The sequence below is a fragment of the Microterricola gilva genome, from assembly GCF_004217495.1.
GTDB lineage: Bacteria > Actinomycetota > Actinomycetes > Actinomycetales > Microbacteriaceae > Microterricola > Microterricola gilva.
Genome location: NZ_SHLC01000001.1, coordinates 1 through 114380, shown reverse-complemented (window position 1 = coordinate 114380; position 114380 = coordinate 1). Strand labels below are relative to the sequence as shown.

At 69.7% G+C, this 114380-nt stretch carries 105 protein-coding genes (1 of these 105 running past the window's edge); 42 read left to right on the top strand and 63 right to left on the bottom strand.

What is annotated here, in order from left to right:
• Both EV379_RS00515 and EV379_RS00510 read right to left on the bottom strand, forming a co-directional pair.
• Positions 1 to 373, bottom strand: the 5' portion of a protein-coding gene (locus EV379_RS00515) for an ABC transporter permease (protein ID WP_341273541.1). The gene continues 641 nt to the left of window position 1, outside the view; the window shows 373 of its 1014 coding nt (coding positions 1-373); it begins with the start codon at positions 371 to 373; its stop codon lies beyond the left edge, outside the window.
• Between the two features lie 122 nt (positions 374 to 495).
• The gene (locus tag EV379_RS00510; protein ID WP_130504433.1) at positions 496 to 2073 is read right to left on the bottom strand and encodes an ABC transporter substrate-binding protein; all 1578 of its coding nucleotides are present in this window, start codon (positions 2071 to 2073) and stop codon (positions 496 to 498) included.
• Positions 2074 to 2277: 204 nt separating this feature from the next.
• On the opposite strand from EV379_RS00510, the gene EV379_RS00505 reads away from it, so the two are divergent.
• Positions 2278 to 2877 (top strand): Lrp/AsnC family transcriptional regulator, encoded by a 600-nt coding sequence (locus EV379_RS00505; RefSeq protein ID WP_242616169.1) that lies wholly within the window; start codon positions 2278 to 2280, stop codon positions 2875 to 2877.
• Between the two features lie 3 nt (positions 2878 to 2880).
• Here the strand turns inward: EV379_RS00505 and EV379_RS00500 are convergent, their stop codons facing one another.
• The 8 genes from EV379_RS00500 to EV379_RS17455 all read right to left on the bottom strand — a co-directional run bounded on the left by EV379_RS00500 (position 2881) and on the right by EV379_RS17455 (position 11080).
• The gene (locus tag EV379_RS00500; protein WP_207226165.1) at positions 2881 to 3621 is read right to left on the bottom strand and encodes an avidin-fold protein; all 741 of its coding nucleotides are present in this window, start codon (positions 3619 to 3621) and stop codon (positions 2881 to 2883) included.
• A 138-nt stretch (positions 3622 to 3759) separates the two neighbouring features.
• Positions 3760 to 4554 (bottom strand): formylglycine-generating enzyme family protein, encoded by a 795-nt coding sequence (locus tag EV379_RS00495; RefSeq protein ID WP_165397243.1) that lies wholly within the window; start codon positions 4552 to 4554, stop codon positions 3760 to 3762.
• A gap of 119 nt (positions 4555 to 4673) precedes the next feature.
• On the bottom strand, positions 4674 to 5648 hold the full coding sequence (locus EV379_RS00490) for a ribokinase (RefSeq protein ID WP_165397242.1): 975 nt from the start codon (positions 5646 to 5648) through the stop codon (positions 4674 to 4676).
• 100 nt (positions 5649 to 5748) lie between these two features.
• Positions 5749 to 8004 carry a septum formation family protein gene (locus tag EV379_RS17460; RefSeq protein WP_130504431.1) on the bottom strand — a complete coding sequence of 752 codons (2256 nt, stop codon included), beginning with the start codon at positions 8002 to 8004 and terminating at the stop codon, positions 5749 to 5751.
• The gene (gene pyrE, locus EV379_RS00480) at positions 7997 to 8551 is read right to left on the bottom strand and encodes an orotate phosphoribosyltransferase (protein ID WP_130504430.1); all 555 of its coding nucleotides are present in this window, start codon (positions 8549 to 8551) and stop codon (positions 7997 to 7999) included. Before pyrE ends, EV379_RS17460 begins: the two co-directional genes overlap by 8 nt.
• Before the next feature lie 119 nt (positions 8552 to 8670).
• Entirely contained in the window at positions 8671 to 10026 is a 1356-nt protein-coding gene (locus EV379_RS00475; protein WP_130504429.1) for an anaerobic C4-dicarboxylate transporter family protein, read from the bottom strand.
• On the bottom strand, positions 10023 to 10766 hold the full coding sequence (locus EV379_RS00470) for a Type 1 glutamine amidotransferase-like domain-containing protein (RefSeq protein WP_130504428.1): 744 nt from the start codon (positions 10764 to 10766) through the stop codon (positions 10023 to 10025). Before EV379_RS00470 ends, EV379_RS00475 begins: the two co-directional genes overlap by 4 nt.
• Before the next feature lie 191 nt (positions 10767 to 10957).
• A complete protein-coding gene (locus EV379_RS17455) occupies positions 10958 to 11080 on the bottom strand; it encodes a hypothetical protein (RefSeq protein WP_278044011.1) in 123 nt (40 codons plus the stop codon).
• A 129-nt stretch (positions 11081 to 11209) separates the two neighbouring features.
• Between EV379_RS17455 and EV379_RS00465 the strand changes: the two genes are divergently transcribed.
• The 3 genes from EV379_RS00465 to EV379_RS00455 all read left to right on the top strand — a co-directional run bounded on the left by EV379_RS00465 (position 11210) and on the right by EV379_RS00455 (position 14891).
• A complete protein-coding gene (locus tag EV379_RS00465) occupies positions 11210 to 12121 on the top strand; it encodes a LysR family transcriptional regulator (protein ID WP_130504427.1) in 912 nt (303 codons plus the stop codon).
• Positions 12122 to 12325: 204 nt separating this feature from the next.
• A complete protein-coding gene (locus EV379_RS00460) occupies positions 12326 to 13108 on the top strand; it encodes an enoyl-CoA hydratase/isomerase family protein (RefSeq protein WP_130504426.1) in 783 nt (260 codons plus the stop codon).
• 217 nt (positions 13109 to 13325) lie between these two features.
• On the top strand, positions 13326 to 14891 hold the full coding sequence (locus EV379_RS00455) for a deoxyguanosinetriphosphate triphosphohydrolase family protein (RefSeq protein ID WP_130504425.1): 1566 nt from the start codon (positions 13326 to 13328) through the stop codon (positions 14889 to 14891).
• A 201-nt stretch (positions 14892 to 15092) separates the two neighbouring features.
• Here EV379_RS00455 and EV379_RS00450 read toward each other — a convergent pair whose 3' ends face one another.
• Positions 15093 to 15695, bottom strand: coding sequence for a GNAT family N-acetyltransferase (locus tag EV379_RS00450; protein ID WP_207226164.1), 603 nt, complete (start codon positions 15693 to 15695; stop codon positions 15093 to 15095).
• Positions 15696 to 15767: 72 nt separating this feature from the next.
• On the opposite strand from EV379_RS00450, the gene EV379_RS00445 reads away from it, so the two are divergent.
• Entirely contained in the window at positions 15768 to 16385 is a 618-nt protein-coding gene (locus EV379_RS00445; RefSeq protein WP_130504424.1) for a GNAT family N-acetyltransferase, read from the top strand.
• A 25-nt stretch (positions 16386 to 16410) separates the two neighbouring features.
• Here EV379_RS00445 and EV379_RS00440 read toward each other — a convergent pair whose 3' ends face one another.
• Together EV379_RS00440 and EV379_RS00435 are read right to left on the bottom strand one after the other, a co-directional pair.
• The gene (locus tag EV379_RS00440) at positions 16411 to 17037 is read right to left on the bottom strand and encodes a response regulator transcription factor (RefSeq protein WP_130504423.1); all 627 of its coding nucleotides are present in this window, start codon (positions 17035 to 17037) and stop codon (positions 16411 to 16413) included.
• Positions 17034 to 18290, bottom strand: coding sequence for a sensor histidine kinase (locus EV379_RS00435; protein WP_130504422.1), 1257 nt, complete (start codon positions 18288 to 18290; stop codon positions 17034 to 17036). The genes EV379_RS00440 and EV379_RS00435 overlap by 4 nt, the downstream gene beginning before the upstream one ends.
• Positions 18291 to 18502: 212 nt before the next feature.
• On the opposite strand from EV379_RS00435, the gene EV379_RS00430 reads away from it, so the two are divergent.
• The 4 genes from EV379_RS00430 (at position 18503) to EV379_RS00415 (ending at position 20812) form a co-directional block, all read left to right on the top strand.
• Positions 18503 to 18976 carry a hypothetical protein gene (locus EV379_RS00430; RefSeq protein ID WP_130504421.1) on the top strand — a complete coding sequence of 158 codons (474 nt, stop codon included), beginning with the start codon at positions 18503 to 18505 and terminating at the stop codon, positions 18974 to 18976.
• Between the two features lie 191 nt (positions 18977 to 19167).
• On the top strand, positions 19168 to 19602 hold the full coding sequence (locus EV379_RS00425; protein WP_130504420.1) for a hypothetical protein: 435 nt from the start codon (positions 19168 to 19170) through the stop codon (positions 19600 to 19602).
• Positions 19596 to 19817, top strand: coding sequence for a helix-turn-helix transcriptional regulator (locus EV379_RS00420; RefSeq protein WP_130504419.1), 222 nt, complete (start codon positions 19596 to 19598; stop codon positions 19815 to 19817). The genes EV379_RS00425 and EV379_RS00420 overlap by 7 nt, the downstream gene beginning before the upstream one ends.
• Before the next feature lie 11 nt (positions 19818 to 19828).
• Positions 19829 to 20812, top strand: coding sequence for an NAD(P)-dependent alcohol dehydrogenase (locus EV379_RS00415; RefSeq protein ID WP_130504418.1), 984 nt, complete (start codon positions 19829 to 19831; stop codon positions 20810 to 20812).
• 108 nt (positions 20813 to 20920) lie between these two features.
• On the opposite strand, the gene EV379_RS00410 is transcribed toward EV379_RS00415, so the two are convergent.
• From EV379_RS00410 to EV379_RS00365, 10 genes are all read right to left on the bottom strand, one after another.
• The gene (locus EV379_RS00410) at positions 20921 to 23272 is read right to left on the bottom strand and encodes an arylsulfatase (protein ID WP_130504417.1); all 2352 of its coding nucleotides are present in this window, start codon (positions 23270 to 23272) and stop codon (positions 20921 to 20923) included.
• Positions 23273 to 23507: 235 nt separating this feature from the next.
• Entirely contained in the window at positions 23508 to 25007 is a 1500-nt protein-coding gene (locus EV379_RS00405) for a CoA-acylating methylmalonate-semialdehyde dehydrogenase (protein ID WP_130504416.1), read from the bottom strand.
• 132 nt (positions 25008 to 25139) lie between these two features.
• A complete protein-coding gene (locus EV379_RS00400; RefSeq protein ID WP_130504415.1) occupies positions 25140 to 26474 on the bottom strand; it encodes an aspartate aminotransferase family protein in 1335 nt (444 codons plus the stop codon).
• A gap of 128 nt (positions 26475 to 26602) precedes the next feature.
• Positions 26603 to 27760, bottom strand: coding sequence for an ABC transporter substrate-binding protein (locus tag EV379_RS00395; protein ID WP_130504414.1), 1158 nt, complete (start codon positions 27758 to 27760; stop codon positions 26603 to 26605).
• Positions 27761 to 27927: 167 nt separating this feature from the next.
• On the bottom strand, positions 27928 to 28698 hold the full coding sequence (locus EV379_RS00390; protein ID WP_130504413.1) for an ABC transporter permease: 771 nt from the start codon (positions 28696 to 28698) through the stop codon (positions 27928 to 27930).
• A gap of 50 nt (positions 28699 to 28748) precedes the next feature.
• Positions 28749 to 29645, bottom strand: coding sequence for an ABC transporter ATP-binding protein (locus EV379_RS00385; protein ID WP_130504412.1), 897 nt, complete (start codon positions 29643 to 29645; stop codon positions 28749 to 28751).
• Positions 29642 to 30661 carry an ABC transporter permease gene (locus EV379_RS00380; protein ID WP_242616168.1) on the bottom strand — a complete coding sequence of 340 codons (1020 nt, stop codon included), beginning with the start codon at positions 30659 to 30661 and terminating at the stop codon, positions 29642 to 29644. Before EV379_RS00380 ends, EV379_RS00385 begins: the two co-directional genes overlap by 4 nt.
• A gap of 2 nt (positions 30662 to 30663) precedes the next feature.
• The gene (locus EV379_RS00375) at positions 30664 to 31680 is read right to left on the bottom strand and encodes a TIGR03842 family LLM class F420-dependent oxidoreductase (RefSeq protein ID WP_130504411.1); all 1017 of its coding nucleotides are present in this window, start codon (positions 31678 to 31680) and stop codon (positions 30664 to 30666) included.
• A gap of 47 nt (positions 31681 to 31727) precedes the next feature.
• Positions 31728 to 33191, bottom strand: coding sequence for a dihydropyrimidinase (hydA, locus tag EV379_RS00370; RefSeq protein ID WP_130504410.1), 1464 nt, complete (start codon positions 33189 to 33191; stop codon positions 31728 to 31730).
• Between the two features lie 28 nt (positions 33192 to 33219).
• Complete coding sequence (locus tag EV379_RS00365; RefSeq protein WP_130504409.1) at positions 33220 to 34098, bottom strand: nitrilase-related carbon-nitrogen hydrolase; 879 nt, start codon at positions 34096 to 34098, stop codon at positions 33220 to 33222.
• Positions 34099 to 34327: 229 nt separating this feature from the next.
• Here EV379_RS00365 and EV379_RS00360 point away from each other — a divergent pair, with 229 nt between their 5' ends.
• From EV379_RS00360 to cofD, 5 genes are all read left to right on the top strand, one after another.
• The gene (locus EV379_RS00360; RefSeq protein WP_242616167.1) at positions 34328 to 35782 is read left to right on the top strand and encodes an aminotransferase-like domain-containing protein; all 1455 of its coding nucleotides are present in this window, start codon (positions 34328 to 34330) and stop codon (positions 35780 to 35782) included.
• Between the two features lie 365 nt (positions 35783 to 36147).
• Positions 36148 to 37197, top strand: a complete 1050-nt coding sequence (locus tag EV379_RS00355) for a putative F420-0 ABC transporter substrate-binding protein (RefSeq protein ID WP_130504408.1) — start codon at positions 36148 to 36150, stop codon at positions 37195 to 37197.
• Positions 37190 to 38278, top strand: a complete 1089-nt coding sequence (locus EV379_RS00350) for a putative F420-0 ABC transporter permease subunit (protein ID WP_423203229.1) — start codon at positions 37190 to 37192, stop codon at positions 38276 to 38278. The genes EV379_RS00355 and EV379_RS00350 overlap by 8 nt, the downstream gene beginning before the upstream one ends.
• Positions 38275 to 39192 (top strand): ABC transporter ATP-binding protein, encoded by a 918-nt coding sequence (locus EV379_RS00345; RefSeq protein WP_130504407.1) that lies wholly within the window; start codon positions 38275 to 38277, stop codon positions 39190 to 39192. The genes EV379_RS00350 and EV379_RS00345 overlap by 4 nt, the downstream gene beginning before the upstream one ends.
• 14 nt (positions 39193 to 39206) lie before the next feature.
• On the top strand, positions 39207 to 40340 hold the full coding sequence (gene cofD / locus EV379_RS00340) for a 2-phospho-L-lactate transferase (RefSeq protein WP_130504406.1): 1134 nt from the start codon (positions 39207 to 39209) through the stop codon (positions 40338 to 40340).
• On the opposite strand, the gene EV379_RS00335 is transcribed toward cofD, so the two are convergent.
• The 7 genes from EV379_RS00335 to EV379_RS00305 all read right to left on the bottom strand — a co-directional run bounded on the left by EV379_RS00335 (position 40321) and on the right by EV379_RS00305 (position 49423).
• Positions 40321 to 42927, bottom strand: a complete 2607-nt coding sequence (locus EV379_RS00335; RefSeq protein WP_130504405.1) for a LuxR C-terminal-related transcriptional regulator — start codon at positions 42925 to 42927, stop codon at positions 40321 to 40323. The two genes, cofD and EV379_RS00335, sit on opposite strands and share 20 nt — an antisense overlap.
• A gap of 99 nt (positions 42928 to 43026) precedes the next feature.
• Entirely contained in the window at positions 43027 to 43887 is an 861-nt protein-coding gene (locus EV379_RS00330) for an ABC transporter permease (protein WP_130504404.1), read from the bottom strand.
• Between the two features lie 115 nt (positions 43888 to 44002).
• Positions 44003 to 44965: an ABC transporter ATP-binding protein gene (locus EV379_RS00325; protein WP_130504403.1), complete on the bottom strand. Its 963-nt coding sequence runs from the start codon at positions 44963 to 44965 to the stop codon at positions 44003 to 44005.
• A 12-nt stretch (positions 44966 to 44977) separates the two neighbouring features.
• The gene (locus EV379_RS00320) at positions 44978 to 46189 is read right to left on the bottom strand and encodes a LolA family protein (RefSeq protein WP_242616166.1); all 1212 of its coding nucleotides are present in this window, start codon (positions 46187 to 46189) and stop codon (positions 44978 to 44980) included.
• Between the two features lie 76 nt (positions 46190 to 46265).
• Positions 46266 to 47282, bottom strand: a complete 1017-nt coding sequence (gene fgd, locus EV379_RS00315; RefSeq protein ID WP_130504402.1) for a glucose-6-phosphate dehydrogenase (coenzyme-F420) — start codon at positions 47280 to 47282, stop codon at positions 46266 to 46268.
• A 256-nt stretch (positions 47283 to 47538) separates the two neighbouring features.
• Complete coding sequence (locus EV379_RS00310) at positions 47539 to 48417, bottom strand: coenzyme F420-0:L-glutamate ligase (RefSeq protein WP_242616165.1); 879 nt, start codon at positions 48415 to 48417, stop codon at positions 47539 to 47541.
• A gap of 4 nt (positions 48418 to 48421) precedes the next feature.
• Entirely contained in the window at positions 48422 to 49423 is a 1002-nt protein-coding gene (locus EV379_RS00305) for a TIGR03557 family F420-dependent LLM class oxidoreductase (RefSeq protein ID WP_278044010.1), read from the bottom strand.
• Between the two features lie 74 nt (positions 49424 to 49497).
• Between EV379_RS00305 and EV379_RS00300 the strand changes: the two genes are divergently transcribed.
• Positions 49498 to 50334, top strand: a complete 837-nt coding sequence (locus tag EV379_RS00300; protein ID WP_130504401.1) for an exodeoxyribonuclease III — start codon at positions 49498 to 49500, stop codon at positions 50332 to 50334.
• Between the two features lie 114 nt (positions 50335 to 50448).
• On the opposite strand, the gene EV379_RS00295 is transcribed toward EV379_RS00300, so the two are convergent.
• Positions 50449 to 51648: an MFS transporter gene (locus EV379_RS00295; protein WP_130504400.1), complete on the bottom strand. Its 1200-nt coding sequence runs from the start codon at positions 51646 to 51648 to the stop codon at positions 50449 to 50451.
• Between the two features lie 59 nt (positions 51649 to 51707).
• Between EV379_RS00295 and EV379_RS00290 the strand changes: the two genes are divergently transcribed.
• Both EV379_RS00290 and EV379_RS00285 read left to right on the top strand, forming a co-directional pair.
• Positions 51708 to 52073: a MerR family transcriptional regulator gene (locus EV379_RS00290; protein WP_130504399.1), complete on the top strand. Its 366-nt coding sequence runs from the start codon at positions 51708 to 51710 to the stop codon at positions 52071 to 52073.
• Between the two features lie 151 nt (positions 52074 to 52224).
• Positions 52225 to 52776 (top strand): GNAT family N-acetyltransferase, encoded by a 552-nt coding sequence (locus EV379_RS00285; RefSeq protein WP_130504398.1) that lies wholly within the window; start codon positions 52225 to 52227, stop codon positions 52774 to 52776.
• Positions 52777 to 52795: 19 nt separating this feature from the next.
• Here EV379_RS00285 and EV379_RS00280 read toward each other — a convergent pair whose 3' ends face one another.
• From EV379_RS00280 to EV379_RS00265, 4 genes are all read right to left on the bottom strand, one after another.
• Complete coding sequence (locus EV379_RS00280) at positions 52796 to 53050, bottom strand: hypothetical protein (protein ID WP_130504397.1); 255 nt, start codon at positions 53048 to 53050, stop codon at positions 52796 to 52798.
• Positions 53051 to 53119: 69 nt separating this feature from the next.
• Positions 53120 to 54133: a serine hydrolase domain-containing protein gene (locus EV379_RS00275; RefSeq protein ID WP_130504396.1), complete on the bottom strand. Its 1014-nt coding sequence runs from the start codon at positions 54131 to 54133 to the stop codon at positions 53120 to 53122.
• 19 nt (positions 54134 to 54152) lie between these two features.
• On the bottom strand, positions 54153 to 54989 hold the full coding sequence (locus tag EV379_RS00270) for an SDR family oxidoreductase (protein WP_130504395.1): 837 nt from the start codon (positions 54987 to 54989) through the stop codon (positions 54153 to 54155).
• A gap of 136 nt (positions 54990 to 55125) precedes the next feature.
• On the bottom strand, positions 55126 to 55404 hold the full coding sequence (locus EV379_RS00265) for a DUF4190 domain-containing protein (RefSeq protein WP_130504394.1): 279 nt from the start codon (positions 55402 to 55404) through the stop codon (positions 55126 to 55128).
• Between the two features lie 297 nt (positions 55405 to 55701).
• Here EV379_RS00265 and EV379_RS00260 point away from each other — a divergent pair, with 297 nt between their 5' ends.
• Positions 55702 to 56958 carry a methyltransferase gene (locus tag EV379_RS00260; RefSeq protein ID WP_130504393.1) on the top strand — a complete coding sequence of 419 codons (1257 nt, stop codon included), beginning with the start codon at positions 55702 to 55704 and terminating at the stop codon, positions 56956 to 56958.
• A gap of 154 nt (positions 56959 to 57112) precedes the next feature.
• Here the strand turns inward: EV379_RS00260 and EV379_RS00255 are convergent, their stop codons facing one another.
• Both EV379_RS00255 and EV379_RS00250 read right to left on the bottom strand, forming a co-directional pair.
• Positions 57113 to 57871 carry a DNA alkylation repair protein gene (locus tag EV379_RS00255; protein WP_130504392.1) on the bottom strand — a complete coding sequence of 253 codons (759 nt, stop codon included), beginning with the start codon at positions 57869 to 57871 and terminating at the stop codon, positions 57113 to 57115.
• A 189-nt stretch (positions 57872 to 58060) separates the two neighbouring features.
• The gene (locus EV379_RS00250; RefSeq protein ID WP_130504391.1) at positions 58061 to 58684 is read right to left on the bottom strand and encodes a LysE family transporter; all 624 of its coding nucleotides are present in this window, start codon (positions 58682 to 58684) and stop codon (positions 58061 to 58063) included.
• Positions 58685 to 58795: 111 nt separating this feature from the next.
• On the opposite strand from EV379_RS00250, the gene EV379_RS00245 reads away from it, so the two are divergent.
• The 4 genes from EV379_RS00245 to EV379_RS00230 all read left to right on the top strand — a co-directional run bounded on the left by EV379_RS00245 (position 58796) and on the right by EV379_RS00230 (position 66336).
• A complete protein-coding gene (locus EV379_RS00245; RefSeq protein ID WP_130504390.1) occupies positions 58796 to 62287 on the top strand; it encodes a DEAD/DEAH box helicase in 3492 nt (1163 codons plus the stop codon).
• A 174-nt stretch (positions 62288 to 62461) separates the two neighbouring features.
• On the top strand, positions 62462 to 63889 hold the full coding sequence (locus tag EV379_RS00240; RefSeq protein WP_130504389.1) for a DUF6421 family protein: 1428 nt from the start codon (positions 62462 to 62464) through the stop codon (positions 63887 to 63889).
• Positions 63890 to 64032: 143 nt separating this feature from the next.
• A complete protein-coding gene (locus EV379_RS00235) occupies positions 64033 to 64740 on the top strand; it encodes an SDR family NAD(P)-dependent oxidoreductase (RefSeq protein WP_130504388.1) in 708 nt (235 codons plus the stop codon).
• Positions 64741 to 64953: 213 nt separating this feature from the next.
• The gene (locus EV379_RS00230; RefSeq protein WP_130504387.1) at positions 64954 to 66336 is read left to right on the top strand and encodes a hypothetical protein; all 1383 of its coding nucleotides are present in this window, start codon (positions 64954 to 64956) and stop codon (positions 66334 to 66336) included.
• Positions 66337 to 66483: 147 nt separating this feature from the next.
• Here the strand turns inward: EV379_RS00230 and EV379_RS00225 are convergent, their stop codons facing one another.
• A complete protein-coding gene (locus tag EV379_RS00225; RefSeq protein WP_130504386.1) occupies positions 66484 to 67287 on the bottom strand; it encodes a hypothetical protein in 804 nt (267 codons plus the stop codon).
• A 10-nt stretch (positions 67288 to 67297) separates the two neighbouring features.
• On the opposite strand from EV379_RS00225, the gene EV379_RS17090 reads away from it, so the two are divergent.
• Positions 67298 to 67450 carry a hypothetical protein gene (locus tag EV379_RS17090; RefSeq protein WP_165397241.1) on the top strand — a complete coding sequence of 51 codons (153 nt, stop codon included), beginning with the start codon at positions 67298 to 67300 and terminating at the stop codon, positions 67448 to 67450.
• 4 nt (positions 67451 to 67454) lie between these two features.
• Here the strand turns inward: EV379_RS17090 and EV379_RS00220 are convergent, their stop codons facing one another.
• The 3 genes from EV379_RS00220 to EV379_RS00210 are packed head-to-tail and all read right to left on the bottom strand — an operon-like array spanning position 67455 to position 69099.
• Positions 67455 to 68006 (bottom strand): hypothetical protein, encoded by a 552-nt coding sequence (locus EV379_RS00220; RefSeq protein WP_130504385.1) that lies wholly within the window; start codon positions 68004 to 68006, stop codon positions 67455 to 67457.
• A complete protein-coding gene (locus tag EV379_RS00215; protein WP_130504384.1) occupies positions 68003 to 68695 on the bottom strand; it encodes a hypothetical protein in 693 nt (230 codons plus the stop codon). Before EV379_RS00215 ends, EV379_RS00220 begins: the two co-directional genes overlap by 4 nt.
• A gap of 50 nt (positions 68696 to 68745) precedes the next feature.
• Complete coding sequence (locus EV379_RS00210) at positions 68746 to 69099, bottom strand: PadR family transcriptional regulator (protein ID WP_130504383.1); 354 nt, start codon at positions 69097 to 69099, stop codon at positions 68746 to 68748.
• Positions 69100 to 69245: 146 nt separating this feature from the next.
• Between EV379_RS00210 and EV379_RS00205 the strand changes: the two genes are divergently transcribed.
• On the top strand, positions 69246 to 70763 hold the full coding sequence (locus EV379_RS00205) for a sensor histidine kinase (RefSeq protein WP_130504382.1): 1518 nt from the start codon (positions 69246 to 69248) through the stop codon (positions 70761 to 70763).
• Positions 70756 to 71508 carry a response regulator gene (locus tag EV379_RS00200; RefSeq protein WP_130504381.1) on the top strand — a complete coding sequence of 251 codons (753 nt, stop codon included), beginning with the start codon at positions 70756 to 70758 and terminating at the stop codon, positions 71506 to 71508. Before EV379_RS00205 ends, EV379_RS00200 begins: the two co-directional genes overlap by 8 nt.
• Here the strand turns inward: EV379_RS00200 and EV379_RS00195 are convergent.
• Entirely contained in the window at positions 71486 to 72817 is a 1332-nt protein-coding gene (locus tag EV379_RS00195) for an MFS transporter (RefSeq protein ID WP_130504380.1), read from the bottom strand. The two genes, EV379_RS00200 and EV379_RS00195, sit on opposite strands and share 23 nt — an antisense overlap.
• A gap of 139 nt (positions 72818 to 72956) precedes the next feature.
• Between EV379_RS00195 and EV379_RS00190 the strand changes: the two genes are divergently transcribed.
• From EV379_RS00190 to EV379_RS00170, 5 genes are all read left to right on the top strand, one after another.
• Positions 72957 to 74705: a long-chain-fatty-acid--CoA ligase gene (locus EV379_RS00190; RefSeq protein ID WP_130504379.1), complete on the top strand. Its 1749-nt coding sequence runs from the start codon at positions 72957 to 72959 to the stop codon at positions 74703 to 74705.
• A 248-nt stretch (positions 74706 to 74953) separates the two neighbouring features.
• Complete coding sequence (locus EV379_RS00185; RefSeq protein WP_130504378.1) at positions 74954 to 75850, top strand: ABC transporter ATP-binding protein; 897 nt, start codon at positions 74954 to 74956, stop codon at positions 75848 to 75850.
• Entirely contained in the window at positions 75850 to 76992 is a 1143-nt protein-coding gene (locus EV379_RS00180; protein WP_130504377.1) for an ABC transporter permease, read from the top strand. Before EV379_RS00185 ends, EV379_RS00180 begins: the two co-directional genes overlap by 1 nt.
• 321 nt (positions 76993 to 77313) lie before the next feature.
• A complete protein-coding gene (locus EV379_RS00175; RefSeq protein WP_130504376.1) occupies positions 77314 to 78387 on the top strand; it encodes a threonine aldolase family protein in 1074 nt (357 codons plus the stop codon).
• 144 nt (positions 78388 to 78531) lie between these two features.
• Positions 78532 to 79122 carry a nitroreductase family protein gene (locus tag EV379_RS00170; protein ID WP_130504375.1) on the top strand — a complete coding sequence of 197 codons (591 nt, stop codon included), beginning with the start codon at positions 78532 to 78534 and terminating at the stop codon, positions 79120 to 79122.
• 98 nt (positions 79123 to 79220) lie between these two features.
• On the opposite strand, the gene EV379_RS00165 is transcribed toward EV379_RS00170, so the two are convergent.
• A complete protein-coding gene (locus EV379_RS00165) occupies positions 79221 to 84836 on the bottom strand; it encodes a beta strand repeat-containing protein (protein WP_130504374.1) in 5616 nt (1871 codons plus the stop codon).
• A 212-nt stretch (positions 84837 to 85048) separates the two neighbouring features.
• Here EV379_RS00165 and EV379_RS00160 point away from each other — a divergent pair, with 212 nt between their 5' ends.
• The 6 genes from EV379_RS00160 to EV379_RS00135 are packed head-to-tail and all read left to right on the top strand — an operon-like array spanning position 85049 to position 87995.
• Positions 85049 to 85495, top strand: a complete 447-nt coding sequence (locus EV379_RS00160; RefSeq protein WP_130504373.1) for a DUF6916 family protein — start codon at positions 85049 to 85051, stop codon at positions 85493 to 85495.
• Positions 85492 to 85791: a DUF6916 family protein gene (locus tag EV379_RS00155; RefSeq protein WP_130504372.1), complete on the top strand. Its 300-nt coding sequence runs from the start codon at positions 85492 to 85494 to the stop codon at positions 85789 to 85791. The genes EV379_RS00160 and EV379_RS00155 overlap by 4 nt, the downstream gene beginning before the upstream one ends.
• A gap of 2 nt (positions 85792 to 85793) precedes the next feature.
• The gene (locus EV379_RS00150; RefSeq protein WP_130504371.1) at positions 85794 to 86315 is read left to right on the top strand and encodes a phage tail protein; all 522 of its coding nucleotides are present in this window, start codon (positions 85794 to 85796) and stop codon (positions 86313 to 86315) included.
• Positions 86316 to 86366: 51 nt separating this feature from the next.
• Positions 86367 to 86870, top strand: coding sequence for a phage tail protein (locus EV379_RS00145; protein ID WP_130504370.1), 504 nt, complete (start codon positions 86367 to 86369; stop codon positions 86868 to 86870).
• 36 nt (positions 86871 to 86906) lie between these two features.
• Positions 86907 to 87443 carry a phage tail protein gene (locus tag EV379_RS00140; RefSeq protein ID WP_130504369.1) on the top strand — a complete coding sequence of 179 codons (537 nt, stop codon included), beginning with the start codon at positions 86907 to 86909 and terminating at the stop codon, positions 87441 to 87443.
• 24 nt (positions 87444 to 87467) lie between these two features.
• On the top strand, positions 87468 to 87995 hold the full coding sequence (locus EV379_RS00135; protein WP_130504368.1) for a GNAT family N-acetyltransferase: 528 nt from the start codon (positions 87468 to 87470) through the stop codon (positions 87993 to 87995).
• 15 nt (positions 87996 to 88010) lie between these two features.
• Here EV379_RS00135 and EV379_RS00130 read toward each other — a convergent pair whose 3' ends face one another.
• From EV379_RS00130 to EV379_RS00085, 10 genes are all read right to left on the bottom strand, one after another.
• Entirely contained in the window at positions 88011 to 89060 is a 1050-nt protein-coding gene (locus tag EV379_RS00130) for a zinc-dependent alcohol dehydrogenase family protein (protein ID WP_130504367.1), read from the bottom strand.
• A gap of 143 nt (positions 89061 to 89203) precedes the next feature.
• A complete protein-coding gene (locus EV379_RS00125) occupies positions 89204 to 91354 on the bottom strand; it encodes an ATP-dependent Clp protease ATP-binding subunit (protein ID WP_130504366.1) in 2151 nt (716 codons plus the stop codon).
• Between the two features lie 197 nt (positions 91355 to 91551).
• Positions 91552 to 92811 (bottom strand): phosphopyruvate hydratase, encoded by a 1260-nt coding sequence (eno, locus tag EV379_RS00120; RefSeq protein WP_130504365.1) that lies wholly within the window; start codon positions 92809 to 92811, stop codon positions 91552 to 91554.
• Positions 92808 to 93824: a phosphotransferase family protein gene (locus tag EV379_RS00115; RefSeq protein ID WP_130504364.1), complete on the bottom strand. Its 1017-nt coding sequence runs from the start codon at positions 93822 to 93824 to the stop codon at positions 92808 to 92810. Before EV379_RS00115 ends, eno begins: the two co-directional genes overlap by 4 nt.
• Positions 93824 to 94873, bottom strand: coding sequence for a mannonate dehydratase (locus EV379_RS00110; protein WP_130504363.1), 1050 nt, complete (start codon positions 94871 to 94873; stop codon positions 93824 to 93826). The genes EV379_RS00115 and EV379_RS00110 overlap by 1 nt, the downstream gene beginning before the upstream one ends.
• A gap of 47 nt (positions 94874 to 94920) precedes the next feature.
• On the bottom strand, positions 94921 to 95733 hold the full coding sequence (locus EV379_RS00105; protein WP_130504362.1) for an SDR family NAD(P)-dependent oxidoreductase: 813 nt from the start codon (positions 95731 to 95733) through the stop codon (positions 94921 to 94923).
• 47 nt (positions 95734 to 95780) lie between these two features.
• Positions 95781 to 96443: an RraA family protein gene (locus EV379_RS00100; RefSeq protein ID WP_130504361.1), complete on the bottom strand. Its 663-nt coding sequence runs from the start codon at positions 96441 to 96443 to the stop codon at positions 95781 to 95783.
• Positions 96444 to 96471: 28 nt separating this feature from the next.
• Positions 96472 to 97467: an ABC transporter permease gene (locus EV379_RS00095; RefSeq protein WP_130504360.1), complete on the bottom strand. Its 996-nt coding sequence runs from the start codon at positions 97465 to 97467 to the stop codon at positions 96472 to 96474.
• Positions 97467 to 98963 (bottom strand): sugar ABC transporter ATP-binding protein, encoded by a 1497-nt coding sequence (locus EV379_RS00090; RefSeq protein ID WP_130504359.1) that lies wholly within the window; start codon positions 98961 to 98963, stop codon positions 97467 to 97469. Before EV379_RS00090 ends, EV379_RS00095 begins: the two co-directional genes overlap by 1 nt.
• A gap of 82 nt (positions 98964 to 99045) precedes the next feature.
• Positions 99046 to 100038, bottom strand: a complete 993-nt coding sequence (locus EV379_RS00085) for a substrate-binding domain-containing protein (protein ID WP_130504358.1) — start codon at positions 100036 to 100038, stop codon at positions 99046 to 99048.
• Positions 100039 to 100129: 91 nt separating this feature from the next.
• Here EV379_RS00085 and EV379_RS00080 point away from each other — a divergent pair, with 91 nt between their 5' ends.
• The 5 genes from EV379_RS00080 to EV379_RS00060 all read left to right on the top strand — a co-directional run bounded on the left by EV379_RS00080 (position 100130) and on the right by EV379_RS00060 (position 104518).
• The gene (locus EV379_RS00080; RefSeq protein ID WP_130504357.1) at positions 100130 to 100897 is read left to right on the top strand and encodes a GntR family transcriptional regulator; all 768 of its coding nucleotides are present in this window, start codon (positions 100130 to 100132) and stop codon (positions 100895 to 100897) included.
• A 77-nt stretch (positions 100898 to 100974) separates the two neighbouring features.
• Complete coding sequence (locus EV379_RS00075) at positions 100975 to 101838, top strand: SMP-30/gluconolactonase/LRE family protein (protein ID WP_130504356.1); 864 nt, start codon at positions 100975 to 100977, stop codon at positions 101836 to 101838.
• A gap of 3 nt (positions 101839 to 101841) precedes the next feature.
• Entirely contained in the window at positions 101842 to 102867 is a 1026-nt protein-coding gene (locus tag EV379_RS00070; RefSeq protein ID WP_130504355.1) for a DUF4432 family protein, read from the top strand.
• A 41-nt stretch (positions 102868 to 102908) separates the two neighbouring features.
• Positions 102909 to 103754, top strand: coding sequence for a fumarylacetoacetate hydrolase family protein (locus EV379_RS00065; RefSeq protein ID WP_130504354.1), 846 nt, complete (start codon positions 102909 to 102911; stop codon positions 103752 to 103754).
• Between the two features lie 5 nt (positions 103755 to 103759).
• Positions 103760 to 104518, top strand: coding sequence for an SDR family NAD(P)-dependent oxidoreductase (locus EV379_RS00060; RefSeq protein WP_130504353.1), 759 nt, complete (start codon positions 103760 to 103762; stop codon positions 104516 to 104518).
• Between the two features lie 43 nt (positions 104519 to 104561).
• Here EV379_RS00060 and EV379_RS00055 read toward each other — a convergent pair whose 3' ends face one another.
• Both EV379_RS00055 and clpS read right to left on the bottom strand, forming a co-directional pair.
• On the bottom strand, positions 104562 to 105125 hold the full coding sequence (locus EV379_RS00055) for a DUF2017 family protein (RefSeq protein ID WP_130504352.1): 564 nt from the start codon (positions 105123 to 105125) through the stop codon (positions 104562 to 104564).
• Between the two features lie 40 nt (positions 105126 to 105165).
• Positions 105166 to 105474: an ATP-dependent Clp protease adapter ClpS gene (gene clpS / locus EV379_RS00050; protein ID WP_130504351.1), complete on the bottom strand. Its 309-nt coding sequence runs from the start codon at positions 105472 to 105474 to the stop codon at positions 105166 to 105168.
• Positions 105475 to 105668: 194 nt separating this feature from the next.
• On the opposite strand from clpS, the gene solA reads away from it, so the two are divergent.
• Entirely contained in the window at positions 105669 to 106859 is a 1191-nt protein-coding gene (gene solA / locus EV379_RS00045) for an N-methyl-L-tryptophan oxidase (RefSeq protein WP_130504350.1), read from the top strand.
• A 29-nt stretch (positions 106860 to 106888) separates the two neighbouring features.
• Here solA and EV379_RS00040 read toward each other — a convergent pair whose 3' ends face one another.
• The 8 genes from EV379_RS00040 to EV379_RS00005 form a co-directional block, all read right to left on the bottom strand.
• A complete protein-coding gene (locus tag EV379_RS00040) occupies positions 106889 to 108604 on the bottom strand; it encodes an alpha/beta hydrolase (protein ID WP_165397240.1) in 1716 nt (571 codons plus the stop codon).
• Between the two features lie 157 nt (positions 108605 to 108761).
• Positions 108762 to 109910, bottom strand: coding sequence for a class I SAM-dependent methyltransferase (locus tag EV379_RS00035; RefSeq protein WP_130504348.1), 1149 nt, complete (start codon positions 109908 to 109910; stop codon positions 108762 to 108764).
• Between the two features lie 39 nt (positions 109911 to 109949).
• On the bottom strand, positions 109950 to 110318 hold the full coding sequence (locus tag EV379_RS00030; RefSeq protein ID WP_242616164.1) for an SHOCT domain-containing protein: 369 nt from the start codon (positions 110316 to 110318) through the stop codon (positions 109950 to 109952).
• A 46-nt stretch (positions 110319 to 110364) separates the two neighbouring features.
• Complete coding sequence (locus EV379_RS00025) at positions 110365 to 110793, bottom strand: DUF6325 family protein (protein WP_130504347.1); 429 nt, start codon at positions 110791 to 110793, stop codon at positions 110365 to 110367.
• 245 nt (positions 110794 to 111038) lie between these two features.
• On the bottom strand, positions 111039 to 111464 hold the full coding sequence (locus tag EV379_RS00020) for a heat shock protein transcriptional repressor HspR (RefSeq protein ID WP_130507189.1): 426 nt from the start codon (positions 111462 to 111464) through the stop codon (positions 111039 to 111041).
• A 23-nt stretch (positions 111465 to 111487) separates the two neighbouring features.
• Positions 111488 to 112492, bottom strand: coding sequence for a DnaJ C-terminal domain-containing protein (locus EV379_RS00015; protein WP_130504346.1), 1005 nt, complete (start codon positions 112490 to 112492; stop codon positions 111488 to 111490).
• A gap of 119 nt (positions 112493 to 112611) precedes the next feature.
• Positions 112612 to 113208: a nucleotide exchange factor GrpE gene (locus tag EV379_RS00010; protein WP_130504345.1), complete on the bottom strand. Its 597-nt coding sequence runs from the start codon at positions 113206 to 113208 to the stop codon at positions 112612 to 112614.
• Between the two features lie 2 nt (positions 113209 to 113210).
• Positions 113211 to 114380 (bottom strand): Hsp70 family protein (locus EV379_RS00005; protein ID WP_165397239.1); only part of this gene is annotated, 1170 nt, incomplete at its 5' end.

Genomic DNA, 114380 nt, shown 5'->3' with positions numbered 1-114380 from the left:
GGTAGGCGGCGAGCGCACCGAGCGCAACACCGACGGCGAGGCTGACGATGATCGCGCCGATGGCGACCTCGATGGTGGCGGGAACGGCCTTGGCCAGATCGGATGCCACCGGCTGCCCTGTGCGCAGCGAAACACCCATGTCGCCCTGGAACAGGTTGACGAGGTAGTTGAGGTACTGCACGGGCAGCGGCTGGTCGAGTCCGTGCTTCTCGATGTACGCCTCGACGGTGGCCGGGTTGCTCGCCGCGCCCTCACCGAGCGCCGCGACGATCGGGTTTCCCGGCACGAGATTGGCCAGGGTGAACGTCACAATCGTGACGCCGAAGAGCAACAGTATTGACATTCCGAGGCGACGAAGCAAGTACCCGGCCAGGGGTGATTTACGCCGTGGCGCTGTGCGCGCTGGCGGTGTGCGCTGAGCGGTCTCGCTCGGCGCGGCCGTGGCCGGGTACTCGCGGGTCGCGCGGGTGTTCTGTCCCACGCTGAGGGTTCCTTCTACTTGGACTGCAGCTCGGCGATGTCCATCGTCCACGTCGAGTTGTAGGCGACGCCGTCGATGTAGTCGGCGGTTGCGATGTTCGAGCCGGGCACGATCAGCGGAACGAACGGGCCCTGCTCCTGCAGCGCCGAGGCAAAGGCGCTGAACGCACCCTCACGCTCGTCCATGCTCGTTGCGTTCTCCGCTGCCGCGGCCAGGTCGACAACGGCGGGGTCCTGCTCGGCGGTCCAGCCGGCGCGCAGGCCGACCTTCGCTCCGGCCGCGAACGGCAGGAAGTTGGCGGAGTCCGCGTAGTCGGGGCCCCAGAACCAGATGCTGAACGCCTCGCGGCCGTTGACGTACTCGTCGATCTGCGTGGTGAACGGCGCCGGTGCGAGCTCGACGGTGATGCCGGCATCCGCCAGCTGCGACTGCACGCGCTCGGCGAGCGGGGTGAAGCTCACGCCACCGACCGGGTAGTCGTTCGGGTACTCGAGGGTGATCGTCTCACCGGCGTAGCCCGACGCAGCCAGGGCCGCCTTGGACGCGGCGAGGTCCTGCTCGACGCCGTCGGTGAGCGCACCGAGGAACGACGGCGGGATGACGCCGGTCGCCTGCTCCGAGCCGGCCCCGGCCAGCTCCAGCAGTGCCGGGTAGTCGAGGGCGTAGCGCACGGCCGAGGCAAACTCGGGGTTGGCGGTCACGCCGGCGACGTCAGCGCTCTGGTTGAGCAGCAGGAAGATGGTCTGCGCCGAGGGGGTCGAGAACACGTTGACACCGTCGCCGAGGCCGGCGACCTGGTCGCCGCTCAGGTCGACGGCCACCTGGGAGTCGCCGCCCTCGAGGTTCATCTTCTGCGTTGCGCTCTCGGAGACGCTGCGGATGACGACGCGGGTGAAGTCGATGTCTTCCTCGCCGTTGTACTTCTCGTTCTCGGTCAACACGACCTGCGACTCGAAGTCGAGCGAGTCGAGCACGTACGGGCCGGAACCGGCCGAGGTCGTGTTCAGGAACTTCTCCGCGGCGTCGGAGTTGTCGGTGGTTCCACCGTTCTCGATCACGAGCTTGGAGTTGAGGATCGCCAGCGACGGGTTGGTCATCAGGGCCGGCAGCTTCAGCGAGGGGGTCGCGGTGCTGAGCTCGACGGTCTTGTCGTCGACCTTCTTGACCTCGATGCCCTCCATCAGGAAGTTCGCCTTGCTCTCGGTCATGCCCTTCACGCGGTTGAGCGAGAAGACGACGTCGTCTGCGGTGATCGGGGTGCCGTCGGAGAAGACGCGGCCGTCGGCGAGCGTGAAGGTGAAGACGGTGGCGTCGTCGTTCTGCTCGTAGCTGGCGAGGCCGGGAATCGGGGTGGACTCGTCGGATCCGGCGAAGTCGAGGAGGGTCTCGTAGAGAGCCTTGGACACCATGTAGCCGGTCGGGACGTAGTTGCGGCCGGGGTCGCCGGTCTCGAGGGTGAAGGCGGTGTCGATGACGATGCTGCTCGGAGCGCTGCCGCTGCCGCCTTCAGGGGCGGTCGCCGCGCAACCGACGAGAACGAGCGATGCACTCAGCCCGATGGCTGATGCGACGTAGCGGATTTTTGTGCGCACGGGGGAACTCCTTGTCATGAAATACAGGACCAGAGTCGAGCGCCATCGCCGCGAGCGTGCTTGTTCAGAGTCGGCATGCGGGACGGGAACTCAACACCACCGCCCCGATTGCTCTGGACGGCTTTGCATGAGATTTGCACAAAGAGCGCTACTCTGTCCAATCAAAGGCCACATGCGCCAGAAAATGCATTACCAACGAGGGGGATGCCCGCCAGTATGTCTAGCAAACAAAGCAGCGCCAACGTCTCATCTGGACAATCGCCGCATGTACTCGACGACATCAATCTGAAAATCTTGGCTGAACTGCGAGATAACGGACGAATATCGATGTCGGCGCTGGCTGAGCGCGTCAATGTCTCCCGCGCCAATGTCTACACGCGCGTCGAGCAGCTCATGGCCGATGGCGTGATCACCGGCTTCAGCGCCCGGGTGGACCCGGCCAAGGCCGGCCTTGGAATCTGCGCGCTGGTGTTCTTGTCCGTTCACCCGCAGACCTGGAGCAGCTTCCGCACGCGGATCACCCAGATGACCGAGATCGAGTCCTGCCGCATCACGACCGGCGAGCACGACGCGATGCTGCTGATCCGCGGTGACGAGGTCGGCGCCATCCATGCCTTCGTCATCGGCGTGCTTGCTGCACTCCCGGAGGTGAAGTCGGTCGAGACCGTGCTCGTGCTCGACGAGGTCTTCCAGCGCCCGTATCTGCTGCCAACCGACCTTCCGCCGCGCGATGAGGAGGTCGCCCAGCTCGGTCTGACCCGGTTCACCCGCGTGAACCCGGGCCGGGCGAGCCTGAACGGCTAGCCGCTAGGCCAGCTGCACGCAGACGCTGTAGCCGGGCACGCCGTCGAGCACGAAGTCTTCGATGAGCTCGAAGCGGCCGTCATCCATTTGCTTCACCGTCGTCGCGCTGTCGCCGAGGAGCGTGGCATCCGTCGCCACGACGTGGTGCACGAAGTACTCCTCGAGCACGCCGCCGCGGTAGCGCCCGACGCAGCGCCCACCCGTGACGGTGTCGCCGAAGTAGTGACCCCAGATGATGCCCGAGTTCTCGCTGAACTCGAAGCGGGTGGGAGCCGTCTCACTGACGGTGCTGGCGGTCGAACTCTGCAGCACGAAGGAGGTGCCGTCGAGGCGCGGCTCGCTCGTGTGCGCCGGATCGAGCGCCGGCCAGAGCGCGAGCGGTTCGGCCTCGACGCAGGCGCTCAGGTGCTCCTCGCCGTCCTTCTCGAAGGTCTCGTCGAGGTAGAGCCTGCCGTCGTCGCCGCGACGCAGCACGCTCTGTGCGGTACCGAGGACGACCTCGCCGCCGTCGATGGGCTTGTGTGCGAAGCAGATCGTCAGCGTGTCACCGTCGCGACGGCCGACGAAACGGCCGAGCTGCACGGTGTCACCGATGTACGCGCCCCAGAGCATCTGACCACGCTGCTGGTAGCGGAAGCGCGTCGGCGAAGTCTCGGATACCGCGCTTCCTGATGAGGAGATCATGACGAACTCGATGTCGTCGATCGAAGCGGGGATGGCAGCGGTAGTCGTTTCAGCAGTCACGGTCACGAGTATGGACGATCGGTCACTCGTTTCTAAATCCGCGACTTTCAGTCCAGTTCGTCCTACCTGTGGCGCCGAGTGCGCGACTCTTGTTCGATTGAACGCGGTTCAACGAACGATTCGTCCAACCGCTCGTTCTTACGATTCGCGAAGCGGCGTCCACCCGATCGGCCGTGGTCCGCGCACATCGGCCCTGGCCAGATCGGATGCCGCCGACCATCCCTGTGCGGCTTCGGTGCCAGGCAAGGCACCGGGTTCACCCACGCGCCCACGCGCGACGCGGAAGCCGACGTCCTCCAGTACGGCGTCCGGAGCGCTGCCGCGCCGCACGGAGGCACGCAGACTCCACTCCCGATCGGCCCAGCCGCCGCCCCGGAGGCTTCGATAGTCGCCGTAGCGCGCGGTATCCGCGTAGTCCCAGCACCACTCCCACACATTGCCGAGCGTGTCGAAGAGGCCGAAAGCGTTCGCCGCTTTGCCCGCGACGGGCTGTGCGCCGACGAGGCCGTCGGCGGCCGACCAGGCGATCGCGGCGAGCGGACCGTAGCGTGGCCCGCTCGATCCGGCGCGGCAGGCCCATTCCCATTCGGCTTCGGTGGGGAGGCGGAAACCCGCGGCGCTCACATCCCAGCGCACCCTGCGGCCGTCGACGAGGTACGCACGCTCGTGGCCTGCGGCATCCGAGGCCAGATTGCACCAGCGCACCGCATCGAACCAGGTCACCGGGTGCGCGGGCAGCGATGCCTCGTCGCTTGCGGCCGAGGAGGCCTGGACGATCGCGTCATACTCGGCGCGGGTGACGGGCGTGCGCCCGATCTCGTATGACAGAAGCTCCACGCTGCGGCTCGACGCCTTGCCGTCCGCGCCGGCCCTGGCGTCCCGCAGCTCGACGACCCCGGCCGGGATCGCGATCATCGTCGGAAGGGTGGCCATGCGCCAACGTTAGCGAGCGGCCGCCCTCGACGGCGGAACGTTACCCCGCGCGCGGTCGATCTCGGTACGCGGCCGCCCCCCGCTGCGGCTGGCAGACGTGCTGCGCCCGCGACCTCCGCCTAGGCCAGTGCGTGCTCGGCCGCGAAGGCGAGCACCGCGGCACGCGGCGCGTACGACCCGACGGTCCCACGGGCCTGCACCGAGAGGGCGCCGGCCGCGGCGGCCAGCCCCGTGGCCTCGGCGAGCGAACGGCCCTCGGCGAGGAAGGCGGCGAGGGTGCCGGTGAAGCAGTCGCCGGCACCGGTGGTGTCCACCGGGGTCACCCTGGGCGCCTGTCGGTGCCAGCTGCCGGACGCATCTGCGGCGACGGCACCGGCCGAGCCGAGCGTGATGACGAGCGACCGGCAGCGTCCGGCGGCGACGGCGGATGCCGCGAGCTGCTGCCACTGCTCGGCCGAGAGCGAGTCGTCTGCTGCGGCATCCGGAACCAGGCCGACGGCGCGCGCCTCGTGTTCGTTGACGACCAGCGGGTCGCAGACCGCCAACGCGGCCGGAGCGACGGCGACGGGAGGTGCGAGATTCAGCACGTAGCGGGTGCCGGCAGCCGCAGCGGAGGCCGCCAGCGCTTCGACGGTCGCGGCGGGGATCTCGCCCTGCGTGAGCACCAGGGAAGCCGCGGCGATCGCGGCCGTCTCGGCGTCGCCGAGTTCGGGGCCGAGCAGCCCGTTGGCTCCCGCGGTGACGATGACCGTGTTCTCGCCAGAGGCGGCGACGGTGATCTGTGCGACACCCGTCGTGACGTCGGCGATCCGCTGGATGCCGTTCGTGGCCACGCCGAGCTGGGCGAGGGTGCTCAGGGCGAAGTCGCCTGAACTGTCCGTGCCGACGCGGGCGATGAGCTCGGTCTCGACACCGGCGAGGTGGGCGGCGACGGCCTGGTTGGTGCCCTTGCCACCGAGTGCGACGGCGAATCCGGTGCTCTCCACGGTCTCACCCGGAGCGGGAAAGTGCCCGACGTAGCTCGTGCTGTCGACGTTGAGCGAGCCAACGACGACGAGGCGGGGGCTAGTGGAGTGCGCGGCGGACTCAGTCATTGAGGATTCTCCTGAAACTCGTGTTCGACTCCGACGCGGCGTTGCGCACGGAGATGCTGCGGCGGGTTGCCGGCGATGTCGCTGCCGACGCCCGCGCGGATCAGACGGCCGGGCCGGGACCGGCGACGCTGCCCGTGATGGGCTCGGCCGAGACCTGGGTGACGAAACAGTAGTAGTTGCGCTGCCCGGCATCCCACTGCTCTGCCGTCACCGGGAAGCTGCCCTGCAGCTGCAGCTGACCGAACGCGGCCGCGGCCGCGAGGTCGACGATTCCCGGGGTGCCGCAGAGGGCGTTGATCTGGCCGGCGAGCGCCTCTTCACCGGGGAACGCCGTGGTGGCGTCACCGCCGAGGTTGCCGCGATAGACGAGCTGGGCTGCGTGTGGCGCCGCGCAGTCGACGACCGTGAACGTCTCGGCCCACGGCGAGCTGAACGGGTCGATGCACTCGCCGCCGAACAGGGTGTCCCACTCGTGCTCGCCAGCCGGCTGCATTGCGGTCGGCGCCGGCGGTGCCACGGGCGCCTCCGTCGTCGGCTCGGCGCTCGGCGTGGCGCTGGCCACCGGGGCGGGTGCCGCTCCGAGCAGGGCAGGAAGCTTCGTGCCGAGCACGAAGAGTCCGACGAGCACCGCGACGGCGAGCACGGCGAGAAGCGTGATGATCAGAGCGCGCGGCGGCTTGCCGCCACCCGAACCGCGGCGCTGGCCAGATCCCGAGCCACCCGAGCCCTGACCGAAGCCGGTTCCGGATGCCGGAGCGCCCACGCCGCGTGGCTGCGCCGGCTGCTGAGGCTGCTGGCCGTTCGTCGAGGCCGCGAAGACCGGCGTGAACGCCGCGCCGGCACCGTAGCTGGGGGCCTGGGACGGGCGCGGAGCGGTGACGCCGGGGATCGGAAGCGGGGCGACGTCCGGCACCGGCGGCACGATCAGCGTCGGCGGCAGTGCCTCCTGGGCGCCGATGAGATCGGTGGGCTCCGCGGTAGGCACGGCGACGGTGGGCGCGGCAGCGGCATCGATGACGGCGTCGGCTTCCACCGATTCGGCGCTGAGCGCGGCGAGCGTCTCCGTCGCAGGCTCGACGGGGGGCTCAGGCACCTCACTGGTGGCAGGCGCAGGAACGCTCGGAGCCGCGGCAGCGGCGAGGCTCGCCGCGAACCAGTCCGCCAGGTCGTCGTCCGAGGTGGATTCCTGCTCGACGTCCGCGGCGGGCTCGGGCTCGGGCTCGGGCTCGGGCTCGGGCTCGGGGGCAGTGTCAGCGGTTGGCGCTGCGGAAACGGCAGGGGCGACGATGTCGTCGTCCGCCGAGGCGTCATCGACGACAGGCTCCCCGATGGCGCGGGCGAAGAACGCCGGCACGATCGGTGCGGCGGTCTCGGCGCTGGCAGGCACCGGAGGCTCCGCGGCCTCGCTCGGAGCGGCGGCGGCCGGAGCAGCCACGATCGGTGCGGCCACAATCGGGGCGGCGGCGGTCACGGCGGCCTGCACCGCGTCAGACTCGACAGCTGCGGTCTCGGGGCCAGCAGGCTCGGCCTGCGCTGCTTCCGCTGCCGGCGGTGCGGCATCCTCCGCGGCATCGCCGTCGGGGACGAGCCCCCACTGGAACACGGGCCCGCTCGGGGTCTCGGACTCGTCCTCGTCCTCGAGATACGCTTCCGGCTCGTCACCGGGGATGATGATCGCGGCGGTGAACGACTGGTCGTAGTCGGGGCTCGCCGGGTCGAACTCGGGCGGAACCGATGCGGATACCGGGTTCGCGACCGGGCCGGGCTCGATCGGGGCCGGAGCGGCGACCGGAGCCACGGGCTCCTGGGGTGCTGCAGGCTCCGCGGACACCGGAGGCACGGGAGCCGCCGGAGTGGCCGGGGTTGCGGGCAGCGGGGCTGGCGGCGCCTTGAACATCGGCGGGGCCAGCTCAAAGAAGTCGGGCTGTGCCGAGCGCGGGGCCGAGAACTCGCCGGCAGGCTCGGATGCCGCCGGCGCAGTGGGTACAGCGGGGGCAGGTGGCGCGGGCGACACCGGTGCAGCGAGTGGCGCGGACCGCGGAGTCGTGATGGGCGTGGTTTCCGCACGCTCGACGGGAGCGGGCGGCACCACGGGGAGCACTGCGGTCTCGGCCTGACCAACGGGCTCGGCGACCGGCGCGGTGGCGGGCTCAGCGACGGTCTCGCTCGCCGGCTCAGTCGACGCCGGCTCTGCCGGCTCCGAGGCGTCAGCAGGGGGCGGCAGCAGCGGACTGCGCGGGGCAGCGGCAGGCGTGCGCCCGCCGCTCAGCTGGGCGAGCAGCCACTCGGCGCTGCCGAAGGCGGGATCCGGCGTTTCGGCATCACCCGGTGTCGCCTTGTCGCCCTGCTCAGGCACCCGCGAGACCCAGATCGTCGAGGCCGATGGCGTAGAAGTAGGGGTAGCCTGCGGCCTCGATCACTTCGCGGGCACCGGTGTTGCGGTCGACGACCACGGCGACGCCTGCAATGATCGCACCGACCTTCTTGAGCGCCTCGATGGCGGCCAGCGGCGAGCCGCCCGTCGTCGACGTGTCCTCAAGCACGATCACGCGCTTGCCCTCGAGGTCGGGCCCCTCGACCTGGCGGCCACGGCCGTGGTCCTTGGGTTCCTTGCGCACGACGAACGCGTCGTACGCCGCCCCGCGGGCCGCGCCCTGGTGCAGCACGGCTGCGGCAATGGGGTCGGCGCCCATGGTCATGCCACCGACGGCGGCGACATCCGGGATCTCGGCGATGAGGTCGAGCATGACCTGGCCGATCAGCGGCGCGACACGGTGGTCGAGGCTGACCTTGCGCAGGTCGACGTAGTACGTCGCCTTCTTGCCGCTGGTCAGGGTGAAGTCACCGTGGAAGACGGCCTCGGCCGAGATGTAGTCGATAAGTTGCGCACGCACGTCAGTCACCCCCCGATTCTACGCGGACGAGTCGGAGCGGCGTGAAAGGCTCCTGCTGGAGTCCTGAGGACTCCAGCAGGAGCACGGCACGAGCCGCCGGCTCGCGCACCTCGCGTTTCGCGCTTCGGTCAGCTGACGACGAACGACATGGCGACACCGACGGCGATCGCGACCAGCATGTAGATGAGGTTCGGGATCTGGAACGAGTGGTCGAAGACGAACTTGCCCATCTTCGTCGTTCCGGTCTGGTCGAATGCGACGGTCGCCACCTGGCTGCCGTTCGCCGGCAGGATGTACATGCCCATCGCGGATGGCCAGAGTCCGGCGATCAACGGGGCCGGCAGCCCGATGGCGAGGCCGATCGGCACGATGGCGTTCGTTGCGCTCGACTGGCTCGTCGTGAGCATCGCGACCGCGGCGAGCGCGAGTGCGAACAGCAGAGCTCCGAGGAAGGCAGACGAGCCGGAGACCACGGCGCCGAGACCGTCGACGATCAGCGTGTTGTTGTTGGCGACGAAGGTGTTGGCGAGCCACGCGATTCCGAAGAGCGCGAAGGCGCCGACCATACCGGCCGGGAAGGTCGACTGCTTGGGCACATCCGCGGCCTTGACCTTGCAGGTGAGGAAGATCAGCGCTGCGATGACACCCATGACGACCTCGATGATGATCGTGACGGAGACGCGGACGGGGTCGCCGTCGACATCCGTTCCGATGATCGGCCGCAGGCCCTCGAAGAGTCCGGTGAGCACGATGATGCCGACGCCGATCAGGAACAGGGACGCCGAGAGCACGGCGGTCTTCGGCAGCTTCACCTCGACGTCCTTCTCCTCCGGCGGCTTGATCGCGTGGGCGGCGAGGCGGCGCTGGAACTCGGGGTCGTCCTCAAGGTTCTTGCCCCAGCGCACCATCACCAGGCAGGCCACGAACAGTCCGGCGATGGACGCCGGCCACATGATGAGCAGCAGCATGCCGAGGTCGAAGCCGCTCGGCGCGAGCAGCACGACCATCGAGGCGGTGGCCGCGGACACCGGGCTGCAGAGGATACCGACCTGCGAGGCGACGGCCGCGACCGAGAGCGAGCGCTCCGGGCGGATCTTCTGCTGGTACGAGACGTCGTAGATCACGGGCAGCAGGGGGTAGAAGATGTTGCCGGTACCCGCACCGACCGTGAACAGGAATGACATCGCCGGGGCCAGGAAGACCACGCTCTTGGGGCGTTGCTTGATCACCTTCGCGGCGATCGAGACCATCCAGTCGATGCCGCCAGCCGCCTGCATGACGGATGCCGCGGTGATGACGGTGAGCACGATGAACACCGCGTCGACGGGCGCGTTGCCCGGGGCGGTCTGGAAGCCGAACAGCAGCACGGCAACGCCGACGAGGCCCCAGACGCCCAAGCCGATCCCGCTCGTGCGGGTGCCCATGTAGATGGCACCGATAACGACCAGCAGCTGGAGGACAAGGATGACGACGCTGTCGTTCATGCGGAAGGCCCAGTCGGGTACACGTCGTCGGCGGAACCGAGCACCGTCACCGGGAGCTCGGTCTCGACGATCTTGCCGTCGATCGCCTCGACCCTGAGGGCGAGCCCGCCCTCGGCCGGGCTGATCGCGGTGATGAACTCTGCGCCGGTGAAGTGCAGCGACTGGAGGTTGCCCACCGCGTAACCGGTCGCGAGTTCCCCGGAGAGCAGCGAGGCGTGGAAGAGGGGCTGGCGCTGGTCCTCTGCGTCATAGTGCGGGCAGAAGCTGCCCCGGAGGAAGCCGAGGCCCTCTGGCAGCACCTGCAGCGTCGGACCGAAGCTGTCGGTGGTTCCGCCTTCGAACCAGCAGATGCCTCCGGCGCTTCCGCCGGTGAACACGACGTTGGACTCCGAGTCTTCCCACATCTCGCGCATGATCACGTCGAGGCCCTGGCGCTTCCAGACGTCGAGCATGTTGGCGGTGTTGCCGCCGCCGACGTGGATGACGTCGAATCCGCGCACGAAGCCGGCCAGGTCGTCCATCGGCCGGTGGAACAGCGGCAGGTGGTGCGGGGCGCAGCGGTCGGAATTGTACGTCTGGTAGAAGCTCAGGATGTAGGCGGGGTCGTCGCCGGTCGCCGTTCCCACGAACAGCACCCGCGGCCGCTCCTTGCCGGTGAGCCGCAGAATGTACTCGTGCGTCGGATCGTTCCGCCGCTCCATCATGGCCTTGCCCGCACCCGTTGCCACTACATGCGCCATGGATCCCCCTTGCTCGCGCCGGGCCACAACGTGTGAACCCCTCCGGCTCACGCTAGCGGCGGCTGAGCGCCTCGGGCAAGGATTTTCCCTGCATCACGGCGCGCCATGCCGCTGCGCCGCGCGTGTCGAGGCTGGCGCACGCGTCGGGCTCAGTAGATGCGGCTCAGTAGATGCGGCTCAGTAGATGCGGCTCAGTACATACGAACATGCTTGCGCTCGGCGACGCGGCCGTAGCCGTCGCGGGAGACGAGCACGATGCTGCCGATGGCGGCCAGAACTGCGGTGGCGACGAGCGCTGCGATGAGAACGAACATGGTGAGACCTTTCGGCACGGGATTGAGGTGAACGCGCGCGCCGTTGCGTGGTTGCTGTACCTCAAGTACACCCCGAGTAATCGTGCAGAACAAGCGAGTGTTTCTGCACTGAGGCTGTAGATTTGCTTCATGGATGTGCGTCGCCTCGACCTGCTGCGCGAGCTCGCCGAGCGCGGCAGCGTCACCGCGGTCGCGGCTGCAACGCATCGCACACCGTCCGCCGTGTCACAGCAGCTCAAGAAGCTCGAACGCGAGGTCGGCGTTCCGCTCACCGAACGCTCCGGCCGCGGGCTCAGCCTGACCAGCGCCGGCATCGCGCTGGCCCGCAGCGCCGGCGATGTCGCCGTCGCCCTGGCCAGGGCCGGCGCGCTCTGGGACGAGTTCCGCAACCACCCCAGCGGTGAGGTGAGCCTCGTCACCTTTCCAACGGCCGGGCAGATGCTGTTGCCTGGCACCCTCGCCGCGCTTCCGGCCGGACTCGTGCTGCGCTGCACCGACCTCGACCCCGAGCAGGCCGACTTCCCCGCGCTCACGGCTGACCACGACATCGTGCTGGCCCACGCCATGCCCGGCCAACAGAGTTGGGGCGGGCGCGGGCTGCGCGTCATCCCGCTCATGACCGAACCGCTCGACGTCGGGCTGCCGATCGGGCACCGCCTCGCCGGCCGCAGCTTCCTCGCGCCGGCGGACGTCGTCGGCGAGGAGTGGATCGGCGTTCCGACCGGCTTCCCCTTCGAACGCATCCTGCACGAGATCGAGCAGCAGACCGGCCGCCGGGCCACGGTCACGCAGCGCTTCTCCGACATGCGCGTCGTCGAGGCGTTCATCACGGCCGGCCTCGGCATCGCCCTCGTGCCCCGCTACACCTCGAGCGGGCGCGACGGTGTCGTGCTCAAGCCGCTGCGCGGGGTGGAATCCACGCGCCAGGTGGTGGCGCTGATGCGGCCGGATGTCGCCGAGCGCCTCGCCGTGCGCACCGTGCTCGCCGCGCTGCAGGCTCAGGCCGCACAGGTGCAGGCCGCGCACGACGCCGCCCAGTAGCCACCCGCCCGGCTCCGGCCGCCCGTCTCCGGCCGGGCCGCCGGGCGGCGCACGACACCGCTGTCGGCGTGCGGACGGCGGCGAGTTGCCACAGATGGCCCCTTGAGCACGCGTGAAGGGGCCATCTGTGGCATCTCGCGCGGCCAATGGCCGTTCGGGCGAAGTCGAGCTCGTGCGGGCGGGGCGGATCCGTAGACTGCAGCCATGAGCGACAGCATCCTCTTCACGGTGAGCGACGGGCTCGCCCACGTCACCCTCAACCGCCCGGAGCGCCTCAACGCCATCGATGCGGATGCCGCGTACCGCTGGCGCGAGATCGCCACCGAGGTCGCGGAGCGCGCCGACATCCGCGCCGTGCTCTTCGATGCCCGCGGCCGCGCCTTCTGTGCCGGCGGCGACGTCCTCGCCATGGCGGCGCTCGGCTCCGCCGAGCTCAGCGCGGGCGCTGCGGTGCGGGAGCTGGCCGATGTGATCCACGACGGCCACCGACTGCTGCGGGGCAGCGCGACCCCGATCGTCGCCGCGGTGCACGGGCCCGTCGCGGGCGGCGGGCTCGGTTTCATGCTCGTCGCCGACGTGATCGTCGCCGCGGAGACGGCGAGCTTCGCCAGCAAGTACGCCGATATCGCGCTCACCCCCGACTGCGGCGTGAGCACGCTGCTGCCGGAGGCCGTCGGCAGCAGGCGCGCACTCGAGCTATTGCTGACCCCACGCACGCTCTCCGCCGCGGAGGCGCTCGACTGGGGCCTCGTCACCGAGCTTGCCGCCCCGGATGCCGTCGCCGACCGCGCCACCGCGATCGCCGCACACTGGCTGCAGGGTGCATCCGCCGCTTACGGGCAGGCGAAGCGCCTCGTCCACGCCGGGCGCACGCGCTCGTTCCAGGACTCCCTCGACGACGAGGCCGTCAGCATCGGCGCCGCCTTCGACAGCGCAGAGGCGCGCGCCCGCGTCGCCGCCTTCTCGGCGCGCACCGCCTCGCGCTGAGCGCCGCGGCATCCGCCGGCCCGCACTGCTCGCGTGGGCGCCCGCGTACGCGCGGCCGGAGATCCGGCGGCCACGCCGGGCAGCGGCGGCGGCGCGCCACCCGAAACACTGGCCGAGCGCACGCAGCACCGCGCGGACCGGCGGATGTGAACCCGGCGGAACTGCACCCGGCGGAGCCGAGCGCGGTGCGGTAGCCCGCGGGTAGGCTGAGCGCACCATGCAGAACTTTGCTCGATCTCACACCGGCGGCGGGCGCGAGCGCGCCATCCCAGAGCCCACGACGGGCGGCGCGGCGGGCGAGGACGAGTTCCGCGTCGACGTCGAGCGCATCCGCTTCTCGCCGTACTTCTCGCGGCTCTCCGCCGTCACGCAGGTGATCCCGCAGGCCGGCTCCGGCACCACGGTGCACAACCGACTCACCCACTCGCTCAAGGTCTCGGCCGTCGCCCGCTCGATCGCCGTCGGCTTCCGCGATGCCCCGGAGGCCGCCCGCCAGATCGTCGCCGACCTCGGCGGCTGCGACCCCGTCGTCGTGCAGGCCGCCGCCGCCGCACACGACCTCGGCCACCCGCCGTTCGGCCACCTCGGCGAGCAGGTGCTCGACCGCGCCGCCCGCAACAGGCTCGGCCTGCCGGACGGCTTCGAGGGCAACGCGCAGACCTTCCGCATCCTGACCGCGCTCGACAGCTGCGACGCCACGGCGCGCGGCCTCAATCTGACCAAGGCCGTGCGCGCCGCCGTGCTCAAGTACCCGTGGACCCGCAACGAGTGGCGCTCCCTGCCGCCGCAGCCAGCGGAGCGGCTGCCGCGCGGGGTCGGCTCCGACTCGGCATCCGGGGCTCTCAAGTTCTCGGCCTACTCGATCGACGCGCTCGAGATGGCTGACGTGCTCTCGGCCTTCCCCGCGATCGGCACGCACCAGCAGACGCTCGAATGCTCGGTGATGGACATCGCCGACGACATCGCGTACTCGGTGCACGACCTCGACGACTTCTACCGCGCGGGCGTGCTGCAGTTCACGGCGGTCTCGGCCGAGCTGAACGGCTGGCTGCAGGCGCAGAGCGCGCTCGCCGCGCTCGAGCCCGGCGAGCTCATGGCCGGCGTCGCGCTGCGCCGCCCCGGCTATGCGCTCGAGGCGGCCTGGCGGCACACCTACGCCAAGGATTCCTGGATCGCCAACGCCGAGGCCTTCCGCGCCTCGGTCGTGCGGGTCACGCACGACCTCGTCGAGGGGCTGCTGACGATTCCCTACGACGGCGGACTCGAGGCAGACCGCGCCGTCTCGGCCTTCACCCGCCGCTGGATCGACCGCCTCAAGGGCTCGATCCGGGTGGAGCGCACGCCCAATGTGCGCAGCGGCCACGTGCGCCTCGGCAGCGACGCCTGGCACGACGTCGTCGTGCTCAAGTTCGTGCACACCCGCTTCGTGCTCGACCGCAGCGACCTCGCCGTCTACCAGCGCGGCCAGGCCCGCGTGCTCGAGACGCTCGCCGACGGCTTCCACCTCTGGCTGAATGACGCGGATGACGCGGCCCGCGCCCCACGCAGACTCATCGACTCGATCGAGGCCGCAACCGCAGAGTACCGCGAGCTGCGCGCGAACGCCCCCGAGTACTTCGCCGCCGTCGGCGCGGGCACGAGCGACCGCGACATCGCCCGCTTCGGCCGCTCCCGCGCCGTCGTCGACTACATCGCCTCGTTCACCGATGCCCAGGCCATGTCGGTCGCCGCGCTCATCAGCGGCACCTCGGACAACCTCTGGGAGTCCGGCCGCAGCCTGTAGCTTCGGCCGATCTCGACAGGCTCAATCGACGGCACCCCGTTGGTTGAGCCTGTCGAAACCGCGCGGTTCCGGTGCGACACCCGCTGGTTGAGCTTGTCGAAACCCTCGCACGAGCGTCGGACTGCACCAGCATCGGTCGCTGTTCCCGAAGTTGCCTCATGGTGGGCTGCCGCCTTTCGCGACGCTGCGCGTCGCGCTGTCTCAGTCGAGCTCCTTGCGGAACCAGTGCTCCGCGTACGGGTCGGCATTGTGCGCGTCCACCTCGGCGAAGCCGACGGCCGCGTAGAGCCGGCGGGCCTCGACGAGGTCGGAGCGCGTGTCGAGGCGGAGCGCGGCCAGACCGAGCGAGCGTGCCTGCACCTCCAGTTCGGCCATGAGCAGCCGTGCGACCCCCAGCCCCCGAGCGGAGCCGTCGACGAACACCCGCGTCACCTCGCCGACCCGCTTCGGCACCGAGGTGGCTGCTGCGGCATCCGCGGTCGGCTCTGCCGCACCCTCGCCCCGGGCGGCGCCCTCGCACGCGGTGTCGATCGTGCCGCCAGGCTCCGTGACGAGGCGCATGCCGGCGCATCCGAGAACCGTCTCGCCACGACGCGCAAGCAGCAACAGCCCGTTCGGCTCCTGCAGCAGCTCGCTCGGGTACCCGGCATCGACGTCGGCGATCTCCTCGGCCGTGGCCGGACGCCCGTGGTACCGGCTCACAAGGTCATCGAAGTAGCGCATCGTCACCGCGCGCGCAGCGGAAGAGAACGGCGGCTCGATGCTGATCGTCACGGGGATCTCGGCAGACAGCTCTTCAGGCATGGTGTCGAGCCTAGAGCGAAGCAGAGCCCGCGACGATCCACCGCGGCGCCTACCGGGCGCTAGCATCGTTCGATGCCGACATCCGCGAGACTGCCCGCCGGAGCCGTGATCCGCCTGCTGCGTGTCGACGATGCCACCGCGCTCGCCGACGCGTACTGGCGCAACCGCGTGCACCTGGCGCCGTGGGAGCCGACGCGCGCCGACGACTACTTCACGCCGGCCGGGCAGCAGTCCGTCATCTACAGCCAGCTCAACCAGCACGCGTCTGGCAACGCCCACCCGTTCGTGGTCACGATGGACGGTGAGGTCATCGCCCGCGTCAACCTCTCCGGCATCGTGCGCGGCGCATTCCAGAGCGCGAGCATCGGCTACTGGGTGGATGCCGCACACACCGGCCGCGGAATCGCGACCGCTGCAGTGCGGCACGCGGTCGCGGTCGCCACTGACGAGCTGGGGCTGCACCGCGTCGAGGCCGGGACGCTGCTGCACAACGCCGCATCGCAGCGGGTGCTGCTGAACGCCGGCTTCGAGCAGTTCGGTCTCGCCCCGCGCTACCTCAAGATCGCCGGCGAGTGGCAGGACCACCTGCTGTTCCAGCGGCTCCTGCACGACTGGGCAAACAAGGACATAGTGCGATTGCACGGGCGCCTCGCGCGAAACGGTCCTTGCAACTGCACTTCGTCCTTGTAAGCGACCGCCGGGAATCCGGGCCGGCTCAGATCCACCCCTGCTGCCAGGCCCGCTCGGCGGCATCGTGTCGCGATGCGGCGTCGAGCTTGGTCATCGCCGAGGAGAGGTAGTTGCGCACCGTGCCGGATGCCAGGTGCAGCTGGTCGGCGATCTGCTGCACGCCAACGGCGCTGCGGCTGACGCGCAGCACGTCCAGCTCGCGGTCGGTGAGCGGGCAGCGCTCGGCCGTGAGCGCTGCGGCAGCGATCTCGTGGTCGATGTAGCGTTTGCCTGCCGCGACATCCCTGATCACGTTCGCGAGCTCCTGCGCCGGCGTCGACTTGGGCACGAAACCGGAGACACGGGTCGCGAGCGCGCGCCGCAGCACACCGGGCCTGGCGTGGCGCGTGACGATAATGACCCGCGTCGCCACCGTCGCCAAGATGCGCGTGGCCGCCTCGAGCCCATCGGCGCCGGGCATCTCGAGGTCGAGCAGGCAGATGTCCGGCCGGGTCTCGAGGGCGAGTTCGGCGGCGGTCACGCCGTTGTCGGCGCTGGCCACCACCTCGATGTCCGGTTCCAGCCCGAGCAGCGCCTCGAGGGCTCCGCGGATCAGGTGTTCGTCGTCGGCGATGAGCAACCGGATGACGCGCGGCTCCGTCTGCGCACTCATGCCGTCGCTCCCACGCGCGCCGGAACGTCCACACGGAGCTCGAAGCTGTCGCCGGAGGCCGCGGCATCCAACTGCCCGTCGAGAACGGCGACACGTTCGCGCAGGCCGGCCAGGCCTGATCCGGGCGAATCGTCGGCAGCGCCCGCATCGGACACACCGTTGTTGCTGATCGACAGCGAGCACCCGCCGGGGGTGACGCGCAGCCGGATGGCCGCACGGGTCGCAGTGCTGTGCCGGAGGATGTTGGTCGTCGCCTCCCGCACCGTCAGGGCGAGCGCGCGGTGCAGCTCGGCGTTCGCGGGGAGCACGTCGACGTCGAGTTCGCAGTCGGCTCCGGCAGCCGCGAGCACCTCGCGGGCGTTCTCCAGCTCCTCGTCGAGCGCGACCTCGCGGTATCCGGCCACGAGCAACCGGGTCTCCTCCAACGCCTGCTTCGCGATGAGCCGGGTCTCGTGGATGTTCGCCCTGGCCGCGTCGACGTCGATGTCGAGCAACCGCTCGGCCAGCTCGGACTTGAGCGCGATCACCTGCAGGTGGTGGCCCTGGATGTCGTGCAGATCCGAGGCGAAGCGCAGACGCTCGCGTGCGACGGCCAGCTCGGCTGCCGCGCGCCGGTTGTGGTCGAGCTCGACGACGATCTCCCACCACCAGAGGCCGCTCAGCAGCATCACCGGGAACAGCACGCCGTAGCAAATCAGCAGCCAGGGGCCGTCGCCGCCCGGAAACACGGCCGGCGCGCCGCCGAGAGCGACGGTCAGCGCCGGGTGCACCGCCACCGCGGCGAGACCGGCGGCGAGCACCAGCCGACGCTGCCGCTTGGGCAGCAGGCAGGCCATGAGGCAGAGCGCCATCCACAGCGGGAAGGCGGAGACGAGTCCGAGGCCGGGCGCGAAGAGGCCGAGCACCCAGACGGCGCTCGCCGAGGCGAGCAATGCCACCGTCCACGCGGTGCGCGGCAGCCCGCCGCCACGCCCCCGCCGCAGGAACCAGCAGTACCGCAACTGCACCGCGGTGGAGGCGAGAAGTGCCACGAGCACCGCGCCGGCCGCCAGCGTCGGCGATTCGTTGAACTCCGAGACGGCCATCAGCACGAGAACACTGGCGAGCGCGAGCACCACGAACACGATCGACCCGAGCGTGTACGTCCAGGTGGCGTGCACCCCGCGCCCGTGGTCGGGCTGCTCGGCAATCTCGTTCTCGATCTCGGGGCGTACCGGCTCAGCGCCGTGAGGGGCCCGACGTGCCGCAGGCATCAGGCTCGCGCCCGGCGATACGACGATGGAGTGGGGTCGAAAAGCTGCATGCCGTCCAGCGTAGAGCAGTGACATTTGTCACGATCTCGCGTGCAGAAACGCCACGAACGCGGTGACAGCGCGGCACTACCTCGGTCCCGGCGGCGCTTGGAGGATGGACACATCGCTTCACCCCACCACCACCACCACCACCGCCACGAAAGGCACCTCGAATGATTGAAACGCTGCAGGACTTCACCGCCTCCTTCCCCACGTACCTCCAGTGGGTCGGTGTGATGCTCGTCGCAGCCATCCCCTTCATCGATTCCTACTTCGGCTCGGTGGTCGGCGTTGTCGCCGGCCTCAACCCGGTGGTCGCGATCGCCGCGGCGATCGTCGGCAACGTCATTGCGATGCTGATCTTCGTGTTCACCGCACACCGCGTGCGTTCCGGAGTGGTCAACGGCAAGGCACCCACGGAGGAGTCGGCCCGCCGCCAGAAGGTGCGGTCGTGGTTCGACAAGTACGGCGTCGCCGGCGTGAGCCTGGTCGGGCCGGTCATCCTGCCGAGCCAGTTCACCTCGGCAGCCATGGTCTCCTTCGGCGCATCCAAGAACGCCGTGATCCTCTGGCAGGTCATCGCGATCACCATCTGGGGCGTCGTGTTCGGCACACTCGCCACGGTCGGCATCACCCTCAGCCGCTAGGGCCCGCCCGCGCCGCGTAAGGACACAGTGCGATTGCAAGGACGCTTCCGGCCGGAACGTCCTTGCAATCGCACTGTGTCCTTGTATCCGGATGCCGCAGGCGCCGCCATCGGCATGTAAAGAACTCTTGACACGATGTCTGGAAAGGCATACATTCGGTGTCGAGAGTTCTTTACATGGACGGAGTGGTCATGTCATCCGAAGAGAAGAGTGCGTGGGTGATGGGCGTCGTCGCAATCGGCGGCTACCTCGTCTATCTCGTCATCATCCTCGGCGCTGCCAGCACGTCGGCCGCGCCCCTGGCCGAGGTCGACTACGTTCCGGCCATGCTGTGGACGATCGGCGGCGCGATCGTCGCGTCGATCGTGTTGCGCATCATCTGGGGCATCTTCACCCCGGGCAGCGAGGGCAAGAAGGATCAGCGCGACCGCGAGATCTACCAGTTCAGCGAGCGCATCGGCCAGTCGTTCCTCGTGGTCGGCGGCGTGGCCGCGATGCTGCTGGCCATGTTCGAGCTCGGCTACTTCTGGATCGCGAACGTGCTCTACCTGTGCTTCGTGCTCTCGGCGATCCTCAGCTGCACGGCCCGTGTCATCGCCTACCGCCGGGGGTTCCAGTCATGGTGAAGCCGACGCAGGTCACCAACGACATCCGCCGCCTGCGCTTCGAGCGCGGCGAGATGACCCAGGCCGAGCTCGCCGACCGCATCGGCGTCACCCGGCAGACCGTGATCGCGATCGAGCAGGGGCGCTACTCGCCATCGCTCGAGATGGCGTTCCAGATCGCCAACGCGCTGGGGGTGCCGCTCGACGCGGTCTTCCAGTACCCGCAGCAACCGTAGGGAGCAGGATCATGCGAGCAATCATCCAGGACGAGTACGGCGACGTCGATGCGCTGCGGCTGGCTGACATCGAGACGCCGACACCGGGCGCCGGGGAGGTCCTCATCCGGGTGAAGGCGGCCGGCATCGATGCCGGCGTCTGGCACCTGATGACGGGCCTCCCCTACCTGGCCCGCGTCATGGGATTCGGCCTGCGCCGGCCCAAGACGAAGATCAAGGGCCGCGAGTTCGCAGGCGTGGTCGAGGCGATCGGCGCGCCAGGCAAGCGGGCGCACGGCTTCACGGTCGGCGACGAGGTCTACGGATACTGCGAGGGCTCCTTCGCGGAATTCGTCTGCGCCAGGGCTGACCGGATCGCGCCGAAGCCAGCCTCGCTGAGCTTCGAGCAGGCGGCGGCCCTGCCGATCTCGGCGGGAACCGCGGTCCAGGCCGTACGCGACAGCGGCGCCGTCAAGGCCGGCCAGAGCGTGCTCGTGATCGGGGCGGCCGGCGGCGTCGGGGCCTTCGCCGTGCAGATCGCGAAGGAACTCGGCGCGAGCGTGACGGGCGTGACCAGCACCGGCAAGCTCGAGCTCGTGCGGTCGCTCGGCGCCGACCACGTGATCGACTACACGCGCGAGTCGTTCACGACCGGCATCCGCCTCTTCGACGTGATCATCGACACCGCAGGGCACCGCTCCGTCGCCGAGCTGCGCAAGGCGCTCACGCCGCACGGCACCCTCGTGATCGTGGGGTCGGAGGTCGATGCCCCGGTCTTCGGCGGCATGGGGCGCCCGATCGGTGCCTCACTGAAGTCGCCGTTCGTCGGGCAGAACCTGCGGATGCTGGCGGCTGGCGAGAACGCGGGGCTGCTGCACTCGATCACGGAGCTCGTCGACGCCGGCACGCTGGCGCCCGTTGTCGAGTCCCGCTACCCGCTGGCGGAGGCTCCGGCGGCGATCCGCCACTGGCGCGACGACCACCCGGCCGGCAAGGTCGTCGTCACGGTCGCCTGACGCTACACGCCCGTGCCCAACTCGAAGAATCGGCGCGATCTCCAGCGAGAAGGCGGCCGATTCTTCGAGTTCGATGACGGATGCGGCGCACAGGCGGCGCGCGCAGCGTCAGGAGTAGGCGATGTGCACGCGTTCCAGGCTGCCGGTGAACGGGAACGGGGCGCGATCACGGTAGTCCAATGACACCGGCGAACCCAGGGCACGGCCGATGTCGAGGCCGTCGTTGGCGGTGAAGCCGATACCGGCCAGCAACGGCACGACGCCGAACCCGACGACCTCGCCGTCGACGCGGAGCTCGATGTCCAGGCCGGAGTCTGGCGCAGCACTGTGCCGCACCGTCGTCACCGTGATGCGCGCAGGGCCGGCGGCGAGCGCCACCTCGGATGCGATCTTGGTGCGGTTCATCATGAAGAGGTTGTACTCGAAGCGCAACACACCCTCGTCCATGAAGAGCGTCAGCCCGCCAGCACCGCCGCCAAGCTTGTAGAGCACTCCGGATGCGCGCTCGGGCAACGTCGCCTCGATCGTCACGACGTTGGAGCGGTTGCCCAGTGTCGGCGCCGCGCTTTCCGGCACGCGGAGTGTGCTGTCAAACATCTCCCACTCCGTGTAATGCGGCTGCGGCCGGTCTTCCGGATGCAGCACCATCACCCAGAGGCCGCCGCCAATGGGGAGCGCGTCGTTCTTCGTCGACTCCACCAAGAAGAGGTCCTGGAGTTGCTTGAGCCGCTCGGGGTGCTCGCTCGCCAGATCTCGCGACTGCGACCAGTCATTCTCGAGGTCGTAGAGCTCCCAGACGTCTTCCTCCGGTGTCCACGTCTGGATTCCCGGCGGCAGCCCCGGCACCCAGGGCAGCCGAGGACCGCGGGCACTGGCCATCCAGCCGTCGTTGTAGATCGAGCGGCTGCCCATGATCTCGAAGTACTGGGTGCGCAGTTGACCGTCGGCATCCGGATCATCGATCGCATAGGCGAAGCTCGTGCCGTCGATGGCCTTCTGGGTGACGCCGTTCACGATCTGCGGCGCGGTGATCCCGACGATCTCGAGAATGGTCGGCATCACGTCATTGCAGTGGTGGAACTGGCTCCGCACCCGGTCGTCTGGGGCGATGCGCGCCGGCCAGCTGATCGCCATCGGGTTGCGCGTTCCGCCCAGATGCGAGGCGAGCAGCTTCATTCCCTTGTAGGGGGTCGAGCCAGCCCAGGCCCACGCCGCGTGGTACATGTTGTCGGTGGCTGGGCTACCGAGCACGTCGAGCCCGCCGAGCTGGTCGAGCACATCGATGTGCTGCCTCGCCGTCGACGGGATGCCGTTCTGCGCCAGCAGCTCGCTGATGGTGCCGCCCTGGCCCTCGGCCGATGAACCGTTGTCACCCCAGATGTAGAGCACGAGCGTGTTGTCACCGAAACCCAGGGCGTCCACCTCGTCGAGCAGTCGCCCGACCTGGTGATCGACATGCTCGGCGAAGCCTGCTGCCACCTCCATCAGGCGACGCTGGAACGGCTTCTCATCCTCGGGGATGGCGTCCCACGCATCGAGCGCCTCGTCGCGCTCGGTGAGCACGGTGCCCTCGGGGATCCAGCCCTTCTCGATCGCCCGTGCGTGCACGCGTTCGCGATAGGCATCCCAGCCGTCGTCGAACTTGCCTGCGTACTTGTCCGCCCACTCCTTCGGCACGTGGTGTGGGCCGTGGATGGCCCCGCTGGCCCAATACATCATGAAGGGCGAGTCCTGACGAAGCGTCTTGTGGCGGCGCAGCCACGAGATGGCGTCATCGGCGAGGTCCTCAGAGAGGTGATAGCCCTCTTCCGCGCTCCTCGGGGGCAGAACGCTCGTGGTGTTGCGTACGAGGTTGGGCTCGTACTGCGAGGCTTCCCCCGCGAGGAATCCGTAGAAGTACTCGAATCCGAGGCCGGTCGGCCAGTTGTCGTATGGCCCGGCCGCCGAGGTCTCGGTGGTCGGGGTGTTGTGCCACTTGCCGAAGGCGCTGGTGGCGTAGCCGTAGTGCTTCAGAATCTCCGGCAGGGTCGCGGCGTCGCGGGGAATGAGGCCGGAGTAACCATCCCAGTCATTGGCGAACTCGGCGATCTGACCTGCGCCGACACGGTGATGGTTGCGGCCGGTGAGCAGCGACGCCCGAGTCGGTGAGCACATCGCTGTGGTGTGAAAGCGATTGAATCCGATGCCGGCGCCGTGCACGCGTTCCAGGGTCGGGGTGTTCACTTCGCCGCCGAACGCCGATGGAAGGCCAGGACCGGCGTCATCGATCAAGACGATCAGAATGTTCGGCGCATCATCGGGCAGCGACTGCCGATGCGGCAGCGGTGAGTACGTCGACTGCTGCATGGTGATGCCTGCGACGCTGCCGCTTGGTTTCGGCGGGAAGGGGAGAATCGGCGCCGCCGGGAGCGGCGCTTTCGCCTTCACCGATGCGGCTGTGCGGTTGTCGTCGGCTGTCATTGCGGCTCCCCCTCGGGGGCGCCCGTACCGTTGCCGCCACGGTGCGACATCCCCCGACACGTGGTCGACCCCTCTTCGAGTCTGGCATTGCCCGACAGCGAAGTCGAGACCACTCCCGTCGGTCTGCGGCATCCGCCCGTCCCGCACCGGGGCTACGCGCCAGAAACCGCGTTTCGCGGTAGTTGTTTCTACGGCGAAACGCGGTTTCTGGCGCGCAAGCTCGGAGGGCAGACTCTCAGTCGTGCTGCGGGAAGCCGAGGTTCAGGCCACCGTGGCTCGGGTCGAGCCAGCGCGAGGTCACGGCCTTCTCGCGGGTGAAGAAGGCGATGCCGGCCGGGCCGTACGCCTTGGAGTCGCCGAAGAGCGAGTCCTTCCACCCGCCGAAGGAGTGGTACGCGACGGGCACCGGGATCGGCACGTTGATGCCGATCATGCCGACGCTCACCTCGTTCTGGAAGCGGCGGGCCGCGCCGCCGTCGTTCGTGAAGATCGCCGTGCCGTTGCCGTACTGGCTCGAGTTGATGATGTCGAGGCCCTGCTCGTAGCCCTCGACCCGCACGATGGAGAGCACCGGCCCGAAGATCTCGTCCGTGTACGCGGCCGAGCTGAGCGGCACCTTGTCGAGCAGCGTCGGGCCGAGCCAGAAGCCGTTCGCGTCACCGTCCGGGGTGACCCCACGGCCGTCGACGACGACGGTGGCCCCATCGGCCGCCGCGACGTCGATGTAGCCGGAGACCTTGTCGCGGTGCACGCCCGTGATGAGGGGGCCCATGTCGCAGCCGCGGCGGCCGTCGCCGGTCTTCAGCGTCGCCATGCGCTCGGTGATCTTCTCGATCAGGGCGTCGGCGACGGCGTCGACGGCGAGCACGACGCTGATCGCCATGCAGCGCTCACCGGCCGAGCCGAAGCCCGCGTTGACCGCGGCGTCAGCGGCCAGGTCGAGGTCGGCATCCGGCAGCACGAGCATGTGGTTCTTCGCGCCGCCGAGCGCCTGCACCCGCTTGCCGTTGGCGCTCGCGGTCTCGTAGATGTAGCGGGCGATCGGGGTCGATCCGACGAAGGAGATCGAGGCGACATCCGGATGCGTGAGCAGGGCATCGACGGCCTCCTTGTCGCCGTGCACGACGTTGAGCACGCCGTCGGGCAGCCCGGCCTCCTTCATGAGCTCAGCCATCCAGTTCGCCGCCGACGGGTCCTTCTCCGACGGCTTCAGCACGACCGTGTTGCCGGCCGCGATCGCCAGCGGGAAGAACCACAGCGGCACCATGGCGGGGAAGTTGAACGGGCTGATGATGCCGACGACGCCGAGCGGCTGCTTGAGCGAGTAGACGTCGATGCCGGTCGAGACGTTCTCGGAGTACTCCCCCTTGATCAGCGTCGGCATGCTGCAGGCGAACTCGACGACCTCGAGGCCGCGGGCGATCTCGCCGCCGGCATCCGAGAGCACCTTGCCGTGTTCGCTGGTGAGGATCGCGGCCAGCTCGCCCGAGCGCTTGTTGAGCAGCTCGCGGAAGGTGAACAGCACGCTCTGCCGCTTGGCGATCGAGGTGTCACGCCAGCCGGGGAACGCCGCGCGGGCGGCCGCGACGGCCGTGCCGAGGTCGGCGGCGCTGGCCATGCGCACGTTCTTCTGCGCGACGCCGCGGGCGGGGTCGAAGACGGGCGCGGTGCGGGTCGAGGCCCCGGATGCCGGAGCGCCATTGATCCAGTGGTCGAGTGTTGGGAGGTCGGTCATGAGTTGGTCCTATCTGTGGAAAGTGTGAGGGATTTCGACAAGCTCAATCAGCGCAACGCGAAGCGTTGCGAAAGGCGGCAGCCCGAGGTCAGGCAATCTATGGAATTGGCGCCGATGCTGGCGGTCGGTCGTTCACGAGAGGAGGTCGAGCGAGAGCACCTCGTCGTAGATGGCGGCGGCCTCGGCCACCTCCTCCGGCGTGACGACGCACGGCGGGACGACGTGGATGCGGTTGTCGGCCAGGAACGGCAGCAGGCCGCGGGCGAGCAGCTCTTTCTTGATCCGCCCCATCACGGCCGCACTCACTGGCTCGCGGGTGCTGCGGTCCGCGACCAGCTCCAGCGCCCAGAAGACACCCTCGCCGCGCACCTCGCCGATGATCGGGTGGTCGTTGAAGAGGGCCGCGAGCGCCGGGGCGATGTGATCCCGGCCGACGGATGCCGCATTCTCGACGATCCCCTCCGAGGCCATCGCGTCGAGTGCAGCCACGATCGAGGCCATCGCCAGCGGGTGCCCGCTGTAGGTGAGCCCGCCTGGGAACACCCGGTCGTCGAAGAAGTGCGCGATCGGGTCGCTGATGATGACACCACCGGTGGGCACGTAGCCGGAGTTCACGCCCTTGGCAAAGGTGATGAGGTCGGGCACGACGTCGTGCCCGTCGAAGGCGAACCAGCGCCCCGATCGGCCGAAGCCGGCCATGACCTCGTCGAAGATCAGCATGATGCCGTAGCGGTCGGCCAGCGCGCGCACTCCGGCGAGGTAGCCGGGCGGCGGCACCAGCACGCCGGCCGTTCCCGGGATCGATTCGAGCAGGATGGCCGCGATCGATGACGGACCCTCGCTCTGGATGACGCGCTCGAGGTGCCGCAGGGCACGCTCGGATTCCTGCTCGGGGGAGTCCGCCCAGAACTCGCTGCGGTAGAGGTACGGTCCGAAGAAGTGCACGTGTCCCCGGGCGAACTCGTTCGGGATGCGGCGCCAGTCGCCCGTCGCGACGACGGCGGCCCCGGTGTTGCCATGGTACGAGCGGTAGGTGCTGAGCACGGTGTCTCGCCCCGTGAACTGGCGCGCCATGCGGATGGCGTTCTCGTTGGCATCCGCACCACCATTGGTGAAGAACACCTTTTTGAAGCCGTCTGGCGCGAGGGCGGCGACACGTTTGGCCGCCTCGCCACGCGCCAGGTTCGCCGTGGCCGGTGCGACGGTGGCGAGCAGGCTGGCCTGCTCGCGGATGGCGCCGATGACCGCCGGATGCTGGTGGCCGATGTTCACATTCACCAGCTGGCTCGAGAAGTCGAGGTAGCTGTTGCCCGCATGGTCCCAGACCCGCGAACCCCGGCCGCTGGCGATCACGAACGGCGTGAGCGGACCCTGCGCCGACCAGGAATGGAAGACATGCTGCTGGTCGAGCTCCCCGGTGAGGGAGTCGAGATCGGGGTTGGTCTGGGAATCGGACGGCTCAGACATGGGCTGCGTTGCCTTTCGTGTGGTGACTACCGTTGGTCGAGTAGCGCCGCCTGCGGCGCGTATCGAGACCTGGTGACCAGGTCTCGATACGCTCGTTCCTCGCTACTCGACCAACGGACGGGTTGTTGCTAGTTGCCGCCCTCGTTGAGGGTGACCTCGATGGGTTCGAAGCCGTCGCCCGTCACGTCGACGCCGTCGGCCTTCAGCTCATCGAGAGCCTTGGTGATCCAGTCGTTCGTCCAGGCGGATGCCGGCGGCTCCTTCGTGATCGGCGATGCTCCGGTCTCGTTGACGGCCGAGAGCGCGCCCTTCACCGTGGCGTCCCACGAGGACTCATCGATCATGCCGATGCCGTCCGGCGACGGCCAGATGAGCTTGTTGGTCTCGTTGACCATCCAGAGCTCGTGGCTCGGGCCCCAGCTGGAGCCCGCGGCGATGGTGATGTCCGAGGCCTCCTGCGGGTTCTCCGCCGCGTAGATCCAGCCCTTGACGACGGCCTTCAGGAACTTGACCGTCGTGTCCTGGTAGTCGGCGTCGTCGGCGAGGCGGTTGCTGTCGGCCCAGATCGCGTCCTGCAGCATGGCGCCGACCGTGTCCTGGTAGCTGATCACGTTGAAGTCGGCATCCGTGTACTGCTTGCCGGTGTCCGGATCGATCGCCTCGAGAAGCTGCGCGTACTCGTTGTACGTCATCGCCTGCGCCGCGTCGATGTCACCCTGCAGGAAGGCGTTCATGTTGAAGTCCTGCGTGATGATCTCGACGGTCGAGGAGTCGAGGCCCTCCGCTGCCATGGCCGCGAAGATCTCCCACTCGTTGCCGAAGCCCCACGAGCCGATCTTCTTGCCCTCGAAGTCGGCGACCGAGTCGATGCCGGAATCCGCCCACGACACCTGGAGGGTGCCAGAACGCTGGAAGATCTGCGCGATGTCGGTGATCTCGGCTCCGGCCTCGATCGAACCGAGCGCCTTCGGCACCCAGGCGATCGCGTAGTCGACGTCGCCGTTGGCGAGCGCGTCCTGCGGGACGATGTCACCGCCGGAGGGGATGATCTCGACGTCCAGGCCCTCCTCCTCGAAGTAGCCCTGGTCTGCGGCGGCGAAGTAGCCGGCGAACTGGCCCTGCGGAAGCCACTGCAGCTGCAGTTTGACCGGGGTGAGCTCGCCGCCACCCGAGCCCTCCGTTGAACCGCCAGAGGTGTCGCCGGATCCGGAACACGCGGAGAGTACGAGCGCTGCCGACAGAGTGAATGCGCCCAGTGTCGCGATGCGACGTGTGCTGTGTTTCATTTTCAGTCCTTTCCCTGCTCCAGTGATGCATGAGGTGCTGCGTGTGGAACCGTGCCAATCGGGTTGTGCCCGGTAGCTTGTGCCGATCGGGTTGTGCCTAGTGGGTTGTAACTGTTGAGTTGTGTTGCCTGCCCGTCGCCTTGTGAGCGGTGGGACGCTTGTGCCGGCTAGGAGCCGCCCCTCCGCCTGTTGGCGAGACGCTCGAGGAGCAGCGTCGCCAGGTAGAAGACGAGTCCGAGCACGATGGATGCCACGACGTACGCCCAGGCGCGGGCGTAGGCGCTCGAGGCCGCCGAGGTGGAGATGAGCCCGCCGAGCCCGCCGCGCGGCCCGCCGAAATACTCGGCGACGAGCGCGGAGATCACGGCGAGCGATGACGCGATGCGGATGCCGGTGAAGATGAACGGTGCGGCGGTCGGCAGTGTGACGGTGCGCAGCACCTGGCCGGAGCTCGCCGCGTACACCCGCATCAGATCGCGGTGCACCGCCCTGGTCTGGCGGAAGCCGCGCAGGGTGTTGATGAACACGGGCACGAAGGTGGCGAGCGCGGCGATGGCCTGCCGGCTGAACTGGCTGTCTGCGCCGAACATCGAGTTCAGCACGGGAGCGAGCGCGACGATCGGGATGACCGCGAGCGAGGCGACCACCGGGGCGCTCATGCCGTCGATCGGGCGGAAGTTCGCGGCGAGGGCGGCGAAGCCGATGCCGAGGATCGAGCCGACGAGCAGACCGATCAGGGCGTTCGTGCCGGTGATCGCCATGGCGGAGAGGATCGACGGCAGGTACAGGGCGAACTGCTCAGCGATGGATGCCGGGCTCGGCAGCAGGTACTCGCTGACGCCGACGACGCTCACCAGGAACTGCCAGAGCCCGAGCACGAAGACGCCGACCGAGACCGGCGCGATCACCCGCAGCCACGCCTCGGTGCGAGCGCTCATCGGCGCCCGGCTCCTGCCCGGTGCCGTTGGCGAGACGCTGGCCGCACTCATCAGCGCGTCTCCGCTCCGCGCACCGAGACCGGCGCCGTTCCGAGCCCGGCGGTCGCGACTCCCCCGGTTGCCGCCCCGGCCAGTCCCCCGGCGTTGCCCGCGTGCAGCGCCTCGCGCACGGCCGTGATCATCTCGAAGTAGCTCGTGTCCTCTCTGAGCGCCTCCGTGCGGCTCTCCGCGCGGTCGCCGCCGCCGAGGCGCATCGGCACGATCTGTTGGATCCGACCCGGCCTGGCCGACATCACGACGACCCGGTCGGAGAGGTAGACGGCCTCAGGGATCGAGTGGGTCACGAACACGACGGCGGCCTTCGTCTCGGCGCAGATGCGCACGAGCTCCGTCTGCATCCGTTCGCGCGTCATCTCGTCGAGTGCACCGAACGGTTCATCCATCAGCAGCAGGCTCGGGCTCTCGGCGAGCGACCGGGCGATCGCGACGCGCTGTTGCATGCCGCCGGAGAGCTGGTCGGGGTAGCGGTCGGCGAACTCGGAGAGTCCGACCATGTCGAGCAGCTCGGCCACGCGGGCGTTCCGGGCTCCGGAGGCTTCGCCGTGCAGTTCCAGCGGGAGGGCGACGTTCGCGGCGACGGTGCGCCACGGCAGCAGTCCGGCCTGCTGGAATGCGATGCCGTAGTCCTGGTCGAGGCGGGCCTGACCGGCGCTCTTGCCGAAGACCGCGACGCTGCCGACCGTGGGCTGGTCGAGGTCGGCGATGATGCGCATGAGCGTTGACTTGCCGCATCCGCTCGGCCCGATCAGCGACACGAACTCGCCGGCCTGCACGGTGAGGTCGATGCCCTGCAGCGCGCGCACCTGGCCGCTGCGGGTCTCGAAGGTCTTGTCGACGCCGCTGACGGTGACGGCGGCGGCCCGGGCCTGTGGCTGGTGCTGAATCATGCGTTGACCTCCACGCGTCGATAGTTCTTGAGAAAGACGCCGAGCAGGGCGATCGACCCCGCTACGACGAGGCCGAGCACGATGGCGCCGAAGATCGGGCCCCACGCCTTGGCCGGGTCTCCGCTGGACTGGCCGGCGTACTGGATGAGGATGCGGCCGAGCCCACCCTGCAGCCCGGTGGACACCTCGGCGACGACGGCACCGATCACCGCGTTGGCCGCGCCGAGGCGCAGCGCCGGAAGCAGATAGGGCACGGATGCCGGCACCCGCAGCTTCAGCAGCGTGCGCCACCAGCCGATGCCGTAACTGTGCATGAGTTCGAGGTGGATGACGTCCGGCGACTGCAGGCCGCGCAGCGCGCCGATCGCGATCGGGAAGAACGCCAGGTAGCTGGCGATGAGTGCGACCGACATCCAGTCGTCCCAGTGGAAGCTGCCGATCTCGATGCGGGAGCCCCAGCTGCGCACGATGGGGGCGAAGGCGATCAGCGGAACGGTCTGGCTGAGGATGATCCAGGGCAGCAGGCCCCACTCGGCCAGCCGCCAGCGGAGCATGACGAGGGCGAGGCCGATGCCGACGACGAGGCCGACCAGCCAGCCGACCGCGGCGATGCCGAGGGTGACGAGTGCGCCGGCGCCGACCGCCGCCCAGAGCGGCGCGGCGCCGTCGGCGCGGGTGACGGGCTCGAACAGGCGCGCGAGCATGTCCCAGATGTGCGGCATGGCCAGGTCGGTGGTGCGCGGCAGCACGCGGGTCTCGCCGATCACGACGCCGTCGGCCGGAGCGAGCAGTTTGTACAGCTCCCAGACGACGACGATCGCGGCGAGGCCGAGCGCGCCGTAGCCCCAGGCCTGCAGCTCGCGCACGCCACGTGCCGGGGCGCGGCGCTGTCCCCGCCTGGCACGCCCTGAGCCCGTCGACGGGTCGAGGTCGGCGCGCGGGGTTTCGACAGGCTCAACCGGCGCAGCGGACTCCGCCAGCGAGGTCGGCTGGTCACCCATCGGGGAGACGGTCATCGTCATGCCTTGGCCGTGATGTGTTCGCTGAGCGCCGGGATCACGGTCTCCCCGTATACCCGCAGCGTCTCCTCCTTGTTGTCGTGTTGGAGGTAGCCGGCGAACTGGTCGACGCCGAGCGCTTTGAGTGCCTCGAGCTTCTCGATGTGCTCCTTGGCCGTTCCCATGATGCAGAAGCGGTCGACGATCTCGTCCGGCACGAAGCTGGCGTGGGTGTTGCCCGCCCGGCCGTGCTCGTTGTAGTCGTAGCTCTCGCGCCCCGCGATGTAGTCGGTGAGCGCCTCGGGCACGTCGCCGTGCATGCCGTACTTGGCGACGATGTCGGCCACGTGGTTGCCGACCATGCCGCCGAACCAGCGGCACTGCTCGCGCATGTGCTCCCAGTCGTCGCCGATGTACATCGGCGCCGCGATGCAGAACTTGACCGACATCGGGTCACGGCCCGCCGCCTCCGCGGCATCCCGCACCGTCTTGATCATCCACGCGGCGATGTCGACGTCGGCCAGCTGCAGGATGAAGCCGTCGCCGACCTCGCCGGCCAGCTTGAGCGCGAGCGGACCGTAGGCGGCGACCCAGATGTCGAGCGTCGATCCGGTGCTCCACGGGAACTGCAGCGTCGCGCCGTTGTACTCGACCGGGCGCGAGTTCGCCAGCTCGCGGATGACGTGGATCGACTCCCGCAGCGTCTTCAGCGTCGTCGGCGCCCCGTTGGTCACGCGCACGGCCGAGTCGCCGCGCCCGATGCCGCAGATGGTGCGGTTGCCGTACATCTCGTTGAGCGTGGCGTAGGTTGAGGCCGTGACCGTCCAGTCCCTGGTCGCCGGGTTCGTGACCATCGGCCCGACGATGACCTTGCGCGTCTCGGCCAGGATCTTGCTGTAGATCACATACGGCTCCTGCCAGAGCAGGTGCGAGTCGAAGGTCCAGACGTGGGTGAAGCCGTGGTCCTCGGCGAGCTTGGCCAGCTGCACCGTGCGTGCCGACGGCGGGTTGGTCTGCAGTACCGCTCCAAAATCCATCTGTTTCCCTTTCCGAGTGCGAAGACTGCGCTGTGTGCGGGTACTGCCTAGATCAGATACTGGCTGAGTCCGCGCCGGACGAACTGGCCGTCGCCCTTGGCGCCGACGTACTGCCGGTCGGTGACGACGACCTTGCCGCGCGAGAGCACGGTGTCGACGTGGCCGTCGATCTCGTAGCCCTCCCACGCGGAGTGGTCCATGTTCATGTGGTGGCTGCGCCCGGTCGGGTTGCCGTCCTTGTCGACGGGGTAACCGATCGAGGTGTGGCCGTTCGGGTCGTAGACGACGATGTCGGCATCCGCGCCCGGCTGGATGACGCCCTTCTTGCCGTAGATGCCGAACATGCGCGCCGGGGTCGTGCTCGTGATCTCGACCCAGCGCTCCAGAGAGATCTGGCCGTCGACGACGCCCTGGTAGAGCAGGTCCATGCGGTGTTCGACCGAGCCGATGCCGTTCGGGATCTTGGAGAAGTTGCCGAGGCCCAGATCCTTCTGCCCCTTCATGCAGAACGGGCAGTGGTCGGTGGAGACCATCTGGATGTCGTTCGTGCGCAGGCTCTGCCACATGTGGTGCTGGTGGCCCTCCTCCTTGGAACGCAGCGGCGTCGAGCACACCCACTTGGCACCCTCGAAGCTGCCCCACTCCTCGCTGCTGGCACCGAGGTTGTCCTCCAGCGAGAGGTAGAGGTACTGCGGGCAGGTCTCGCCGAAGACGTTCTGGCCGTTGTCGCGGGCGGCGGCCAGCTGCTCGACGGCCTGCTTGGCACTGACGTGCACGACGTAGAGCGGCGCCCCGGTGAGGTTGGCGAGCATGATCGCGCGGTGCGTCGCCTCCTCCTCCATCTGCCAGGCGCGCGCGACCCCGTGGTAGTACGGGTCGCTCTTGCCCTGCGCGAGGAGCTGCTCGACGAGCACGTCGATGGCCGGGCCGTTCTCGGCGTGCATCATCGTCATCATGCCGGTGTCGGCCGCGACCTGCATGGCCCGCAGGATCTGGGCGTCGTCGCTGTAGAACACACCGGGGTAGGCCATGAACATCTTGTAGCTGGAGATGCCCTCGTCCGGCAGCCCACGGAGGGCCGCCAGCGAGTCGGGGTTCACGTCGCCGATGATCTGGTGGAAGGCGTAGTCGATCGCGCACTGGCCGGCCGCCATGCCGTGCCAGGTTGCGAGGCCGTCCTGCACCTTCTGGCCGTGGCTCTGCACGGCGAAGTCGATGATCGTCGTCGTGCCGCCCCAGGCCGCCGCCCTTGTCCCGGTCTCGAAGTTATCGGATGCCGCCGTGCCCCCGAACGGCAGCGACATGTGCGTGTGCGCGTCGATGCCGCCGGGAATCACGTACTTGCCCGTCGCGTCGATCACGTTATCGACGCCGGCGGTCAGGTCGGTGCCGAGCAGCACGCTGCCGCGCTGGAGCACCGCGACGATGCGTTCGCCGTCGACGAGCACATCGGCATCCGCCCTGCCCGTCGATGTGACCACCGTGCCGCCGGTGATGAGAGTCGTTGCCATGTCATCCTCCTTGCGTGTGGTCTCGCGATTACGGCTTCGGGATCGAGGTGTAGGACTCCGGGCGGCGGTCGCGGAAGAACTGCCAGTCGTTGCGCACCTGGCGGATCAGGCTCATGTCGAGGTCGCGCACGAGCACCTCCTCGTCGGTGTCAGAGCCGAGCTCGCCGACCCAGTTGCCGCGGGGGTCGAGCACCTGGCTGCGCCCGTAGAAGGTGACGGCGAGGTCGCCGTACTCGTTGTCCTCACGGCCGACGCGGTTGGACGCCACGACGAACATGCCGTTGGCCGCTGCCGCCGCCGCCTGTTCGATCTCCCACAGTCGGTTGGAGAGACCGGGCTTCGTGGCGTTCGGGTTGAACACGATCTGGGCGCCGTTCAGGGCGAGCTCGCGCCAGCCTTCCGGGAAGTGCCTGTCGTAGCAGATGTAGACGCCGATCGGTCCGACGGCGGTGTCGAAGACGGGGTAGCCCATGTTGCCTGGACGGAAGTAGAACTTCTCCCAGAACTTGTCGAGGTGGGGGATGTGGTGCTTGCGGTATTGACCGAGGATCGTGCCGTCGGCATCGACGACGACGGCGGTGTTGTAGTAGACACCCGGCTGGTCCTCCTCGTAGATCGGCAGGATCATCACCATGCCGAGCTCCTTGGCGAGCGCCGCGAAGCGCTGCACGACCGGGCCGTCGGCCGGCTCTGCGTAGTCGTAGTACTTGGCGTCCTCCGTGATGCCGAAGTACGGGCCGTAGAAGAGCTCCTGGAAGCAGATGACCTCGGCGCCCTGCTCCTTGGCGGTGCGGGCGAACTGCTCGTGCTTGTCGAGCATCGATTCTTTGTCGCCGGTCCAGGTGGTCTGGGTGAGTGCTGCTCGAACGATGTTGGGGGTGTCGCCGGTCCTCGTGTTTGCCGTCATGTTTGCCTCCACTGCGCCTGATCAAACTGGGTTTGAGCCGCGGTGCGCTTCGCACTGCGGGGTGCCGGCGGTGGCAAATCGTGTGAGTCACCAACGCCGAGCGGTCGAGCCGAACCGAGCTCCGTTGCTCGTTCTGTTATTGTTCGGCGTAAACATTTCTCTTTTGTTTCACTGTGTGACACACGCGTTAATCATCATGTTGCCGAAAGCTCCGGGAGGCAAGAGTTTCGTGAATGAGATCTGGAAACTGATCGGCGATTCTTCGCCGCGCGGCATCGCCGCGGCCATCGCCAGGCACATCACGAGCGGCGAACTCGCGCCGGGAGACCGGCTGCCGACGGTGCGCGAACTCGGTGCGACGCTGGGCGTGAGCCCGGCAACGGTCAGCCACGCTTGGCAGGCGCTGAGCCAGGCCGGGCTGATCGAATCACGCGGTCGGGCGGGCAGCTTCGTGCGCCAGCATCCGCGGGCCTGGCTGCCGCCGCGCATGCTCGGACTGGCCGCAGGCGCCGAGCTGGCCCCGGATGCCGCCCACCTCGACCTCTCGCGTGGAACGCCAGACCCGCTGCTGCTGCCGACGCTCGGGCCCGCCCTCTCCCGCGTCTCTGTGCACGCCGAGACCGCGAGCTACCACGAGCTGCCCGTGATCCCCGCGCTCGGTCGGGTGCTCGATGAGAGCTGGCCGTACCGCGCCGAATCGCTCACCGTGGTGGACGGCGCCCTCGACGCCGTCTCGCGCAGCCTCGAGGCCGTTGTGCGCTTCGGCGACAAGGTGGTGCTCGAGAATCCCGGATTCCCGGCCTTCTTCGACCTGGTGAGCGCCCTCGGCGCCACGGTCGTGCCCGTGGCGATCGACGAGAACGGCATCGTGCCGAGCTCACTCGCCTCCGCGCTGAAGCAGGGGCCGTCGGCCGTCGTCCTGCAGCCGCGGGCGCAGAACCCGACCGGCGCATCCATGCCCGTCGAGCGCGCCCATGAGCTGGCGCGGCTGATCACGGCCTCACGCAACGGCAGCCGGGTGATGGTGATCGAGGACGACCACTCCGGCGCCATCAGCACGGCGCCGCCGGTGAGTCTCGGCCAGTGGATCCCGGCGCAGGTGCTGCACGTGCGCAGCTTCTCGAAGTCGCACGGGCCCGATCTGCGCATCGCCGCCCTCGGCGGGCCGGCGGAGCTGATCGACCGCATCGTGTCACGGCGCATGCTCGGCCCGGGCTGGACCTCCCGCATGGTGCAGCGGATCCTCGCCGATCTGCTGACCGACGGCACCGCGCTCGACGAGGTGACGGAGGCCAGGCGCCAGTACTACTCCAGGCAGAAGGCACTGAGCGCGGAACTCGCCCTCCGCGGGGTGCACACGGCGTCCGGCCCTGGCGAGCCGGGCACCGCCCTGCCCGACGGCATCAACCTGTGGTTGCCCGTCGCGAACGAGCGCGCGGCCCTCGTGCAACTGGCGGCGGTCGGCATCCGTGTGGCCCCCGGCTCGCCGTTCCTCGCCGGCGGGGCCGTGCACGCTGGCGCGGGAAGCGGCACGGCACGCGGCCTCGGCTCGGTGCCGGGGGTCGGCCCCGGCTTCGTGCGGGTGACGGCCGGCATGGTGCGCGGCAACGCTGCAGAGGTCGCCGAGGCCCTGGCCGCCGCCGCACTGCCTGGCCCACCGGCGTTCTACACGCTCGAGGCGTAGTCCGTTCGCGCCGACACCCACCCAGCACCCGACCCCGAACTCGAAGTATCGGCGGCGTTTCCAACGGGTGGGCCGCCGATACGTCGAGTTCGGATGCCGCGAGGTGCTGCACCAGGGCGCCCGCACTGACTGCTTGAGGCCGGCGGAGATCTACGAACTCGAAGAATCAGCGGCGTTCGCGGCGGACGGGGCGCCGATACGTCGAGTTCGGGCACGCTGGCGCTGGCGCTGGCGCCCGCCCGCGCGGAACCTCTAGGCTGATCCCGACCCCCCGCCTGCATGGCGGGGTCGAGCCGGCCTGGATTTGGGCTGCAGGTCACCGACTGTGTTCGGATCTCCCTGCCATCACCCTGTCCGGAGGTTCCATGCTCCCCGTCACGCCATTCCCCGCTACGCCGCGCGCCGCGCGCCCCCATCGCCGCCGCGTGGCCGGCGCGGTCACCGCCGCCGCGACGCTCGCCCTGCTCGCCGGTTGTGCCGCACCGGCATCCGACACGATCGGCACCGCGGCCGACGAGCCGGCCGACACCAGCCAGACCGGTTACCCGCTCACGATCGACAATTGCGGAACCGAGGTCACCTTCACGGCGGCTCCGGAGCGCGTCGTCAGCATCAAGTCGACCTCGACCGAGATGCTGCTGGCGCTCGGCCTCGGCGAACGCATCGTCGGTTCCGCCTTCGGCGATGGGCCGGCCGCTGAGGCTTGGGCGGCGGAGGCCGCCGCGCTCCCCGTGCTCAGCGACAAGGTGCCCGGCCAGGAGGCGACGCTCGAGCTCGAGCCGGATCTCGTCTACGCCGGCTGGGAGTCCAACCTCAGCGCGGAGGGTGCGGGCGATCGCCCAACGCTCGCCGCCCTCGGCGTGAACAGCCTCGTGTCGCCAGCCGCATGCAAGGGCGAGGCCTACCGCCCGAACCCGCTCGACTTCGATGAGGTCTTCGCCGAGATCACGCAGATCGGCGAGATCTTCGATGTGCAGGATGCCGCGGCGGAGCTCGTCGCCGCGCAGCGCGCCGAGCTCGCCGCCGTCGAGCCGGCCGGCGACGGGCGCAGCGCCCTCTGGTACAGCTCCGGGAATGACACTCCGTACGTCGGCGCCGGAATCGGTGCGCCCCAGATGATCCTCGACGCGCTCGAGCTTGAGAACGTCGCCGCCGACGTGCAGGACAGCTGGTCGCCGCTCGGCTGGGAGGCCATCGTGGCCGCCGATCCCGACGTGATCGTGCTTGTCGACGCCGCGTGGAACACCGCAGAGTCGAAGATCGGGCTGCTCGAGTCGAACCCGGCGACCGCGAATCTCAGTGCGGTGCAGGCTGGCAACTACCTGATCGTGCCGTTCCCCGCCGGGGAGGCCGGAGTACGCAACGTCGAGGCCGTCGCCACGCTGAACGCCCAGTTGGAGTCACTCGGTGACTAACACCGCCCCGGCCCGCGCCGCCTTGACCGCCCCGCTCCCCGAGACCGGGCGCCGGGCGGGTTGGCGCGGGCGCACGGGGCTCGTGGCCTGGGTGCTCGCGCTGGTGCTCGCGGCATCCGTGCTGCTGGCCGTCGCCATCGGCCCTGCCGCGCTCAGCCCGAGCGAGGTGCTGGCGAGCGTGCTCACCCACCTCGGCCTCGGCGAGCTGTTCGGGGTCGAAGCCCCCTCGGCCCTCCGCGACGGCATCGTCTGGGAGCTGCGCCTGCCCCGCGTGCTCACGGCCGCGGCGGTCGGCGCCGGCCTCGCCCTCTGCGGCACCGTGATGCAGGCGCTCATGCGCAACCCGCTCGCCGACCCGTATCTGCTCGGCCTGAGCTCTGGGGCCTCGCTCGGCGCCGTCATCGTGATCGTGCTCGGCGCGGCGATCGCGCTGCCGATCGCGGCCTTCGTCGGCGCCCTGCTCGCGCTCGTCGCGACGCTCGGGCTCGCCGGTGCGGCCGGCGGCCTCAGCCCGAGCCGCACGATCCTGGCCGGCCTCGCCGTCTCGGCGGTCTTCGGTGCGCTGACCAGCCTCGTGATCTTCTGGAGTGCCACCGGTGACAGCTACCGCGAGATCCTCAACTGGCTCCTCGGCTCGCTGGCCGGCGCACGCTGGCCGGCCGTCGCGATCGCCGGCATCGCGCTGCTCGTGGTCGGCGTTCCGCTGCTGTTCAGCGGGACCGTGCTCGACGCCTTCGCCTTCGGTGACACGGCTGCGGCGGCGCTCGGCGTTCCGGTGACGGCGGTGCGCTGGATCCTGCTCGGCGCGACCGCGCTGCTCACCGGCGCCCTCGTCGCCGTCAGCGGCGCGATCGGTTTCGTCGGGCTCGTGCTGCCGCACGCCGTTCGACTGCTCATCGGCCCTGGCCACCGTGGCCTATTGCCGCTCTCGGCGCTGGCCGGAGCGATCTTCCTGCTCTGGATGGACACCGGCGCCCGCACCCTCTTCGACCCGCGCGAACTGCCGGTCGGAATCCTCACGGCCATCGTCGGCGGCCCGGTCTTCGCCATGATCCTGCTCAAGAATCGGAGCACGCAATGACCATCACACGCACAACGGCGCCCGATCTCCCCGGGCTCGCGTCCCCTGGGCTCGCGGATGCCGCGGCGCCCGGCCTGCAGACCGAGCGTCTGCAGCTCACCCGCGCCGGCCGCCTCGTGATCGACGGCGTCGACTGCACGCTGCCGAGCGGCCGCCTTGGCGCGCTCGTCGGCCCGAACGGTGCGGGCAAGAGCACGCTGCTGCACCTGATCGCCGGGGTGCTGAGCCCCGACGGCACCGGCCGCCAGGTCCCGACACCACCGGGAACCGTGCACTTCGACGGGGAACGGCTCGACACCGCCTCACGGCGCAGCCGGGCCCGCGTCGTGGCCTTGGCCGAGCAGCACGCCGACAGCCAGCTCGAGATCTCGGTGACGGATGCCGTGCTGCTCGGCCGCACGCCACACCGCAGCCTCTTCGCGGCACCGGGCGGCGACGACCGCGCGTTCGCGCTGCGCTGCCTCGCCGACGTCGGCGCCCTCGATCTGGCCGGGCGGCTATACCGAACGCTCTCAGGCGGCGAGCGTCAGCGGGTCAACCTCGCCAGGGCGCTCGCCCAGGAGCCGCGGCTGCTGCTGCTCGACGAGCCGACCAACCACCTCGACATCCGGGCCCAGCTCGACACGCTCACGCTCGTCAGCGGTCTCACCGAGCGCGGACTCACCGCCCTCGCCGCGCTGCACGACCTCAACCTGGCCGCGGCGTTCGCGGACCACGTGATCGTGCTCGCCGCCGGCCGGGTCGTTGCCGCCGGGCCACCGGCCACCGTGCTCACCGCTGAGTTGATCTGCACGGTGTACGGCGTCGACGCGACGGTACTGCAGCACCCGCGCACCGGTCGCCCGCTGCTCGCCTTCGCGACGCTGCCGGCTGAATCCGGTCCCCGGTCGACTCGGACGGAGGGCGCACTGTGAACGGCGCATCGGGCATGAGCGGCAGCAGCAGCGGCAGCAGCAGCGCAAACGATGTCAGCGGCGTCGGCGCGGTGCACGGCCGGCCGCCGCGCATCGTCGTGCTCGCCGGCGGCGTCGGCGGCTCGCGTTTCACCCGCGGGCTGCTGCACCACCTGCGCGCGGAGTGGCCGGCATCCGGCGCCGCGGACGAGAGTGTGCCGGGCTCCGGAACGACCGCCTCGGTCACCGTCGTGGCCAACACCGGCGACGACCTCTGGCTGGCCGGGCTGCGGGTCTGCCCCGACCTCGACTCGATCATGTACGCCCTCGGCGACGCGGCAGACGAGCAGCGCGGGTGGGGGCGCCGCGACGAGAGCGAGCGGGTGAGCGCCGAACTCACCGCCTACGGCGTCGGCTGGCCGTGGTTCACGCTGGGCGACCTCGACCTCGGCACGCACATCGCCCGCAGCTCGTGGCTGCGTGACGGCGTGCCGCTCAGCGATGCCACCCGGCGGCTCTGCGCCCGTTGGAACCCGGGGGTCACGCTGATTCCCGCCACCGACGACGAGGTCCCGACGCTCGTCACCGTCGCCGACGACACCGGCGGCACGCGCCAGATGCACTTCGAGGAGTGGTGGGTGCGGCACCGTGCCGCCCTGCCTGCCATCGCCTTCACGCAGCAGGGCGTCGCGGCCGCGCGCCCGGCCCTCGGCGTGCTCGAGGCGATCGCGGATGCCGACCTCGTGCTGTTCGCGCCGTCGAACCCGGTCGTCTCGATCGGCACGATCCTCGGCATTCCCGGCATCGCGGACGCCGTGCGCCACGCAACCGCCCCCGTCATCGCCGTCTCGCCGATCATCGGCGGCTCGGTCGTGCGCGGCATGGCCGACGCCTGCCTCCACGCGATCGGGGTCGAGACGAGCGCGCTGGCGGTCGCCGAACACTACGGCGCGCGCGGGCACGATGGGCTCATCGATGGCTGGCTCGTCGATCCGGCCGACGCGGCGGCCGCCGGGCGGCTGGAGGCGGCCGGCATCCGCCCGCTCGTGCGCCCGCTCTGGTTCCACTCCGTCGAGGAGACGGCAGCAATCGCCGCCGATGCCATCGCACTGGCCGGATCCGTGCCGGTGGCCGCGCGGGAGGCTCCGCTCAGTCCCGACGCCGGATGAGGCCACGCCGTTCGGCGACGACGAGTGCTGCCGCGCGGTCGCGCACACCGAGTTTGGCGTAGATCGAGGCGATCTGGCTCTTCACGGTGTTCGGCGAGACCGAGAGCGACGCGGCGATCGACGCCGTCGACCCCCCGTCTGCGAGCGCGCCGAGCACAACGGTCTCTCGCCCGGACAGCTCGGCGATCGACTCGGATTCGGGGTAGAACGGTGTGGCGGCGCGGATGCCGGCCTCCGCGGCATCCGGCAGCGCAGCGCCGATCGCCGCGAGCAGCGTGCGGAGCGACGCCGTCGGGATCGTCAGGTACGCCCGCCAGTTGTTCCTCCGCGTGGCTAGCGCGTGCGCGCGGGCGAAGGTCGCGGCCGCCCCCTGCTTGGCGCCCACGCGGAGCTGCGCCTCGGCGGCGACGAAATACGCCTCGAGCTGGTCGCCGTGCCACACGCGCGTCGAGTTCACGGCGCGCAACGCCAGCCGCGCCGCCTTCTTGCTCTGCCCGCCGTAGAGCTGCGCTCTGGCGAGCGGCAGCAGCAGCTCCGGAATCTCCTCCGCTTTCGCGCCGTAGAGCTCGTTACCTGCCGTCTCCAGCACGTCGACAGCCCGGCCGGCCTCCCCGCTCGCGATCAGCCCGTCCGCGCGGGTGCGGGCAAGCATGAGGGCGCCGCCCCCCGTGCCGATCCGACCGATCAACGTCTGGGCACGCTCGACCCTGTCGAACTCGGCGAGCATCACGACGGGGTCTCCGAAGGTGAGCTCGTGGCGGGCAGCGGCGGTGGCGATGAACGGCCACATCTCGAGTGGCCCGGCGCCGTTGCCCATGGCAGCCACCGCCCCGGCCGCACGCTGTCGTTCGAGCCGTTCCGTCGCCAGCAGGGTCTCCGCCACCCGGGCCGGAGCCCTCGTGACCGAGTCGTGCCAGCGGGTCGCCCCCGTCGGCGCCCCCAGGGCGAGCCACTCCGCCGCCTCGCGCTCCGAGCCCAGGAGCACATTGCAGAGGGCGAGGTGGGACGTCGCGTTCGCGGTGACGTGCTCGGCGTCGATGCCGGCCCCGACCGCGAGCTCGTATGCGTCGGTGGCCAGCGCGATCGACTCCGCGAGTTCGTCGAGCAGCAGCAGCGTCACGGCGCGCTGCAGCTGCCACCACGCCCGATTCGCGTCGGTCGGCAGGTCGCCGCGCCCCGCGCGCAGCTCCAGCTCGCTCTCCACGTTGTTCGCCGTATCGCGCGCGGCCTCGATCGTCCCCGTCACGCGCTGGTGTACGACGACAGCGCTCAGCAGGCCGATCAGGCCGTCGGCGGTCGGCACCGCCGTCAGGGCCGATGCCAGCTTCCTGGCCGTCCCCGTTGCGGAGCGCAGCCAGATGCCCGCGCCGTCTCCGGACGATGCGCCGATGCTCGCGAGCACGACCTGGGCCAGGCGCAGTCCGGGGTGCTGCTGCACGGCCTCGTCCGGCAGGCTGGAGTAGGCGGCGACGGATGCCGCGAAGTTGCGATTGAGCAGGCCGAGGCTGTGCCGGGGCCACAGCGTGGCCATCCGGTCCCAGTCCTCCCCGGCCCTGGCGTGCGTCAGGGCGATCCAGATCTCGTCCCGCCCGCCGTGGCTGACGAGGCCATCGGCGAAGAGCCGATTCCAGCGTCGGTACTCCGCGGAGTGCGTGCTGCGGGTGTCGTGGTGCACCACCGCGCGAACGCCGGGCACCAGCCGGAGGCGGCCGTGGCCGTCACCGGCTCGCGCCTGATCGAAGAGCCCCAGCTCGGCCAGCGCCCGCACGAGTGCGTCGTCGACGGCGGCGCCGTCGTGCGTCGCCATGAGCTCGAGGTGGCGCGGCACGAGCACGGGGGCCAGCGACATCCGACGCAGCACCGATCGCGCCGCGGCGTCGGCAATCGCCGCATCGAGTGCGGCGCGGATCCAGTTCGCCACCGGGGGCACCGCGATCAGCTCCGCGGGGTCGACACGCTCGCCCACCGTCGGTTCGGTCGACGGCTGTGCCATCTCGGAGGCCAGCAGCCGCGCCAGCCCCGGCCACCCGTCGGAGAGCTCGTGGATGGCAGGGGCCCACTCCGCGGACACCGTGCCGTCCGTCCAGTGCGCGAGCGCGGCTGGCATCTGCTCCGGCGAGATCTTGAGGTGTGCGGCGCCGAGCTCCCGCACCGCGAGGCCGTCGGGAGCGTTCGCGCCCCGCAACCCGCCCAGCGTTGCAACGCACACGACGACCTTGAGAATCGCGTCGGCCAGCAGTTGAGCGTAGAGCTCGGCCAGCTCTGCTCGGGAGAGCGCATCGGCGTCGTCGATCACGACGATCCGGCACGGGTCATCGCGGAGCACATCGCGCAGAGGCGCCCCCAGCTCACGCGCGCTCAGGAACAGGACGTCGTCACCCCCGCGCCTGCGTCGTTCCTCGACCCACGAGCGCACCAATCGCGTCTTGCCCATGCCGGGCAGGGCGCGAATGACGACGAGGGCTTCCGGGCCATCGAGCAGGTCCCAGGCGGCGTGGCGCGTGGCGGTCGCCGATCCCGGCCCCGAGCCCGAGAAGCCATCGCCGACGTCACCGGGGTGCTCGATGATCGATGTCGTCCCTGGCACGCCAACACTCCTCATCTTGCGGCCGAATCCGTCGTCACGCGCGCTGAGATCGGCCCAGCCAATGCTTCCGACAGACTATCGTGCGGCTCGGGCTGGCCCTCAGGAGAGGATGTCCTTGGTGAGCAGCCTGGCACAGGCGAGCGCGCCGAACACGACGATGTACCCGGCCTGGAGCAGCGCGTTGTCGGCGAAGGAGCCCCAGGCGATGGGGGCCCGCAGCAGATCGGCGAATCCGAACCAGTTGTTCGTGAACAGCCACGGATGCAACCACTCGAGCTGCGGCAGCGCACCGACGATCTGCGCCGTCACGGCGAGGATCGCGGTTGCCGCCATCGCGCCGACCGGCACGGTGGTGAGCGTCGAGAAGAACAGCCCGATCGCGGAGAGGCCGAGCAGCGACACGGCGACGTAGGCGGCGATGCCGAGCAGCCTGAGCAGCCCCTCCCCGACCCCGACCGTCGCTCCAGAGAGCAGCGTGACCGGCCCGATCGGGAACAGCGCCCAGCCGACGAGCGTGCCGACCACGACGACCGTGATGGCGGCCGCGAGGCAGAACACGGCGGCGCTCAGATACTTCACCAGCAGCAGCCGCACCCGCCCCGCCGGTGCGATGAGCAGGTAGCGGAGGGTGCCATGGCTCGCCTCCCCCGCGATCGTGTCGCCGGCGACGACGGCGATCGTGAGCGGCAGGAAGAGCGGGGTCGCGACGGTGATGGCCGTGACGCCGACGAAGAGCCCGTTGTTCGTGATCTGGTCGAGGAACGCCGGACCGCGGCCACTGCCCCCGTCCCCGGCGAGGCGGATCGCGACGCCGATCAGGATCGGGATCAGGGCGAGCGCAGCCCCGAGTGCCGCGGTGCGACGCCGACGGAAGAGGGTGGCGAGTTCCGAAGCGAACAGCGCAGCGGATGCCGCGACGCCGCCCGAGCCGGTTCGGACACGGCTGGCGGCGGTCCCCACAGCGGCCGGCGCGGCGGGCGCAGATACGCCGAGGGCGGCGCCGGCTGGTCGAGCCTCAGTGGGCTCGGCTGCACTGGGTTGGGCCTCACTGGACCGGGCTTCACTGGACTGGGCTTCACTGGACAACGTCGAACCCCTCCCCGGTGAGGTCAACGAAGCGCTGCTCCAGGCTGGCGTGGGCCGCCTCGAAGCCGCGCACCCGCACACCGGCGGCGACGAGTGCGGCGACGACGGTCTCGGGTGGGCGTTCGTCGAGGCGGGCGACCACGAGCGCGCCGCCGGGCGGGGGCGCCGCGGCATCCGCCCCTGCCGCCTGCTCCAGCTCGAGGCCGAGGCCCGCGAGCACCGCCCGCGCCGCCTCCGGGTCCGGGGTCTGCACCCGCACGCTGGCGTCTCCGGCGCTGCGGAACTCGTCGAGGGTGCCCTGGGCCACCAGCCGCCCTGCCCGCATCACGGCGAGGTGCGAGCAGATCTGCTCCACCTCGGCGAGCAGGTGGCTCGAGACGAACACGGTCGTGCCGTCGTCGGCGAGCGAGCGGATCAGGCCACGAACCTCGCGGGTGCCCTGCGGGTCGAGCCCGTTCGTCGGTTCGTCGAGCACGAGGAGATCCCGCGGCATCAGCAGGGCGTTCGCGAGCCCGAGCCGCTGCTTCATGCCGAGCGAGTACGCGTGCACCTTCTTGCCCGCCGCGTGCGAGAGCCCGACCCGGTCGAGGGCCGCGGCGACCCTGGCGCCCCTGCTCCGACCCGGGGCGCCGCGATCGGCCGCGTCGAAGCGGCGCAGATTCGCCTCGCCGGAGAGGAACGGCGAGAACGCCGGCCCCTCAACGAGCGCTCCGACCCGCGGCAGCACCCGGCCGACCCCGCCCGGCATCTCGGTGCCGAGCACCCGCGCCGAGCCGGAGCTGGCCGCGACGAGACCGAGGAGCATGCGGATCGTGGTGGTCTTGCCTGAGCCGTTGGGGCCGAGGAAGCCGAACACGGCGCCCGCAGGCACGGCGAGGTCGATGCCGTCGACGGCGAGCTGCGAGCGGAAACGCTTGGACAGGCCCTGCGTCTCGATCGCGAAGTCGGCCACTCGCCGCGCCCGTCAGCGCCCGCTCGCGGCGGCGGTCGCGAGCAGCCGCTCCGGGCTCACCGAGCCGAGGAACACCCGCCCGTCGTCGGTGATGAGCACAGACACGAGCGAGGTCGCCACGACCCGCCCGCCGTCCACGGGCTGGGCGATCGTGTCGAGCATCGCGAGGCCGTCCGCGCCCTGGCCGACGCCGTCTTGGCCGGCCGGCAGCTCGATGACCGTGCTCCACCCGTCGCCGTGCACGATCGGCCGCTGGCCGCTGTCGGTGCCGTCGGCGCCCGCCTCGCGGTCGGCCTTCAGCTGCTGCAGCTCGGCGGCGGTCGGCACCGGAATCGCGTGCTCGGTCACCGCGGTTCCCTCCGGCGGGGTGAACGCGAACACCGAGGCGTCCGGCGCCGCGAAGGAGACGTCGGTGAATGCCACGCTGAACGCGGGAGAATCCGCGCCGCTGGCGGTGACGGATGCCGCGAGCGCCGCGCCGGTCTCGGCATCGATCGCGACGCGCACCTCGCCGACGAGGGTCTCGGGGTCGCGCGGGGTGAGCACGAGCTCGTATGCCTCGCGGCCCGCGACGCGGGCGTCGGTGCCAACGGTGACCTCTGTCGTCTCGTCGACCGCGGCCAACGCCTGCTCGAGCGTGTACTCGGGGGTCGGCAGCGGTGCGGCCGACGCGTCGGCGTCGTGCGTCGCCTGCAGCTCGGCCTGCAGCGCGGCGAGCGCGGCCGTGTCGACGGTGACGTGGGTGGCGGCCTTCTCGGCGGAGTCGTAGATCCAGACGCCGTCGGGCGAGACGTAGACGTTGCGCTCCGCGAGCCGGTCGAGCACCTGCATCCGCGCATTCGGGCCGTCGAGGTAGACCTTGGCCGTGTGCGTTCCCGTCGCGAGCGAGAGCAGGTCGTCCAGATCGCTGGCGGATGCCGCGGCGCCGTCGTCGCCCCCGCCGCCGGCCGGGCCGCCCATCGCGCCGCCGAGCGCCGCGAGGTCGGGCAGGCCGAGCTCCGAGCGCTGCTCAATCGTGCCGGAGAGGGCGTCCACGTCGCTCGACGCGGCGAGTTGGATGAGCTCCGCCGGCGTCAGATCGGGGAGGTCGACCGCGGCGTTGGCCGCCATCGGCACGAGCACGACCCCGACGCCGATCGCGATCGGCGCGACGATTGCCGGGATGACGGCTGCGGGGATCCAGCGCCGTTGTGCGCCGGACGCCCTGGTGCTCTGGGCGCGCATGTGTTCAGGCTACGCCCGTCCCCCGTGAGCGCAAGCGATCAATGGAGAACACTCAGGATCGGCCTGGACCGCGTGGTCAGAGCGCGCGCAGCCGCGGCGCCAGGTCGCGCTCGAAGAGCTGCATGAAGCGCTCCTGATCGTGACCGGGGGCGTGGAAGACGAGGTGGTTGAAGCCGGCATCCGTGTACTTCTTGATCTCGGCGACGGTCGCATCCGGGTCGGTGCCGACGATCCAGCGCTTGGCGATCTGCTCGATCGGCAGCGCGTCGGCGGCCCGCTCCATCTCGATCGGGTCGGTGATGTCGTGCTTCTGCTCCGCGCTCAGCGAGAGCGGCGACCAGAAGCGGCAGTTGTCGAGGGCGGTCTGCTCGTCCTCCTCGTAGCTGAGCTTGATCTCGATCATGCGGTCGATCTGCTCGAAGGTGCGCCCGGAGGCCTCGGCCCCCTCCGTGACGGCGGGAATGAGTGACTCGGTGTACAGCTCCATGCCCTTGCCGGACGTGCAGATGAATCCATCGCCGGCGCGGCCGGCGTACTTGGCCACGGTGGGCCCGCCTGCGGCGATGTAGACGGGGATGCCGCCCTCCGGCCGGTCGTAGATGGAGGCGTCGTGGGTCGAGTAGTACTCGCCGTCGAAGTTGACCCGCTCGCCTGCCCACAGTTCGCGCATCAGCCGGATCGACTCCCGCAGCCGGGCGAAACGCTCGCGGAACTCCGGCCACTCCTGCTCGCCCGCACCGCGGAAGCCGGTCGCGATCTCGTTGAGCGCCTCGCCGGTGCCGACGCCGAGCATGACGCGACCCGGGTAGAGGCAGCCGAGCGTGGCGAAGGCCTGGGCGATCACAGCCGGGTTGTAGCGGAAGGTCGGGGTCATCACACTGGTGCCGATGCGGATCGTCGAGGTGCGCTCGCCGACCGCGGCCATCCAGGCCAGCGAGAACGGGGCGTGCCCGCCCTCGTGCCGCCACGGCTGGAAGTGGTCGCTCGTCGCGACGGAGTCGAAGCCGTGCGTCTCGGCCGAAACCGCGATCTCCACGAGTTCGCGCGGCGAGAACTGTTCGGCAGAGGCCTTGTATCCGAGCGTGAGGGTCATGCCTCCGATGCTCTCATGCTGCGCGCCCCCGGCGACAGTGCGGCGTGCCTCGACGCGCGGATGCGCGCTGTGCCGGGGCGTGCGACTCGCGCATCCGAACGGCGGCCCAGGCATCCGCGGCGCCACGACCACGACGCGCACTCGGCTTCGGGGGCGGCCTCGTTCCTCTGCTGCTCCCTCGAGCCAGCGTGGGTTTCCGCGAGCATGAGCTTCCGCGCATCCGCACGGAGGCCACACACGGCGCGCGATTCGGCGGTCAGGCGTCTTCGGCGTCGGCCTCGGCGAAGCCGTCGGCGTAGCCGTCGCTGTAGCCGAGCCCGCGGCCCTCGACGAGGCCGGCCTCGTAGCCCTCCGCGACGCCCTCCGCGCGTGCCTCCTCGCTGCCGAGTCTGAACATGTCCCGCTCGGAGGGCCGCACGATCGAGGCGGCTCCCGGCAGGTCGAGCTCGCCGACGAGACGGTCGAGCCCGCGCACGACGGCGACCGGGCAGCCGCTCGCCTTGCCCTTGACGAGGTCGGTGGCGGCCGCGAGTTCGTCGGCCACGCACGGCATCGTCACCTGCAGCGGCTTGCCCGCGGCATCCGTCGAACCGCGGAGGTCGTCGAAGACGTGCACCCCCGCTGCCCCGATGGCGGCGTCGGTCTGGCCCTCGCGCCACGGCCGGCCGAGGGTGTCGCTGAGGATCACGCCGACGCGGGCGCCGGTCAACGCGCGGAGCCCGGCCGCGAGCTCGCGGGCGGAGGCGTCTGGGTCGAGCGGCAGCAGCAGCACGGTGCCGTCTTCGGTGTTGCTCGCGTCCACGCCGGCGGCCGCGGCCACGATTCCGAGCCGGTTCTCGACGATGCGAGTGACGCCTCCCGGGTGTTCACGGGTGGCGACGACGCGCACCGTCTCGGCCGTGATCGCGTCCTCCCGGTCGGCGGCGGCGACGATGCGGCCCTCGGCCTTGGAGACGATCTTCGAGGTGACGACGAGGATGTCGCCGTCCAGCAGCCCCAATTCGGGGTCGCCTGGCTCGGCGGCCGCGCGCGCGGCATCCGCGATCATCGCGACGAGGTCGTCGCCGGGGCGCACCTCCGGCATGCCGGGGAGCGTCCACGTGGTCAGCCGCGCCATGAAACGGTTCAGTGTCATTGCCTCACCTCCGCAGCTTCGGCAGAACGTCTCGGCCGAAGACTTCGATCCACTCTCGCTGGTTGCGGCCGACGTTGTGCAGGTGCACGGTGTCGAAGCCGAGGTCGAGAAAACTCTGGATGTGCGCGCGGTGCGCGTCGGGATCGCTCGAGATCAGCATGCGCCCCTCGAAGTCGTCCGGTCGCACCATGCGCGCGATCTGGTCGAATTCGAATGGCGAACGGATGTCGCTCCCGGCGAAGCGCATCCCGCCGTTGGGCCACTCGCGGAGCGCGTTCGCCGTCGCCTCCTCGTCGGTGGGCGCCCAGGAGAGGTGCAACTGCAGCACCTTCGGCAGCGTCGCCGCGTTCCGCCCGGATTCCCGTGCGCCGCCGGCGAAGCGGGACAGCAGGTGCTCGAGCTTCTCCCGCGGGGCCCCGGTCGTGATGAGGCCGTCGACCGTCTTGCCCGCCCGCTTGGCCGTGATCGGCCCCGCCGTCGCCACGTAGATGGGCGGGGCGACATCCGGCATCGTCCAGAGCCGCGTCGACTCGAGCCGGAAGTACTGCCCAGCATGCTTGACGTCGCGCCCGGCCGCGGAGGCCGTGAAGAGCTTCTTGATCACATCGACCGCCTCGAACATGCGGTTGATGCGGTCGGGGGCCTCCGGCCAGTAGCCGCCGACGACGTGCTCGTTGAGCGCGTCACCCGAGCCGATGCCGAGCCAGTGCCTGCCAGGGTTCAGCGCGGCGAGCGTCGCGGATGCCTGGGCGACGGTGGCCGGATGCATCCGGTACCCCGGCGTCGTCACCCCGGTGCCGAGCGCACCCCTGGTGCGTTCCCCCATCGCGCCGAGCACGCTCCAGACGAAGGAGGACTCGCCTTGGGCCGGAACCCACGGCTGGAAGTGGTCGCTGGCCATGACGCCGGAGAACCCGTGCGCCTCGGCGTGTGCGGCGAGCGCGACGGCTTCCGCCGGGGCGAAGCGCTCCAGCATGGCGGCGTAGCCGATCTGCAATCCCGTCACAGCCCCATCTTGCCAGCTGAGCTGGCACCAGCGCCGATGTGCCTGTGCACCGTTCGGCCAAATAGGCTGGTGCCATGCGCATTGCCACCTGGAACGTCAACTCGATCCGCACACGCGTCGGCCGCGTCGTCGACTGGCTCGTGCGCGAGGACATCGATGTGCTCGCGATGCAGGAGATCAAGTGCAAGCCGGAGCAGTTCCCGGCCGAGGCCTTCGAGGAGGCCGGCTACGAGCTGGCCGTTCACGGCCTGAACCAGTGGAACGGCGTGGCGTTCGCCAGCCGGCATCCGATGACCGACGTCAGCACGAGCTTCGCCGGGATGCCCGGTTTTCAGAAGGGGCTCGAGGGGCCTGACCAGCCGCAGGAGGCGCGGGCGCTCGGCGTGACCGTGAACGAGCAGCGGCTGTGGAGCCTCTACGTGCCCAACGGGCGCGCGCTCGGCGACCCGCACTACACGTACAAGCTCGACTGGTACGCCGCACTCACCGAGCACACCCGCGCCGAGCTGGCCGCGAACCCGGAGCTCGCCCTCGCCCTGATGGGCGACTTCAACGTCGCGCCGTTCGACGCAGACATGGGCGACCCGAGTTTCGTGCCCGGCGCCTCGACGCACATCTCGCCAGCGGAGCGCGCCGCCTTCGCCACCCTCGAGGCCGCCGGCGTCAGCGACGTGGTGCGCCCGCTCGTGCCGGAGGGTTACACCTTCTGGGACTACAAGGCGCTGCGCTTCCCGCGCAACGAGGGCATGCGTATCGACTTCATTCTCGGCTCGCCCGCCTTCGCCGACGCGGTGACGGATGCCGCCATCCACCGCGAGGAGCGCAAGGGCGACGCCCCGAGCGACCACGTGCCCGTCGTCGTCGACGTCGAGCTCGAGGGCGACGACGACGATCGGCCGATGTTCTACTAGGCCGCGCGGCACCCGCGCCACCCGCGGCAGAAACTACCGGACCGCGCCAGAACCGACTGCCGCGATTAGGCAGTTTCTGCCGCGCAACGGGCTGGCGGCCGCCGCCGCCCGGCGTCAGTGCACGCGGGCGAACGCGGCGCGCGAGCTCAGGGCGAGACCGGCGGCGAGCGCCAACAGCGTGATCGTCAACCACGGCAGGAGCCAGACCCCGGCGGCATCGAGCGCCACCCCGCCCAGGAACGCGCCGATCGCGATTGAACCGTTCCACGTGGCGACGACCATCGACTGGGCGACATCGGCCGACGACCCGGCGATGCGTGCGGGCGCGGACTGGAACAGGGTCGGGGCACCGCCGTAGGCGAAGCCCCACAGCCCGATGGCGAGGAAGACGACGACGGGATTGCCGCCCCAGAGGCCGATGGCCAGCATGGCAACGCCGAGCAGGATCGCGGCGATCACGACCATGCCGCGCAGGTGCCTGTCGACCAGTGCGCCGGCCGTTAGCACGCCTCCGACGGCGAGCACTCCGAAGACGAGCAGGGCGACGTCGAGGTGCGCCGACAGCCCGGATTCCCGGGTCAGCGGGGCGATGTAGGTGTACGCGACATTGTGCGCGAGCACGAACGCCCCGGTCGCCGCGAGGACGATCGCGAGCCCCGGCATCCGCAACACGGCGAGGAGCGACGGCCGCTCGCCTGCACGCTCACCCGGGAACGACGGCAGCGCGAGTGCCGCCCAGAGCGCCAGTCCGAGGCTGAGCACGGCCATCGCCCCGAACGCCTCCCGCCAGCCGAGGGCCGAGCCGAGCGCGGTGGCGATCGGCAGGCCGAAGGCGAAGGCGAGCGGCGTGCCGACCATGGCGATCGAGAGGGCGCGCCCCGCGCGTTCGGGCGCGACCATGCGCATGGCGTAGCCGGCCGCCATGGCCCAGAGCAGGCCGGCGAGCATGCCGCCGATGACGCGGGCGACGAGGATGACGGCGTAGCTCGGCGCGAGGGCGGTCACGGCGTTGACGAGCGCGAAGCCGAGAACCAGCGAGACGAGCAGCGTGCGGCGCGGGAGCGCCCGGGTGAGTGCGGTGAGCGGGATGGCGGTGACGGCCGTCGCGATGGCGTACACGGCGACGAGGGCGCCGACCTGGGAGTCGGAGATGCCGAGGTCGGCGCTCATCTGGGGCAGCAGGCCGGCGGGGAGGATCTCGGTGACGACCCCGGTGAACACGACGGCGGCGAGCGCGAGCAGGCCGCCGAGGGGGAGCCGCGCGGATGGGAGTGGGGCCCGGCCCGTGGCCGGAACGGCGAGTGTGGATGACATGACCCCAGTGTCAAACCTTGCCATTAGTGTTAAGGTCAAATCCCGTCGAAAGGTCTGCCATGCGCATCGGGGAGCTCTCCTCCAGAACCGCGACTCCGACCCGGCTTCTGCGCTACTACGAGGAGCAGGATCTGCTGAGTCCCCAGCGGGCGCACAACGGCTACCGCGAGTACCCCGAGGCTGCCGTTGACAGGGTCGAGCAGATCCGCGGACTCATCGAGGCCGGCATCCCCACCCGGATCATCAAGCAGTTGCTGCCTTGCCTGAACACGGGCAGCCCGTCGATCCGCATCACCGAGCTCGACCCCGAGATCGTCGAGTCGCTCACCGAGCAGCGCGAGCAACTGGAACGCCGCATCTCCTGCCTCAGCCGCAACCGGGACGCGATCACCCGGTACCTGGCCGACTCGGCCGAGCGCGCCTGAGCTCGCGAGCCACGCGCCACCGCCACCGCCACCACTGCCGCGTGCCGTCGGCCGATGTTTCGGCACACCCGCCGCCTCGACCGGCACCGCGTGCGACGTGGCGAGCGAATCTCCGGCGCACGGCACGCGCGGGAGCTGCAACGATGGAGTGATGACCACACAGCCATTCACCCTGCACCGCGTCGTCGAGGCCGACTGGCCGAAGGTGCGGGCGCTCCGGCTCGAGATGATCGCCGACACCCCGCACGCATACCTCGAGACGCTCGAGACGGCGGAGGCCAACGACGAGGCGGAGTGGCGCATGCGCGCGGCCCGCAACGGCAACCCCGGCTCGTTCGGGGTCGTCGCGGTGCTGACCGACGGCGAGCAGGCAGGGCGCTGGGTTGGCACGATGGCCGCCTACCTGCCGGAGGGCGCAGCCGGCGCGCACCTCGTCGGCGTCTACGTCGCCGCCGACTGGCGCGGAGCGGCATCCGGGGTCAGTGACGCCCTGCTCGGCGCCGTGGAGGAGTGGGCTGCCACGCACGGCGACGTGCTCACGCTCGAGGTGCACCAGGACAGCATCGCGGCCCGTCGCTTCTACAAGCGGCACGGATTCGAGGAGACGGGAGGGGTGGTGCCGTACCCGCTGAACACCGCGCAGCTCGAGTTCGAGATGGCGAAGCCGCTCGGAGCACCGCGGAACGGCCTGCTCAGCCGCTAGCGGTCGAGGCGCGCCGGCCTCAGACCTCGCGAAGAATCTCGGCGCGCTTGGCCGCGAGCTCCTCGGAACTCAGCAGGCCGCGCTCACCCAACTCGGCGAGCTCCGCTAGGCGGGCTGCCCTGGCATCCGACCCCGTCGGCGGCTGTGAGCCGTGTCGGCGGGCGCGGCGCGCGATGAACAGCGCGAGCAGCACAACGCCGACGGCGACCGCTGCCATCACAAGCAGCACCGTCAGGATGATCACCGCGTGCCATCCGCTCAGGTTGTTCAGCATGGGCCCCTCCGCTCCGTGACGTCAGCCTAGCGAGCAGCGGACGCCCAAGGCGGGATCCTGCGAAACCGTCTAGCCGCCGAGGCGCTCGTCGAGCTCGCGGATGACGTCCCAGGCTCCCTCTTCGGCGTTGCTGAGCACGACGACGTCGATGCCCTCCTCGAGGTAGTGGCGCAGGATGCCGCTGGCTCCTGCACTGATGCCGTCCTTGAAGTAGGAGCGAACGCTGCCGTCCTCGTTCATGTCGAACTCGAGGCCGAGACCGTAGGACGTCTCCTCGTCGTGCTCGATCTGCGGGGTGAAGAACTCGCTCGTGTACTCGGGGTTCAGCAGCACTCCGGTGCGGAGCGCGTGGAGGAAGCGCAGCAGGTCCTCGGCCGTCGCGTGCGCGCCGGTGTCCGGCCCACCGATCGGCGGGGCCTTGTAGATGTTGGCTTCCCAGCTGCCGTCCTCGGCCTGGTCCCAGCCCTCCGCGACGTTCGCGGTGGCGTCGCGCTTGTCGAAGAAGCCGCTGCTCGTCATGCCGGCCGCGGCGAACACGTCGCGCTCGATGTACGCGCGGTAGCTGAGCCCGGTCACCGACTCGAGGGCGAGGCCGGCCAGCACGTAGCCGGCGTTGATGTAGTGGCTCTCGACGCCCGGCGCCTCGAGCGGCTCCTTGTCGCCGAAGAAGCGCAGCAAGTCGCGCGTCTCCACGACGGAGTAGTTCGGGGTGTCGAGGTACAGATCGGCGTAGTCCTCGCCGGCCGCCTCGTCCGCGTCATCCGCCAGCCCGCTGGTGTGGGTGAGCAGGTGGAGCAGGGTCACATCGCGACCGATCGTCGTGCCATCGAGGTCGACGTAGTCGTGGATGGACGCCTCGAGGTCGAGCTTGCCCGCGACGACCTGCTGCAGCACGGCGACGCTCGTGAAGAGCTTCGTGATGGCGGAGGTGTCGAAGCGCATCTCGAGGGTGTTCTGCACACCCCAGCGCTGCGTGGCGAGCCCGCTGGCCGCCTCGAAGAGCGTCTGATCGCCGCGGCGCACGAGCACGACGCCCGAGAATTCGATGTCGGCGAGAAACTCTTTCAGTGCTGTCGTATCCACCGGACGAGTCTACGGCGAGCTACCGCCTGCCGCTGAAGCCCGCCATCGACCGGTACACGCCGAAGACCTCGGCGACGGCATCCCACGCCCGCACCGGCAGCACACCGCGGAGCGCCCTGGACAGCCCGACCGACCACGGCAGCAGCAGCTGCGGCTTGCCGGCGAGCATCGCGCGCCAGACCCGGTCGACGACGTACTCCGGGGTCAGGATCGGGGTGAGCAGCGGGCCGCGGGCGCCCTCGAACATGCCGGTCGAGATGTAGCTGGGACACACCGTTGTGACCCGCACATTGCCGTGGTCCTCGCGTTCGAGCTCCAGCCGCAGCGAGTCGCTCCAGCCGATCAGCGCGGCCTTCGACGCGGCGTACACGCTCATCTGCGGGTTCGACAGCGTGCCGGCCGCCGAGGCGACGTTGACGATGCGCGCGGCGCGATAGGCGTCGGCCATCATGCCGGGCAGGAATTCGCGGGTCACGTACATCGGCGCGAGTGTGTTGACCTGGATCGTCTGGCGGGTGTCCTCGCCGTTGTCGCTCTGCCAGAAGAACTGGTTGCCGCGCACGATGCCGGCGTTGTTGATGAGGACGTCCGGGTTGCCCACCTCGGTGCGCACGCGTTGCGCCGTCTGGGCGATGGCGCCGAGGTCGGCCAGGTCGATCACGTAGGAGTGGATCCTGGTGCGCCCCTGCGATGCGTCGCCGAGCTCCTTGACCGCGCGGGCGAGCGCCGCGGCATCCCTGTCCCAGAGCACAACGGATGCCGCACCCTCGGCCACCGCGCGCTCGGCGTAGAGGCGCCCCATGCCGTTGGCGGCTCCGGTGATGAGTACGCGGGCACCACGAACAGTTCGGGACATGGCCTCATTCTCGCATCACAGCGTGAGGCGCCCGTCCAGCCCCGCCCGCCGGGCGAGCGCGGGCCGCGGACGCAGAAAACCCCCGCCGGCGTCGGCGAGGGTTCTGCTGGTGTCGCGAGCGCCGCGGCGCCGGGCGTCAGCTGATGGCGACGCTGCTGGATGCGGCCATCACGACGAGCGGGATGAAGATCAGCGCGAAGAGGACGATCGAGGCGAAGCCGATGATGACCGCGGCGAGTGCGAAGCCGCGCCCGCGCTGCCCGGTCTTCTTCACCTGGCTGAGGCCGATGAACCCGAGCACGATGGCGATCACATTGAAGCCGACGAGGGAGAGCACGAAGGCGACGACGGAGAGCACATTGGTGCTCTCCGGAGCGACGGCGGTGGTGCTCGGGGCGGCGGTGGGCGTGGTCATGGCGGTGTCCTTAAGGAGTGGGATGCGCGGCTGCGGCGCGACCGGGTGGCGCACGATCGTCCCGCCGTCCGGCGGGAGCCTCCCCAGACTGGCAAGGTCACCGGCCCCCGTCACTCCCCCATTCGGGGGCGCCGCGCCCCGCAATCGGTGGCGGTGCTGCAACACAGCGGATGCCGCCGCTCCCAGCCCGAGCTGGGATACTCGAGTTCCAGCCAGGGGCGTTCGCGCTCCACGGTTTCCGCCGCGCACGAGCGGCGGAGCCGACCCTGCAGCGTGTCGTGTCACAGATCGGCCACCATGCCAAGCACCCAGCCCCCACCCGCCGACAAGCAGCAGGCGACCGCGCTTGCGCCCGCGACGGTGCGCTGGAGCGATGGCGGCGTCGAGCGGCAGGCGCGCTGGCGCTCTGAGGGTGGCTGGCCCGCGCCGGAGACCGTCGCCATCGCCGATGAGAAGCTCGCCGCCGACGAGGCATTCCGGCTGGTGAGCGCCGGAACCGCGCTGCTCTGGCGCGGTGACTTCCAGGCCGCACGGCAGCTGCTCAGCGCACTCGGAACGCGCATCGACAAGCGCAATCGGCGCGCGCCCCGCGACCTCGCCCTGGCGTTCCGGCAGCACCGCGAGCAGAGCTTCCACCGGGCGCGGCTCCTGAGCCTGCTGCTGGTTCCGCTGGATGCGGACTACACCGTGCTGCTCCGTCGGGCGCCCCAGGTGGCGGACGCCTGCAGCGAGGCGTACGGCGCGGCTGCGGTCGGTGTTGCGGCATCCGGAGCGACCAGAGCGACGCCGGTCCCCGGCGATTCGGTCGTCGCCCTGCGCGAGCTTCTCGGCGTGATCGGTGCGCACGAGTGGCGCCGCCGCGGCGTCGAGGTGCCGGAGCTCGACGTGCGCGTGCCGGGTGAGCCCGCGCGCCCCGGCCGCATCCACCCGCACTATGGGGTCTTCTCGCCGGTGCGCGGCGAGTACCTCGAGCTCGTCGCGACGGCGCCGCTGCCGGCGGATGCCGCCGAGATCGGCCGCGCCGTCGACGTGGGAACGGGAACCGGCGTCATCGCCGCGATCCTGGCGCATCGCGGCATCCGGAACGTCACAGCAACCGATCTCGATGCGCGCGCGATCGCCTGCGCCCGCGAGAACGTCGACCGGCTCGGCTACGCCCGTCAGGTTGAGGTGGTCGCGGCCGACCTCTTCGCCCCCGGCTTGGCCGATCTCATCGTGTGCAACCCGCCGTGGCTGCCGGCCGAGGCGCGCATCCCGAGCGACTACGCGGTGTACGACCCGGACAGCCAGATGCTGCGCGGCTTCCTCGGCGGCCTGCGCGCCCACCTGAACCCGGGCGGCGAGGGCTGGCTGATCATCTCGGACCTCGCCGAGCGCCTCGGGCTGCGGTCGCGCGGCGAGTTGCTCGACCTCATCGAAGACTCCGGGCTGCGCGTGATCGAACGCCACGACACCCGCCCCACGCACGCACGCAGCAGCGACGCGAGCGACCCGCTGCACGCGGCCCGGGCCCGCGAGATCACCTCGCTCTGGCGGCTCGGCGCGAGCGCCTAGCCCCGCGGCAGCCGGCTCGCGGCCCGGTAAAACTCCGCGGGCCCGGGGCATTCACCGGGCCCGTGCAGTTTTCGCGGGCCACGACGCCCCTCGTGCGGGCCGACGCGTGGGCAGGGGCCGGCGGGCGCGGGTCTGTCAGCGCGGGGGCAGCCGGTCAGCGCAGCGCGCGGTAGTGGGCCCGCAGCTCGGGGGCGAGGTGCTCGGTGGCGTAGCTGAGCTCGGTGCGCGGCATCCTGGCGGCATGCTCGTCGAGGAACGCGATGAGCAGTGCCGGGTCGACGCGTTTGCCGAGCTCGCGCAGCATCCAGCCGACGGCCTTCTGCATGAGGTCCTGGGGATCGTCGCGCAGCACGGCCGCCAGCTCGAGCGCCGTCGAGGCGTCGCCCCGGTTGATGAAGCCCTGAGTCGCGATCATGGCGACGCGGCGCTCCCAGAGCACCGGGCTCGCGGCGAGCTCGAACAGCACGTCACGCCGGCGGTCGAACAGCCAGCCGCCGAGGATGCCGGGCGCCGAGCTGTCGACGATGTCCCAGTTGTTGACGCGCCCGCGGCGCACCACGGCGAGGTACCACTCGGCGATGGCCGCGCGCCGACCGTCGTCGAAGCCGCGCGCGCCGCTCGCCCGCTCGAACTGCTTCGTCGCGATGATGACGCCCGTCAGACGGTGTTCGTGCACCTCGCTGTCGAGCAGCACATCGAGCTCGGCGAGCGGCAGCCCGGCGAAGGCGCGGGCGACCGTGCGCTGCTGCGGCACCGTCACGCCGATGAACACGTCGCCGGCACCGTACTGGCCAGGCGCGGTCTTGAAGAAGCCCTGGCTGGAGAGCCCTCTAGCCGGATCGGCGAGCTCGGCGAGCGCCGCCTGCACGGCGGTGGCCGAGAGTGCGGCGTCTGCGGATGTCGCAGCAGTCATAGCGAGCACTCTACGCCGCGAGCCGTTGGCAACTCAGGCACAGCGCGCACTCGGTGGGCTCCCGCCCCGCGGCGGCGCGGCAGAGCAGCCAGGCACGACGAGCCTGCCTGAATTGCCAACCGCCACCCGGCGAGCGCTCCACACGCGGTTCTCACGGTTCGCTGACGCCGGAGCGCCCTGAACCCACGGTCAGTGGATGACGGCGAGCAGCACGCCCACGAGTACGAACAGCACCCCGAAGACCCGGTTGAGCACGCGCTGCCCCTTGGCGTCACGGGTGAAACGCTGGAATGAGTGCGCCGTTCCGGCGAAGAAGAACCACATCACGAGGATGTCGATGACGATCACCGTCGCGGCCACGATCAGGTACTGCAGCAGCAGCGGCTGATCGAGCCGGATGAACTGCGGCAGGAAGGCGAGGAAGAACACGATCGCCTTCGGGTTGAGCAGGTTCACCCACATGCCACGGCGGAACATCGACCACGCCGGCTCATTGCGCAGCGCGTCGACGCTTGCCTCGTCGACGGCCGGCTTGGCCAGGAACTGCCGGATGCCGAGGTAGACCAGGTATGCGGCGCCCGCGTAGCGGATGACGTTGAAGGCGATCGGCGAGCTGGCCACGAGCACGCCGACGCCGAGCGCGACGATGACGATGTGCACGACGAGGGCGGCCTGCTGCCCGAAGATTCCCCAGATCGAGCGGCGGAAGCCGGAGTTCAGGGCGTTGCTCATCGTGTTGATCGCGCCCGCGCCGGGCGTGAAGCTGATCAGGGTGCCCGCGCCGAGCAGGGCCAACCACAGAGAGAACTGCACCGGGCAAGCTTAAGGGCCGCGCCGGCAGCGGCAGGACCGCTCGCGGCCCGCGGCCCCCGCCGAAGCTGCGACACTAGAAGGTCTCAGTTCTTTCGACCGCACGGACACCTCATGGCCCACTCCCTCACCGATCTGCAGATCGCGCGCCTCGTCGGGGCGCAGGCGTTCTCCCGCGGCGAGAACTTCGCCGAGCACGGGCACGTCGGCCGCATCACCTGGGCGGCGTCGGGAACACGCGTGTTCGCCACGATCGCGGGCAGCGGCCCCAACAGCTACGTCGCCAGCGTCTCGTTCCACCGCGCGGCATCCGGCGAGCTCGTGAACCCGGTCGGCTCGTGCACCTGCCCGATCGGCAGCAACTGCAAGCACGTCGCGGCGCTGCTCATCGCGAGCCGGGCGGGCAAACCGGGCGAGGAGAGCGCCGAGGTGCAAGGGGCGGATGCCGCGACAGCCGGTGCTCGGACGTCCGACGTCGCCGGCCCCGCCGCGGGCTCGGCCCGCAGCTGGCAGAAGGCCCTCGCGCCGCTCACCACGAGCGGCAGGCCGCTCGAGACCGGAACCCCCCTCGCCCTGCAGTTCGAGCTCCGCGCGCCGGAGCGCAACTGGCGCGCCCCGGCCGATCCGCTTGCTCCGCCGCGGCTCGGCGTGCGCCCGATGACACTCGGCAGCAGCGGCCGGTGGATCAAGGGCAACCTCAGCTGGCAGAACCTCGGATACTCCACCGGCGTCAATCTGGCCCAACGCGCCATCCTCACCCGCATCCACGACGAGTGCTCGCGGGCCACCGCGCAGCAGTACTCCTCCGGCGAGTGGTTGCACCTGGAGTCCTTCCCGTCGCCGGCGCTCTGGAGCCTGCTGCAGCAGGCGAGCGCGGCCGGGATCGCGCTGATCAGCTCGAGCAAGAAGCAGGACCCCGTTGCGTTCTCCGGCGAAGCGGCCGAGCTCTCGCTCGACATCACGCGCGGGGAGGCCGGGCTCACCATGACGCCCTCCTTCTCCCTCGGCGATCGCCCCCTCGATGCCCGCACGTTGATCCTGCTCGGAAACCCCGCACACGGCATCGCCAGCTGGGTCGACGAAGCGCCGGCCAAGCGCAGCTCGGCGGCATCCGCGCCGTCCACCGAGGTGGCTCTCACGCTGGCCCGACTCTCCGCGCCCATCGGCCCGGCCCTGCGCGAACTCGCAGCGGCCGGAACGGCGCTCGTCGTTCCGCCGGACGACGAGAAGCAGTTCCTCGCCGAGTACTACCCGCACCTCCGCGCACAGCTCAGCCTGAGCAGCAGCGACGGCTCCTTCGAGCTCGCCGCCGTGCCTGAACCGCACCTCGTGCTGAGCGTCACGAGCCTGCCAGACGCGCGCGTCCAGCTCGGCTGGCACTGGCGCTACCTGACGCGTGACGCGGATGCCGGCGCGGCGGAGGGCGAGCAGAACACCGCCTTCGTGCGCACCCTCCACGTCGGGGCGGGTCAGCCCGGTGCGGGCGGCTACCGCAATGCCGCGCGCGAACAGGCGATCCTCGACGCGATCGGCCCGGTGCTCGAGCGCTTCCCCGCCCTCGTCGAGGCCGCGCCGCCTGGCTGGGCGGGCGCGACCGGCGGGGTGCCAAGCCCGTCCCGATTGGCCGAGAGCTCGACCCTGGCCGGCTCGGCGATGCTGGACTTCCTCGCCACGGCCGTGCCGGAGCTCGAGGCATCCGCCGACCTCTCGGTGGTCTTCAGCGACAACATGCCCGAGTACCGCGAGGCGGCGGAGCCACCCCTCATCACCCTCGCCACCCACGAGCGGCCGGACGATCGCGACTGGTTCGACCTCGCGGTCGAGATCACCGTCGACGGCGAGAAGATCCCCTTCGACGATCTCTTCCGCGCCCTCGCCGGCGGGCAGGACGTCATGATCCTGCAGAACGGCACCTGGTTCAGCCTCGACCGGCCGGAGCTGCAGCAGCTGCGCACACTGATCGCCGAGGCGCGCAGCCTGCAGGAACCGCACGCGCACGGACTCGGCATCAGCCGATTCCAGACCGAGCTCTGGCAGGAGCTCGTCGAACTCGGTGTCGTCGGCGAGCAGGCCGAGGCCTGGCGGGAGACCGTCGCGGGGCTCGCCTCCGGGTCCGCCATCACGGCGAGGGCATTGCCGGAGACCGTGCACGCCCAGCTCCGCCCGTACCAGCAGCAGGGTTTCGACTGGCTGAGCTTCCTCCACGATGCCGGACTCGGCGGCGTGCTGGCCGACGACATGGGACTCGGCAAAACGCTGCAGGTGATCGCGCTGATCGCCGAGGCGCGGCGGGCCGATGGTGACGCCAGGGCCGGCGACGCCGGCGACGCTGCGGCCGGCGACGCTGCGGCCGGCGCCGCGGCATCCGCCCCACCCTTCCTCGTGATCGCGCCGACCAGCGTCGTGCCGAACTGGGCGGCCGAGTGCGCCCGCTTCGCGCCGAGCCTCAAGGTGGTCGCGATCACGGCGACGTCGTCCAAGCGTTCAGGGGCACTCGCAGCTGCAATCGCCGGCGCGGATGTCGTGATCAGCTCGTATACGCTGTTCCGGCTCGACTTCGAGGAGTACGACAGGCAGCAGTGGGCCGGCCTCCTGCTCGACGAGGCGCAGTTCGTGAAGAACCACCAGTCCCGCGCGCACCAGTGCGCCAGGCGGCTGCGCGCGCCGTTCAAGCTCGCGATCACGGGAACGCCGCTCGAGAACAACCTGATGGAGCTCTGGTCGCTGTTCTCGATCACGGCGCCTGGGCTGTTCCCGAGCCCGAGCACCTTCGGCGAGTATTACCAGCGCGCGATCGAGCGCGACGGCGACGAGGAACGCCTGGCGCAGCTGCGCCGCCGCATCCGCCCTTTCATGCTGCGCCGCACCAAGGACGAGGTGGCCACCGACCTGCCGGAGAAGCAGGAGCAGGTGCTCGAGCTCGAACTGCACCCGAAGCACCGCAAGGTCTACGAGACCCACCTGCAACGCGAGCGGCAGAAGGTGCTCGGCCTGATCGACGACATGAACACGAACCGCTTCGAAATCTTCCGCTCGCTGACGATGCTGCGCCAGCTCAGCCTCGACGCCAGCCTCTACGACGAGAAGTACTCCGATGTGCCGTCGACCAAGCTCGACGCCCTGCTCGAGATGCTCGACGACACCGTGGCCGAGGGGCACCGGACCCTCATCTTCAGCCAGTTCACCGGCTACCTGGCGAAGGCCAGGGCGCGCTTGGATGCCGCTGGCATCGCATACTCGTACCTCGACGGCTCGACGCGCAACCGCGCGAAGACGATCTCCGAGTTCAAGGACGGCACGAACCCCGTCTTCCTGATCAGCCTGAAGGCGGGCGGATTCGGCCTCAACCTCACCGAGGCCGACTACGTGATCCTGCTCGACCCGTGGTGGAACCCGGCGACCGAGGCGCAGGCGGTTGACCGCACCCACCGCATCGGCCAGACCAAGAACGTCATGGTGTACCGCCTCGTCTCCAAGGACACGATCGAGGAGAAGGTGATGGCGATGAAGGCCACGAAGGCGAAGCTCTTCGACAGCGTGATGACCGAGGGCGCGGCGCCGGGCGCGAAGCTGAGCGCGGCCGACATCCGCGAGCTGCTGGAGTAACGGCGCGCTCGTCCCACGCGCGAAACCCGGCGACGACGCAGCTTCGTTGCGCACGCCCGCATGAAAATGCAGCAGCCTTCTCATTACGCTGAAGAGCACGCCATATCGGCGCACGCGCTGTCGCCTGCCACACTTCTCGGCACGCCGCGCTCTTCACGAGGACGGGAGGTTCCCATGTCGAATTACATTGCACAAGCACTGGTCGGTGAGCCCGAGGTCGTCGAAGACGCCACCGTCACCGCCGAGTCCATCGCACTCGCCGCCGACGCCGAGAACAGCCCGGCGTGGGCGCGCCTCAAGCAGGCCGCTGTCGCGCTGCAGGCCGTGCAGGCCCAGGACGGCTCGGTTCCGGATGCCGCAGAGCACCCGGCATCCGCCGAGAACGTTGCCGCCATCGCCGCCTCCGTGCGCGAGCTCGCCCCGCTCTTCCCGCACGACGCCGCGTACCTCGCCGCGCTCGTCACCGACTTCGAGCGCTGGAGCGTCGGCGGCTTCGGCGTGCCCGACTTCTTCGACTCGCTGATCGCCTTCCAGCCGCAGAAGCACCGCGTCGACGGCCTGCGCCACCTCGTCGTGTTCCCGATGTACACGCAGAACGGCAGCTCGAACCGCTACGTCGAGGCCGTGCTGGTCGAGGTCATCTGGCCAGAGTTCATCGGCGAGCTGGAGGCCGGCGACTACGGCAACAAGCTCTTTGTGCCGCTGCGCTTCGTCGACTTCACCCCCGGCTACGACACGAACTCGGCCGTGCTCTTCCCCGAGACCGTCGCGATGCGCGAGATCCCGACGTTCACGTGGGGCGCGATCTTCCAGGACCGCGAGGCCGCCCGCTACCGCCGCGTTGTGCGTGCAGCAGCCGAGATCACCAAGCTCGAACTGCCCGGAGATGCCACATCGCTCCTCGACGACCAGAAGTTGGCCGAAGAGACCTTCGTGATGTGGGACCTGATCCACGACCGCACCCACATGCGCGGGGATCTGCCGTTCGACCCGTTCATGATCAAGCAGCGCATGCCGTTCTTCCTCTACTCGCTCGAGGAGCTGCGCTGCGACCTGACCGCGTTCCGCGAGTCGGTGGCGATCGAGCGCGACGAGAACGCGAGCCCAGAGGCCCGCAAGCACGCCAAGCTCGTGCAGTACGCGGTGATCTTCGACCGCATCTTCCGCTTCGCGATCACCGGCAGCCGGGTGCGCAACTACGACGGCCTCGGCGGGCAGCTGCTGTTCGCGTGGATGCACCAGCACCACGTGCTGCACTGGACCGACACCCAGCTCGCGTTCGACTGGGACGCCGTGCCCGATGTCGTCGTCGCCCTCGGCGCCCAGATCGACGAGCTGTACTGGAAGTCGATCGACCGCCCGAAGAAGGCGCACTGGCTCGCCGCCTACGACATGATCGCCGAGACGCTCACCCCGAACCCGGCATCCGCCTGGGCCCGCGGTCTTCCGGATGACGTGCTCGCCGGCGCGCCGAAGGGCTACACGGACCTCGTGCTCGACGACGAGTTCCCGCTCTCGATGTTCTTCGAGGCGCTCGACAAGAAGATGAAGCCCGTGATCGAGTCGACCATCGGCATCACCGCCACAACTCCCGACGCCTAGCAGCCGGGGCCCGGGCCTCGCGCCCGGGAAGCAAGGACGAAGTGCGATTGCAAGGACGGTTTCGCGAGAAGCCTCCTTGCAATCGTGCTTTCTCCTTACACGCGAGGGGTGCCGCCCCATCGCGAACTGTCTAGCCTGAGAGCATGAGCATGACCGACTCCGCACTGGCGCTCGGCGTTGCCGCGCGCACCGTTCTGATCGCGGGCGCCACGAGCGCCTCCGGGCACGCCTGCGCCGCCGCGCTCAGCGCTGCCGGCGCCAGGGTGATCGCCGTCGGGTCCAACGCCGAGCGTCTCGCCGCACTGGCGGAGGCCGTTCCCGACGTCATCACGCGCGTCTGCGATCTGAGCGATTTCGCGGCAGTCTCCGCCCTCGCCGAGGAGATCCGGGTGACCGCAGCGAAGCACGGGCACGCCGGCATCGACGGGCTCATCCATCTGGTCGGCGGTTGGCGCGGGGGCGGCGGGCTCGCCGGGCAGAGCGACGAGGACTGGCAGGTGCTCGAGACCGCCTTCGGCACCCTGCGCAACACCACCCGCGCCTTCAACGACCAGCTGCTGGCATCGGATGCCGGCCGCCTCGCGATCGTGTCGAGCGTCTCAGTGGATCGCCCGCTGGCCGGCGGGGCCAACTACGCCGCGGCGAAGGCCGCGGCCGACGCGTGGGCACGGGCCGTCGCGCAGGGCTTCGCGAAGGCCGCAGCACCGGCGGAACCGGATGCCGCAGCGGTGATCTTCGTGGTGAAGGCTCTCGCCGGTCTCGAGCAGGAACTCGCATCAGCCGTTGTCGGACTCTGGCAGCAGCCGGCATCCGCGCTCAACGGCAGCCACATTCGCCTCGGCGACGCCTGAGCCGGCCTGACCCGGCCGCCCGGCTTGGCCGCCGAAGCTGAGGAACCCCCACTCCGAGTCACATTCGACCGTTCGTGGCATCCCGCGCCCCGGCTGTCGATAGGCTCGGGCCGATCCCGCCGGATGAACCGGCGTTCGTCCGACGAGCTGACGCTGCAACTCGCCCACTTCGCGGTACGGCTGATCTGCCTTCGACGAATGGGAAATGCACACGTGAATCAGACCACCTTCAGCGCGCGGTTCCGCCGCGGCGCGGCACTCGGACTCGGCTTCGTGCTGCTCTCCGGCGGGGCACTCGCGGCCGCGGCACCGGCACAGGCCGTACCCGTCGCCACACATATCGCGAAGGCCGACATCGGCTCAGAGCTCGGCACCACCGGCTGGCAGACGTACTCTCCGGACAGCCTGCAGGATGTCGGCGGGGCACTGAGCATCGCGTACTCGGGCTCGATCACGAACACGCTCGAGACGCCGGAACCCCTCACCAGCTACTCGGATGCCTTCGCCGAGAACCTGATCTCGTGGACCACGACGGACGACACCGGCCCCTCGGCGCTCGAACTCACCGTGCTGAACGGTGATCTCGATGAGACCGCCACCATCCGCTACGTCGGCGCGACCTCCGGCACGAATACGCCGGGTCTGGACTCGTCGTGGATCGTCTGGGGCGAGGTTCCCGGCCTCACCTTCGGCGCCGCGGCCCCGCTGGAGACGATTCTCCCCGCCCTCGACGCTGCCGGCATGACCGACGTCGCCGGCTACGGCATCTACTCCGAGCGGAGCGCCAGCTACCTGAGCACCCTCGACATCGCCGGCACGGTATTCACCTTCGGCGGCCCGCCGTCCCTCCCGCTCGACGGCGTGACCGTCACCCTGACGGGCACCCCGGTCGTCGGCCAGACCCTCAGTGTGGCCACCGCCGGATGGCCGGCAGGCACCGAGCTCAGCTACGAGTGGTTCTGGAACGGCGGCATGATGGGCGGCGGCATCGAGGGCGCCTCTGGCACCAGCTACACCGTCACGGGTGACCTGGTCAGCCGCTTCCTCGGCGTTGTCGTGACCGGCACCGCTGACGGTTTCTCGCCCACGACCCTCAACAGCGAGCTCACCGCGGCCGTGACCGCAACCCAGCAGCCCGCAGCTGCGGCACCCGTCGCCGACTCCTCCGGCCTCGACGCATTCCTCGCGGCCAACGCGCCTGCCGGCGTCCAGCCTCAGGATGCAGCCGGCCTGCCGGCCGGATCGCTCAACGCCGGCGCGAACCACACCGCCAGCATCGTCTGGGATGGCGCAGACAGCTTCGTCGACGTCTACGCCTACTCGAGCCCCGTGCTCGTCGGCACCTTCGCCGTGGTCGACGGCTCCGTGCAGATCGACCTCAGCACCGGTCTTCTCACGCAGCTGAGCGCCGGCGACCACACGCTGGTCGTCGTCGGCCAGAGCTCGAAGACCGTGCAGGCGTACGCGCTGAGCGTCACGGCCGGCCTGGCCGAGACCGGTGTCGACCCGATGCTGCCCCTCGGCGCCGGATCGCTCATGCTGCTGCTCGGCGCCGCACTGTTCGTCGCTCACCGCCGCCGGAGCGCGCAGCTCTAGCGGCTCTACGCGAGCACGCACCCGCTCAGCACAGGAGGGGCACTGCCAGCCGGCAGTGCCCCTCCTGTTTTTCCGAACGGCGGACTCGCGAAGCCTGCGACTCCCACCATCGGTGACCACACCGTGCCCCCGCACGGAGTGGTGGCTCTAATGCATGTTGTCGTTGCCGGACGCGTGCACCGCGTATCCCCAGCAGCCGGCGTCCTCCCAGCGGTACTCTCCGCCGAGCCCTGCATCGCCGCCCAGAGCAAGCCCCCATGCCGCGAGCTGCTCCTCGCTGAGGCCCTCCGGTTGGGCGGGGTCAGGCGCCGGCTCGGTGGCGAGCGGGTCGAATGGCGTCTGGTACTCCGGGTTCCACCACTCCCAGTAGAGGTACTCGAAGCCCTTCTCGGTCATGCATCCGCGCACGAGCTCCTGGAAGGCGAGCCAGGTCTCACGCTCGGTCGGGAGCCCGACCGGGTCGGCAGGCACGGGCACCGGCGGGGCCGCCAGCGCGCCATCGTCGATGAGTATCCCGAGCCCGGAACAGCCAGATTCCTCCGGCACCCCGGTCGGCTGCATGTAGTTCTCGCCGTAGTAGCCGATCAACCATTCGATGCTCTGGTTGTAGTCGAGCCCCGTCGGCTGCGGGCCCGTGCCGCCCGTCCACCATGGGGCGGTCACGTAGCCCAGGCCGAGATCGGTCATGCACGTGCCGACGACGGCATCCTTCGCGTACCACGCGGCCTTCGCTTCCGGCGTGACGTAGTCCGGGCTGGCCGGATCCGTGTACGGGTTGTAGCTCGGTGACAGGGGGTCGACGGCGACGGCTTCGGTCGCCTCGTAGCTCGTCGGCTCGTCGATGACGGTCGCCGCGGGCGTCTGCTCCGGCGTCGGCCGCTGCGAGGGCTCGGCCTGCTGAGCCGAATCCGATTGAACATCCGAGGCCTGCGCCGAGAGCCCGACCGCCACCGTTCCGCCTATGACCGCGGCCACAGCAGAGCCGGCCACGAGCACGCTGAGCGTTCGTCTGCTGAGCGTTCGTCTGTTCGGTGCCGCTCCATTCGGTGTCACCCTGTTCATCCTGATCCCCTTCGATCGAGCACCGGTTGCCCGGCCTCCCCTGCGCGTGTGACTGTCTAGTTGCTCTCGTCGTTGCCCATGACGTGCACGGCGTACCCCCAGCACCCGGCGTCCTTCCAGTCGTAGACCTCGCCGTCGTTGACACCGCCCTCGGCGAGCTCCCACGCCGCCCGCTCCTCGGCACTCAGCCCTGGGGGTTTCGGCGGGAGTGGATCGCCTTGCCCGTCGCTCGACTGGAACACCCGCAACGCCTCCAGGAACTCCGGGGACCACCACTCGAAATAGAGGTACTCGAAGCCTTGCTCCTCCATGCAGTCGCGCACGATCGCCTGCTGTTCCAACCAGGCCGTCCTCTCCGCCTGCTCGGCGGGAGTGACGACGGGCTCCGCCCCCGATGTAGTGGGGTCGCCGGCATCCACGGCGTCGACGTCCGCGACCGCGTCAGTCTCTGAGCCCTGCTCGGACTCCGGCTCAGCACTCGAGAGTGCGGCCTGCACCATCGGGGTCGACGATGCCGCCACCGCCAGACCGGCCACAGCGCCGATGGTCACGATCAGCCCAGCGGTCGCGAGCGTGGTGCCGAGCACCGCCTTGATCCCGTGCTTCACGCGCGCACCTCCTGTCGTGCCGCCGCAACGGTGGTGGCGTGCCGCTCGGGCATCCAGCGGACGGCCATTCCGAGGAAGAAGAGGCTGAGCCCCACGATGAGCACCTTGCTCAGCAGATCCCAGAAGGGCGCCGTATAGAACAGTTGCTGGTAGCTGGCACTGGAGAAGAGCAGCGCCTTCGCCCCGTAGCGCAGCAGGCAGTAGAGGGCGACGATCATCCAGAGGGCGCCGAGCCAGCGGGTGCGTGCCCGAGCCAGCAGGCCGAGCGCACAGGCACCGACTGCGAGGGCGAGCAGCGAGGACCCCATGATCGCGGCGTCGAACCAGCCATCCTGGCGGGCGAGGCTCATCGCGACGCGGATGACGACGAAACCGCTGCCGACGACCAGCATCAGGGCGAGCGTGTACGCCAGAATCGGCAGGCCGCCGCGGGCGCTCCGGCGCAGACCGAGTTGTTCCGGCGTCTCGTGGCGGCGGAGCTGTTGGCGCCGCCAGCTGAGATCGGAGATGACCCCGCCGAGTGCGCGCAGGCGGATGCCGCGTGCCACCCTGCGCGGGTCAATGCCCCGCTCGGCCGCCCACGTCGCGTGCTCGTGCAGGTCGGAGGCGATCTCGTCGCGTCGCCCCCCTGCAACCTGCTCCGGCAGTCCGCGGGTGTACCACGCGCACCAGTCCAACACCGTGTGCACAGCGGCACTGTTCCCCCGCGAGCGCACCGCGCTCGCTCCCCCCGAGCCGCTCACGCGAATGCCGCCCGACCCGGCGCGGCCGAACCCTGGGACGCGGCCGTCGCCACACGATAGGCCCGTTCGCCCTCTCCGCTCACCGTGTAGAGCCGGCGCCGCGGGCGACCGTCGGCTTCGGCCGTCTCGGCGTCCTCCCACGAGGACTCGAGCAGGCCGGCATCCGTCATACGTGCCAGCGCCTTGTAGAGCGTGCCGTGTGCGGTCAGGCCCTTGCCGTCGTCTCGTCCGGCCATCGCCTTGGCCAGCGCGAAGCCGTAGAAGTCACCGTCGTGCGCCTGCAGCGCGAGACCGCACTCCAGAATGTCGATCTCGAGGGGGAACAGCGTTCCTGGTCGTCGTCGTGCCATGAGGAAACCATAGGCACATATCTTCCTTTAAACAAGGGTTTCGTGAAAATCCCTGTTCACGAGCCATCCACCGGTCAGGATGCCGCACGGTCGGAATCCCCCGCGCGGCGGATTCGCGGCGGAATCCGCCCCGCTAGCGTTGAGGCATGAGTGACAGCACCGCCACGACCGCGCCGAGCGGGGCAGCCAGGGCGAACTCGGCGGCACCCCTGCCCGGCGAGGAGTGGGTGCGCCCGCGTCCCGGCCGCACCGGCTACCGCAACGACCTGCTGCTGGCACTCGTCCTGGCCGTCGCGACGACGATCAGCCTGGTGCTGTTCCGGGTGACGGGAACCTACGAGGACACCGCCGGCTGGCAGTCAACGCTCTGGGTCATCGCGATGACGCTGCCGCTCGCGTTCCGCCGGCGGTGGCCGGAGGCGGTCGCGATCGTGGCCTCGCTGGCGTTCACCGTCGCCTTCGTGTTCGAGACCGGCGAGATGCTGTTCAGCCAGATCTCCCTCTTCGTCGCGATCTACTCGGTCGGGGCCTGGGGCCGAAGCCGCCGTGTCGCAACCGTGGTGCGCGCCATCATCGTCTCCGGCATGCTTGCCTGGGTCTTCTGGCAGCTCATCTTCTACTCCGCCGTGCAGGATTACCTGCCTGAGCTGCCCCGCGACGGCGCGCTCTCGCCCTACCTCGCTTACGGCCTGATCAACGTCATGACCAACCTGCTCTACTTCGGTGGGGCGTGGTTCTTCGGCGAGGCCGCATACCGCTCGGCGCGCGCCAGGGCGCTCCTCGAGCAGCGCACGGTGGAGCTCGCCGAGGAGCGGGAACGCACCCAGCAGCAGGCCGTTGCCCTCGAGCGGGTGCGCATCGCACGCGAGCTGCACGACGTCGTCGCCCACCACGTCTCCGTGATGGGCGTGCAGGCCGGGGCCGCCCGCCGTGTGCTCGACCGCGACCCGGCCCAGGCCAGCGCAGCGCTCAGCATGATCGAACAGAATGCCCGCAGCGCGGTCGAGGAGTTGCAGCTGCTGCTCGGTGCCCTGCGCTCTGAACAGACGGAGACCGGCACGGTGCCGGCCCATCTCGACAACAGCACGCGCGGCGTCGAGCAGGTGGCCGATCTGGTGGCGGATGCCGCAGGCAACGGCCTCCCCGCGACGCTCAGCGTCATCGGCGACGCCCGCACGCTGCCCGGCGGCATCAGCCTCAGCGTGTACCGGGTCGCTCAGGAGGCACTGACCAACACGCGCAAGCACGCCGGCGGTGCGGCGACGGCTGATGTGCGGGTGCGCTACCTGCCAGACGCGGTGGAGCTCGAGGTGAGCGACACCGGAGTCGGCGCCAGCGCGCAGCGGCGCGGCGCCGTCGGGTCAGGGCTCGGCCAGCTGGGGATGCGGGAGCGTGTCGCGGCCGTCGGCGGGACGATCGAACTCGGCCCGCGCCCCCGCGGCGGCTACCGCGTGCGGGCCCGTTTCCCGCTGCCGGCAGCCGTGGCTTCGCCGCTTCCCCAGGCTCAGGCCCAGGGCGTGCCGAGCTCAACCAACGGGGTCTCCGCAGGCGATCCCGGCGCGGTTCCCACAGGCGCAACCAACGCGGTTTCCGCAGACGCGCCCACACACCCGCTGATTGAGCCTGCCGAGATCACCACAACCGAGAGCACCGAGAATGTCTGAGTCACCGAGCCCTGCCGACATCCGCGTGCTGATCGTCGACGATCAGCAGCTCATGCGCGCCGGCTTCCGGATCATCCTGGAGTCAGAACCCGGCATCGAGGTCGTCGGCGAGGCCGGCAACGGCGAACAGGCCGTCGCGCAGGCGCGCGCACTCACGCCGGACGTCATCTGCATGGACGTTCAAATGCCCGGCATGGACGGCCTTGAGGCCACCCGGCTCATCGTCGCCGACCCGACGCTCGCCGCGAGCGTGCTCGTGCTGACCACCTTCAACCGCGAGGACTACCTGTTCAGCGCCCTGCAGAGCGGCGCGAGCGGCTTCCTGCTGAAGAACGCCTCACCGGAGGAGCTCGTCAACGCCGTGCAGGTGCTCGCCCGCGGCGACGCGCTGCTGTCGCCGGATGTCACGCGGCACGTGATCGCCGCGGCGACCGCCGGGGTTTCGACAGGCCCAACCGACGAACGCCCGCTGATTGAGCCGGTCTCGCCGCTGAGTGAGCCTCTCGACATCCCGCAGCCCACCGGAGACACCGCGCTCGCGACGCTGACCGAGCGGGAGGCCGAGGTGCTGCAACTCCTCGCCTGCGGCCTCTCCAACGCCGAGATCGCGGGCCGGCTCTACGTGGGCGAGTCCACGGTGAAGACCCACGTGTCCAAGGTGTTGATGAAGCTCGGGCTCCGCGACCGCATTCAGGCCGTGATCTTCGCCTACGAGCACGGGATCACGGCTGCCCATCGGGCCTAGGGGCCTGGTCACTCGCTCCGGCATCCGCTGGGCCGCCGGCCGCGGCATCCGGAACCGCCGTGGCCACGCCCGCATCGCTCGCCACATCGGCCGGGGCATGCTGACGGCGGCTCGCGATCAGGAACGGGATGGCGATGGCCTCGATCAGGCCGGCGAACGCCAGCGAGGCCGGGTAGCCGTAGAGGTCGGCCGAGCGCCCGAGCACGGGCTGCACGACCACGCCGCCGCTTGAGGCCATCAGCGAGTCGAAGCTCAACACGGTCGCCCGCTGCTTCGACGGGATCATGTCGTTGAGGTAGGCCTGGCGCACCGGTCCGGCCGCCGCGGCGACGACACCCCACACGGCCAGCAGCACGAGCGCGAGCCAGAACACGCGGTTGATGCCGAGCGAGACCAGGATCACCACGCTGACGACGACGCTGAGGATCAGCACGGTCGTCCGCTTGCGGAACAGCGCCCGGACACGCGGGGCGAGCCAGCCGCCGAGCACCTGCGAGGCGGCAACGAGGGCCGCCGCGAGCCCGGCGATCGCGTAGGCCTTCGGATCACCGAAGAGCTCGAGCAGATAGGGCTGCAGCGCGTAGAAGACGTAGATGCCGACGCCGGCGGTGAACGGCGCCGCGAGCATGATGTAACGAACGGGCGGCTTCTTGAGCCCGCCATCGATGGAGGCGACGAGCAGTTCCTTGGTCGCGCGCAGCGGGTGCACGGAACGCTCCGGCGTGAAGCCGATGTCACGCATCAGCGCGAACGCGACGACGAACATCACCATCAGCACACCGACGCGCAGGAGGAAGGGCACGCCGAGGTTTGTCGCCTGGGCGATCACACCGCCGGCCACCGAGCCGACGAGCATGGCGACCCCGGCGACGATCTGGCCGCGGCCGAACACGGCCTCGAGTCCGCCCTCGTAGCCCGAGAAGCGCAGGGCGTCGACGAGCCACGCCTCGACGGCCCCGGAGAAAAAGGTGAAGCCGAGACCGAGCAGCACCGAGATGACCGCCCACGCCCAGAATGGGGCGTGCAGCTGCCACATCAGGTAGTACAGGTAGGTGGAGACGGCGAGGGTGATCGTTCCGAGCAGGAACGAGGCGCGGCGGCCCCAGCTGTCCGCCACGACGCCAGTCGGCACCTCGAACAACACCATGCCGGCCGTGAAGAACGCGTTGGCGGCGAAGGCCTCGAGCGAGCTGAGCCCGGCATCCAGCAGGAAGAGCGTGTTGACGCCCCAGATGAAGGAGGCGGCAAGCGTGTTGCCCAGCGTGAGGCCGAGGTAGATGCGCTGGATGCGGCGGGCGGCGGTGTTCATGGTGCCGCGCCCGAAAGGCGGGTTGATGAGGACACGAGAGACATGATCCTCCCGATTCTCGGCGCGCGCCAGCACCGGCGCGGTGCGGGCAATGTAAGACTGGAGGCATGATGCACTCGCTCAGCCGCGGAGCCGCCCGATGAGCGTTTTCGCCGACAAGCCCTGGCTCTCCTCGTACTCCCCCGGAGTCCCGCACCTCATCGACGTGCCGGACGACTCCCTCGTCGACGTGATCGAGGCCTCGGCCACGACATACGCGAACCACGTCGCGCTCGAGTTCTTCGGCGCGACCACGAGTTACCGCGAGCTCGGCGCCGCCATCGACCGTGCGGCGGAGGGCCTGCGCCGGCTCGGCGTCTCGGCCGGCGACCGGGTGGCCATCGTGCTGCCGAACTGTCCGCAGCACATCATCGCCTTCTACGCCGTACTGCGCCTCGGCGCCATCGTGGTCGAGCACAACCCGCTGTACACGCCCCGCGAGCTGCTGCACCAGTTCGAGGACCACGGCGCCAGCATCGCCATCGTCTGGGACAAACTCGCCGCCACCATCGCCGACTTCCCGTCGGCCATGGGCGTCGAGACGGTCGTCGCCGTCGACGTGACCCGTGCCATGCCGTTCGGCATGCGGGCCAAGCTCCGGATGCCGGTCGCCGCCGCCCGCACGGGCCGCGCGAAGCTGACGCTCGGCCACCCGGCTCCGGGTGCCGTCGTCTGGGCGAGCCTGCTCAAGAGCGGCCCCATCGCCGCCGAGCACCCGCGCCCGCAGGCGGACGACGTCGCGCTGCTGCAGTACACGAGCGGAACAACGGGCACGCCCAAGGGCGCAGTGCTCAGCCACCGCAATCTGCTCGTCAACTCGTTGCAGGGCCAGGCCTGGCTGCCCGGCCCGAAACCGGGCGCCGAGGTGTTCTACGGCGTGCTTCCGATGTTCCACGCCTTCGGGCTCACCCTCTGCATCACCTCCGCGATGAGCATGGGGGCGCGTCTCGTGCTGTTCCCGGCGTTCGATCCTGAGCTCGTGCTCAAGGCGGCGCGGCACAATCCGCCGACCTTCCTGCCGGCCGTCCCGCCGATCTACGACCGGATGCTCACGGCCGCCGACGCCGCTGGCGTGAGCCTCGCCAGCATCCGTTTCGCCATTTCCGGCGCCATGGCCCTGCCGCCCGCGCTCGTCGAACGCTGGGAGGCGGGCACGGAGAGCCTGCTCGTCGAGGGCTACGGCATGACCGAGTCCTCGCCGATCATCGCGGTGAACCCGGTGGCCGCCAACCGGCGCGCCGGCACCGTCGGGCTGCCGCTGCCGAACATCGAGATCCGCGTCGTCGACCCGGAACGGCCGGGAGTGCAGCGCGGCTTCGACGAGGCCGGCGAGCTCCTCGTGCGCGGTCCCCAGGTCTTCTCCGGCTACTGGAACCGGCCGAGCGAGAGCGCGGAGGCGCTGCTCGGCGCCGACGTCGTTGCGGATTCCGTCGATCCTCTGGACACCGCGGATGCCGCGGGTAGCGGCCCCTGGCTGCGCACCGGCGACATCGTCACGGTCTCCGCCGACGGCTTCATCTCCATCGTCGACCGGGCCAAGGAGCTCATCGTCACCGGAGGCTTCAACGTCTCGCCCACCGAGGTCGAGGGGGCGCTGCTCGCCCACCCGGATGTGCTCGACATCGCCGTCGTCGGCGCCCCGGATGCCGATGGCTCCGAGGTCGTCACCGCCGCCGTGGTGCTCGCGCCCGGCGTCGAGCTCGACCCCGACGCGCTCCGCACCTTTGCGAAGACCTGCCTCACGCCGTACAAGGTTCCGCGCCGCTTCGTGCAGGTCGACGAGCTGCCCCGCTCCCTCATCGGCAAGGTGCTCCGGCGCCAGGTGCAGCAGCAGATCATCGGCAAGTAGCTGCGGGCGCACCGGCATCCGCCCGCGAGAGTGCAGAAATTGCGCTGAATACGTCGGATCCAGCGCAATTTCTGCACTCTCGAGCATCCGGTACCTGACGAGAGGGCGTCCCCGCCGCCCGCGCACGACGCGCGCGACCAGCGTCGCCTCTCGACCGCGCGGCGGAGAGCGGAAACCCTCCGCACGGCGGATGCCGGCACGAGGTCGCTCCTCGTAGCCTGAGTGCACAGCAGCGAAAGGTGCACTCAGTGTTAGAGATCCAGAACGTCAACAAGAGCTACGGCGATCGCGCCGTGCTCACGGACGTCAGCTTCACCGTCGGCCACGGCCGCATGACGGGTTTCGTCGGCGGCAACGGCGCGGGCAAGACCACGACGATGCGCATCATCCTCGGCGTCCTGGCCCCGGATGCCGGCAGCGTCAGCCTCGACGGCACGCTCCTGACTGCGGCCGACCGCCGCCGCTTCGGCTACATGCCGGAGGAGCGCGGCCTCTATCCGAAGATGAAGGTGCAGGAGCAGCTCGTCTATCTGGCCCGCTTGCACGGCTTCACCTCGGCCGCCGCGAATCGCAACGCCGCGGCGCTGCTGGAGCAGCTCGGCCTCGGCGAGCGCGCGAACGACACGGTCGAGAGCCTCTCGCTCGGCAACCAGCAGCGCGCCCAGATCGCGGCCGCACTGGTGCACGAGCCCGAGGTGCTCGTGCTCGACGAGCCGTTCAGCGGACTCGACCCCATGGCGGTCGACGTGGTTCTCGGCGTGCTGCAGTCGCACGCGGCATCCGGGGCCCCCGTGCTCTTCAGCTCGCACCAGCTCGACATCGTTGAGCGGCTCTGCGACGACCTCGTGATCATCGCCGACGGCGAGATTCGCGCCAACGGCTCGGTCGAGGGTCTGCGCCGCGAGCACGGCTCCTCCCGGCACGAGCTGCTGCTCGGCGGCTCTCGTGCTGGAGGCGACGCCGGCTGGGTGCGCGATGTGCCCGGCGTCACGGTGATCGACTTCGACGGCGGCTACGCCCTGTTCGAGGCCGGCGACGACGCCCGCGCCGCCGTGCTGACCCGCGCCGTGGCCAGCGGCGAGCTGGTGAGCTTCGGCCCGCACGAACCCTCCCTTGCCCAGGTCTTCCGAGAGGTCATCCGCTGATGAGCACGCACCAGAGCACCCCACCGCGCGGCGCCGCCGACCGCGGCACGCCCAGCTTCGCGCACAGCGTCGGCCTCGTCGCCGGCCGCGAGATCACCATGCGCCTGCGCAGCAAGGCGTTCCTGATCTCGACCGGCATCCTCATGCTCGCCGTGCTCGCCTCCGTGGTGATCGGCGGTCTCGTCAGCCAGAACCCCGACCAGACCAAGGTGGCCCTGATCGGAACCTCCGCCGATGCCGCGAGCGCCGCCATCGCCCAGGCCGAGGGGCTCGAGGGCGTCACGGCCGATTCGCGCGAGGACGCGGAGCAGATGCTCCGCGACGGCGAGGTCAGCGCGATCGTCGTGCCCAGCGAGGCCGCGGATGCCGCGAACCCCGTCACCGTGATCGGGCTCGACCAGCCCCCCGGCGACGTCGTCGGAGCGCTCAGCATCCGGCCGGAGGTCGTGCTGCTCGAGCAGGCGAGCCAGGACTCGTTCCTGATCTACCTCGTCGCGCTCGGCTTTGGGCTGGTCTTCTTCATGTCGGCGATCACCTTCGGTTCGACCATCGCATCGAGTGTCGTCGAGGAGAAGCAGACCCGCATCGTCGAGATCCTGATGTCGACGATACCGGTGCGCGCGCTGCTCGCCGGCAAGGTAGTCGGCAACAGCGCGATGGCATTCCTGCAGATCGTGGCCATCGCGGTGCTCGCCATCCTCGGCATGGTCGTGACGAGTCAGAAGGTGCTGCTCGGCACCCTTGGCGCGTCGGTGATCTGGTTCATCGTGTTCTTCGCCGTCGGCTTCGTCATGCTCTCCGCCCTGTTCGCGGCGACGGCGTCGATGGTCTCCCGCGCCGAAGACATCGGCTCCGTCACCTCGCCGGTGACAATGCTCGTGATGCTGCCGTACTTCCTCGTCATTCTCTTCAACGACAACCCGCTCGTGCTCGGCATCATGAGCTACGTGCCGTTCTCAGCGCCGGTCGGCATGCCGATGCGTGTGTTCCTCGGCACGGCCGAGTGGTGGGAGCCGCTGCTCTCGCTCGCGATCCTGGTGGCGACGACGGTGCTCGTGCTGGCACTCGGCTCGCGCATCTACAGCAACTCCCTGCTGCGTCTCGGCGCCAGGGTCAAGCTGGCCGAGGCACTCAAGGGGTAACGCCTCGGCCCGGGGGAAGGGGCGGATGCCGCAGCACGCGGCATCCGCCCCTCTGTGTCTGCCCGTCTGTCGTTGATTGAGCCAGACCTCCGTCGATAGCGCCTGACCTCCGTCGATAGTGCCTGACCTCCGTTGATTGAGCCTGTCGACATCCGCTCGTGAGGTTTCGACAGGCTCAACCAGCGGGAGGGGTGAACGACCTCGGAGCGCGAAGGGTGAACGACCTCGGAGCGGGGAAGAGTGGCGCGGGGCGGGCGATCAGGCACGAAGTGTGCGTGTGGCGCACGAAATCGCTGGATGTCGCGGTGCCAGACTAGAGCGGTGACTGACACTCTGCATGACCTTGACTCCCGCGGCTTCGCGTCCGACAACTACTCGGGCGTGCACCCCGAGATCATGGCGGCCATCGCCGCGGCCAACGGTGGCCACCAGATCGCCTACGGCGACGACGTCTACACCGAGAAGCTGCAGCAGGTCTTCGCCTCCCACTTCGGCGACGGCGTGCAGGCCTTCCCGGTGTTCAACGGCACCGGCGCGAACGTCACCGGACTGCAGTCGATGCTGCCGCGCTGGGGCGCGGTCATCTGCACGAGCACCGCCCACATCCACAGCGACGAGAACGGCGCCCCCGAGCGCATCGGCGGCATCAAGCTGCTCACCGTCGAGACACCGGACGGCAAGCTCACCCCCGAGCTCATCGACAAGGAAGCCTGGGGCTGGGGCGACGAGCACCGCGCGCAGCCCGGCGTCGTCTCGATCACCCAGACCACCGAGCTCGGCACCGCGTACTCGGTGGCCGAGGTCACCGCGATCGCCGAGCACACCCACAAGCTCGGCATGAAGTTGCACATGGACGGCGCGCGCATCTCCAACGCCGCCGCCGCACTTGGCCAGCCGCTGCGGGCCTTCACCACGGATGCCGGCGTCGATGTGCTGAGCTTCGGCGGCACCAAGAACGGGATGCTGTTCGGCGAATCCATCGTCGTGCTGAACCCCGAGGCGTCGACCGGCCTCAAGTACCTGCGCAAGATGAACATGCAGCTCTCGTCGAAGATGCGCTTCGTCTCGGCGCAGCTCATCGCACTGCTCGAGAACGACCTCTACCTGCGCAACGCCTCCAACGCCAACGCCATGGCCGCCCGACTCCGCGGCGCACTCGAGGCCGGCATCGCCGACGGCTCGATCACCGGCCTCGGCTTCTCGCAGCCCACCGAGTCCAACGCCGTCTTCGCCGTGCTGCCCGACGGCGTCGCCGACACCCTGCGCGAAAGCTTCCGCTTCTACGACTGGGATGCCGCGAAGAACGAGGTGCGCTGGATGTGCGGCTTCGACACCACCGAGTCCGACATCGACACCTTCGTCGCCGCGGTGAAGCGCGAGCTCGCTGCCCGGTAACGGATCGCGGGGCGGATGCCGGTGCCGCCGGCATCCGCCCACCACATTCCGCGCACGCGGAATAGTCGCGGGCACAAGCGCGTTTCACCCTCCGATGCCCCAGTGTTGTGGCGCACTCTCAACCACCTCACTGCAAGGAATCTCATGACGCTGCTTGACGCCGCCCCCCGTACCGCCCAGACCAGCGCCCCCGTGCTCGACGTTCTCGCCGAGCGCTGGAGCCCGCGCGCCTTCGACCCGGACGCCGTGCTGGAGCCCGGTGCACTCGCCGGCGTGTTCGAGGCGGCCCGCTGGGCACCGAGCGCGAACAACTCGCAGCCGTGGCGCTTCATCATCGCCCGCCGTGGCACCGCGACCTTCGACACCATCGCCAACGCACTGATGGGCTTCAACCAGGCCTGGGCCGGAAGCGCGGCCGCCCTCGTCGTGAACGTCGCGATCGTCGCCGACGCCGACGGCAAGCCGACTCCGTGGGCGCAGTACGACCTCGGCCAGGCCGTCGCCCACCTCAGCGTGCAGGCGCACGCCGAGGGACTGCACGTGCACCAGATGGGTGGCTTCGACCGCGACGCGATCAGCGCAGCGTTTGAGCTCGAGGAGCGCTTCGTTCCGACCTCGGTCATGACGATCGGCAAGCTCGGCGACGCCGCCGCCCTGCCCGACGCCCTGCGCGAGCGCGAGATCGCCCCGCGTCAGCGCCTCGCCCTCGACGAGATCGTGCTGCTGAACGACTAGTCGCTCGCTGCGGACGCCCGGCGCGGGCCCGCGATAAGTGCAGGGGCCCGGTGATTTCACCGGGCCCCTGCACTGTATCCGGGCCCGTGGGCGCTGTGTCAGTCGCCGGTGCGCGTGCGGCGTCTGCGCAGCACAGCGGTGACCACCACGGCCCCGCCGATCAGCAGGAGCGCGAGCGCCGCGGTGAACAGCGCCCCGCCGTCGAAGCCGCTCGCTGGCAGCCCTGCTCCGGTCGCCGGCTTCTCGCCGCCCGGGGTTCCACCAGGGTTGCCGCCCGGGTCGGTGCCCCCGTCATCCGCGGTGACCGTGACATCGCTGCGCATGAACAGCACGTTGCCCGTCGGCGACGTCCCCGACGCCACGATCGAGTGCGTGCCGGAGTAGCCTGCCGGGATCGTGACCGTCGCGCGTGCGACCCCTGCGGCATCCGCGGTCACCGTCGCCAGCACAGTCGGGCTCGAGTAGATCGAGAAGACGACGGGCGAGTCAGGGGCGAAGCCGAATGCGCTGACGTCGAGCGTTGTGCCTGGCGTGGCGTCAGCCGGGACACCCTCGAGCGCTCCGCTCCCTCCGGGGACCGTCGCGGGCGGCATCACGACGGGCAGCTCCTCGAGCGTGACGGTCAGCGTCTGCGTCGTCCTCAGACCGGCGGCATTCGTTGCCGTCAGCGTCACGGGGTAGTCGCCAGCGGGCGCCGTCGTCGTTCCACGGATGCTGGCCGTGCCGTCACCGGCATCGCTGAAGCTGAGGCCGTCCGGCAGGGCTCCGGTGATGGCGAGCGTGATGGCGTGAGGGAATCCACCGTCGGTGGTGACCGCGAAGCTGCTCAGCACGCCCCGTTTGACGAGCACGGAATCCGCGCTGCCGATCGCCGGCTTCTCTGTCACCGTCAGCGCGAACGCCTGGGTGACCGCACCCGAGGCGTTCTTCACCTTCAGCGCGAGCGCGTAGTCGCCGCCGCTGCCGGCCTTCGGGGTTCCGCCAAGCACGGCCGTCCCATCACCGTTGTCGGTGAAGGTGACGCCCTTCGGCAGCGCGCCCGTCACGCTCAGCTCCACTGCCCCCGAGTAGCCGGGGCTGCTCGTCACGGTGACGGTCGCCGGGTCGCCCACCGTGATGGTCGCGGCATCCGCGGAGGTGATCGCCGGGTCCTCTGTCACCGTCAGCGTGAACGACTGGGCGCTGGAGCCTGTGCCATTCGTCGCCGTCAGCGTCAGCGGGTATGCCCCGCCTGTACCGACCGCCGCCGCGCCGCCGAACGTCGCGGTGCCGTCGCCGTTGTCGGTGAATGTGACGCCGGCCGGCAACGCGCCGCCCTCTGTCAGGGTGACGGCGCCCGAGTGGCCGGGGCTGCTCGTCACCGTGAATGTCGCCGCGGAGCCGACACCGATCGTCGCGGCATCCGCCGAGGTGATCGCGGGGTCCTCCGTCACGGTCAGCGTGAAGCTCTGGGCGCTCGATCCCGCACCGTTCGTCGCCGTCAGGGTGAGCGCGTAGTCGCCCCCGGTCGCGGCGGCGGGCGTTCCGGCGATCGTCGCGGTGCCGTCGCCGTTGTCGACGTAGCTGACACCGGTGGGCAGCGTGCCGCCCAGGGCCAGCGTGACGGCACCCGGGTATCCCGCGCTGCTCGTCACGGTGAACGAGAGTGGCGCACCGGCCGGTGCCGTCGCGGTGCTTGCCGAGGTGATCGCGGGCTTCTCCGCGATCACCACGTCCAGCGGCTGGGCGGCATCAACCCCGAAGCCGTTCGCTGCCCCGATCGTCACCGTGTGGGTGCCGCCGGTGCCCGGTTCCGGTGTGCCGGAGATGGTCGCGATTCCGTTGCCGTTGTCGACGAAGCCGAGGCCGGCCGGAAGGCCGCCGGCGGAGATGGCTGGCGTCGGCGTTCCCGTTGCTGTCACCGTGACGCTGCCGGCGATGCCGACCTCAAACGGGGCGGATGCCGCGCTCGTCAGCTGCGGAGGCGTGCCGACGGTCAGCGTCGCCGCGGCGCTCGTCGCGCTCGCGCCGTCGGTGACGACGACCCGGTACTGCGCACCGCTCATCAGCTGTGTCGCCGTGAAGCTCAGCGAGGCAACGCCGGCGTTCAGCGTGCCGCCGGGAACATCGGTCCAGGTGGATCCGTCACCCGAGCGCTGCCACTGCGCTGTCATCGTTCCTGTCGACGGCACGGCGGCGCTGGCGGTGGCTGTGAAGGTTGCCATGGCACCGGCCGTCACCGTCTGCGGCAGTGGTTGCACGGTGACGGCGGGCGCCTGCCGTACGGTCACGCTGATGTTCTTCGTGGAGGCCAACACCCCGTTCCATGCCCGCAGCTGGAAGCTGTAATCGCCGGCCGCGACTGTCGCGTCGGCCGCGAGCCGGTAGCTGTCGGGTGCGGACCCCGTCAGGCTGAAGCCCGATGGGGCGCCGATCAGTCCCATGGTGGTTGCCGTGGGGAACCCGGGGGTCACGGTGATCTGCGCGAAATCGCTGCCGCCGAGCGCAAGCTCAATTGCGTTGGGTGCGGTGATGATCGGCGCCGTCGTAACCCGAATGGGGAGCTGCACGGTCGAGGCCGGTCCGGTCGGGGAGTTCTTCGCCGTGAAGGTCAGGACGTAATCTCCGCCGACCGTCGGGGTGCCGCTGAGGGTGAATGCATCATCGTTGCCACCCGGAGCAACGTTCACTCCGGCGGGGATCGTGCTGCTCGGGTCAAGCTCGAGCGACGCCGACACGGGGTAACCGCCGCTCGCCGTGACACTGAGGCTGCTCATGGGGGTACCCCCCTCGAGCGAGAGACCGGACGGTGCGTTGATCACAGGTGCTTCCAGCACGGTGATGCTCAGCGTGCTCGCCGCCGTTGTACCGAAGACGTTGCTGGCCGCGACGTCGAAGACGTAGACGCCGCCAGCACCGACGGGCGGGGTTCCGGAGATCGTCAGCCGGCCGCCCTCGCTCGTGCCCACGCTGAGCCAGCCGGGCACGGTGGCCGGCGCCGTCGGGGTGACGGTGATCGTTGCGTCGGGGATGCCGCTCGCGAAGACGTCGAACGAGTGCTCCGCGCTGTCCACGGCCCAGCTCGCGGCTCCAGCACTGCCGATCACGGGCCCGGTGCCGACGGTCAGCAGCGCCGCGCGGCTCTTCGCAGCGAGGGTGACGAAGTAGCGGTAGACCGAACCGTTGTCGGCCTGGCTCGTCGCGACGGTCAGCGTCGGCCCGGTCTCGAGGAGGTCGGTCCAGCTCAGCCCGTTGTTGGTCGATCGCTGCCACACCCCGCTCGGCGCGGGGTAGCCGCCGACGCCGACCGTGAAGCTGGCCGTGTTACCGACGAGCACGGCGGCATCGCCGGGCTCCACCGAGATGTACGCGTCCTCGTTCACGGTGAGCGTCACCGTCTGGGGCACGCTGAGCCCCGCGCTGTTCGTGGCGGTGAGCGTGATCGTGTACACGCCGCCGGCCCCGGCATCCGGGGTTCCCTGCAGCCCTGTGACCCCGCGCTCCGGGTCGACGACCGTGGTGACGCCAGCAGGCAGCGCACCCGCGAGCGTGACCTTCGCGTCGTTGGGGTAGCCGCCGCCCGCCGCGAAGCTCAGGTTCGTCGCGTCGCCGACATGCAGCGCCCCGCTCGGCGGGCTGCTGAACGCCGGCTTCTCGTTCACCGTCAGGGTGAAGTTCTGCGCCACGTCGGCATCGCGGCCGTTGTTGCGAGTGAAGCTCAGGGCATACACGCCGCCGCTTCCGGCAGCCGGGGTGCCGCTGAGCAGGGCGGTGGCCTGCCCGGCCGCTCCGCCCGTGACGCTCACGCCCCCCGGCAGGGCGGCGCCGCTCGTGACGAGGGCGCTCAGCGGGAAGCCCGTCGTCGAAATCGTGTGCGTTCCCGGCTGGTCGACCGTGAACGTGGCGGCGGGCGCCGAGGTGAATGCCACAGGCTGCCGTACCGTCACGGTGTACGCCTGCGGCGTGGTGCCGACCGAGTTCACGGCGGTCAGCGAGGTGTTCGTGATGCCGGTCGCGCTCGGCGTGCCGCTGATGGTTGCAGTGCCGTTGCCGTTGTCGACGAACGTCAAGCCGGCCGGCAGCGCGACACCGGAGACGGTGAGCGCTGGGAAGGGGTAGCCGTCGCTTCTGACGGTGGCGGAGACAGGAACACCGATCGTCGCGTCGAGGTTCACGAGACCCGGGAATTCGGGCACCTTCGCCATGCCGAAGCTCGCGACCGCCTTCGCGTTCCCGAGGCCCGCGGTGACGGATGCCGGGCCGCGCAGCGCATGCGCGTCGAATGATGTGTTCGCCGTCCCCCCGGTCAGGGGCGTGCTGGATGCCGAGATCGTGGCGCCGTTCGGAAGCACGCCGGACCAGGCCACGGTGGCGTCGCTGAAGATCCGGAGCGACGCGGGGCTGATCACGCCGCCCGTGGAGTTCTTCAGCACCGAGGCGGTGAGCACGGCGGTGCTCGAGCCGAGCGGAATCAGCACGGGGTTCGCCGAGACAGAGAGCGCGAGCGAGGGCTCGGCCGTGACGCCGGCGGATGCCGTGTCGCAGCCGGTTGCGCCGACGGCGAGCCGATTGCAGTTCCACCAGTTGTTCTCGGCATTGACGACGATGCCGCCTGTCGTTCCGTCGCCGTCAACGACGGCATTCGCGTTGGTGCCCGTGTTGCCGATGAAGCTATTGAAGTGTGCGTTCAGCGTGCCACCGGCGACGTGGATCGCGGCGCCGGCTGCCGGGGCGGCACCGGTGATGGTGTTGGCCGCGAAGCGGGTGCCCGTGATCTCCAGCGTTCCGCTGTTCTGCAGGATGGCGCCGCCGCGCGCGGGCTTGCCGGCCGCGCCCGCCACGGTGTTGGCAGAGAAGGTGCTGTCGGTGATCTTCGCCTCGACGGCCGTCGGGGACTGGCCGGCGCTGAATTCGATCGCGCCACCGCCGATCGCCGCGATGTCATTCGAGCGGGCCGAGTTGCCGCTGAACACGGTGTTGCTCACCAGGAACTTCTGGTTGACGACCTCCGTCGCGGCGTAGGCGACACCGCCGCCACCGCTGGTGCCGGAGTCGTTGTCGCTGATCGTCGAGTCGGAGATGCTGAGCTGACCGCCGATGAATTGAATGCCGCCGCCCGGGGCGTTCGTCGCGGAGCCGGTGGTGTTCGCCCGGCTGTCCGTGATGGTGCTGTTGGTGATGGTGAGCGTGTCTCCTGAGCCGCCCGCTCCGGCCGAACCGCCGAGGATGCCTCCGCCACCGAAGGCGTTGCCGACGCCACCGGTGATGGTGATTCCCGTGATCGTCGTCGTCACTCCGCCGACGAGGTCGGGGTCGAGCACGAGGACGGAGGTCTGGCCGTCGCCGATGATCTTCGCGCTGCGATCGGACGGGCCCTGCAGGGTGATGTTCGAGCCGCTGTTCTTTCCGAGCAGGAGCGAGCCGTTGCCGGCGCTGAGCTGGTAGTTGCCAGCCTGCAGGGTGATCGTGGTGGAGTCGGCGCCACGGTTGTTGGCGGCGCACACCGCGTCGCGCAGCGTGGGTTCGATTGGCACGGTGATCGCTGGGTTGGTGCAGGATGCCGGGTTGCCGTTGTCCTCCGTGCTCGTCACCGTCCACGCTGCGGGCGCGGCGACGGCCGGCGCGGCAACGCCGACGACGGCCCCGCCGATAGCGAGCGTGACAACCGTCGCGAGGGCGAGTGCGCGGTACGCGCGCGAGCGAACAGAATGGCCGACGGTAGGGGTCGGAATCATATGCGTGTCAGCGCTTTCTGGGATCGGGGCCAGGCTAGGGAAAGGGCACGACACGCCCCCCGGCGTCGAAAGATGGACGGTGTCCAGCAGCGTTAACATAGTCGGTGTTCCGCTGCGCCGCGAGGTCCCCGAATTGGGGTGACTCCCGCCGTGCGCGACATCGCCGGCAGGGGCGAGAATGAACGACGTCCACAGTCTGACCAGGGAGCTCCATGCTTGAGGTTTCTCGCCGGACCGTGATGGCTTTCGGCGCCGGCGCGGTCGGAGCCGTCGCCGTAGGCGCATTCGCGACGCCGGCCGTCGCGGGTGGCGCGCCCACCCCTCCCGCTGCCGCGCTCCCGGTCTTCACGCCGGCCGCTGCCGCGGAGCTGCCGCTCCGCTCACACTTCGCCGGACACGAAGGGGAGACGTTCGTCGCCACGGCGAACGGCGCCGCCCTCGCGCTGACACTCACCGAGATCGATGATGTGCCTCCCGCCATCGGCACGGAGGACGAGAATCGCTTCAACCTGATCTTCTCGGTGCAGGGCACGGCGTTGCCAGCCCAGGACGTCTACGAGATCACCCACCCCAGCGTTCCGGCCGCACTGCTTTTCGCGTCGCCGATCGGCGCAGGCAAACGGCGGCAGCTTCAAGCACTCGTCAACCGACTCGTATGAGCCAGGAGCTGCCGTCCCACGCCGACTTCCTCCGGGTCGTCGGTGACGTTTTCGACGCCGCCGACAGCGCAGGAGTGCGCACCCCTCTGACGTTGATCACGTGCAGCGATGAGCTCCGCTCCGGGGGCTATTCCTCGTTCTCCCTCGGCTTCCGTGGCGACGACACGGTGCGCGAACAAGGGATCTTCGAGCTGCGGCATCCGGGGCTCGGCACGCTGCACCTCTTCCTCGTACCCTCGCGTGCGGATGCCGCCGGGACCGAGTACACCGCGAGCTTCAACAGTCTGGAGGCCTGACGATGGCGCAACCCTATGTCGGCGAGATCCGCATGTTCGCGGGCAACTTCGCCCCGGCCGGGTGGATGTTCTGCGACGGCCAACTGCTGCCGATCTCCGAGAACGAGACGCTGTTCAACTTGATCGGCACCACCTATGGCGGGGATGGCCAGTCGACATTCGCCCTGCCGAATATGCAGGGCCGGCTTCCCCTGCATCAGAGCAGCGGTGGACACATTCTGGCCGAAACCGGCGGCGCTGAAGAGGTCACACTCAGCAGCCAGCAGATTCCCGCTCACCGCCACCCCACGCTGGCTGCGGCCGCCTCGGGAACAAGCGCCAGCCCGCAGGGCAATGTGCTCGCAACGTGGGCGGACACCCCATACGCGACAACGCCTGTCGCCCCGGCGCCCGGCGCCCCGGTTGCGTTGTCGCCGACGGCCGTGGCCGCGACCGGTGGGAACCAGCCGCACGACAACATGCCGCCGTTCCTGGCCGTGAGCTTCATCATCTCGCTGTTCGGCCTCTTCCCCTCACAGACATGATCGAGATGTCCGAGCTGTCCGAAGTCTTCGCACCCGCCAGAGAGGCACGTCATGGCTGAGCCCTTCTTGTCCGAGATCCGTCTCTTCAGCTTCGGCTTCCCGCCCAAGGGCTGGGCTCTGTGCGACGGTCAGTTCTTGCCGATCAATCAGAATCAGGCGCTGTTCTCACTCCTCGGCACGACATACGGCGGCAACGGGCAGACGAACTTCGCCCTTCCTGACCTGCGTGGCCGTTCACCACTGCACGTCGGCAACGGACACGACCTCGGAGAGAGGGGCGGCGAAGAAGCACACACGCTGAGCGTCAACGAGCTCCCCCGACACAGCCACAGCGTCAACGTCGCCGCGACGGCATCCACGCTCACGGCCGCCGGCAAGCTACTGGCCAGTCCGGGCAAGCCGGCTTTTGCCGCACCCGGCTCCGGAGGTGTCGTCGCGATGGCCGCGGAGTCGAGCGGCCACACGGGTGGCAGCCAGGCGCACCTCAACATGGCGCCGTATCTCACCCTCAACTTCTGCATAGCGCTTGTAGGCATTTTCCCCAGCCGCAACTAGCTGGGCGACCCACCTCTCGATCCAAAGGACACCAGCATGGCCGATCCGTTCGTCGCCGAGATTCGCATGTTCCCGTTCAACTTCGCGCCCCAAGGGTGGGCGTGGTGCGACGGTCAGCTGCTGCCGCTGTCGCAGAACACCGCCCTGTTCTCGCTGCTCGGAACCACCTATGGCGGTGACGGCAAGACCACCTTCGCTCTTCCGAACCTGAACGGCTCCTTTCCGATGCACCCAGGGCAAGGCCCGGGGTTGAGCCTCCGCTCTCTCGGCGAGCAGGGCGGCCGGCAGACCGTGACGCTTCTCGAATCGGAGATCCCCGCGCACGGGCACGCACTGAACGCGCTTCCCATCTCCGGAACCTCGAACTCGGCGGAGGGCAGAATGCTTGCGGCGCCACGCTACGGGCGTGCGCAGGAACGTAGCTACGCCGAACAAAACGCCCCCGGCATCACCAAGCTCAGCCCAGCCGGCCTCTCGTCCGCCGGCGACGATCAGCCGCACAACAACATGCCGCCCTACCTCACGCTCTACTTCGCCATCGCACTGCAGGGCGTCTTCCCTCCACGCCCATAGCGGCCCGATCGAGCACCTGGCACCGTGACTGACCGCCGACCCGTTGGCGTCTCCGTGCTCCGGGCAGCCTCGCCGGACGACACCGGGCTGCTCAGGGATCTCTTCGCGGAGAGCCGCGAAGCGGAGCTTGCTGCGCTGCCTGACGACGGCGTCCGGGAGCTCTTCCTCTCGATGCAGTGGGCGGCGCAGAGCACGCAGTACGAGCGCCTCTACCCGGAGGCGGACAGCCTCATCATCCTCTCGCCGGCGCCCGACGGAGGCATGCCGGTCGGGCGTCTGCTGGTTCACTGGCTGCCGGAGCGCGTGCGCATCGTCGACATTGCGGTCCTTGCCGCGCATCGGAACGCGGGGCATGGCACAGCGGCGCTCATCGAGCTGCTCCGCCGAGTGGACGCGGACGACGTGCCGGTCACGCTGAGCCTGCTCAGACAGAACCGTGCCGCGCACCGCCTCTACCGCCACCTGTGCTTCGTCGACGCTGCCGGCTCGCCCGAGGACTCGCATCTGGTGATGCGGCGCGCCCGGCAATCCGAGCGCTCGGAGTCGGCCTAGCGGAGCGGGTGTCCGCTACGGCCGCAGCAGCACCTTGGTCGCCCGACGCTCGTCCATGGCGGCGTACGCCTCGGCGACCTCGCTGAGCGGCAGCTCGACGTCGAAGACACGGCCGGGCTCGATCACGCCGGCCAGCACCTCCGGCAGCAGTTCGTCGATGTAGTTGCGCACGGGAGCGACGCCGCCGTTGACACCGACGTTGCGGTTGAACAGCGGGCGCACCGGCAGCTCAGGGCCGCCGTTGGGGGCGCCGACGTAGCCGACCATGCCGCCGGGGCGGGTGGAGCGGATCGCCTGGTCCATCGACTCCTTGGTGCCGACGCACTCGAGCACGTAGTCGGCGCCAATGCCGTCGGTCAGCTCCTGGATGCGCGCGATGCCCTCGTCGCCGCGCTCCTCGACGATGTCGGTCGCCCCGAATTCGAGGGCCAGGGCCTGCCGTTCGGGATGCCGTGACATCGCGATCACGCGGGCGGCGCCGAGGCGCTTCGCCGCGATCACGGCGCACAGGCCGACGGCGCCATCACCGACGACCGCGACGGTGCTGCCGGGGGTGACGCCGGCCGAGACGGCGGCGTGGTGGCCGGTGCCCATGACATCGGCCAGTGTCAGCAGGCTCGGCACGAGCGCGGCATCCGGAAGCGACGGGGTCGCAACGAGGGTGCCATCGGCGTTCGGCACCCGCACGAACTCGCCCTGTGCTCCGTCCACGAAGTGGCCGGACTCGTCGGTGGCGCCCCACCAGCCGCCGTGCAGGCAGGAGGTGCTGACGCCGTTCCGGCAGTTCGCGCAGCTGAAGTCGCAGTGATAAAAGGGGGCGATCACGAAGTCACGTGGCTTGACCGCGGTGACGGCGCCGCCGACCTCCTCGACGATGCCGACGAATTCGTGGCCGATGCGGCGCGGCTCGTGGGTGGGCGTGACGCCGCGGTACGGCCAGAGGTCGGAGCCGCAGACGCAGGCGGCGACGACCCGCACGATGGCGTCGGTCGGCAGAGCCAGCACCGGGTCGGGCACTTCGTCGAGGCGGATGTCTCGTTCACCGTGGATCACTGTTGCGCGCATGGAACGAGCCTACGCTTGCGCGCGGCACAGTGGCCGAATCCAGGGCATCAGGGCTTCGCTCGTTCCTCGCTCAGCCGCCGTGGAGTGGGGAACGCGGACGTGGCCGCCCCGGCATCCGGGACGGCCACGTCTGGTGTTCGCTGCTATACCGTAGAGCCGACGGTGAGGCTGTCGCCGTCCGCCGCGAGGTCGACCCGCACGAGGTCGCCGTCTCGCACGGCGCCGCCGAGCAGCGCGTTCGCGAGCCGGTCGTCGATCTCGTGCTGCATGAGCCGCCGCAGCGGTCGCGCCCCGTAGATCGGGTCGTAGCCACGTTCGGCCAGCCAGCGCCTGGCGTCCGGCGTCACCGCCAGCGTGAGCCTGCGGCTGGCGAGCCGCTTCGACAGTCGGTCGATGTAGAGCTCAACGATCTCGCCGAGCTCCTCCTGCGAGAGCGCCGAGAACACGACGATGTCGTCGAGTCGGTTGACGAACTCGGGCTTGAAGGCCTGGCGCACCAACTGCTGCACCGCCGTCTCCTTCTCGTTCCAGGTCAACGACGGGTCAACGAGGAAGTGCGAACCGAGGTTCGAGGTGAGAATCAGGATGACGTTGCGGAAGTCGACCGTGCGGCCCTGACCGTCGGTGAGCCGACCGTCGTCGAGCACCTGCAGCAGCACGTCGAAGACCTCCGGGTGCGCCTTCTCGACCTCGTCGAGCAGGATCACCGAGTACGGGCGCCGCCGCACGGCCTCCGTCAGCTGTCCACCCTGCTCGTAGCCGACGTAGCCGGGAGGGGCGCCGACGAGACGCGAAACGGTGTGCTTCTCGCCGTACTCGGACATGTCGATGCGGATCATCGCCTTCTCGTCGTCGAAGAGGAACTCGGCCAAAGCCTTGGCGAGCTCCGTCTTGCCGACGCCGGTCGGGCCGAGGAACAGGAACGAGCCGGTTGGACGGTCGGGGTCGGAGATTCCGGCACGCGTTCGGCGCACGGCATCCGACACCGCGGCGACGGCCTTCTTCTGGCCGATCAGGCGCTTGCCGAGCTCGTTCTCGAGGTGCAGCAGCTTCTCGGTCTCGCCCTGCAGCAGGCGGCCGACGGGGATTCCAGTCCACGCGGCGATGACCGCTGCGATGTCTTCCTCGGTGACCTCCTCGTTGACCATGCGGTCTTCGATCGGGTCGTTCTCGGCCTGCTCCGCTGCCGCCAGCCGCTCCTGCAGCTGCTTGATCGTCGTGTACTCGAGCTTGGACGCCTCGGTGTAGTCGGCCTCGCGCATCGCACGGTCACGGGCGCGGGTGGCCTCGTCGAGTTGCTTCTTGAGGTCACCGACGGCCGTCAGCGATGCCTTCTCGCGGGCCCACCTGGCCTCGAGCACGCCCAGCTCCGCACTCTTCTCCGCGAGTTCCTCGCGCAGCTTGGTCAGGCGCTCCTTTGAGGCGTCGTCCTTCTCCTTCTTGAGGGCGAGCTCCTCGATCTTCATCCGCGCGACCTGGCGCTGCAGCTGGTCGATCTCAACCGGGGAGGAGTCGATCTCCATCTTGAGTCGGCTCATCGCCTCGTCGACGAGGTCGATCGCCTTGTCTGGAAGCTGGCGCGAGGTGATGTACCGGTTGCTGAGGGATGCCGCGGCAACGAGTGCGCCGTCGCTGATCGTCACTCCGTGGTGCGCCTCGTACGCACCCTTCAGCCCGCGGAGGATCGCCACGGTGTCTTCGACACTCGGCTCGCCGACGAACACCTGCTGGAAGCGGCGTTCGAGGGCGGCATCCTTCTCGATGAACTCGCGGTACTCGTTGAGCGTGGTCGCGCCGATCAGGCGCAGCTCACCGCGGGCGAGCATCGGCTTGAGCATGTTGGAGGCCGCGACCGAGCCCTCGCCGCCGCCTGCACCCATCAGGGTGTGCAGCTCGTCGACGAAGGTGATGATCTCACCGTCGGACTCGTTGATCTCCTTGAGCACACTCTTCAGCCGCTCCTCGAACTGGCCGCGGTACATGGCGCCGGCCACGAGCGCGCTGAGGTCGAGCGAGACGAGTCGCTTGCCCTTGAGCGAGTCGGCGACGTCGCCGGCGACGATGCGCTGGGCGAGGCCCTCGACGACGGCGGTCTTGCCGACGCCCGGTTCACCGATGAGCACGGGATTGTTCTTGGTGCGCCGGGTCAGCACCTGGCTGAGCCGGCGGATCTCGGCGTCCCGCCCGATCACGGGGTCGAGCTTGCCGCTCGCCGCGATCGCGGTCAGGTCAACGCCGTACTGTTCGAGGGCGCTCTTGGCGTCTTCCTGGGGTGGCTGTTGGCCTGGCTGCATTGTGTGTTCCTTTCCGTGCACTGCTCGACCGTCGGATGCCGCATCGGCGGCTGACGGTCGATGAAACTTGAGTCGATGTGACTCAAGTTTACCAAATTGTGGACGCAGGCGAAAGGCAGGTGGCTGGGAGTCGGCTGTACGCGAAAGGCGCCCCGTCGGATGACGGGGCGCCTCGTGGCACGCGGGGTGGGCGAGGATCAGCGAGCGCGCGTCACCACCGGGGCGAGCGGCAGGCCGCCGAGCGCCTCGTCGATGCGGATCAGCTCGTTCCACTTCGCCGTGCGCTCACTGCGGGTGATCGAGCCGACCTTGACGATGTCGGCCGACCAGCCGGTGGAGAGATGTGCGACCGCGACGTCCTCGGTCTCGCCGGAGCGTGCGGAGACGATCGCGCTCAGCCCCTTCTCCCTCGCCGCGGCCACGGCGGCCGCGCCCCCGCTGACGGTGCCGACCTGGTTGACCTTGATCAGCACGGAGTCGACCTCGCGGGCGTCGGCAGCGCGGCGCACGCGATCGGCGCTCGTCACGAGGTAGTCGTCGCCGACGATGACGGCCGCGTCGCCCGCGACGGCGAGCCGCATCCCGGCCGGGTCGTCCTCATCGGCCGGGTCCTCGAGCGTGATCACCGGGTAGCTGCGGCAGATGGTGAGCAGCTTCTCGATCCATTCGGCGCTCGAGTAGCTCTCCTCGCCGACGCGGTAGCCGCCTGCGGTGTGGAACTGGCTGGCGGCGATGTCGAGCGAGATACCCATGTCGACGCCCGGCTTCATGCCCGCCAGCTCAATGCCGGCAACGAGCACGTCGAGGGCGTCCTCCGTGCCGCTGACGTCTGGCCAGTGCCCGCCCTCGTCGGCCACACCGTGCTTCGGACCGCGCCTGGCCATGACCTCGCCGACGGCGCGGTAGACCTCGGCGACGTCGGCGAGCGCATCGCCGATCGAAGTTGCGGAGAGCGGGTAGGCCATGAAGTCCTGCACCGCCGTGCGGTGTGCCGCATGCGCCCCGCCGCCCATGATCTGGATCTGCGGGCGCGGAATGTGGCTCGGAGCCGCGTTCAACACCTGCCAGCTCGGGATGCCGCGCACGGCAGCCGCAGCGTTGAGCACGGCGAGCGAGGTGGCCGTCGTGGTGTTGCCGCCGATGTTCGCGCGCTGCGGATCGGCGTCGAGCCCGTCGAGGACGGCGTCGATTCCCGCCTGGTCCGCGACATCCAGACCCAGCAGCGCCGGCTCGACGAGCGAACGCACGAGGCCGACGGCCTGGGAGACGTCCTTGCCGCCGAGGCGACTGCCCCCGTCGCGCAGCTCGATCGCCTCACGGCGCCCCGTCGACGCGCCGGCCGGGGCGATGCCCCTGCCGCGTGCGCCACCCGTGGTCTCGACCTCGACCTCGACGGTCGGGAGTCCGCGGGAATCCCACACCCGGCGGCCGTGAACCGCCGTGATCATGCCACTCATTGCCGCACTCCAGTCATTGTCTCTCCAGCCTGTTCGCCCAACACATCTCCCAGTGCCCGCCCCGTGTTGAGGGCCAGCACCGCACTTGCTCGAATCCGCGCGCGCTCGGCGTCGTCGAGGTACTCGGCCGGCGAGGCGCCGGCCACCCTGGCCAACGCCAGCGCCGGCAGGATGCGCGCGATCCGTTCCCGCGTCTCTGCCGCGTCCTCCCAGACGACCTCGTCGAGGTACGCCCGTTCGAAGGCCTCGGCGGCCAGGCGCAGCTCCGCCGCGTGCTCGGGGAGGTGCACCTGCTTCAGCGCGAGGTGGGTGAGGCAGAACGCGGCATCGAATGCCGGGTCCCCCCACGTCGCGCACTCCGCGTCGAGGATCACGGGCCCAGCCCCGACCAGGATGTTCTTCGGGCTCAGATCGCCGTGCACGAGGGCACGGCCCGGCTCGCGCAGGCCGGCGATCACGGCATCCAGAGCCGCAGCCGCCTCCGGAACCGCCTCGACGGTGCGCAACAGATAGGGCTCGATGCGCAGCGACTCGAACAGATCCTGGTTCGCGAACTGTGCTGGCAGCCCCGGCGTGCTGGCGCTCACGGCATGGATCCGCCCGAGCGTGCTGCCGAGGGCGGCCGCGACGCCGACGTCGACGCGGCCGGCCATCAGCTCGACCTTCCAGTTGCGATACTCCGCGGCATCCAGGTACTCGAGCGCGATGGCGAAGCTCTCCTCGTCGACGGCGAGCACCCGGGGCACGCAACCGGGAACCGCGCCGGCGACGAACGTCAGCCACGCCTCCTCCGCTGCACCGCGGTCGATGGGCGCGTGCCATTCGGCCGCGACCTTCAACCGCGCCCTGGCGCGTTTGACGACGAACGAGCCAGCTTCACTCCGCACCAGCCAGATGTCGGACGAGACTCCGCCGGTCAGCGCTTCGGCCTGAACCGTTTCACCGGGCTCCACCAGCGCCATGCGCTCGAGCAGTTCGACGAGCTCAGGCTCTGGCGCGGCCGATTCCGTCATCAGCGCGCCGAGGGGTGCCCGTAGGCGGCGTGCTCGAGCCCGCGGATGTAGCCGATCGCGAACAGGCGGCCGAGCATCTCGTAGCCTGGACGGTCGTTGGTCTCACCCTCGAGCGTCGGCACGTGGTCCGGGCGCATCGCACCCTCGAAGCCGATGTCGTGGTAGGCCCTGAGGCACTCGGCCATGTCGGTCTGCCCGTTGTCGTGGAAGGTCTCGCGGAAGTCCTCGACCGTGCCCTTGACATCGCGGAAGTGCACGAAGGGAATCTTCGCCGTGCCGAACTCGCGGATCAGCTCTGGAATCGCGACCTCGCCGTCGATGACCTCGGACATCAGGGCGAAGTTGCCCTGGCAGAAGGTGATGCCGTTGTAGTCGGATGGCGCCATCTCGAGCAGGCGGCGGTAGCTGGCGACCGAGCTCATGATGCGGGGAACGCCACGGTCGATCTGCTGGGGCGGGTCGTCCGGGTGCATCGCGAGGCGCACGCCGGCCTTCTCGGCCTCCGGCACGACGGCCTTGAGGAAGTAGTCGAGCGCATCCCACATCTGCTCGCGGGAGATCTCGCCCTCCGGGGCCAGTGCGGGGCCGGCCTGGGCGATCTTCTGGTTGTAGCCGGTGACGAAGGCGCCGCCGCGGTCGACCAGGCGGGTGTCGGTGCGACCCCACGTGGTGATCGCCATCCAGTTGTAGGCCATGGTGGGGATGCCGAGGTGCCCGAGCGAGCGGATCTGCTCGATGAACTGGTCGATCTGCTCGTCGCGGCCGTCGAGGCCGAGGCGGATCTTGTCCATCGGCGCCGTGTCCTCGGTGGCGATGAGCGTGAAGCCCCACTTCTCGTAGATCTCCATGTTGTGCTTGAGCGCCGCGACGCTCCACGGCACCTCGTCGCGATCGTCCGGCTTCCAGCCGGCGCTGCCGACCGAGGCGAACATGCGCTGGTCCTGTTCCGCGCCGTTCAGAACACCGACGACGTTGTCGACGCCGGCCTGCCGGATGAGCTTCCACGACGACTCCGGCCGTGGGGGGAGGAACTCACTGAGTTGAAGCATGGGGTTGGGTCCTTTCAGAAATCTTCTCGTCGGCGGATGCCGCGAGCTCAGTCCTTGACGGGCAGCGCGGCCGCGATGCGGGCGAGCAGGCCACCGTCCACGCGAATCTCCGCGCCCGTGACGAAGCTCGCCTCGTTGCTGGCGAGGAAGGAGCACACCGCCCCGATCTCGCGGGGCTGCCCGACGCGTCCGAGCGCGTGGGATGTACCCCAGGTCGCGATCGTCTGCTCGATCCCCTCCGGGGTGCCGTCAGACCACTCAGCGGCCGAGGTGCGGAGCATGGGCGTGTCGACCGAACCGGGCAGGAGGGCGTTCACCCGCACACCGTACGCGGCCTCGTCGACGGCGAGCGCCCTGGCCATCGCGTTCAGCGCGCCCTTGGTCATCGTGTAACCGACGACGTTGTTCTGGGTGGCGACGCCCTGCACCGAGGAGATCAGCGTGACCGTTCCGTGGTTCTTGCGGATCTCCTCGATCGCGGCGTGCACGGCCAGGAAGACGCCGCGCACGTTGACGGCGTAGACGCGGTCGAGGTCTGCCGGGCTCGTGGTCGCGGCGTCGCCATAGGTCTGGATTCCGGCCGAGGTGACGAGGTGGTCGATCCGACCGTACTCCTTCAGCGCGAGCTCGACGGCCCGGCGGTGGGTGTCCTCCTCCGCGACGTCGCCGTGGATGCCGACCGCGATGCCGCCGGCCGCGACGATGGCGTCGACGGCCTCCCGCACGTTGTCCTCTGTGAGCCCGTGGACGACGACGCGGGCGCCCTCGGCTGCAAACACCTCAGCAGCTCCCCGGCCGATCCCGGCCGATCCGCCGGTCACAATCACGACGCGTCCGTCGTGTCGCTGTGTCGTAGTCATTTTCAGTGCACCTTCTTCATTCGGGGATTGGTCGGGGAGTCCGACCGTCACAGTACGCCGTAGGTGGCGAAGGCCTCTGTCGCACTCATGCCGGCGTCGATCGCCTTGCACACCACGTTCTCCGTCGATGCCTTTGCCAGAGCGGCCTCGATCACCTCGGCCTCGACCTCCTGAGGCACGACGAGGACGCCGTCGATGTCGCCGATGATCAGGTCACCGGGGGTGACCAGCACTCCGCCCACCCGGACCGGCACGCGGTAGTCTGAGACGACGGTGCGCACGGAGGAGTCCTGGGCGTACGTTCCCCAGCCGAACACCGGGAAGTCGCGCTCAAGCACCTGGGCGGTGTCGCGGTAGTAGCCGTCGACGACCGCGCCGACCGCGCCGCGCTGCTGCGAGGTGGCGGTGAGGATCTCGCCCCAGAGCGCGACCGGCTGCACGATGCGCGGCGTGATGTAGACCTCACCGGGCTCGAGCTGGTCGAGCGCCTCCGTCAGGAAGCCGAATGGCTTCTTCTGCGGGCCGTGCACCTCGGAGGTGACGGAGGGCATGGCGCGGCCGACGAGCTTCATCTCCGGGCGCAGCGGGCGGATCTCCGGCGGCAGGAACTGGTGCGTGCGGCCGAGGGTGTCGAGGATGTCACCGACGACGGCGGTGTAGAGCTGGGCGCGGATGGTCGCGAAGAGTTCAGTGTCGGTGCTGGTGGTCATGTGTCTGTCTTTCGTTCGGAGATGGCGATCAGCTGATGGGAGCGCGGCGGGTGCGCCAGACATTGACGAGAACGGCGATGAGCACGACCGCTCCACGCACGACCTGCTGTGCGTAGGGATTGACGCCGAGCAGGACCATGCCGTTGAGCAGCGCGGCGATGAACACGACGCCGATCACGGTTCCGACGATGGTGCCCTTGCCGCCGGAGAGCACGGTGCCACCGATGATGCTGGCGGCGATGGCGTCGAACTCGAGGCCGACGGCGATCGTGCTGTTGCCGGAGGAGAGCTGGGCGCTCTGCAGAAGGCCGGCGATGGATGCCGCGAACGCGGACATCATCATGACGACGATCTTGACGCGGCGCACAGGGATGCCGGAGAGGGTGGAGGCCTTGGCGTTGCCGCCGACCGCGTAGATGGACCGGCCGAACACGGTCTTCTGGGCGATGATGCCGACGACGACGGCCGCGATCACGAAGTAGATGGCCGCGACGGGGATGATGCCGAACACCTTGCCGCTGCCCCAGTAGAAGAAGTCCGCGCTGGGGATGGGGAGGGGGAAGTTGTTCGTGAGCAGCTGCGCCAGGCCGCGGAGGGCCAGGAACATCGCCAGCGTCGAGATGAATGTCGGCACCCCAAAGTAGGCCCGCATCACGCCGGTGAATGCACCGATGCCGACGGCGATCACCATGACGAACACCACGGCGAGCGGGAAGGGCACACCCTGGTTGACGACGAAGACGCCGAGCAGCGATGAGGACAGGGCGGCCATGGATCCGACCGAGATGTCGATCTCGCCCGAGACGATCACGAGCGTCATCGCGAATGCGACGATTCCGAAGAACGCGGCGTTCTGCAGGATCGCGAGCTGGTTGCTGAGCGTGAAGAAGATCGGCGAGGAGATGGAGAGCACGATGTAGAACACGATCAGCACGATCAGCAGGCCGAGGCTCTGCCAGTTCTTGATCCGGGTCAGCACGTCTCCGAAGGAGCTCCGTTGGGCGGTGGCTGTTGCTGTTGTCATTAGTTGTTCTCCTGTCGCATGGCGAGTGCGAGAATTCGTTCTGCGGTTCCCTCGGAACCGATGAGTTCTTCATGGATGTGGCCGTCTCGCAGGACGAGCACGCGATCGCAGACCTCTGCGATCTCTTCAAGTTCGGATGACACGAAGATCGACGAGACCCCGTTGTCGGCGAGGTCACGGATCAGGCCGTAGATCTGGGCCTTGGCGTGCAGATCGACGCCGCGCGTCGGCTCGTCGAGCAGCAGGATCCGCATCTTCGCGGCCAGTGCCCTGCCGATCACGCCCTTCTGCTGGTTGCCACCGGAGAGGGTCCCGATCTCCTGCTGCGGCGACGATGCGCGCACCGACATCGACGTCATCGCCTCGGCGACGATCCGCGCCTCCGCCTTGGCGTTCAGCCAGAACTTCGGCAGCACGCGGCCGCGGGCCGAGAGCAGCAGGTTCTCATCGATACCGAGCAGCGGCACGATCCCGGAGCCCTTGCGGTCCTCCGAGGTGTACGCCACTCCGAGGTCGAGCATCTTGCGCGGGTGGCGGCGGCCGTGCGCGGTGCCGTGGACGATGATCTCGCCCTCCGCGTCGTCGCGCAGGCCGAAGATCGATTCGAGCAGCTCGGTGCGGCCGGAGCCGAGCAGACCGGCGATGCCGAGCACCTCGCCCTCATGCAGCGTGAACGAGATCCCGTTCAGTCGGTGGGGCACGGTGAGGCTCTGCACCTCGAGCACGACGGGGGCGCTCGTGCGATCGTGCTTGGCGTGCACGGCTGCTTCCTTGGCGTCGCCGCTGATGAGCTCGGCAACCTGGTCGGAGCTGATGCTCGCGACCTCGTGGGTGCCGATCTCCTCGCCGTCACGCAGCACGGTGAGGGTGTCGGCGACGAGCGGGATCTCCTTCATCCGGTGAGAGACGTAGATGATCGACATGCCGGTCGCGGCGAGGCGCCGGATGAGCTTGATGAGCGCGTCGACCTCGTGGGTGTTCAGCGCGCTGGTCGGCTCGTCGAGGATCAGCACGTGCGGCTCGTCGACGAGCGCCTTGGCGATCTCGACCATCTGCTGCTCGGCCAGCGGGAGCAGACCGACCTCGATCGTGAGCGGGATCTCGACGCCGAGCCGGCCGAGTGCGATGCGGGCCAGGTCCTTGACCGCGGTCTTGTCGACGAAGCCACCTTTCTGTGGCCAGCGCCCGAGTGTGATGTTCTCGGCGACGCTCAGCCCTGGCACCAGGCTGAACTCCTGGTGGACGACGGCGATGCCGCCTTCTTGAGCTGCACGCGGCCCCGACCACTCCACAACATTGCCGTCGAGTTCGATCGTGCCCGCGTCCGGCTGCAGCGAGCCGGAGAGCAGGTTCACAATCGTGGACTTGCCCGCTCCGTTCTTGCCGAGCAGGGCGCGCACCTCGCCGCGGCGGAGTTCAAAGTCGACCGCGCTGAGCGCGGTCACCGTTCCGAACCGCTTCGTCAGCCCGCGGCACGCGAGTACCGTTTCGTTCATTCCCGTCACATCCTTGTTCCTGGGAATGGCGGGTCGGGCGCCCTACACGCGCCGACCCACCATGCCGCTGGGGTGTTGTTGCTTACTGTGCGAGGAAGGCTTCAGCCGTCTCCGGGTTCGCACGGTCGTAGGTGATACCGGGCAGCTCGACGCTGAACTGGTCGAGGGTCTCACCGGCGATGATCTTCTTGGCCATCTCGTAGGCGCCCTGAGCGGTGCCGACCGGGTCCTGTCCGGTCGTGGCCTGCAGGCTGCCCTCCGGGTCGACGATGAACTCGGCGATCTGGGTCGAGATGTCGGTGCCGAACACCGGCTTGCCCGAGCCCTTGGTGCCGATCACAGCGCCGGCGGTTCCGCCGTCGTTGGAGGCCCAGAAGATGTCGACGTCCGGGTTGGCGGCGAGGATGTTCTCGGCTACCGGGGTCGCCTTGTCCGTGAGGTACGCCTCCTGGTCGGTGACGATGTCAACCGTGATGCCGGCGGCCTTGAGCGAGTCGAGGAAGCCCGTCTTGCGGAGCTTGCACGCCGAGGCGATGTCGCAGTTGAGGATCGCGAGCTTGACGGAGTCGCCGATGTTGTCCTTGATGAAGGTGGCCGCGAACTCGCCGGTTCCCGTGCCGAGCGCCGTGTTGTCGGACTGGATGACGCCGTCGACGTTCGCGGGGTCGGCGGTTGCACCGATGCAGTTGCCGTAGCAGATGAGGGCGATTCCGGCATCCTTGATGGCCTTCATCGTCGCGAGCGATGCCTCGTCGGCGGTGGGCTGGATCAGCACCGCGTCGACCTGCTTCTGGATCATGCTCTGCGCGACCTGGTTCTCCTGCGCGGGGTCATTGTTCGACAGGCCGGTCGTGACCGTGCCGCCGTCGGCCTTGACGGCCTCTTCGAGCCCGGTCTGGATGCCCTGGAAGTAGGTGTCGCCCTGCAGCATGATCAGACCGATCTGCAGTGCGTCGGTCGAGCCGGCGTCGGACCCGCCGTCAGCGGGCGTGGCTGCCGGAGCAGTACAGGCCGCGAGCGTGAGCGCCAGGGCGGCTGTGCCGGCCACTGTGGCGAGAACTTTGGCGAACTTCATCGTCTATCTCCTTTGAATGTGAACGATTGCAAAGTCAATATATCCACTTGTATACTAGTGCGCAAGCCACATTATCGAAGGGGATGATCCGATGACCAGTGCACCGAACGCCGAAGACACCGCCGCCAGCTCACCGGCTCCCGGCGGCCTTGGGGCCGCGCCGGCACCCGTGGTCGCGCTCTCACCCCTGTCTCCGCCGTCATCGCGCTACCGCATCTCCGATGCCGTGTACGAGCAACTGAGCGAGGCCATTCGCAACCTGCAGCTGCCGCCGGGGACCCCGATCTCCGAACCGGGAATCGCCAGCTGGCTGCAGGTGAGCCGCTCCCCCGTGCGCGAGGCGTTCACCCGGCTCGTCGACCTCGGGCTCATCAGCGTCGTGCCGCAGGTGGGCAGTCAGATCGCGCCGATCTCGCTCCGCGAGGTCGAGGAGGCCGTCTTCATCCGCACCGCACTGGAGACGAGCGCATTCCAGCGCGCGATCCAGGGCAGCGCGCCGGACACCACCGAGATCCAGCGGCTCGTCGACGCCAACAGGCGCGCAGCAGAGGACAACGACATCAAGGCCTTCTTCGACACCGACGAGCAGCTCCACCAGAACGTCTTCGTTCTCGCGGGCATGCCCAGGCTCTGGCACGTCGTCCGCGGCACGAAGATGCAGCTGGACCGCCTGCGCCAGCTCAACCTGTCTCTGGCCGTGCTGAACCCGGAGCTCGTCGAGGAGCACCAGCAGATCGTCGACGCACTCCGCGACCAGGACGAGGCCGCAGGCCTCAACGTCATCCGGACCCACGCAACCCGCATCCTCGACGTGATGGAGATGCACCGCGCCGCCCATCCAAGCTTCTTCGCCGAGTGAGCCGGCGCTGACGACCGCCTCGGCTCGAGAACCGAAACCCATCCCAGAATGCCCGTCCCTCAACGAGGAGGAACCCCATGAACGACAACGTCACCATCACTGTCCCCTGGCGAGCGGAGTGCGGCGAGGGGCCGTTCTGGCACGCCGCAAGTGAAACCGTCTACTGGGTCGACATCGTGCGCGGCGAGATCCTGCGCACCGATGCCCAGAGCGGCGAGACCAGCGTGCTCGGCTACCCGGAGATGGTCGGGGCCGTCGCCCCGCGCGAGAGCGGGGGCATGGTCGCCGCCGTCAGCTCCGGCTTCGTCGGACTGGACGATGCCGGCACCGTGACCCACCGCGTGCAATGCCTCGGGCAGGGCGTGCGCATGAACGATGCGAAGACCGACCCGGCGGGCCGATACTGGTCCGGCAGCTGCGCGATGGACTTCCTCGCCGGCGACGGCGGGCTCTGGATGCTCGACGAGAACTGGGAGGCGCACCTCGTACTGCCCGGCCTCACCCAGCCGAACGGCCTGGGTTGGAGTCCGGACGGGCACACCTTCTACCTCGTCGAGACGCAGGATCGCACGGTGCTCAGTTTCCCGTTCGACCCGGAGACGTCGACCATCACGCCGACGCCGACGGTTCTCATCGGCCCCGATGCCTTCCCCGGCTATCCGGACGGCCTGTCCGTCGACAGCCGCGGTCACCTCTGGATCGCCGAGTTCGCGGGCTCGGCCCTCTACGAGTTCGCCCCGGACGGCACCAGGCTGCGCACCATCGCGATCCCGACGGCGCAGCCGACGTCCTGCGCGTTCGTCGGCGCCGAGCTCGACCAGCTCTGGGTCACCTCGGCCGCGGCCGGGCTGAACGAGGGCGACGACCCGCACGCCGGTTCGGTGTTCCTGGTGAACGATCACGGTGCCACCGGGCTCCCCGTCCCCAACTTCCGAGGCTGAACCATGACGACACCCGCAGAGACCGCCGCTCCCCGAACGATCACACTGGGCTCGGACGCCCTCGAGGTCACCATCACGCCGGAGCGTGGCGCCGACATCGTGCGCCTGATCGACCGGGCGACGGGCGTGCAGACGCTCGCCGTCTCCCCGACCGGCGATGTGACGCCCTCCCCGTTCGCGGCGTCGAACTTCATCTCGGGTGACTCCATGGTGCAGTGGACTAACGGCTACCCCGGCGGCTGGCAGCTGATGGTGCCGAACGCCGGCCCGGAGCGCGTGCACGACGGGGTCGCCCAGGGCTACCACGGCGAGGCCTCGCTGGCCAGGTGGACGGTGCTCGAGCAGAGCGCGACATCCGTCACCCTCGCGACCTCGTTGTTCACCGCCCCACTGCGGGTCGAGCGCACCGTCTCGCTCGCCGGCGCGCGGCTCACCGTCACCGACACCGTCACCAACCTCTCCCCGGATCCGTGCAGTTTCCGGCTCGGCCAGCACCCGGCATTCGGCACGCCGTTCCTCGACGAGCACAGCTACGTCGTCACCGCAGCCGCCACCCTCATCACCGATGCGAACGCCCCCGGCACCCTGACCGCGGCGGATGCCGTCGGCCGCCCCGATGCGCTGTTGCCGGCCGGCCCCGTTCCGAACAGCGTCGCGCTGCCCGGTCCGGGCAGTGGTCAGGCGCTGTTCGGCGCGCTCACCGACTTCGAGGCGGATGCAGCAGCACCGGATTCCGCCGGCGACGACAGCACGGGCGCGACGTTCTGCAGCCCGACGCACGGCTTCGGCATGCGGATCAGCTGGGACCGCGCCGTCTACCCGAACGCCTGGTTCTGGATCGAGGCGAACGCCGGATCCGGCTGGCCCTGGTTCAAGCGGCTGTTCTCGATCGCGGTGGAGCCGGCCAATGTGCTCCCCGGCGACGGCGTCGCCGCCAACGGCCGCGAACGCGGCGGCCTCGGCACCACCCTGCCTGGCGGCGAGTCGCTCGTCTCGACGATCCGTGTCGATCGCATCCAGCTCACGTAATCCACCTCCCCATCAGCACTCATCGAATCAAGGAGAACTTCATGCAATTCCGACGCCTCGGCCCCCTCGGCGCTGAGATCCCCGTCGTCGCAATCGACGGAACGGTCTACGACCTGCGCCCGCTGACGGCCGACATCGACGGCGCGTTCCTCGAGAACGACCCGGTCGGCACCGTGCAGCGCGCACTCGCCGAACTGCCAGTGCTCGACGACGCCGACTCCCTGCGCGTCGGTGCGCCGGTCGCGCGGCCCGGTGCGATCTACTGCATCGGAATGAACTACGCGGCCCACGCCCTCGAAGGGGGATCGCTGCCGCCGGAGCGCATCGTCATGTTCATGAAGCCCCCGCACACCGTTGCCGGCCCCGACGACGACTTCGTGGCGCCGAGCGGCATGCCGAAGCTCGACTGGGAGGTGGAACTCGCCGTCGTCATCGGCAAGCGCGCCTGGCAGCTGGATGACGCAGCGGACCCCATGGACCACGTCGCCGGATACACGCTCGCCAACGACCTCTCCGAGCGTCTCTGGCAACTCGAGATCTCGGGCGGCCAGTGGTCGAAGGGCAAGAGCGGCCCCGGCTTCCTGCCGCTCGGCCCCGACCTCGTGCCCGCCGCCGAGATCGACCCGGGCAACCTGCGCCTGCAGAGCCGGGTCAACGGAGAGCACCGCCAGGATTCCCGCACGTCTGACCTCATCTTCGATGTGGCGACGATCATCCGCGACCTCAGCCAGTTCACCGTGCTGGAGCCGGGCGATGTCGTCCTCACCGGAACCCCGGAGGGCGTCGCGCTCTCCGGCCGCTTCCCCTACCTCGCCCCAGGCGACGTGATGGAACTCGAGATCGAGAACCTCGGTCTCCAGCGCCAGCGCGTCCTGTCGGCCGAGTAGCGACCATGGGTAACTTCTCTGGGAAGGTCGCCGTCGTCACCGGTGGCGCATCGGGAATCGGCCGGGCGACCGTCGAACGCCTGCTGCGTGAGGGCGCGAACGTCGCCGTCTTCGACCGTGACGAGCTCACCCCCATCGATGGCGCAGGGGACTCCGTCTTCGGCGCGCGGGTCGACATCACCGATCAGGCCGCGATCGACGCGGCCGTCGCGCAGACCCTCGAACGCTGGGGGCACATCGACATCCTCGTCAACGGTGCGGGTATCGGCGCTGCCGGAACGGTGCTGGAGAACGAGGATGCCGAGTGGCAGCGCGTTCTCGACATCAACGTGATGGGCACCGTGCGGGTGACCCGTGCGGTGTTGCCGCAGCTGATCGCGACCGGCTCCGGCGCCATCGTCAACGTCGGTTCCGCCGTCGCGGTCACCGGATTCCCGAACCGGGCGCTCTACAGCGCAACGAAGGGTGCGGTCGTCGCGCTCACCAGGGCGATGGCCGCCGACCATCTGAAGGACGGCGTGCGCGTCAACGCGGTCTGCCCTGGCACGACGGAGACGCCGTGGATCCAGCGTCTGTTGGCCGCCGCCGCCGATCCGGTGCAGGAGCGCCGCAACCTCGAGGCGCGCCAGCCACACGGCCGACTCGTGAGTGCAGACGAAGTCGCCGACGCGATCGTCTACCTGGCCAACCCGCTCGCCGGGTCGACCACCGGCGTCGCACTCTCTGTCGACTCCGGCATCCAGTCGGTCTACACCGGCAAGTAGCCAGAGCGATCGCACCGGGCAGCATCTGCCCGGTGCGATCGGGCTACGGCAGCTCGTCCTCGAGGGCCGACACCAGCGAGTCCTGCAGGAATGCCGCCCAGTCGTAGACGCCATGCTGCAGTTCGCGCAGCTGGGCGAGCTCCTCGCTCGCGGCGTCCGCGGCATCCGGAATCGAGCCGTCGTCGTCGACGCCGATCGAGTCGGCGAGCACGAGGCGCAGATCGGTGAGGAAGGTGAGCCACGGCAGCACCGCGTCTGGACCCAGCTCGATGTTGTGCGTGTAGCGCTCGTCGTCGATGCCGAGGGCGGATGCCGCCTCGACGGCCTCGCGCACGGCGACGGCTGCGTCGATCTTGCGTTTCTGCAGCTCCGGGCGGGTGTAGCGGGCGAACTCGGCAGCCGCTGAGGCATCGTCGCTGTATGCGACGGGGAACAGCCGGGTGAGCTCGGGCGCGGCAGGGTCGGTCTCGCTGAGCAGGGACTCGATCTGTGCGGCGAGGGAGGCGAGCGCCTCGGCCTCGTCCTCGTCGAACTGCAGCAGCACGGCACGGGTGCCGCCGGATGCCAACAGGTCGCTGCGACTGCCGGCTGCGGTGATGCGGCTCATGCTGCGCCCACCCCAGGGTGCGGCGTCACCACGTGCTCCGTCACAGTTCGTCCTTCATGAGGGTCGCCTGCAGGCCGTAGCCGTGCAGCGCCTCGACGTGGCGTTCCATCTGCTCGCGGTTGCCGCTGGCAACAGCGGCCCTGCCCTCGGTGTGCACCTGCAGCATCAGCTGCTCGGCCTTCTCGCGGCTGAAGCCGAAGTAGCTGCGGAAGACGTAGCTCACGTAGCTCATCAGGTTCACCGGGTCGTCCCAGACGATCACGAGCCACGGGGTGGCGAAACGCGCAGCGGCGTCGCTGGCGGTCGCGGCATCCGTGCCCGTCTCGGTGGTCTCCAGCAGTTTCGACATCGTTCCCAGTCTCCCACGCGCCGGCCGCGCCCACCCGCCCGGGTGTGTGGCAGCGCCGGCAGCTGGGCGGCCATTCGCGCGGAGGCGCCGCGGATCGTGGATGATGCGGCGACGCGCGGGCATCCGTGCAGCCTCGACGACGCCCACCCGGCCGATCCGCCGAGCGGCCACGCACCGCTTGCTACGGTCGATGAGTGGTTGAACGCGTGGATGTGGCAGTTGTCGGACTCGGTGCGATGGGCGCGAACGCCCTTTGGCGGCTCGCCGAGCGCGGGGTGAGCGTCGTCGGCTTCGAGCAGTTCACCGTCGCCCACCCGCTCGGCTCCTCGCACGGGGCCACACGACTGTTCCGCGAGGCGTGCCTCGAGCACCCGGACCTCACCCCCATCGCGCGCCTCGCCAAGACGCTGTACCGCGAGCTGGAGGCGCACGGCGGCGAGGAGCTGCTGCGCATCACCGGCGGCGTGATGATGGGCGCACCCGACTCCGATGTGATCGCCGGAACGCGCGCAGCGGCATCCGCCCACGGCCTGACGCTCGTTGATCTCAGCCACGACGAGCTGGCCGAGCGCTACCCGCAACTGGCCGAGCTGGCGCCGACGGATGTCGCAGTGCTCGACCCGGGTGCTGGCGTGGCGTTCCCCGAGCCGACCATCCGCGCGGCCGTCGACCGGGCGCTGGCACTCGGCGCCGAGGTCGTCGAGAACACCCGCGTGCTCGCCGTCGAGGCCGGCGACGACGGCGTGCTCGTGCGCACGGCCACGGGCGAGTGGCTCGCCGATCGCGTGATCCTGGCGCAGGGCGCCTGGCTTGCTGCCGAGCTGCCGTGGGTCGAGCTGCAGCCGATCCGCACCCCGATGACCTGGTTCGAGCCGCGCGCGACGCCGAACGCCGCCGCCCCGGATGCGGCGCCGGCGTCCGAGTTCGCACTCGATCGGCTGCCCGTCTTCGTGCGCCAGCTGAGCGAGAGCGAGGTGCTCTGGGGCCACGGCTCGGTCGGCGCCGTCGCCGGGCCGGAGAAGGGCGCACTGATCAAGGCGGGCGTCGGCGACATCTGGCAGGAGCGCGTGCGCATCGACCCCGAGCAGCTGGACCGCGGTGTGACGCCGGCCGACTGGCGCCAGGTGTCCGCGCTGCTCGCCGAGGCTGTTCCCGCCATCGAGCCGCTGCCCGCCCGCGTCGACCCGTGCATGGTGACGATCTCGCCAGACGACCAGTTCGTGGTGGGGCGCTCGCCCCGGCATCCGCGGGTCATCGTCGGCGGCGGGGACAGCGGCCACGCCTTCAAGCACGCGCCGGCGCTCGGTGAGATCCTCGCCCGGTTCGCCCTCGACGAGCCGCAGCTCGTCGACACGGCGTTCATCGACCCGGCCCGCTTCGCCTAGCCTCCCCTCCCCTGCGCTGCAGGGGCCGGCTACTCGGTGACCGAGCTGCCGACGGGCTGAACGGCGGCGTACTCGGCGATGATCGCGCGAATGCGGTCGATCGCGGCCGCGTCGAGGCCGCCGTCGCCGGTCACCGCTCCCCAGCCGTCGAGTACGACGTCGCCGTAGTTGTGGCCGTGGCTGGCCGGAACGGTCTCGCCCATCAGCATGTCGACCACCACCTGCAGCGCGGTGACGACGGGGATCCAGCGGATCGCCTGGCTCACGTCGTCCGCCCGCTGATCGGGCTTCAGCCAGTCCGGCTCCGCCCAGAGGAGCTCGGGACCGAGCCAAGTCACTGGGTCGGTCGCATGCTGCAGATACGCCACGCGGGGCGCGGTCCACGGCCCATCGACGGCGCCGAAGTCGCCTGCGTGCGAGAGCCAGCGCACCTCCGCCCCACCGTCCAATACCGGCTGCCAGGCCGGGCTGCCCTCGTCGCGGGTCGCCTGCAGCTCGCGCCAGAGCGGCGTGCCGTTCGGGCTGCCTGCGAAGAGCGCGCCGTCGGTGCGGCTGCGCAGATCCTCGAGGTCGGCGAAGGTCGACTGGCTGCCGTGGGCGCCCAGGCTGAGGCCGTAGCTGATGAGCTGCGGGCGATCGGATGCCGGCAGCGCCTCCCACTCGGCGTGCACCGCGTCGAAGAGCACCCTGGCTGCGTCGACGGGTGCATCGGGGTCGAAGACGAACGACACCCAGCTCGGCGTGTAGGCGTACTGCATCGAGACGATCGCGGTGTCACCGCCGTGCAGGTACTCGATGGCGTCGGTCGTCTGCGGCTCGAGCCACCCGGAGCCGGTGGCGGTGGCCACGACGAGCACCGAACGGTCGAACGCCCCCGTGCGCACGAGCTCCGCGACGGCCAGCTCCGCGCGCTCCTCCGTGCTGTCACCCGTGTGCAGCCCCGCGTAGACGCGGATCGGTTCGAGCGCCGCGTTGCCGGTCGCCTCGGCGATGTCGGCAGCAGCCGGTCCGCCTCCCAGGAAGGCGGTGCCGTGGCGTCCGAGGGTCTGCCAGTCCATCGGGGAATCCTCCCCGGCGGAGTGGAACTCGCTGCTCGGCTCGCTCACCCAGTCGGCTGGCGCCGCGTTCCGTTCGGCGTAGATGGCGTCGATCGCCCCCATGAGCGCGGCGACGAGCACGAAACCGCCGAGCACGACGAGCAGCGCGCTGCCCGCAACGCCCAGGACCGGGCCGATGAGCCTCGCGGTGGCGCGGTACAGCCCGCGGATCCCGCGGCCGATGAGCAGGCAGAGCGCGGCGACCGGCACGGCGCCGAGGAAGAACGCGGCGATGGCTAGGCCGTCAACGGGAGGCATCTCGACGAGCGTGCGCACCTCGTTCTGCCAGCCGAGCGCGAGCACCCCGTACCAGGCGCCGAGGCTCAGCGCGACGATGCCGAAGCCGCTCCACGCCCACCGCACCGTGGCGGGCGTCGGTCGCCACGTGGTCACGCGGCGAAGCAACGGCAGGGCGATGGCGAGCAGGAGTGCGCCGACGGCGTAGCCGATGGCGAAGCTGAGGCCGGCGATCACGCCCTGGAGGAGCGCCGGGCGCGGAAGCAGCGACGGGGTGAGCGAGAGCGCGGCGAGCACGAAGCCGAGCACAACACCGGCGGGATCCAGCCGCCACCAGTCGTGCCCGGCCACCGATCGTCTGGCCCCTGCCGTGCCCTCTGTCGCTCCCTGCGCCGCCGTCCCCACATCCATGTTCGCGATCATCCCATAGCGGGAGCTGCCGCTCCGCCACGGCGCGTGGGAACGGCATCCGCCTGGCAGCGGTGACGAATCCCGGCCGCGATGCGCACGCTGCCGGCGGCGCGCCGACGCCAAGGCGATGCACGCGGCGGCTCGGGAGAGTTCGGGGCTACTGGGCGCGGGTCGAGGCCGTGATCGTGAACTTGGTGTTGCGCGCGATCTGCCGGGTGGGACCGATGATGCTGCGCAGGGCCGGCGTGTATGCGAGGTGGGAGTTCCAGACGCACCAGAGCTCGCCGCCGGGGGCGAGAACCCTGGCGGCGTGCTCGAAGAGTTTGAGGGCGATGCCGGCGTGAACGGCCGCGCCGACGTGGAACGGCGGGTTCAGCACGATGAGCTCGGCGCTCCCGTCCGGCTGCCGGCTCAGGCCGTCGTCGCGCACCACCTTCACCTGTTCGCCGACCCCGTTGGCGAGGGCCGTGTCCCAGGCGGATGCCACCGCGGCGGCCGACTGGTCGCTGGCCAGCACGTGCAAGCCAGGGCGGTGCATCGCGAGGCTCGTGGCGAGCACGCCGGTCCCGCAGCCGAGGTCCACCGCCGTGCGCGCGCCGAGCGCCGCTTCCGCGAGGTGCCCGAGCAGGAAGCGGGTGCCGATGTCGACCGACGTTCCCGCGAACGCCCCACCGTGGGCGGCGACGACGAGCCCGAGGTCGGGGTGCTGCTGCGTGCGCGGCCAGCCTCCGACGACGTCGTGGCGCGGCCCCCGCACCCGGAGCACCCGTGACTTCTGCCTGGCGAGGCTCGCCTCGACGAGCGCGAAGTGTTCGCCGAGCACATCGTTCATCGCCGGTGTCATGTGCTTGATGCGCCCACCGGCGACGACCACGACATCCGGGTCGGCGTGCGCCGCAATCGCCGAGGCGATCTCATCGAGCGCGTCCAACCCCCGCGGCAGCTGCAGCAGAACGACGCGCGCGCCGGAGAGCAGCTCACGCGAGTGCTTCTCCACACCGAGCGCGATCGAGCGGTAGCCCTTCTCGTACCCGAATGCGGCGGCGTTCGAGGCGAGGGCGAGCTCGCCGGAGAGAGCGTCCTGGTGCACGCGGATGACGGCGGCATCCGGCCCGCCCTCGGCGAGCAGATCGAGTGCACCCAGTGTCAGGGCACCATGGCGATCACCGATCACCACCACTTCGCTGGCCGTCGCGCCCGCAAGCGCGTCGGCAGCCTCGTCGAGAATCAGGCGATCGCTCGCGTCGACCGCGAAGAGATTCTCAGCCTCGATGTCGGGCCAACGCCGCAGAGCCGAAAGATCCATAGGCCAAGGCTAACCGGGGAAGCCGCGATTCCGTCGAGCTCAGCCCAGCAGTTTCGCCTTGGCCGCCGCGAACTCTGCGTCGCTCAGCAGACCCTGGTCGCGCAGCGAGCCGAGATTCTGCAGCTGGGCGACGAGGCCATCGACCGCGGGAGCTGCTGGCGCTGCGGCCGGTGCCGGCGCGGCGGCCTGCTGCATCGCTGCCTGTTGTGCCGCGGCTTCCTGGGCGGCCTGCTGCATCGCTGCCTGCTGCTGCTGCTGCTCGTAGGCGTTCGCCTCGGCCTGCTCCTGGGCCTTCTGCTGTTGATGGCCGGCGACGGCGCCGCTGACGGCGGTGGCGGTTCCAGCGACGACGGCCGTGCGGGCCGCCATTCCAATCAGACCGGGACGGCCCATTCTTCTCAGTGGCATGTCGACTCCTCAGTAGTGGATCGGATCAGAACGAATAGGGAAGCGGTCAGTCGTCGCTGGCGTCGCTGAGCACCGCGTTGACGACCGCGGCGGGGATGCGCTCGCTGTGCAGAACGAGGCCGCCCGATGCGGCCAACTTCGAGGTCAGCCGCTTGGCGAAGACGAGCTCGATCGCGATGACGGCTGCCGAGCGTCCCGGCTCGATCATCGAGACGAGGTCGTCGACGTCGTCGTCTCCGATCACGCCGGACGCCGGCAGCTCGATCCGGGTGAAACCCCACTCCTCGCCGACATCCTCGAACTCGGTGACGGTCAGATCGCCGTTCAGCGCGCGGGACACGAACAGGAGGTCGAGTATGGCGATTTCGCCACTCTCAACCAGCTCCTCGATGGCCGCGATCGTGGCGTCGTCGGGGCGATCCCCGGCGAAGGACACAACCGAGATGTCAACAGGACCGAATTCAAATTGCGCCATGGCACTTCCTCGTCTCGTGAGCTGAGCAACAACGTAGCGCGTGCGCACCACCGGCACCAGAGCCGAGGCGAAATCCGAATACGACGCACAGCATCGCCGCGCGCACCGCGGTGCAGCTGCGGCGAGCACTGCGCCAGGTACCGCGATGTGCGCCGGAATCTACCGGCGCACATCACGGCAACCGGCGCACAACGGACGGCCGAGCGGCGCACGGTGGCGGCGCCCCGAGAGCCCGGCTGCGCTTCCTAGTGGCGTTCGCCGTTGCCGAGCGGGCGCCAGACGACGACGGCGTTCGAGCGCCGCACGCGCGTGCCGGCCTTGAGAGAGATCACGTCGCCCTCCGCCCCGGCGGCGAACACGCGCCGGCCAGGCCGGTTGAGCATCTCATCGGCGAGGGCGCCCTCGAGCTCGTGCACGCGCCGCGCCAACACGTTCACCCGGTTCTCGAGCTCGAGGATGCGCCTGATGCCCTCGAGGCTCACGCCCGCGGCGCTGAGCTCGGCGATCTCACGCAGCTGGAGCACGTCGCGCATCGAGTAGCGACGCGACTTGCCCGGCGTGCGCTGGGGTTCGACCAAGCCGAGCCGGTCGTACTGCCGCAGCGTCTGCGGGTGCATGCCGGCCAGCTCGGCGGCCGCGGAGATCACGAAGATCGGTGCGTGCTCGTCCATGCCGTGCGCGCCGCCGCTCATGCTCAGCCCCGTGCCTTGGCGAGGAGATCCTCGCGGGGGTTCTCGTTCGGCAGGGCCTCGCGCAGGGCCTCGAGGGCCGCCTCGGCATCCTTCGACAGGTGGGAGGGCACCGCGACCTGAACGACGGCGAGCAGGTCGCCGACGCCCTTGGCTGTCGTGACGCCGCGGCCCTTGACGCGCAACACGCGGCCGCTCGGCGTTCCGGGCGCGACGCGCAGCTTCACCGGGTCGCCGCCGAGGGTCGGCACCTCGATTGTGGCGCCCAGGGCGGCCTCGACGAAGGTGATCGGAACGGTGACGCGCAGGTTCAGCCCGTCGCGCTCGAACACCGGGTGCTTGCGCACGGTGACGGTGAGGATGATGTCGCCGGGCTCACCGCCGTCTGGCGACGGTTGGCCCTTGCCGCGGAGCTTGATCTTCTGCCCGTCGGCCACGCCGGCGGGGATCTTGACCTTGATCGGGCGGCCGTCGCTCGTCTGCAGCGTGATCGTGTCGCCCTGGGTGGCCGTGATGAAGTCGATGGTGGCGCTCGCGGTGATGTCGCTGCCGCGGCTCGGTCCGCCGAATCCGCGGTATCCGCCGCTCGGCTGGCCGAAGCGGCCACCGCCCTGCTGGCCGAACAGGCCGCCGAGCAGGTCGTCGTAACCGGCACCGCCGCCCTGCTGGAAGGTGTACTGCTGCTGGCCCCGGCCGCCGCCGAACATACCGCCGAAGACGTCCTCGAAGCCGCCGTTGCCACCGGCGCTGCCCGGCGCGGTGAAGCGAGCCCCGCCACCCATGGCGCGTACGGCGTCGTACTCCTTGCGCTGCTCGGGATCGGAGAGCACGGAATGCGCCTCGCTGATCTCCTTGAACTTCTCCTCGGCTTTGGCGTCACCCGGGTTGGAGTCGGGGTGGTACTTGCGGGCGAGCTTGCGATACGTCTTCTTGAGATCGGCCTCGCTCACGTCTTTCGAGACGCCGAGAACCTTGTAGAAGTCCTTGTCGAACCAGTCTTGGCTTGCCATGCGCGCCTCCTTCCGTGATGAATGTCTGTGATGAGTCTGTGCTGTGCCGCCGCGAGCGGCACTGAAAGTCTATGAATGTGGGGGCGGATGCCGCGGCATCCGCCCCCACGAGCCTGCTGTTAGGCGGGCACCTGCACGACGACCTTCGCAGGTCGGAGCAGGGTGGAACCGAGGTAGTAACCCTTTTCGACGACGTCGGCAACGGTCTCGACCTCAACGCCAGGGGTGGGCTGCTGGAAGATCGCCTCGTGCACGGCGACATCGAACGGCTCACCGACGGTGCCGACGGTGCTGAGTCCGAGCTTCTCGACGCTGGCCCGCAGCTTCGCCGCAATGGTGGCGAACGGGCTGTCGGCCTCGAGGTCTCCGTGCTTCTCGGCACGGTCGAGGTCGTCGAGAACCGGCAGCAGGACCGAGACGGCCGATCCGACCGCGCGCTCGCGCTCAACCTCACGGTTGGCTTCGGTGCGCTTGCGGTAGTTGGCGTACTCGGCGGTCACCCGCTTGAGGTCGGCCAGGTGCTCGGCGCTGGGGTCTGCCTCTTCAGCCGCGACGGCATTCAGGATGTCGTCCACTGTGAGCTCTTCCTCCCCCAGGCTCTCCGCGCCCAGACCCTCGTCGTCGTGGGTTTCCACGTCGGGGCCTTCGGCCTGGATGATGTCGTCATCCAGGCCGTTGCCTTCGTTCGGATCGATCGGCTGGTTGTTGTCAGCCATGATTACTTCTTGTCTTCGTCGTCTTCGACGACCTCGGCGTCGACGACGTCCTCGTCAGAGGCCGCGTCGGCGGGCTGCTCGGCCGAGTCGGCCGCTGCGGCATCCGCCTGCGAGGTGGCGTAGATCGCCTCGCCGAGCTTGCCCTGGCTCTCGACCAGCTTGTCGAAGGCCGTCTTGACCGCGGCGTCGTCGTCTCCGGCGAGCGCGCTCTTCAGAGCGTCGACGTCGCCCTGCACCTCGGACTTGACGTCCTCAGGCAGCTTGTCGTCGTTCTCCTTGATGAGCTTCTCGATCGAGTAGACGAGCTGCTCTGCGCTGTTGCGCACCTCGGCGGACTCGCGACGGGCCTTGTCTTCTGCCGCGTGCTCCTCTGCCTCGCGCACCATGCGCTCGATGTCGTCCTTGGCCAGCGAGGATCCGCCGGTGATCGTCATCGACTGCTCCTTGCCGGTGCCCTTGTCCTTGGCGGACACGTGCACGATGCCGTTGGCGTCGATGTCGAAGGTGACCTCGACCTGCGGGATGCCGCGAGGGGCCGGGGCGATTCCGGTGAGCTCGAAGGTGCCGAGCGGCTTGTTGTCGCGGGTGAACTCGCGCTCGCCCTGGAAGACCTGGATCGCGACGGACGGCTGGTTGTCGTCGGCCGTCGTGAAGGTCTCGCTGCGCTTGGTCGGGATGGCCGTGTTGCGCTCGATGAGCTTCGTCATGATGCCACCCTTGGTCTCGATGCCGAGACTCAGCGGGGTGACGTCGATCAGCAGAACGTCCTTGCGCTCTCCGCGCAGAACGCCGGCCTGCAGTGCGGCGCCGACGGCGACGACCTCGTCAGGGTTGACGCCCTTGTTGGGCTCCTGGCCGGTCTCCTTCTTGACGAGTTCGCTGACGGCCGGCATGCGGGTCGAGCCACCGACGAGCACGACGTGCGCGATGTCGGAGAGCTTGACGCCCGCCTCACGGATGACGTCCTCGAAAGGCTTCTTCGTGCGGTCGAGCAGGTCGCTGGTCATGTTCTCGAACTCGGCACGGGTGAGCGTCTCGTCGAGGTTGGCCGGGCCGTTCTCGGTGAGCGAGAGGTAGGGCAGCTGGATGCTGGTCTTGGTGCTCGAGGAGAGCTCCTTCTTGGCCTGCTCAGCGGCTTCCTTCAGGCGCTGCTTAGCGATCTTGTCGTTGGA

Coding starts and splice junctions, on each gene's coding strand:
- EV379_RS17455 (WP_278044011.1), bottom strand. CDS start 11,080: ATGTTCGTTCTCATCGCAGCGCTCGTCGCCACCGCAGTTCTGGCCGCC.
- EV379_RS00260 (WP_130504393.1), top strand. CDS start 55,702: ATGCCAAGCACCCAGCCCCCACCCGCCGACAAGCAGCAGGCGACCGCG.
- EV379_RS00240 (WP_130504389.1), top strand. CDS start 62,462: ATGTCGAATTACATTGCACAAGCACTGGTCGGTGAGCCCGAGGTCGTC.
- EV379_RS00310 (WP_242616165.1), bottom strand. CDS start 48,417: ATGACACTGAACCGTTTCATGGCGCGGCTGACCACGTGGACGCTCCCC.
- EV379_RS00345 (WP_130504407.1), top strand. CDS start 38,275: ATGACCATCACACGCACAACGGCGCCCGATCTCCCCGGGCTCGCGTCC.
- EV379_RS00075 (WP_130504356.1), top strand. CDS start 100,975: ATGAACGACAACGTCACCATCACTGTCCCCTGGCGAGCGGAGTGCGGC.
- EV379_RS00265 (WP_130504394.1), bottom strand. CDS start 55,404: ATGACCACGCCCACCGCCGCCCCGAGCACCACCGCCGTCGCTCCGGAG.
- EV379_RS00295 (WP_130504400.1), bottom strand. CDS start 51,648: ATGTCATCCACACTCGCCGTTCCGGCCACGGGCCGGGCCCCACTCCCA.
- EV379_RS00405 (WP_130504416.1), bottom strand. CDS start 25,007: ATGACCGACCTCCCAACACTCGACCACTGGATCAATGGCGCTCCGGCA.
- EV379_RS00060 (WP_130504353.1), top strand. CDS start 103,760: ATGGGTAACTTCTCTGGGAAGGTCGCCGTCGTCACCGGTGGCGCATCG.
- EV379_RS00450 (WP_207226164.1), bottom strand. CDS start 15,695: ATGCCTGAAGAGCTGTCTGCCGAGATCCCCGTGACGATCAGCATCGAG.
- hydA (WP_130504410.1), bottom strand. CDS start 33,191: ATGGCAACGACTCTCATCACCGGCGGCACGGTGGTCACATCGACGGGC.
- EV379_RS00465 (WP_130504427.1), top strand. CDS start 11,210: ATGGATGTGCGTCGCCTCGACCTGCTGCGCGAGCTCGCCGAGCGCGGC.
- EV379_RS00085 (WP_130504358.1), bottom strand. CDS start 100,038: ATGAAGTTCGCCAAAGTTCTCGCCACAGTGGCCGGCACAGCCGCCCTG.
- EV379_RS00130 (WP_130504367.1), bottom strand. CDS start 89,060: ATGCGCGCAACAGTGATCCACGGTGAACGAGACATCCGCCTCGACGAA.
- EV379_RS00355 (WP_130504408.1), top strand. CDS start 36,148: ATGCTCCCCGTCACGCCATTCCCCGCTACGCCGCGCGCCGCGCGCCCC.
- EV379_RS00065 (WP_130504354.1), top strand. CDS start 102,909: ATGCAATTCCGACGCCTCGGCCCCCTCGGCGCTGAGATCCCCGTCGTC.
- EV379_RS00180 (WP_130504377.1), top strand. CDS start 75,850: ATGAGCACGCACCAGAGCACCCCACCGCGCGGCGCCGCCGACCGCGGC.
- EV379_RS00160 (WP_130504373.1), top strand. CDS start 85,049: ATGCTTGAGGTTTCTCGCCGGACCGTGATGGCTTTCGGCGCCGGCGCG.
- EV379_RS00395 (WP_130504414.1), bottom strand. CDS start 27,760: ATGAAACACAGCACACGTCGCATCGCGACACTGGGCGCATTCACTCTG.
- EV379_RS00280 (WP_130504397.1), bottom strand. CDS start 53,050: ATGCTGAACAACCTGAGCGGATGGCACGCGGTGATCATCCTGACGGTG.
- EV379_RS00270 (WP_130504395.1), bottom strand. CDS start 54,989: ATGTCCCGAACTGTTCGTGGTGCCCGCGTACTCATCACCGGAGCCGCC.
- clpS (WP_130504351.1), bottom strand. CDS start 105,474: ATGTCGAAACTGCTGGAGACCACCGAGACGGGCACGGATGCCGCGACC.
- EV379_RS00110 (WP_130504363.1), bottom strand. CDS start 94,873: ATGCTTCAACTCAGTGAGTTCCTCCCCCCACGGCCGGAGTCGTCGTGG.
- EV379_RS00320 (WP_242616166.1), bottom strand. CDS start 46,189: ATGCGCGCCCAGAGCACCAGGGCGTCCGGCGCACAACGGCGCTGGATC.
- EV379_RS00400 (WP_130504415.1), bottom strand. CDS start 26,474: ATGTCTGAGCCGTCCGATTCCCAGACCAACCCCGATCTCGACTCCCTC.
- EV379_RS00040 (WP_165397240.1), bottom strand. CDS start 108,604: ATGGATGTGGGGACGGCGGCGCAGGGAGCGACAGAGGGCACGGCAGGG.
- EV379_RS00440 (WP_130504423.1), bottom strand. CDS start 17,037: ATGAGTGCGCAGACGGAGCCGCGCGTCATCCGGTTGCTCATCGCCGAC.
- EV379_RS00365 (WP_130504409.1), bottom strand. CDS start 34,098: ATGACGGCAAACACGAGGACCGGCGACACCCCCAACATCGTTCGAGCA.
- EV379_RS00095 (WP_130504360.1), bottom strand. CDS start 97,467: ATGACAACAGCAACAGCCACCGCCCAACGGAGCTCCTTCGGAGACGTG.
- EV379_RS00380 (WP_242616168.1), bottom strand. CDS start 30,661: ATGACCGTCTCCCCGATGGGTGACCAGCCGACCTCGCTGGCGGAGTCC.
- EV379_RS00070 (WP_130504355.1), top strand. CDS start 101,842: ATGACGACACCCGCAGAGACCGCCGCTCCCCGAACGATCACACTGGGC.
- EV379_RS00430 (WP_130504421.1), top strand. CDS start 18,503: ATGATTGAAACGCTGCAGGACTTCACCGCCTCCTTCCCCACGTACCTC.
- EV379_RS00410 (WP_130504417.1), bottom strand. CDS start 23,272: ATGACAGCCGACGACAACCGCACAGCCGCATCGGTGAAGGCGAAAGCG.
- EV379_RS00255 (WP_130504392.1), bottom strand. CDS start 57,871: ATGACTGCTGCGACATCCGCAGACGCCGCACTCTCGGCCACCGCCGTG.
- EV379_RS00195 (WP_130504380.1), bottom strand. CDS start 72,817: ATGAACACCGCCGCCCGCCGCATCCAGCGCATCTACCTCGGCCTCACG.
- EV379_RS00445 (WP_130504424.1), top strand. CDS start 15,768: ATGCCGACATCCGCGAGACTGCCCGCCGGAGCCGTGATCCGCCTGCTG.
- EV379_RS00200 (WP_130504381.1), top strand. CDS start 70,756: ATGTCTGAGTCACCGAGCCCTGCCGACATCCGCGTGCTGATCGTCGAC.
- EV379_RS00300 (WP_130504401.1), top strand. CDS start 49,498: ATGCGCATTGCCACCTGGAACGTCAACTCGATCCGCACACGCGTCGGC.
- EV379_RS17090 (WP_165397241.1), top strand. CDS start 67,298: ATGACCGCGGCCACAGCAGAGCCGGCCACGAGCACGCTGAGCGTTCGT.
- EV379_RS00080 (WP_130504357.1), top strand. CDS start 100,130: ATGACCAGTGCACCGAACGCCGAAGACACCGCCGCCAGCTCACCGGCT.
- EV379_RS00190 (WP_130504379.1), top strand. CDS start 72,957: ATGAGCGTTTTCGCCGACAAGCCCTGGCTCTCCTCGTACTCCCCCGGA.
- EV379_RS00155 (WP_130504372.1), top strand. CDS start 85,492: ATGAGCCAGGAGCTGCCGTCCCACGCCGACTTCCTCCGGGTCGTCGGT.
- eno (WP_130504365.1), bottom strand. CDS start 92,811: ATGAGTGGCATGATCACGGCGGTTCACGGCCGCCGGGTGTGGGATTCC.
- EV379_RS00455 (WP_130504425.1), top strand. CDS start 13,326: ATGCAGAACTTTGCTCGATCTCACACCGGCGGCGGGCGCGAGCGCGCC.
- EV379_RS00385 (WP_130504412.1), bottom strand. CDS start 29,645: ATGATTCAGCACCAGCCACAGGCCCGGGCCGCCGCCGTCACCGTCAGC.
- EV379_RS00460 (WP_130504426.1), top strand. CDS start 12,326: ATGAGCGACAGCATCCTCTTCACGGTGAGCGACGGGCTCGCCCACGTC.
- cofD (WP_130504406.1), top strand. CDS start 39,207: ATGAGCGGCAGCAGCAGCGGCAGCAGCAGCGCAAACGATGTCAGCGGC.
- EV379_RS00125 (WP_130504366.1), bottom strand. CDS start 91,354: ATGCAGCCAGGCCAACAGCCACCCCAGGAAGACGCCAAGAGCGCCCTC.
- EV379_RS00205 (WP_130504382.1), top strand. CDS start 69,246: ATGAGTGACAGCACCGCCACGACCGCGCCGAGCGGGGCAGCCAGGGCG.
- EV379_RS00030 (WP_242616164.1), bottom strand. CDS start 110,318: ATGCCACTGAGAAGAATGGGCCGTCCCGGTCTGATTGGAATGGCGGCC.
- EV379_RS00375 (WP_130504411.1), bottom strand. CDS start 31,680: ATGGATTTTGGAGCGGTACTGCAGACCAACCCGCCGTCGGCACGCACG.
- EV379_RS00170 (WP_130504375.1), top strand. CDS start 78,532: ATGACGCTGCTTGACGCCGCCCCCCGTACCGCCCAGACCAGCGCCCCC.
- EV379_RS00235 (WP_130504388.1), top strand. CDS start 64,033: ATGAGCATGACCGACTCCGCACTGGCGCTCGGCGTTGCCGCGCGCACC.
- EV379_RS00210 (WP_130504383.1), bottom strand. CDS start 69,099: ATGGCACGACGACGACCAGGAACGCTGTTCCCCCTCGAGATCGACATT.
- EV379_RS00435 (WP_130504422.1), bottom strand. CDS start 18,290: ATGCCTGCGGCACGTCGGGCCCCTCACGGCGCTGAGCCGGTACGCCCC.
- EV379_RS00035 (WP_130504348.1), bottom strand. CDS start 109,910: ATGGATCTTTCGGCTCTGCGGCGTTGGCCCGACATCGAGGCTGAGAAT.
- EV379_RS00420 (WP_130504419.1), top strand. CDS start 19,596: ATGGTGAAGCCGACGCAGGTCACCAACGACATCCGCCGCCTGCGCTTC.
- EV379_RS00055 (WP_130504352.1), bottom strand. CDS start 105,125: ATGAGCCGCATCACCGCAGCCGGCAGTCGCAGCGACCTGTTGGCATCC.
- EV379_RS00505 (WP_242616169.1), top strand. CDS start 2,278: ATGCCCGCCAGTATGTCTAGCAAACAAAGCAGCGCCAACGTCTCATCT.
- EV379_RS00010 (WP_130504345.1), bottom strand. CDS start 113,208: ATGGCTGACAACAACCAGCCGATCGATCCGAACGAAGGCAACGGCCTG.
- EV379_RS00470 (WP_130504428.1), bottom strand. CDS start 10,766: ATGGCGCATGTAGTGGCAACGGGTGCGGGCAAGGCCATGATGGAGCGG.
- EV379_RS00245 (WP_130504390.1), top strand. CDS start 58,796: ATGGCCCACTCCCTCACCGATCTGCAGATCGCGCGCCTCGTCGGGGCG.
- EV379_RS00140 (WP_130504369.1), top strand. CDS start 86,907: ATGGCCGATCCGTTCGTCGCCGAGATTCGCATGTTCCCGTTCAACTTC.
- EV379_RS00390 (WP_130504413.1), bottom strand. CDS start 28,698: ATGAGCGCTCGCACCGAGGCGTGGCTGCGGGTGATCGCGCCGGTCTCG.
- EV379_RS00025 (WP_130504347.1), bottom strand. CDS start 110,793: ATGGCGCAATTTGAATTCGGTCCTGTTGACATCTCGGTTGTGTCCTTC.
- fgd (WP_130504402.1), bottom strand. CDS start 47,282: ATGACCCTCACGCTCGGATACAAGGCCTCTGCCGAACAGTTCTCGCCG.
- EV379_RS00100 (WP_130504361.1), bottom strand. CDS start 96,443: ATGACCACCAGCACCGACACTGAACTCTTCGCGACCATCCGCGCCCAG.
- EV379_RS00105 (WP_130504362.1), bottom strand. CDS start 95,733: ATGACTACGACACAGCGACACGACGGACGCGTCGTGATTGTGACCGGC.
- EV379_RS00415 (WP_130504418.1), top strand. CDS start 19,829: ATGCGAGCAATCATCCAGGACGAGTACGGCGACGTCGATGCGCTGCGG.
- EV379_RS00290 (WP_130504399.1), top strand. CDS start 51,708: ATGCGCATCGGGGAGCTCTCCTCCAGAACCGCGACTCCGACCCGGCTT.
- EV379_RS00090 (WP_130504359.1), bottom strand. CDS start 98,963: ATGAACGAAACGGTACTCGCGTGCCGCGGGCTGACGAAGCGGTTCGGA.
- EV379_RS00020 (WP_130507189.1), bottom strand. CDS start 111,464: ATGGACGAGCACGCACCGATCTTCGTGATCTCCGCGGCCGCCGAGCTG.
- EV379_RS00150 (WP_130504371.1), top strand. CDS start 85,794: ATGGCGCAACCCTATGTCGGCGAGATCCGCATGTTCGCGGGCAACTTC.
- EV379_RS00165 (WP_130504374.1), bottom strand. CDS start 84,836: ATGATTCCGACCCCTACCGTCGGCCATTCTGTTCGCTCGCGCGCGTAC.
- EV379_RS00115 (WP_130504364.1), bottom strand. CDS start 93,824: ATGACGGAATCGGCCGCGCCAGAGCCTGAGCTCGTCGAACTGCTCGAG.
- EV379_RS00015 (WP_130504346.1), bottom strand. CDS start 112,492: ATGGCAAGCCAAGACTGGTTCGACAAGGACTTCTACAAGGTTCTCGGC.
- EV379_RS00285 (WP_130504398.1), top strand. CDS start 52,225: ATGACCACACAGCCATTCACCCTGCACCGCGTCGTCGAGGCCGACTGG.
- EV379_RS00475 (WP_130504429.1), bottom strand. CDS start 10,026: ATGAACGACAGCGTCGTCATCCTTGTCCTCCAGCTGCTGGTCGTTATC.
- EV379_RS00490 (WP_165397242.1), bottom strand. CDS start 5,648: ATGACTGAGTCCGCCGCGCACTCCACTAGCCCCCGCCTCGTCGTCGTT.
- EV379_RS00425 (WP_130504420.1), top strand. CDS start 19,168: ATGTCATCCGAAGAGAAGAGTGCGTGGGTGATGGGCGTCGTCGCAATC.
- EV379_RS00145 (WP_130504370.1), top strand. CDS start 86,367: ATGGCTGAGCCCTTCTTGTCCGAGATCCGTCTCTTCAGCTTCGGCTTC.
- EV379_RS00495 (WP_165397243.1), bottom strand. CDS start 4,554: ATGGCCACCCTTCCGACGATGATCGCGATCCCGGCCGGGGTCGTCGAG.